General features: G+C 65.2%; 90 protein-coding genes, 1 tRNA gene and 15 pseudogenes (1 of these 106 cut by a window edge). 53 read left to right on the forward strand and 53 right to left on the reverse strand.

From position 1 onward, the window contains the following. Positions 1-233: 233 nt before the first annotated feature. Positions 234-1,454: an MFS transporter gene (locus tag OMK73_RS36360; RefSeq protein WP_267606239.1), complete on the forward strand. Its 1,221-nt coding sequence runs from the start codon at positions 234-236 to the stop codon at positions 1,452-1,454. 34 nt (positions 1,455-1,488) lie between these two features. Here the strand turns inward: OMK73_RS36360 and OMK73_RS36365 are convergent, their stop codons facing one another. The 4 genes from OMK73_RS36365 to OMK73_RS36380 all read right to left on the reverse strand — a co-directional run bounded on the left by OMK73_RS36365 (position 1,489) and on the right by OMK73_RS36380 (position 8,332). Further along, on the reverse strand, positions 1,489-3,612 hold the full coding sequence (locus OMK73_RS36365; RefSeq protein ID WP_267606240.1) for a M3 family metallopeptidase: 2,124 nt from the start codon (positions 3,610-3,612) through the stop codon (positions 1,489-1,491). A gap of 152 nt (positions 3,613-3,764) precedes the next feature. Continuing rightward, entirely contained in the window at positions 3,765-4,616 is an 852-nt protein-coding gene (folD, locus tag OMK73_RS36370) for a bifunctional methylenetetrahydrofolate dehydrogenase/methenyltetrahydrofolate cyclohydrolase FolD (RefSeq protein WP_267606241.1), read from the reverse strand. A gap of 374 nt (positions 4,617-4,990) precedes the next feature. Next, positions 4,991-5,623 (reverse strand): response regulator transcription factor, encoded by a 633-nt coding sequence (locus tag OMK73_RS36375; RefSeq protein ID WP_006155997.1) that lies wholly within the window; start codon positions 5,621-5,623, stop codon positions 4,991-4,993. A gap of 120 nt (positions 5,624-5,743) precedes the next feature. Beyond that, complete coding sequence (locus tag OMK73_RS36380; protein WP_267606242.1) at positions 5,744-8,332, reverse strand: PAS domain S-box protein; 2,589 nt, start codon at positions 8,330-8,332, stop codon at positions 5,744-5,746. 438 nt (positions 8,333-8,770) lie between these two features. On the opposite strand from OMK73_RS36380, the gene aceE reads away from it, so the two are divergent. The 4 genes from aceE to lpdA all read left to right on the forward strand — a co-directional run bounded on the left by aceE (position 8,771) and on the right by lpdA (position 15,838). Beyond that, complete coding sequence (aceE, locus tag OMK73_RS36385; RefSeq protein ID WP_267606243.1) at positions 8,771-11,458, forward strand: pyruvate dehydrogenase (acetyl-transferring), homodimeric type; 2,688 nt, start codon at positions 8,771-8,773, stop codon at positions 11,456-11,458. Positions 11,459-11,623: 165 nt separating this feature from the next. Beyond that, positions 11,624-13,294: a dihydrolipoyllysine-residue acetyltransferase gene (aceF, locus tag OMK73_RS36390; protein ID WP_267606244.1), complete on the forward strand. Its 1,671-nt coding sequence runs from the start codon at positions 11,624-11,626 to the stop codon at positions 13,292-13,294. Positions 13,295-13,400: 106 nt separating this feature from the next. Next, a complete protein-coding gene (locus OMK73_RS36395) occupies positions 13,401-14,018 on the forward strand; it encodes an MFS transporter (protein WP_267606245.1) in 618 nt (205 codons plus the stop codon). Positions 14,019-14,032: 14 nt separating this feature from the next. Then, the gene (gene lpdA / locus OMK73_RS36400; protein WP_267606246.1) at positions 14,033-15,838 is read left to right on the forward strand and encodes a dihydrolipoyl dehydrogenase; all 1,806 of its coding nucleotides are present in this window, start codon (positions 14,033-14,035) and stop codon (positions 15,836-15,838) included. A 386-nt stretch (positions 15,839-16,224) separates the two neighbouring features. Here the strand turns inward: lpdA and phaP1 are convergent. Beyond that, positions 16,225-16,805 (reverse strand): annotated as a pseudogene (phaP1, locus tag OMK73_RS36405) (TIGR01841 family phasin PhaP1). Between the two features lie 467 nt (positions 16,806-17,272). On the opposite strand from phaP1, the gene OMK73_RS36410 reads away from it, so the two are divergent. The 5 genes from OMK73_RS36410 (at position 17,273) to pbpG (ending at position 21,864) form a co-directional block, all read left to right on the forward strand. Beyond that, the gene (locus OMK73_RS36410) at positions 17,273-18,247 is read left to right on the forward strand and encodes a histone deacetylase (RefSeq protein ID WP_267606247.1); all 975 of its coding nucleotides are present in this window, start codon (positions 17,273-17,275) and stop codon (positions 18,245-18,247) included. Further along, positions 18,244-19,149, forward strand: a complete 906-nt coding sequence (locus OMK73_RS36415; RefSeq protein WP_267606248.1) for a DMT family transporter — start codon at positions 18,244-18,246, stop codon at positions 19,147-19,149. The genes OMK73_RS36410 and OMK73_RS36415 overlap by 4 nt, the downstream gene beginning before the upstream one ends. Before the next feature lie 21 nt (positions 19,150-19,170). Next, the gene (locus tag OMK73_RS36420) at positions 19,171-19,623 is read left to right on the forward strand and encodes an acyl-CoA thioesterase (protein ID WP_267606249.1); all 453 of its coding nucleotides are present in this window, start codon (positions 19,171-19,173) and stop codon (positions 19,621-19,623) included. A gap of 28 nt (positions 19,624-19,651) precedes the next feature. Continuing rightward, positions 19,652-20,353, forward strand: a complete 702-nt coding sequence (locus OMK73_RS36425) for a nitroreductase (protein WP_267606250.1) — start codon at positions 19,652-19,654, stop codon at positions 20,351-20,353. A 365-nt stretch (positions 20,354-20,718) separates the two neighbouring features. Then, positions 20,719-21,864, forward strand: a complete 1,146-nt coding sequence (pbpG, locus tag OMK73_RS36430) for a D-alanyl-D-alanine endopeptidase (RefSeq protein WP_267606251.1) — start codon at positions 20,719-20,721, stop codon at positions 21,862-21,864. Between the two features lie 90 nt (positions 21,865-21,954). Here the strand turns inward: pbpG and OMK73_RS36435 are convergent, their stop codons facing one another. The 3 genes from OMK73_RS36435 to OMK73_RS36445 form a co-directional block, all read right to left on the reverse strand. After that, complete coding sequence (locus tag OMK73_RS36435) at positions 21,955-23,367, reverse strand: FAD-binding oxidoreductase (RefSeq protein ID WP_267606252.1); 1,413 nt, start codon at positions 23,365-23,367, stop codon at positions 21,955-21,957. Positions 23,368-23,396: 29 nt separating this feature from the next. Then, on the reverse strand, positions 23,397-24,143 hold the full coding sequence (locus OMK73_RS36440) for a FadR/GntR family transcriptional regulator (protein ID WP_267606253.1): 747 nt from the start codon (positions 24,141-24,143) through the stop codon (positions 23,397-23,399). A gap of 157 nt (positions 24,144-24,300) precedes the next feature. Further along, complete coding sequence (locus OMK73_RS36445) at positions 24,301-25,086, reverse strand: IclR family transcriptional regulator (RefSeq protein WP_267606254.1); 786 nt, start codon at positions 25,084-25,086, stop codon at positions 24,301-24,303. A gap of 237 nt (positions 25,087-25,323) precedes the next feature. Between OMK73_RS36445 and OMK73_RS36450 the strand changes: the two genes are divergently transcribed. From OMK73_RS36450 to OMK73_RS36460, 3 genes are read left to right on the forward strand one after another with little or no spacing between them, the layout of a single operon-like run. Continuing rightward, complete coding sequence (locus OMK73_RS36450; protein ID WP_267606255.1) at positions 25,324-26,049, forward strand: (Fe-S)-binding protein; 726 nt, start codon at positions 25,324-25,326, stop codon at positions 26,047-26,049. A 41-nt stretch (positions 26,050-26,090) separates the two neighbouring features. Then, positions 26,091-27,500 carry a LutB/LldF family L-lactate oxidation iron-sulfur protein gene (locus OMK73_RS36455; RefSeq protein WP_267606256.1) on the forward strand — a complete coding sequence of 470 codons (1,410 nt, stop codon included), beginning with the start codon at positions 26,091-26,093 and terminating at the stop codon, positions 27,498-27,500. After that, positions 27,500-27,775, forward strand: a complete 276-nt coding sequence (locus tag OMK73_RS36460) for a hypothetical protein (protein ID WP_267606257.1) — start codon at positions 27,500-27,502, stop codon at positions 27,773-27,775. The genes OMK73_RS36455 and OMK73_RS36460 overlap by 1 nt, the downstream gene beginning before the upstream one ends. A gap of 86 nt (positions 27,776-27,861) precedes the next feature. On the opposite strand, the gene OMK73_RS36465 is transcribed toward OMK73_RS36460, so the two are convergent. The 15 genes from OMK73_RS36465 to OMK73_RS36535 form a co-directional block, all read right to left on the reverse strand. Beyond that, positions 27,862-28,656, reverse strand: a complete 795-nt coding sequence (locus tag OMK73_RS36465) for an ABC transporter ATP-binding protein (RefSeq protein WP_267606258.1) — start codon at positions 28,654-28,656, stop codon at positions 27,862-27,864. Position 28,657: 1 nt separating this feature from the next. After that, positions 28,658-29,554 (reverse strand): ABC transporter permease, encoded by an 897-nt coding sequence (locus tag OMK73_RS36470; RefSeq protein ID WP_267606259.1) that lies wholly within the window; start codon positions 29,552-29,554, stop codon positions 28,658-28,660. A gap of 159 nt (positions 29,555-29,713) precedes the next feature. Then, positions 29,714-30,685 carry an ABC transporter substrate-binding protein gene (locus OMK73_RS36475; RefSeq protein ID WP_267606260.1) on the reverse strand — a complete coding sequence of 324 codons (972 nt, stop codon included), beginning with the start codon at positions 30,683-30,685 and terminating at the stop codon, positions 29,714-29,716. Between the two features lie 322 nt (positions 30,686-31,007). Then, on the reverse strand, positions 31,008-32,066 hold the full coding sequence (locus OMK73_RS36480) for an aldo/keto reductase (protein WP_267606261.1): 1,059 nt from the start codon (positions 32,064-32,066) through the stop codon (positions 31,008-31,010). A 57-nt stretch (positions 32,067-32,123) separates the two neighbouring features. Beyond that, on the reverse strand, positions 32,124-33,158 hold the full coding sequence (locus tag OMK73_RS36485; RefSeq protein WP_267606262.1) for a quinone-dependent dihydroorotate dehydrogenase: 1,035 nt from the start codon (positions 33,156-33,158) through the stop codon (positions 32,124-32,126). A gap of 109 nt (positions 33,159-33,267) precedes the next feature. Further along, positions 33,268-34,113 (reverse strand): arginyltransferase, encoded by an 846-nt coding sequence (locus OMK73_RS36490; protein WP_267606263.1) that lies wholly within the window; start codon positions 34,111-34,113, stop codon positions 33,268-33,270. A 91-nt stretch (positions 34,114-34,204) separates the two neighbouring features. Next, positions 34,205-34,945, reverse strand: coding sequence for a leucyl/phenylalanyl-tRNA--protein transferase (gene aat, locus OMK73_RS36495; protein WP_267606264.1), 741 nt, complete (start codon positions 34,943-34,945; stop codon positions 34,205-34,207). 28 nt (positions 34,946-34,973) lie between these two features. Beyond that, positions 34,974-35,558, reverse strand: a complete 585-nt coding sequence (locus tag OMK73_RS36500) for an NUDIX hydrolase (protein ID WP_174422706.1) — start codon at positions 35,556-35,558, stop codon at positions 34,974-34,976. Between the two features lie 203 nt (positions 35,559-35,761). Beyond that, a tRNA-Met gene (locus OMK73_RS36505) sits at positions 35,762-35,837 on the reverse strand. A gap of 123 nt (positions 35,838-35,960) precedes the next feature. Further along, positions 35,961-36,713, reverse strand: a complete 753-nt coding sequence (locus tag OMK73_RS36510; protein WP_267606265.1) for an RES family NAD+ phosphorylase — start codon at positions 36,711-36,713, stop codon at positions 35,961-35,963. After that, positions 36,673-37,062 carry an MbcA/ParS/Xre antitoxin family protein gene (locus tag OMK73_RS36515; RefSeq protein ID WP_267606266.1) on the reverse strand — a complete coding sequence of 130 codons (390 nt, stop codon included), beginning with the start codon at positions 37,060-37,062 and terminating at the stop codon, positions 36,673-36,675. The genes OMK73_RS36510 and OMK73_RS36515 overlap by 41 nt, the downstream gene beginning before the upstream one ends. Positions 37,063-37,254: 192 nt before the next feature. Beyond that, positions 37,255-38,490 (reverse strand): benzoyl-CoA 2,3-epoxidase subunit BoxA, encoded by a 1,236-nt coding sequence (gene boxA, locus OMK73_RS36520; protein WP_267606267.1) that lies wholly within the window; start codon positions 38,488-38,490, stop codon positions 37,255-37,257. Between the two features lie 98 nt (positions 38,491-38,588). Next, positions 38,589-40,013, reverse strand: a complete 1,425-nt coding sequence (gene boxB, locus OMK73_RS36525; RefSeq protein ID WP_267606268.1) for a benzoyl-CoA 2,3-epoxidase subunit BoxB — start codon at positions 40,011-40,013, stop codon at positions 38,589-38,591. A gap of 62 nt (positions 40,014-40,075) precedes the next feature. Beyond that, the gene (gene boxC / locus OMK73_RS36530) at positions 40,076-41,767 is read right to left on the reverse strand and encodes a 2,3-epoxybenzoyl-CoA dihydrolase (RefSeq protein WP_267606269.1); all 1,692 of its coding nucleotides are present in this window, start codon (positions 41,765-41,767) and stop codon (positions 40,076-40,078) included. 111 nt (positions 41,768-41,878) lie between these two features. Next, positions 41,879-42,817, reverse strand: coding sequence for a helix-turn-helix transcriptional regulator (locus OMK73_RS36535; protein WP_267606270.1), 939 nt, complete (start codon positions 42,815-42,817; stop codon positions 41,879-41,881). Positions 42,818-43,052: 235 nt separating this feature from the next. On the opposite strand from OMK73_RS36535, the pseudogene OMK73_RS36540 reads away from it, so the two are divergent. From OMK73_RS36540 to OMK73_RS36575, 8 genes and pseudogenes are all read left to right on the forward strand, one after another. Then, positions 43,053-44,725, forward strand: a pseudogene (locus tag OMK73_RS36540) (benzoate-CoA ligase family protein). Between the two features lie 17 nt (positions 44,726-44,742). Further along, positions 44,743-45,558 (forward strand): alpha/beta fold hydrolase, encoded by an 816-nt coding sequence (locus OMK73_RS36545; RefSeq protein WP_267606271.1) that lies wholly within the window; start codon positions 44,743-44,745, stop codon positions 45,556-45,558. Between the two features lie 143 nt (positions 45,559-45,701). Further along, positions 45,702-46,883, forward strand: a complete 1,182-nt coding sequence (locus OMK73_RS36550; protein WP_267606272.1) for an ABC transporter substrate-binding protein — start codon at positions 45,702-45,704, stop codon at positions 46,881-46,883. A gap of 113 nt (positions 46,884-46,996) precedes the next feature. Further along, on the forward strand, positions 46,997-47,863 hold the full coding sequence (locus tag OMK73_RS36555; protein ID WP_267606273.1) for a branched-chain amino acid ABC transporter permease: 867 nt from the start codon (positions 46,997-46,999) through the stop codon (positions 47,861-47,863). 58 nt (positions 47,864-47,921) lie between these two features. Further along, a complete protein-coding gene (locus OMK73_RS36560; RefSeq protein WP_267606640.1) occupies positions 47,922-48,893 on the forward strand; it encodes a branched-chain amino acid ABC transporter permease in 972 nt (323 codons plus the stop codon). Further along, the gene (locus tag OMK73_RS36565) at positions 48,890-49,720 is read left to right on the forward strand and encodes an ABC transporter ATP-binding protein (protein WP_267606274.1); all 831 of its coding nucleotides are present in this window, start codon (positions 48,890-48,892) and stop codon (positions 49,718-49,720) included. The genes OMK73_RS36560 and OMK73_RS36565 overlap by 4 nt, the downstream gene beginning before the upstream one ends. Further along, positions 49,717-50,436: an ABC transporter ATP-binding protein gene (locus tag OMK73_RS36570; protein ID WP_267606275.1), complete on the forward strand. Its 720-nt coding sequence runs from the start codon at positions 49,717-49,719 to the stop codon at positions 50,434-50,436. Before OMK73_RS36565 ends, OMK73_RS36570 begins: the two co-directional genes overlap by 4 nt. 329 nt (positions 50,437-50,765) lie before the next feature. Continuing rightward, a complete protein-coding gene (locus OMK73_RS36575) occupies positions 50,766-52,664 on the forward strand; it encodes a potassium transporter Kup (RefSeq protein WP_267606276.1) in 1,899 nt (632 codons plus the stop codon). Between the two features lie 292 nt (positions 52,665-52,956). Here the strand turns inward: OMK73_RS36575 and OMK73_RS36580 are convergent, their stop codons facing one another. Next, positions 52,957-55,326, reverse strand: coding sequence for a Tex family protein (locus tag OMK73_RS36580; RefSeq protein ID WP_267606277.1), 2,370 nt, complete (start codon positions 55,324-55,326; stop codon positions 52,957-52,959). A gap of 200 nt (positions 55,327-55,526) precedes the next feature. On the opposite strand from OMK73_RS36580, the gene OMK73_RS36585 reads away from it, so the two are divergent. From OMK73_RS36585 to OMK73_RS36595, 3 genes and pseudogenes are all read left to right on the forward strand, one after another. Then, positions 55,527-56,348: a hypothetical protein gene (locus tag OMK73_RS36585; RefSeq protein WP_267606278.1), complete on the forward strand. Its 822-nt coding sequence runs from the start codon at positions 55,527-55,529 to the stop codon at positions 56,346-56,348. A 145-nt stretch (positions 56,349-56,493) separates the two neighbouring features. Next, on the forward strand, positions 56,494-56,697 hold the full coding sequence (locus OMK73_RS36590) for a DUF465 domain-containing protein (protein WP_267606279.1): 204 nt from the start codon (positions 56,494-56,496) through the stop codon (positions 56,695-56,697). Between the two features lie 67 nt (positions 56,698-56,764). After that, positions 56,765-58,941 (forward strand): annotated as a pseudogene (locus OMK73_RS36595) (ATP-dependent DNA helicase). Between the two features lie 113 nt (positions 58,942-59,054). On the opposite strand, the pseudogene OMK73_RS36600 reads toward OMK73_RS36595, so the two are convergent. Further along, positions 59,055-59,886: pseudogene (locus tag OMK73_RS36600) on the reverse strand (outer membrane protein assembly factor BamD). Between OMK73_RS36600 and OMK73_RS36605 the strand changes: the two are divergent. Together OMK73_RS36605 and pgeF are read left to right on the forward strand one after the other, a co-directional pair. Then, positions 59,810-61,120: an RluA family pseudouridine synthase gene (locus OMK73_RS36605; RefSeq protein WP_420715636.1), complete on the forward strand. Its 1,311-nt coding sequence runs from the start codon at positions 59,810-59,812 to the stop codon at positions 61,118-61,120. The pseudogene OMK73_RS36600 and the gene OMK73_RS36605 sit on opposite strands and share 77 nt — an antisense overlap. Then, positions 61,110-61,901, forward strand: a complete 792-nt coding sequence (pgeF, locus tag OMK73_RS36610; RefSeq protein WP_267606281.1) for a peptidoglycan editing factor PgeF — start codon at positions 61,110-61,112, stop codon at positions 61,899-61,901. Before OMK73_RS36605 ends, pgeF begins: the two co-directional genes overlap by 11 nt. Before the next feature lie 14 nt (positions 61,902-61,915). Here pgeF and OMK73_RS36615 read toward each other — a convergent pair whose 3' ends face one another. After that, entirely contained in the window at positions 61,916-62,185 is a 270-nt protein-coding gene (locus OMK73_RS36615; protein WP_267606282.1) for a hypothetical protein, read from the reverse strand. 383 nt (positions 62,186-62,568) lie between these two features. Between OMK73_RS36615 and phaC the strand changes: the two genes are divergently transcribed. The 7 genes and pseudogenes from phaC to OMK73_RS36650 all read left to right on the forward strand — a co-directional run bounded on the left by phaC (position 62,569) and on the right by OMK73_RS36650 (position 69,605). Next, positions 62,569-64,362: a class I poly(R)-hydroxyalkanoic acid synthase gene (phaC, locus tag OMK73_RS36620; RefSeq protein WP_267606283.1), complete on the forward strand. Its 1,794-nt coding sequence runs from the start codon at positions 62,569-62,571 to the stop codon at positions 64,360-64,362. Between the two features lie 89 nt (positions 64,363-64,451). Continuing rightward, complete coding sequence (locus OMK73_RS36625; RefSeq protein ID WP_267606284.1) at positions 64,452-65,633, forward strand: acetyl-CoA C-acetyltransferase; 1,182 nt, start codon at positions 64,452-64,454, stop codon at positions 65,631-65,633. 117 nt (positions 65,634-65,750) lie between these two features. Continuing rightward, positions 65,751-66,491, forward strand: coding sequence for a 3-ketoacyl-ACP reductase (locus OMK73_RS36630; RefSeq protein WP_043345337.1), 741 nt, complete (start codon positions 65,751-65,753; stop codon positions 66,489-66,491). Between the two features lie 398 nt (positions 66,492-66,889). Continuing rightward, entirely contained in the window at positions 66,890-67,441 is a 552-nt protein-coding gene (gene phaR / locus OMK73_RS36635; protein WP_006155938.1) for a polyhydroxyalkanoate synthesis repressor PhaR, read from the forward strand. Positions 67,442-67,707: 266 nt separating this feature from the next. Then, a pseudogene (locus OMK73_RS36640) lies at positions 67,708-68,011 on the forward strand (type II toxin-antitoxin system HigB family toxin). 3 nt (positions 68,012-68,014) lie between these two features. Then, positions 68,015-68,371 carry a helix-turn-helix domain-containing protein gene (locus tag OMK73_RS36645; RefSeq protein WP_267606285.1) on the forward strand — a complete coding sequence of 119 codons (357 nt, stop codon included), beginning with the start codon at positions 68,015-68,017 and terminating at the stop codon, positions 68,369-68,371. 254 nt (positions 68,372-68,625) lie between these two features. Further along, positions 68,626-69,605, forward strand: a pseudogene (locus OMK73_RS36650) (tRNA dihydrouridine synthase). Between the two features lie 63 nt (positions 69,606-69,668). On the opposite strand, the gene OMK73_RS36655 reads toward OMK73_RS36650, so the two are convergent. Further along, complete coding sequence (locus tag OMK73_RS36655) at positions 69,669-70,241, reverse strand: class I SAM-dependent methyltransferase (protein WP_267606286.1); 573 nt, start codon at positions 70,239-70,241, stop codon at positions 69,669-69,671. 463 nt (positions 70,242-70,704) lie between these two features. Here OMK73_RS36655 and OMK73_RS36660 point away from each other — a divergent pair, with 463 nt between their 5' ends. Further along, positions 70,705-71,616 (forward strand): alpha/beta fold hydrolase, encoded by a 912-nt coding sequence (locus OMK73_RS36660; protein ID WP_267606287.1) that lies wholly within the window; start codon positions 70,705-70,707, stop codon positions 71,614-71,616. A gap of 254 nt (positions 71,617-71,870) precedes the next feature. On the opposite strand, the pseudogene OMK73_RS36665 reads toward OMK73_RS36660, so the two are convergent. Next, positions 71,871-72,841 (reverse strand): annotated as a pseudogene (locus OMK73_RS36665) (TonB-dependent receptor); the annotation flags it as partial. Between the two features lie 44 nt (positions 72,842-72,885). Here OMK73_RS36665 and OMK73_RS36670 point away from each other — a divergent pair. The 7 genes and pseudogenes from OMK73_RS36670 to OMK73_RS36700 all read left to right on the forward strand — a co-directional run bounded on the left by OMK73_RS36670 (position 72,886) and on the right by OMK73_RS36700 (position 78,836). Beyond that, positions 72,886-73,215: a type II toxin-antitoxin system PrlF family antitoxin gene (locus OMK73_RS36670; protein ID WP_267606288.1), complete on the forward strand. Its 330-nt coding sequence runs from the start codon at positions 72,886-72,888 to the stop codon at positions 73,213-73,215. Then, positions 73,212-73,645: pseudogene (locus OMK73_RS36675) on the forward strand (type II toxin-antitoxin system YhaV family toxin). The gene OMK73_RS36670 and the pseudogene OMK73_RS36675 overlap by 4 nt, the downstream one beginning before the upstream one ends. A 184-nt stretch (positions 73,646-73,829) precedes the next feature. After that, positions 73,830-74,004, forward strand: a pseudogene (locus tag OMK73_RS36680) (AbrB family transcriptional regulator); the annotation flags it as partial. A gap of 149 nt (positions 74,005-74,153) precedes the next feature. Continuing rightward, positions 74,154-75,533 carry a 30S ribosomal protein S12 methylthiotransferase RimO gene (gene rimO / locus OMK73_RS36685; protein ID WP_267606289.1) on the forward strand — a complete coding sequence of 460 codons (1,380 nt, stop codon included), beginning with the start codon at positions 74,154-74,156 and terminating at the stop codon, positions 75,531-75,533. A gap of 103 nt (positions 75,534-75,636) precedes the next feature. Next, positions 75,637-76,821 (forward strand): beta-ketothiolase BktB, encoded by a 1,185-nt coding sequence (gene bktB / locus OMK73_RS36690; RefSeq protein WP_267606290.1) that lies wholly within the window; start codon positions 75,637-75,639, stop codon positions 76,819-76,821. A 49-nt stretch (positions 76,822-76,870) separates the two neighbouring features. After that, complete coding sequence (locus OMK73_RS36695) at positions 76,871-77,512, forward strand: hypothetical protein (RefSeq protein ID WP_267606291.1); 642 nt, start codon at positions 76,871-76,873, stop codon at positions 77,510-77,512. Positions 77,513-77,609: 97 nt separating this feature from the next. Beyond that, a complete protein-coding gene (locus tag OMK73_RS36700; RefSeq protein ID WP_267606292.1) occupies positions 77,610-78,836 on the forward strand; it encodes a cystathionine beta-lyase in 1,227 nt (408 codons plus the stop codon). 90 nt (positions 78,837-78,926) lie between these two features. Here the strand turns inward: OMK73_RS36700 and serB are convergent, their stop codons facing one another. Next, a complete protein-coding gene (gene serB / locus OMK73_RS36705) occupies positions 78,927-79,781 on the reverse strand; it encodes a phosphoserine phosphatase SerB (protein ID WP_267606293.1) in 855 nt (284 codons plus the stop codon). A 234-nt stretch (positions 79,782-80,015) separates the two neighbouring features. On the opposite strand from serB, the gene OMK73_RS36710 reads away from it, so the two are divergent. Further along, positions 80,016-80,372, forward strand: a complete 357-nt coding sequence (locus OMK73_RS36710) for a nucleotidyltransferase domain-containing protein (RefSeq protein WP_267606294.1) — start codon at positions 80,016-80,018, stop codon at positions 80,370-80,372. Between the two features lie 181 nt (positions 80,373-80,553). Here the strand turns inward: OMK73_RS36710 and OMK73_RS36715 are convergent, their stop codons facing one another. Beyond that, entirely contained in the window at positions 80,554-81,084 is a 531-nt protein-coding gene (locus OMK73_RS36715; protein WP_267606295.1) for a TetR/AcrR family transcriptional regulator, read from the reverse strand. On the opposite strand from OMK73_RS36715, the gene OMK73_RS36720 reads away from it, so the two are divergent. The 3 genes from OMK73_RS36720 to OMK73_RS36730 all read left to right on the forward strand — a co-directional run bounded on the left by OMK73_RS36720 (position 81,061) and on the right by OMK73_RS36730 (position 83,346). Further along, positions 81,061-81,495, forward strand: coding sequence for a hypothetical protein (locus tag OMK73_RS36720; protein ID WP_267606296.1), 435 nt, complete (start codon positions 81,061-81,063; stop codon positions 81,493-81,495). The genes OMK73_RS36715 and OMK73_RS36720 overlap by 24 nt on opposite strands. A gap of 282 nt (positions 81,496-81,777) precedes the next feature. After that, on the forward strand, positions 81,778-82,506 hold the full coding sequence (locus OMK73_RS36725; protein ID WP_267606297.1) for a GNAT family N-acetyltransferase: 729 nt from the start codon (positions 81,778-81,780) through the stop codon (positions 82,504-82,506). 78 nt (positions 82,507-82,584) lie between these two features. Then, positions 82,585-83,346, forward strand: a complete 762-nt coding sequence (locus tag OMK73_RS36730; protein ID WP_267606298.1) for an SDR family oxidoreductase — start codon at positions 82,585-82,587, stop codon at positions 83,344-83,346. 35 nt (positions 83,347-83,381) lie between these two features. Here OMK73_RS36730 and OMK73_RS36735 read toward each other — a convergent pair whose 3' ends face one another. The 5 genes from OMK73_RS36735 to OMK73_RS36755 all read right to left on the reverse strand — a co-directional run bounded on the left by OMK73_RS36735 (position 83,382) and on the right by OMK73_RS36755 (position 87,382). Next, a complete protein-coding gene (locus tag OMK73_RS36735) occupies positions 83,382-84,092 on the reverse strand; it encodes an SDR family NAD(P)-dependent oxidoreductase (RefSeq protein ID WP_267606299.1) in 711 nt (236 codons plus the stop codon). A 185-nt stretch (positions 84,093-84,277) separates the two neighbouring features. Continuing rightward, positions 84,278-84,523 (reverse strand): hypothetical protein, encoded by a 246-nt coding sequence (locus OMK73_RS36740; RefSeq protein ID WP_267606300.1) that lies wholly within the window; start codon positions 84,521-84,523, stop codon positions 84,278-84,280. Then, positions 84,517-85,134 carry an MBL fold metallo-hydrolase gene (locus OMK73_RS36745; protein WP_267606301.1) on the reverse strand — a complete coding sequence of 206 codons (618 nt, stop codon included), beginning with the start codon at positions 85,132-85,134 and terminating at the stop codon, positions 84,517-84,519. Before OMK73_RS36745 ends, OMK73_RS36740 begins: the two co-directional genes overlap by 7 nt. 251 nt (positions 85,135-85,385) lie before the next feature. Next, positions 85,386-86,381, reverse strand: a complete 996-nt coding sequence (locus tag OMK73_RS36750) for a D-2-hydroxyacid dehydrogenase family protein (RefSeq protein ID WP_267606302.1) — start codon at positions 86,379-86,381, stop codon at positions 85,386-85,388. A 29-nt stretch (positions 86,382-86,410) separates the two neighbouring features. Next, positions 86,411-87,382, reverse strand: coding sequence for a quinone oxidoreductase family protein (locus OMK73_RS36755; RefSeq protein ID WP_267606303.1), 972 nt, complete (start codon positions 87,380-87,382; stop codon positions 86,411-86,413). 162 nt (positions 87,383-87,544) lie between these two features. Between OMK73_RS36755 and OMK73_RS36760 the strand changes: the two genes are divergently transcribed. Then, positions 87,545-88,090: a TetR/AcrR family transcriptional regulator gene (locus OMK73_RS36760; protein WP_267606304.1), complete on the forward strand. Its 546-nt coding sequence runs from the start codon at positions 87,545-87,547 to the stop codon at positions 88,088-88,090. A gap of 219 nt (positions 88,091-88,309) precedes the next feature. Here the strand turns inward: OMK73_RS36760 and OMK73_RS36765 are convergent, their stop codons facing one another. From OMK73_RS36765 to OMK73_RS36780, 4 genes and pseudogenes are all read right to left on the reverse strand, one after another. Beyond that, complete coding sequence (locus tag OMK73_RS36765) at positions 88,310-89,188, reverse strand: NAD(P)-dependent oxidoreductase (RefSeq protein ID WP_267606305.1); 879 nt, start codon at positions 89,186-89,188, stop codon at positions 88,310-88,312. An 8-nt stretch (positions 89,189-89,196) separates the two neighbouring features. Then, the gene (locus OMK73_RS36770) at positions 89,197-89,466 is read right to left on the reverse strand and encodes a hypothetical protein (RefSeq protein WP_267606306.1); all 270 of its coding nucleotides are present in this window, start codon (positions 89,464-89,466) and stop codon (positions 89,197-89,199) included. 34 nt (positions 89,467-89,500) lie between these two features. Next, a complete protein-coding gene (locus tag OMK73_RS36775; RefSeq protein ID WP_420715639.1) occupies positions 89,501-89,968 on the reverse strand; it encodes a MaoC family dehydratase in 468 nt (155 codons plus the stop codon). Between the two features lie 15 nt (positions 89,969-89,983). After that, positions 89,984-90,178, reverse strand: a pseudogene (locus OMK73_RS36780) (acetyl-CoA C-acyltransferase); the annotation flags it as partial. Between the two features lie 140 nt (positions 90,179-90,318). Here OMK73_RS36780 and OMK73_RS36785 point away from each other — a divergent pair. After that, a complete protein-coding gene (locus OMK73_RS36785; RefSeq protein ID WP_267606307.1) occupies positions 90,319-90,912 on the forward strand; it encodes a TetR/AcrR family transcriptional regulator in 594 nt (197 codons plus the stop codon). Positions 90,913-91,381: 469 nt separating this feature from the next. Here the strand turns inward: OMK73_RS36785 and OMK73_RS36790 are convergent, their stop codons facing one another. The 4 genes and pseudogenes from OMK73_RS36790 to mfd form a co-directional block, all read right to left on the reverse strand. Then, on the reverse strand, positions 91,382-92,773 hold the full coding sequence (locus tag OMK73_RS36790) for an amidohydrolase (protein WP_267606308.1): 1,392 nt from the start codon (positions 92,771-92,773) through the stop codon (positions 91,382-91,384). Positions 92,774-92,827: 54 nt separating this feature from the next. Beyond that, positions 92,828-94,132, reverse strand: coding sequence for an MFS transporter (locus tag OMK73_RS36795; RefSeq protein WP_267606309.1), 1,305 nt, complete (start codon positions 94,130-94,132; stop codon positions 92,828-92,830). 78 nt (positions 94,133-94,210) lie between these two features. After that, positions 94,211-95,415 (reverse strand): annotated as a pseudogene (gene argE, locus OMK73_RS36800) (acetylornithine deacetylase). 137 nt (positions 95,416-95,552) lie between these two features. After that, positions 95,553-99,013, reverse strand: a pseudogene (gene mfd, locus OMK73_RS36805) (transcription-repair coupling factor). A gap of 264 nt (positions 99,014-99,277) precedes the next feature. Between mfd and ispD the strand changes: the two are divergent. Together ispD and ispF are read left to right on the forward strand one after the other, a co-directional pair. After that, on the forward strand, positions 99,278-100,081 hold the full coding sequence (gene ispD, locus OMK73_RS36810; RefSeq protein ID WP_267606310.1) for a 2-C-methyl-D-erythritol 4-phosphate cytidylyltransferase: 804 nt from the start codon (positions 99,278-99,280) through the stop codon (positions 100,079-100,081). A 61-nt stretch (positions 100,082-100,142) separates the two neighbouring features. Continuing rightward, entirely contained in the window at positions 100,143-100,652 is a 510-nt protein-coding gene (gene ispF / locus OMK73_RS36815; RefSeq protein ID WP_267606311.1) for a 2-C-methyl-D-erythritol 2,4-cyclodiphosphate synthase, read from the forward strand. A 46-nt stretch (positions 100,653-100,698) separates the two neighbouring features. Here the strand turns inward: ispF and OMK73_RS36820 are convergent. From OMK73_RS36820 to OMK73_RS36840, 5 genes and pseudogenes are all read right to left on the reverse strand, one after another. Next, positions 100,699-101,278, reverse strand: a pseudogene (locus OMK73_RS36820) (GNAT family N-acetyltransferase). A gap of 227 nt (positions 101,279-101,505) precedes the next feature. After that, positions 101,506-102,027, reverse strand: a complete 522-nt coding sequence (locus OMK73_RS36825; protein WP_267606312.1) for a carboxymuconolactone decarboxylase family protein — start codon at positions 102,025-102,027, stop codon at positions 101,506-101,508. Positions 102,028-102,134: 107 nt separating this feature from the next. Beyond that, positions 102,135-102,683, reverse strand: coding sequence for a peroxiredoxin (locus OMK73_RS36830; RefSeq protein ID WP_267606313.1), 549 nt, complete (start codon positions 102,681-102,683; stop codon positions 102,135-102,137). A 322-nt stretch (positions 102,684-103,005) separates the two neighbouring features. Next, positions 103,006-104,352, reverse strand: coding sequence for an MFS transporter (locus tag OMK73_RS36835; protein ID WP_420715696.1), 1,347 nt, complete (start codon positions 104,350-104,352; stop codon positions 103,006-103,008). Between the two features lie 346 nt (positions 104,353-104,698). Beyond that, positions 104,699-105,949: an IS256 family transposase gene (locus tag OMK73_RS36840; protein ID WP_267604911.1), complete on the reverse strand. Its 1,251-nt coding sequence runs from the start codon at positions 105,947-105,949 to the stop codon at positions 104,699-104,701. On the opposite strand from OMK73_RS36840, the gene OMK73_RS36845 reads away from it, so the two are divergent. Next, positions 105,927-106,166 carry a hypothetical protein gene (locus OMK73_RS36845; protein ID WP_267606314.1) on the forward strand — a complete coding sequence of 80 codons (240 nt, stop codon included), beginning with the start codon at positions 105,927-105,929 and terminating at the stop codon, positions 106,164-106,166. The two genes, OMK73_RS36840 and OMK73_RS36845, sit on opposite strands and share 23 nt — an antisense overlap. A gap of 639 nt (positions 106,167-106,805) precedes the next feature. Here OMK73_RS36845 and OMK73_RS36850 read toward each other — a convergent pair. Then, a pseudogene (locus tag OMK73_RS36850) lies at positions 106,806-108,154 on the reverse strand (ATP-binding protein). Positions 108,155-108,167: 13 nt separating this feature from the next. After that, positions 108,168-108,890, reverse strand: coding sequence for a two-component system response regulator OmpR (ompR, locus tag OMK73_RS36855; RefSeq protein WP_006155909.1), 723 nt, complete (start codon positions 108,888-108,890; stop codon positions 108,168-108,170). A 255-nt stretch (positions 108,891-109,145) separates the two neighbouring features. Here ompR and OMK73_RS36860 point away from each other — a divergent pair, with 255 nt between their 5' ends. After that, positions 109,146-109,487 (forward strand): hypothetical protein, encoded by a 342-nt coding sequence (locus OMK73_RS36860; RefSeq protein WP_267606315.1) that lies wholly within the window; start codon positions 109,146-109,148, stop codon positions 109,485-109,487. 78 nt (positions 109,488-109,565) lie between these two features. On the opposite strand, the gene OMK73_RS36865 is transcribed toward OMK73_RS36860, so the two are convergent. The 3 genes from OMK73_RS36865 to hpnD all read right to left on the reverse strand — a co-directional run bounded on the left by OMK73_RS36865 (position 109,566) and on the right by hpnD (position 112,761). Continuing rightward, the gene (locus OMK73_RS36865; RefSeq protein ID WP_267606316.1) at positions 109,566-110,462 is read right to left on the reverse strand and encodes an SMP-30/gluconolactonase/LRE family protein; all 897 of its coding nucleotides are present in this window, start codon (positions 110,460-110,462) and stop codon (positions 109,566-109,568) included. 93 nt (positions 110,463-110,555) lie between these two features. Next, the gene (locus OMK73_RS36870; RefSeq protein ID WP_267606317.1) at positions 110,556-111,830 is read right to left on the reverse strand and encodes a Zn-dependent hydrolase; all 1,275 of its coding nucleotides are present in this window, start codon (positions 111,828-111,830) and stop codon (positions 110,556-110,558) included. A gap of 94 nt (positions 111,831-111,924) precedes the next feature. Then, positions 111,925-112,761 carry a presqualene diphosphate synthase HpnD gene (hpnD, locus tag OMK73_RS36875; protein WP_267606318.1) on the reverse strand — a complete coding sequence of 279 codons (837 nt, stop codon included), beginning with the start codon at positions 112,759-112,761 and terminating at the stop codon, positions 111,925-111,927. A gap of 493 nt (positions 112,762-113,254) precedes the next feature. On the opposite strand from hpnD, the gene OMK73_RS36880 reads away from it, so the two are divergent. Further along, on the forward strand, positions 113,255-114,457 hold the full coding sequence (locus OMK73_RS36880; RefSeq protein WP_420715641.1) for an efflux RND transporter periplasmic adaptor subunit: 1,203 nt from the start codon (positions 113,255-113,257) through the stop codon (positions 114,455-114,457). 9 nt (positions 114,458-114,466) lie between these two features. Further along, positions 114,467-115,343: pseudogene (locus OMK73_RS36885) on the forward strand (efflux RND transporter permease subunit); it runs 2,238 nt beyond the window's last position.

Consider the following 115,343-nt stretch of genomic DNA (forward strand, 5'->3'; position numbering starts at 1 on the left):
GTCTAGCCAATTTCCATTGGCGGGGATTTTCCGTTTTCACGTCGGCGTCCGCCAGGGAAAGGGCGGCGGCGGCCTTTGGGTTTGGCTTTGCTCAGGGTAATCCCGACTCGTTGATTTATTGTCCTATCCTGTATATACAATATGCGGTGCAATCGATGATTCGCGGTTGCGGGATGCGTGGGAGTGCAGGCGAAAGGGCTATCGGGGACGGCATGGCGAGGGCGAGCGCAAGGGTGAATGTATTTCCGGGTTGGTATGTGGTTGGCGCGACGCACGTGCTGCTGGCGCTCATATTTGGCGCCGCGTACTCGTTCGGCGCATTTTTCGCGAGTATCCAGGAGGGTTTCCGGGTGGGTAGTTCGTCGACGGCTTCGGTGTTTTCGTTCACCGCGCTTATTTACTACATGGTGGGCGTATTCTCGGGCTCCCTGGCCGACCGGATCTCCACCCGCCGGGTCATTGCGATGGGCATCGTCTTGCTGGCGCTGGGCTTTGCCATTGCCAGCGTCGTCACGGATTCGCTGGCGTGGTTCCTGGTTGCCTTCTGTTCGCTGGTGGGCCTGGGCGTCGGCCTGGTCTATGTGCCGGCGGTGACGGCGGTGCAGCGCTGGTTCGTCAGGCATCGCAGCAGGGCGTCGGGCCTTGCGCTGGCGGGCACCGGGCTTGGCACGTTTGTCGGACCGGTGGTGGCGGGGCTGCTGATGAAGCAGATGAGCTGGCAGGCGACGATGCGTTGCTTCGCGCTGGCCATCGCCGTGGTCGGGCTGGCTATGGCGATGCTGCTAAAGGGGCGGCCGGAGGAGGCCGGTCTCCATCCCGATGGCGCACCTGCGGCGCTTGGCACTGCCCATTCGCACCTTCCATCCGGGCTCAGCCTGGCGCAGGCCGTGCGCGGCGGGCGATTCTGGTGGTACTTCGGCGCCATCCTGCTGGGCTCGGTCGGCCTGTTCGCCGCGCTGGTCCATATCCATCCGTACGCGCGGCAGCATGGCTTGTCTTCCACGGCGGGGAATCTGCTGATCGGGCTGGTGGGTGCCGGCAATATCCTGGGCCGCCTGTTGCTGGGCGGGCTGGGTGACAGGCTGGGTCCCGGGCGGCTGCTCTTGTGGCTGACGCTGATGCTCGCGCTGCTCAACGGCGCGTGGCTTGGGGCAACGAGCTTCCCGGCGCTGGCGCTGTTCGCCGTCCTGTTCGGCGCGGCCAACGGCGGCTGCATTTCCTTGTACCCGGCGCTGGCCGCGACATGGTTCGGCACGGCTAACCTTGGGGCGATCCTGGGGGCGTTGTATATCGCGGTGGGCATTGCCGCGATGGCTGGCGGCAGCCTGGCCGGCTGGCTTTTCGATGCCTACGGCAGCTACTCGGTGGCGATTGCGGCGAGCGGGTGCTGCGCATTGCTGTCGACCGCCTGCATTGCCCGTGCGAGCCGCCATGAAAAAAGCGGCTCAGACTGAGCCGCTCAACGGGTTTTGCTGAAGGCGTTCTGCCTTACGCCACCGCCATGCCGCCGTGCCGCAGCAGTGCGTCGATCTGCGGCGCGCGGCCGCGGAACGCGGTGAACGATTCCATGGCCGGGCGGCTGCCGCCGACGGACAGGATCTCCCGGCGGTAGCGCGCGCCGGTCTCGGCGTCCAGCACCGTGCCGGAGAGCTTCGCGGCTTCCTCGAAGGCCGCGTAGACGTCGGCGGACAGCACTTCGGCCCACTTGTAGCTGTAGTATCCCGCCGCATACCCGCCGGCAAAGATATGGCTGAAGGTATTGGGCCAGCGCGAGAGCGGGTGCTGCGGCACTACGTGGGCGCGATCGTTGATCTCCCTCGACAGCGTCAGCACGGACTTCTCGCCCGCGGGGTCGAAGCTGGTGTGCAGGTGCATGTCGAACGACGAGAACACGATCTGGCGCAGCGTCATCATGCCGTTCTGGAAATTCTTCGCAGCCAGCATGCGCTCGAACAGGTCGCGCGGCAGCGGCTCGCCGGTGTCGACGTGCGCGGTCATGTCGGCCAGCACCTCGTACTCCCAGCAGAAGTTCTCCATGAACTGCGAAGGCAGCTCAACGGCATCCCATTCCACGCCATTGATGCCGGACACGCCCAGCTCGCCCACCCGGGTGAGCATGTGGTGCAGGCCGTGGCCGAACTCGTGGAACAGCGTGATCACTTCGTCGTGGGTGAAGACCGCGGGCTTGCCGCCCACCGGCGCCGTGAAGTTGCAGGTCAGGTAGGCCACCGGGGTCTGCACGCGGCCACCGTCGAGCAGCTTGCGGCCGCGGGCGTCGTCCATCCATGCGCCGCCGCGCTTGCCTTCGCGGGCGTACAGGTCGATGTAGAATTGCGCCAGCAACTCGCCATCGGGCGAAACCACGCGGAAGAAACGCGCGTCAGCGTGCCAAGTCTGGGCCTGGTCGGCTTCGATACGCACCGAGAACAGCTTCTCCACCACGCCGAACAGGCCCTTGAGCACCTGCGGCTCGGGGAAGTATTGCTTGACCTCTTGCTCGGAGAACGCGTAGCGCTGCTCGCGCAGCTTTTCCGAGGCGTAGGCGACGTCCCAGGGCGACAGGTCATCCAGGCCCAGCTCGCTCGCGGCGAAGGCCTTGAGCTCGGCCCAGTCCTTCTCGGCGTACGGGCGCGCCTTGGCGGCCAGCTCGTCCAGGAAGCGCAGCACTTCGGCCGGCGATTCCGCCATCTTGGGCACCAGCGAGACCTCGCCGAAGGACGCGTAGCCGAGCAACTGCGCTTCTTCGCGGCGCAGCGCGAGCTGCTCCCGCATATTGGCCGTGTTGTCCCATTCGGCCTTGCCCTGGCCGTACTGCTCGGCCAGTTCCGAGGCGCGGGTGACGCTGGCCTCGTACATGGTCTGGCGCAGCGCGCGGTCGTCCGCGTACTGCAGTACCGGGAAGTAGGAGGGGAAGTGCAGGGTGAATTTCCAGCCCGGCTTGCCGTCCTTGTTGTCCTTCATGGCGGCATGGCGCGCCGCTTCCAGCGCGTCTTCCGGGATGCCGCTCAGGCGGCTCTCGTCCTCGATCACCAGCGCGTAGGCATTGGTGGCATCCAGCACGTGGTCGGAGAAGGCCTTGGACAACTGGGCCTGCTGCTCCTGGATCGCGGCGAAGCGGGGTTTCTTGTCTTCGGGCAGTTCGGCACCGCCCAGGCGGAAGCCGCGCAGCTCGTTTTCCATCAGCTGGCGGCGGGCCGCGCTCATGGTGGCGAATTCGGGGCTGGCGGCGATCGCCTTGTACTTGTCGTAGAGCGCCAAGCTCTGGCCCAGCGAGGACCAGAACTCGGTCATGCGCGGCAGGTTGTCGCTGTGCGCCTGGCGCAATGCCGGCGTATCCGCCACCGCGCTCAGGTGGCCCACCACGCCCCAGGCGCGTCCCAGCGGCTCGGTGGCGGCTTCCAGCGCTTCCACGGCGTTGGCCCAGGTGGCTTCCGTGGCGGGGTCCTCGGCACGGTCGACGGCGGCTTGCGCGGTCGCCAGCAGGACGTCCAGCGCCGGGCCGATGTGCTCGGGGCGGATCTCTGAGAAACGCGGCAGGTCGGTGAAATCCAGCAGCGGATTGGCGCCGTTCGCGGTGTTTTCGGCGTTGGCTTGATTGGCGGCTTGGTCCATGACGTCTCTCTTGGCAGGGCCGGTAAAGGCAATACCCCGCACATTGGGGCGGGGCGGCAGGTTTTCCAGTGCCAGGCAGCGCCGGGCGCACAAAGGCGCCGGCGCCGTCCGCGGCAGGCCGCGGGCGGCGGCCTCTACAGCATGCGCGACGTTTAGCCGGCTGCGCGCTCGGCAGCTTCCAGCGTATTGATCAGCAGCATCGTGATGGTCATCGGGCCAACGCCGCCCGGCACCGGCGTGATGTAGCCGGCTACTTCCTTGACGCCGTTGAAGTCGACATCGCCGCACAGCTTGCCGTTGTCGTCGCGGTTCATGCCGACGTCGATCACGGCCGCGCCGGGCTTGACCATGTCGGCGGTGATGATGTTGCGCCGTCCCACGGCGGCCACGATCACGTCCGCGTCACGGGTATGGGCAGCCAGGTCGCGCGTCTTGCTGTTGCAGATGGTGACGGTGGCGCCGGCCTGCAGCAGCAGCATCGCCATCGGCTTGCCGACGATGTTGGAGGCGCCGACCACCACCGCGCGGGCGCCGCGCAGCGGGAAATCGACCGATTCCAGCATCTTCATGCAGCCATAAGGCGTGCACGGGCGGAACAGCGGGGCGCCGGTCATCAGCGCGCCGGCATTGGCCACGTGGAAGCCGTCCACGTCTTTTTCCGGGGCGATCGCTTCGAGCACTTTGTGGCTGTCGATATGCTTGGGCAGCGGCAGCTGCACCAGGATGCCGTGGATGTGCGGGTCGCGGTTCAGGGCATCGATGCGGGCCAGCAGGTCGGCCTCGGAAAGATCGGCAGGGTAGCGGTCGAGCGAGGAATGGAAGCCATTGTCGTCGCAGGCCTTGACCTTGTTGCGCACATACACCTGGCTAGCCTGGTCTTCTCCTACCAGGACCACGGCCAGGCCAGGCCGGTGGCCGCGTTCGGTCAGGCGGGCGGCACGCTGGGCGGCTTCGGTGCGGAGTTGCTTGGCAAGGGCGTTGCCGTCGATGAGTTGGGCTGGCATGGGGGTGGGCGCTGGAGGGCTGGAGGTGGTCAAAGCGGAATTATAAAGGTTGACGCAACCCGGGGCGCAGGAGAGTAGGGCGCTGGTAGCATGGCCGCATGGATGCCCAGATACCTTTCGCCGTGGCCGCCGCGCCGGTGTTGCTGGCGTTGCTATGGACGGTCCGCGGGCGGGCCGGCGATCCAGCTTTTCGGCGCCACCCTGATGGTGACCCTGTTCGGGCTGCCGCTGGCGCTCGTGGCGGTGCTCGTGGTCTGCATGCCGCAGTGGGTCGCGACCTTTCGCGACGAGGCGTATCTCAGTCGTTGAACTGGCAGCCCCCGCAGGCTCGGCGGGGGCTGCCCTTGGGCGCTGGCTCAGCGATTTCAGCGATTTCAGCTGTTCTTGGACAGGGCCAGGCGCAGCAGGTCGGCCACGGTGTTGACGTTGAGCTTTTCCATGATGTTGGCGCGGTGCGCCTCCACGGTCTTGATGGAAATGCCCAGGTCGTCGGCGATCTGCTTGTTCAGCCGGCCTGCCACGATGCGCTCCAGCACCTGCTGCTCGCGCGTGGTGAGCTTGCCCAGTAGGTCCTTGGCGGCGCGCTGCTCACGGGCGGCGGAGTGGTCGGTGCGGGCCTTTTGCAGCATGCGTTCCACCAGCGAGCGCAGCTCGGACTCATCGAACGGCTTTTCGATAAAGTCGATCGCGCCCTTCTTCATGGTGGAGACCGCCATCGGCACGTCGCCGTGGCCGGTGATGAAGACGATCGGGATATTGATGTTTTCCGCGATCATGCGTTCCTGCAGCTCGGGCCCGCTCATGCCCGGCATCCGCACGTCCAGGATCAGGCAGGAGACCTGGCCCGAGTCATAGGCGGAGAGGAACTGTTCGGCGCTGGTAAAGCTGCGAACCTGGTAGCCATTGCCCTCCAGCAGCCAGGTCAGCGAGTCGCGCATGGCTTCATCGTCGTCGACGATGAAGACAGTCTCGCCGCGGTGGGAGGTGGGGTTTGGCGTTACGGTCATGAAGTCTCCTGGGACATCAAAGTCATTTGCCGCCAAGTGTAACCGGGCCGGGCGGCAAGCGACAGGGGCGGCCCCGGGCGCGCCTCGTCTTGTCGTTGCCGCGCGGCCCCGCCCGGCGCCTTATTGGTCGATCAGCGCCGGCTGCAGCGGCAGCGTGATCTTGAACGTGCAGCCGATGCCGTCGGCATTGTTCTCCACCCACAGGCGCCCCTGGTGGGACTCGATGATGGAGCGGCAGATGTTCAGGCCCATGCCCATGCCATCGGACTTGGTGCTGAAGAACGGCTCAAACAGGCGCTCCTTGGTGGCCTCGTCGACGCCGGGGCCCTGGTCGATCACGTCGATGCGCATGTTCGGGCCGATCTCGCCCGGCTCGATGCGCGCGTGCAGGCGCACCACGCCGGTGGCGCGCAGCGCCGGCAGCCCGGCCATGGCCTCGACGGCGTTCTTGAGCAGGTTGACCAGCACCTGCTCGATCAGCACCGGATCGACGAACAGCACCACCGGCGGCGCCGGCAGCCGGGTCAGGATGGTGACGCGCCGTCGGGTGGCCTCCAGGTCGGCCAGCCCGACGGCGTCGGCCACGATGTCGTGCAGGGCGGCTTCGCGGCGCTGGGGCTGGCTGCGCTTCACGAAGCCCCGGATGCGGCTGATGATGGTGCCGGCGCGCACGGCCTGCGCCGAGGTCTTCTCCAGGATCGGGATCAGGTCCTCGGCGGTGCTGCGCCCGGAGCGCAGCCGGGCCACCGCACCCATGCAATAGTTGTTGATGGCCGCCAGCGGCTGGTTCAGCTCGTGCGCGAGCGACGACGCCATCTCGCCCATGGTGGTGAGGCGGCTGGTGAACTGCAGCCGTTCCTCATGCTGGCGCGCCATTTCCTCGGCGGCCTTGCGCACCGTGATGTCGGTGGCGATCTGCATCTGCGCCAGGTGGCCGTCCACCCACTGAATGTAGCGCCGGCGCACTTCGAACCATTTCTGCATGTCGGGCACGAAGACTTCCCGTGCGTCCGAGGAGTAGGGCATCAGCTCCGAGGCCGGCAGGCCGGCGTAGGCGTCGACGAAGTCGGTGGCGTCGCTGGAAACCTGCTCCTTGTCGACCTCGCCGCCGGCCAGCTTGAGGTGGCCCTCGGCTTCCCAGCCGAACAGCTGGCGGTAATAGCGGTTGGCGAACAGCAGTTCGGGCTTGTCGGTGGCCAGCACCGAGACCGCGGCGTCCAGGCTTTCCAGCACCGTGGTGAAGCGGTCGTGGGCGGCGGCAAGCTCCTCGCGGGCGCGCTTGGGCTCGGTGATGTCCGTCATCGAGGCCATCCAGCCCGTGTGCCGGCCGCGGCTGTCCACCAGCGGCGAGACGTACATGCGGGCATAGAAGCTGCTGCCGTCGCGCCGCATGGCGCGCATCTCATAGCCGCTGGCCGGGGATTTGCCTTGCAGGGTCAGGTCGATCTGCTTTTGCATCTCCTGGTGGTCGTTGGGCGGCCAGTAGGGGAAGGGCGGCACGCGGCCGACCAGGTCGCTGTCCTGCCAGCCGGTCATGCGGCAGAAGGCGGGATTGACGTAGGTGATGCGGCCGTTCAGGTCCAGCGCGCGCAGCCCGATCAGCATCGAGTTTTCCATGGCTCGCCGGAACGAGGTCTCCGCCAGCAGGGCGCGCTGCGCCTCGGAGCGCCGGCTGGTGTGCCGCCACATGCTCCACAGGCTCCACAGCAGGAAGCACGATAGCCCCACCACCAGCCACAGCAGCATGTTGTTGGGCAGGTTGGAGGCGGGCGGATAGGCGTCGGCGCGCAGCGACAACGAGTGCCCAGGCGGGTCGAGCAGCACCTCATAGGACAGCGCATTGCCCGGCACCGGCCGCAGCGAGGTACTGGCGCGGATCTGGTTGTTCTTGTCGATCAGCGAGAAGCGGTAGCGCTCGGTCAGCTCCGGCGGCAGCAGGTGGGTCAGGATGCCATTGATGGAGTAAAGCGCGCCGAGGGTGCCGAGGAACTCGTTGTCCCGCACGATCGGCACCTCCATCAGCATGAAGCTGTCGCCGCGGTCGTTGACCAGCGGGCGTGAGTACACCACGCGCTGGGTTTCGCGGGCGGCGTCGAAGGTATCGAGCACCTCGGGCTCCAGCGGCTGGTCCTGGGTTTCGCGCAGCCGGCTGGCAAATTCGGAGGTGGACGGCAGCGACCAGCGCCCGCGCCGGGTCGCATCCAGCCAGTTGACGAAGACGATTTCCGGGTTTTCGCGCAGGATTTCCTGCGCGGCGGTGCGGTAGGCGCCCTGGTCGAGCTGGGCGGCGGCGATGTCGCGCGCCAGTGAGGCAAGCTGGTCCTGGTTGCTCAGGAGGGACAGGCGCACGCGCTGCTGGGCCCAAGCCGCGTCGCGATAGAGCGCGTCGCGCTGCTGCTGGCGCTCGGTTTCATGGAGTGACCACAGGATCACCCCCATCGCCGCCGTGAACAGCACGATCGCCACCAGCGGGATGAACATGAACCAGCTGGTCGCCACCAGGTTGCGCCAGCGCAGCCACCACAATCCGCGCGGCGGCCCATTGACGGCAGCGGGCTCGTCCACATGGCCAAGCGTATCGAGGTGCGTCAGCGGGTTGGGCGGGGCGACCAGCGTAGGGTCGCTGCCGCTCGCCTTGGCGGAGCCGGAAGCGGAGGGAGGGACGACTGCGGCGCGGAGGTGGGAAAAGAAATCTTTGAGGGACGGCATGGCGGGATTGACGACTGACCGACCAGTGTAGCGGGATTGCGGCGCCCCGTCGCTTGGGGTAAGCGCCAATGCGGCACTGCGGCATTCTTGCCGAAGGCGCGGCGGGTGAACGGCGTTTGGCGGCAAGGGCTGGCGCAGTTTTGTGGTGCGCTGCGGCAATATTTCACATTATAAGAAACCATATCGCAATTTGAAAATTGGGCTTGTCTTGCCCAATCTGCTTCCATAGAATCGGTCCGACCGAAAAGTGCGGACGGCAGTGCTGCGTCAGGTCCTGCCAGCCTCGCTGGCAAGCCCGGGCGGAGCACTAGCGAAGGACCGTGCGAAGACACTCGCGGCCCGCGCGCCGTACCGTAGTCATACCGTCATACCGTCAGGCCGGGGCTCCCACCACAAGAATCAGGGGGCGCCGAGGCAGGAATTCACCAGGAGACAGTCATGTCAGCTGTACCAGAGCAGATCCTCGGCGCAAGCAGCGCCAACGATGCCGATCCCCAGGAAACCCACGAGTGGCTTGACGCCCTGCAGGGCGTGATCGCCGCCGAAGGCACCGATCGGGCCGCCTTCCTGATCGAGAAGCAGATCGAATACGCACGCGTGAACGGCGTCAACCAGCCGTTCCACGCTGAAACGCAGTACATCAACACCATCCCGGTGGAGCAGCAGGCCCGCATTCCCGGCGACCAGGACATCGAGCACCGCATCCGCTCGTACACCCGCTGGAACGCCATGGCGATGGTGCTGCGCGCCAACAAGCACACCAACGTTGGCGGCCACATCTCCTCGTTTGCCTCGGCGGCCACGCTGTATGACGTCGGCTACAACCACTTCTGGCACGCCCCGTCCGACAAGCATGGCGGCGACCTGGTGTTCGTGCAGGGCCACTCGGCTCCGGGCGTGTATTCGCGCGCCTTCCTGCTCGGCCGCCTGAGCACCGATCAACTCGACAGCTTTCGCCAGGAAGTCGACGGCAAGGGTATCTCGTCCTACCCGCACCCGTGGCTGATGCCGGACTTCTGGCAATTCCCGACGGTGTCGATGGGCCTGGGCCCGATCATGGCCATCTACCAGGCCCGTTTCATGAAGTACCTGCACAGCCGCGGCCTGGTGCAGACCGAAGGCCGCAAGGTCTGGGCATTCCTGGGCGATGGCGAGACCGACGAGCCGGAATCGCTAGGCGCCATCGGCATGGCCGGGCGCGAGAAGCTCGACAACCTGGTGTTCGTGATCAACTGCAACCTGCAGCGCCTGGACGGTCCGGTGCGCGGCAACGGCAAGATCATCCAGGAGCTCGAATCCGAGTTCCGCGGCGCCGGCTGGAACGTGATCAAGGTGGTGTGGGGCAGCCGCTGGGATCAGCTGCTGGCACGCGACAAGAAGGGCCTGCTGATGAAGCGCATGATGGATTGCGTGGACGGCGAGTACCAGACCTTCAAGGCCAAGGACGGCGCCTATGTGCGCGAGTATTTCTTCAATACCCCTGAGCTCAAGGCGATGGTGGCCGACTGGTCCGACGAGGACATCTGGCGCCTGAACCGCGGCGGCCACGATCCGCACAAGATCTTCGCCGCCTACAGTGCCGCCAACGAGCACAAGGGCCAGCCCACGCTGATCCTGGCCAAGACCATCAAGGGCTACGGCATGGGCGACGCCGGCCAGGCCATGAACATCAGCCACCAGCAGAAGAAGATGCCGGTGGACGCGATCCGCCGTTTCCGCGACCAGTTCAATATCCCGGTTGCCGACGACAAGATCGAGGAAGTGCCGTACGTCACCTTCGAAGAAGGCTCGAAGGAACTGGAATACATGCGCGCCCGCCGCATGGACCTGGGTGGCTACCTGCCGGCCCGCCGCCAGAAGGCCGAAGCGCTGAAAGTGCCCGAGCTGTCCGCCTTCGACGCGCTGCTCAAGGCCACCAGCGAAGGCCGCGAAGTCTCCACCACCATGGCCTTCGTGCGGATCCTGAACACGCTGCTCAAGGACAAGCAGATCGGCAAGCACGTGGTGCCCATCGTGCCCGACGAGTCGCGCACCTTCGGCATGGAAGGCCTGTTCCGCCAGATCGGCATCTGGAACCAGCAAGGCCAGAAGTACGTGCCCGAAGACCATGACCAGCTGATGTTCTACAAGGAATCGCAGACTGGCCAGGTGCTGCAGGAGGGCATCAACGAAGCCGGCGCCATGTGCGACTGGATCGCGGCAGCCACGTCGTACTCGACGCACGGCGTGCAGATGATCCCGTTCTACATCTACTACTCGATGTTCGGCATCCAGCGTATCGGTGACCTGTGCTGGGCGGCTGCCGACATGCGCTCGCGCGGCTTCCTGCTGGGCGGCACCTCGGGCCGCACCACGCTCAACGGCGAAGGCCTGCAGCACGAGGATGGCCATTCGCATGTGTTCCATGCCGCGATCCCGAACTGCATCTCGTATGACCCGACTTTCCAGTATGAACTGGCGGTGGTCATGCAGGATGGCCTGCGCCGCATGTATGCCGAACAGGAAGACGTCTACTACTACCTGACGGTGATGAACGAGAACTACGAACATCCGGAAATGCCGGCTGGCGTGGAAGCCGACATCGTCAAGGGCATGTACCAGTTCCGTAAGGGCGTCGAGAACAGCAACGCGCCGCGCGTGCAGCTGCTGGGCTCCGGCACGATCTTCCGCGAGGTGATCGCCGCCGCCGAACTGCTCAAGAAGGACTGGGGCGTCGAATCCGACCTGTGGGGCTGCCCGAGCTTTACCGAGCTGGCCCGCGAAGGCCACGACATCGAGCGCTGGAACCTGCTGCACCCGACCGAGACGCAGCGCGAATCGCATGTGACCAAGAGCCTCAAGTCGGTGCGCGGCCCGGTGATCGCCTCGACCGACTACGTGCGCGCCTTTGCCGACCAGATCCGTCCCTTCGTGCCGCGCCGCTTCGTGGTGCTGGGCACCGACGGTTTCGGCCGCTCGGACACCCGCGAGAAGCTGCGTCATTTCTTCGAGGTGGACCGTCACTGGGTGACGCTGGCCGCACTGAAGGCGCTGGCCGACGAAGGTGCCATCGGTCGCGACAAGGTGGCCGAAGCCATCAAGAAATACAACCTCGACCCCAACAAGCCGAACCCGATGTCGGTCTAAGCAGACCGGCTGCACGAACCCCCCGCAGGAACGGTAACGCCGCGCCGCGGGTGCCGGGCTCACGCCCGGCGCCTTGCGGCGCGGCGGCGTGACAGATGCAGGCAGTGAGGGTAACCTCACACGCTTGTATTTGTCGCGTGCGCTGTCCTGCCCTGGAGACACTGAATGAGTCAAGCGATTGAAATCAAGGTGCCGGATATCGGCGATTACGACGCCGTTCCCGTCATCGAAGTGCACGTGAAACCGGGCGACACCATCAATGCGGAAGACGCGCTGGTGACGCTGGAATCGGACAAGGCCACGATGGACGTGCCCTCGCCCCAGGGCGGCACCGTCAGGGAAGTCAGGATCAAGATTGGCGACAACGTCGCCGAAGGCACCGTGCTGGTGATGCTGGAGCCTGCTGGCCAGGCTGCCGCCGCGCCCGCACCGGCCGCCGCCGCACCGGCTCCCGCCGCCACCGCGCCGGCACCCGCGCCAGCCCCGACGCCGGCTCCGGCTCCGGCTGCCGCCAGCGCTCCCGCGCCGGCCGCCGCCGCCGGCCCGGTCGAGGTCAAGGTGCCGGACATCGGCGACTACGACTCGGTCCCCGTGATCGAAGTCCACGTCAAGCCGGGCGACACCATCAACGCCGAAGACGCGCTGGTGACGCTGGAATCCGACAAGGCCACCATGGACGTGCCGTCGCCGGCCGCCGGCGTGGTCAAGGAAGTCCGGATCAAGGTCGGCGACAACGTCTCCGAAGGCACGCTGATCCTGATTCTCGAAGGCGCCGCCGGTGCGCCGGCCAGCGCGCCTGCTGCTGCAGCCCCGGCTCCGGCCGCGGTAGCTCCCGCTCCCGCAGCCAGCGCACCGGCACCGGCCCCCGCGGCCGCGCCCGCTGCTGCTGCTCCGGCTGCCGGCGTGACCGGCACCGCTGCCCACGCCAGCCCCTCCGTGCGCAAGTTCGCGCGCGAGCTGGGCGTGGACGTCTCGCGCGTGCCGGGCACCGGCCCCAAGGGGCGGATCACCCAGGACGACGTGCAAGCCTACGTCAAGGGCGTGATGAGCGGATATACCGCAGCCCCGGCAAAGGCAGCCGCTGCCCCGGCCGGTGGTGGCGAGCTGAACCTGCTGCCGTGGCCGAAGGTGGATTTCACCCGCTTCGGCGAGATCGAAAGCAAGCCGCTGTCGCGCATCAAGAAGCTCTCGGGTGCGAACCTGCATCGCAACTGGGTGATGATTCCCCACGTCACCAATCACGACGAGGCCGACATCACCGAGCTGGAAGCCTTCCGCGTGCAGCTCAACAAGGAATACGAGAAGCAAGGCGTCAAGGTCACCATGCTGGCCTTCATGATCAAGGCTGCCGTCGCCGCGCTCAAGAAATTCCCGAATTTCAACGCCTCGCTCGACGGCGAGAACCTGGTGCTGAAGCAGTATTTCAACATCGGCTTTGCCGCTGACACGCCGAACGGCCTGGTTGTGCCGGTGATCAAGAACGCCGACAAGAAGGGCGTGATCGAGATCGGCCAGGAAATGAACGAGCTGGCCAAGCTGGCACGCGACGGCAAGCTCAAGCCGGACCAGATGCAAGGCGGCTGCTTCTCGATCTCCTCGCTGGGCGGTATCGGTGGCACGTATTTCACGCCGATCATCAACGCGCCGGAAGTGGCCATCATGGGCGTGTGCAAGTCGTACCAGAAGCCGGTGTGGGATGGTAAGCAGTTCGTGCCGCGCCTGACGCTGCCGCTGTCGCTGTCGTGGGATCACCGCGTCATCGACGGTGCGGAAGCAGCTCGCTTCAATACCTATTTCGGTCAGCTGCTGGCCGATTTCCGCCGCATCCTGCTGTAAGGCGGGTGAGGGCGCGCATGGCCTCGCGGCCGTGCGCGCCTTTGCCAGCAATGTCTGCAACCTGCCGTCGGCAAACCAGGAAAACTGGAAAACAGGAAGCGAGCCCATGACTACCTGCGTTGTCGTCAAGAAGGCCGGCGAGGTGGCGATTGCCGCCGACGCGCTGGTGACGTTCGGCGACACCCGGCTCACGCGTGCCTACGAGCGCAACCAGAAGGTGTTCCCGGTGGGTGACAGCTTCGTGGCGCTCGCCGGTACCACCGCGCACTTCCCGGTCATGCGCAGCCTGCTGGCCGGACTGGGCGAGGATTGCCGGCTGGGCTCGCGCGATGACGTCTTCCGGACCTTCCTCAAGGTGCATGAAAAACTCAAGAACGAGTATTTCATCAACACCAAGGAAGACGAGGACGATCCTTACGAGTCCTCGCAGATCGTATGCCTGATCGCCAATCCGGCGGGCATCTTCGGCGTGTATTCGTACCGCGAAGTCTTCTCGTTCGATCGTTTCTGGGGCATTGGCTCGGGGCGCAACTACGCGCTGGGCGCCATGCACGCGGTCTACGACCAGCCGGGCCTCGCTGCCGGCGTGATTGCGCGGATCGGGGTGGATGCAGGGGTGGAGTTCGACAAGAGTTCGGCAGGCCCGGTCGAGGTGCAGGTGGTGCAACTGGGCGACATGGCTGGCGACGGAGCAACCAATAACGATGGCGCGGCCCGCACCTGAAGCGGGGCGCGTTCTTGAGGAGCAAAAACATGAGTGTGATCGAAGTCCAGGTGCCGGATATCGGCGATTTCGACGCGGTGGAAGTCATCGAGGTGCTGGTCAAGGCTGGCGATACGGTCGAGCAGGAGCAGTCGCTGATCGTGCTCGAGTCGGACAAGGCCAGCATGGATGTGCCGTCGTCCGCCGCCGGCAAGGTGGTGGAGGTGCGCATCAAGGTGGGCGACAAGGTCGCCAAGGGCGCCGTGATCTGCACGCTGGAGACCGAAGCCGCGGCCAAGCCGGCCGCTGCCCCGGCCCCTGCGCCCGCCCCTGCGCAGGCATCCGCTCCCGCGCCTGCGGCCGCTCCGGCAGCGGCGCCCGCGGCCGCCACGCATTCGGGCAGCGCGGACATTACCTGCGACATGCTGGTGCTCGGCGCCGGTCCCGGCGGCTACTCGGCCGCGTTCCGCAGCGCTGATCTGGGCATGAACACCGTGCTGGTCGAGCGCTACGGCACGCTCGGCGGGGTCTGCCTGAACGTCGGCTGCATCCCGTCCAAGGCGCTGCTGCACAACGCCGCCGTGATCGACGAGGCCAAGGCCCTGGCGGCCCACGGCATCCTGTTCGGCGAAGCCAAGATCGACCTCGACGGCCTGCGCCACTACAAGGACACCGTGGTCGGCAAGCTGACCGGCGGCCTGGCCGGCATGGCCAAGGCGCGCAAGGTGCAGGTGGTGCGCGGCGTCGGCACCTTCCTCGACCCGCATCACCTCGAGGTGCAGGAGACCGAAGGCGATGCCAAGCAGACCACCGGCAAGAAGACGGTGATCCGCTTCGAGAAGGCAGTGATCGCCGCTGGCAGCCAGGCGGTCAAGCTGCCATTCATCCCCGAGGACCCGCGTATCGTCGACTCCACCGGCGCGCTGGAACTGCCGGAAGTGCCCAACAAGATGCTGGTCATCGGCGGTGGCATCATCGGGCTGGAAATGGCCACGGTGTACAGCACGCTGGGCGCCAACATCGACGTGGTGGAAATGCTCGATGGCCTGATGCAGGGCGCCGACCGGGACCTGGTCAAGGTCTGGGAAAAGATGAACAAGCTGCGCTTCGGCAAGGTCATGCTCAAGACCAAGACGGTCGGCGTGGAAGCGAAGCCGGACGGCATCTACGTCAGGTTCGAAGGCGAGCAGGCGCCGGCCGAGCCGGAACGCTATGACCTGGTGCTGGTGTCGGTGGGCCGTGCGCCCAACGGCAAGCGCATCGGCGCGGAGAAGGCGGGCGTGGCGGTAACGGATCGCGGCTTCATCGAGGTCGACAAGCAGATGCGCACCAACGTGCCGCATATCTTTGCCATCGGCGACATCGTCGGCCAGCCCATGCTGGCGCACAAGGCTGTGCATGAGGCGCACGTGGCGGCCGAGGCCGCGCACGGCGAGAAGGCCTACTTCGATGCCAAGCAGATTCCGTCGGTGGCCTTCACCGACCCGGAAGTGGCCTGGGCGGGCCTGACCGAGGACCAGTGCAAGGAGCAGGGCATCAAGTACAGCAAGAGCGTGTTCCCGTGGGCTGCTTCCGGCCGCGCCATTGCCAATGGCCGCGACGAGGGTTTCACCAAGCTGATCTTCGACGAGGAAACGCATCGCATCATCGGCGGTGGCATCGTTGGCACCCATGCCGGCGACCTGATCAGCGAAGTCTGCCTGGCGGTCGAGATGGGCGCCGATGCGGTGGATATCGGCAAGACGATCCATCCGCACCCGACGCTGGGCGAATCCATCGGCATGGCTGCCGAGATCTACGAAGGCGTGTGCACCGACGTGCCGCCGCCGCGCAAGCGTTAAGCACCAGACGTTTGCGATATCGTTGGGGCCCGCCGTGCGGCGGGCCTTTTTACGTTCTAATTTGCAATTAACCGCCGCGCTTTTTGCACCATACGCCTGCACCATACGCCTGCACCATACGCCTGCGGCTGCGCCGATCAAGGCCGGCTTGCAGAAGGCGGGCACGCTTCCATGTTTCCTTGTGTGGCGGGCAAAAAATCCCGGCGCATGGCCGGGAATGAATCGATATTGGAATACATGGAAACCAGATACCGAGGAGACACAGTGGGAGGGCAGGGCGGCTCGATTGCCTTCCATGCTGCCTTCGTTGGCAAAATGCGCTGGCCATGCCACGCGCGCTTTGCCAACGAACCGGCCGAAGCCGGTCCGTTTCCTGCCGTCGCGGATTAGGCGGCGGTGGTGGTCTTCTTGGTCGTCGCGGTGCGAGCCGTGGCGCTGGCTTGCTGGGCGGCCTTGGTGGCGGCGCTGGCGGCTGCCTGGAAGTTGGTTTCAGCGATTTCAACAGCTTGCTTGGTGGCCTTCTGGACCGACTCGTAAGCGTTGTTGGCGGCGCTGATCGCGGACTTCACGATGGCAACAGTCGACTCGGAGCCGGCCGGGGCGTTCTTGGCGAGGTTCTCGACCAGGGTTTGCACCTTCTTCGAGTTCTCGGCCAGTTGGGCTTCGGCGACCTTGGTGAATTCAGCCTGGGTTTCCGAGGCGATTTCGTACACGTGGCGGCTATAGGCCAGGGCCTTTTCGGCAACGGGCTGGACCAGCGAGGACTGGAGGGCCAGGAATTCCTGGGCATCCTTGGCCGAGAGGGCCTTCTTGGCGTTGTCCACGTTTTCAGCGAACGTGGCCTTGACCACTTGCAGGTTCAGCTCGACCAGCTTCTCAATGCCTTCGAAGGCTTTGGTGGTCAGGCCGACCAGGGTTTCGAGGTTGGCTTTTGCGCTGCGGCGACTTGTTCCGGGGTGAAGCTCATGCTGGTCTCCAATAATGAAGTTCAAGGTCATGCAAAATTAGGCCGCCCAGATGTCAAAGCCATGACGAAGTAACGATTAAAGCCGTTTTTCGTCAGCCAACCCCAGGCGTTTGGGGGTTATCGGCGCGCCTCGCTTGCTCTGCAAAATCGATGGTGCGCCGCAACAATTCCAATTGTAGGGAAAAGAAAATCGGTGTCAAGGGCTTCTTGTGCATTGCACAAATAACTGTTGTTGAAGTCGGTGCGGTGTCACATATTGGCTGCGTAGCGTCGGCAGGTGCGCCACGGCACGCACCTGGAGGGAGGAGGGAAGGCCGGGACGGCGCACCCTGGCGCCGGCACAGTGCTACCATCGCGGTCTGCCCGAATCGCTGCTGCCCAAGGGCGCAACCTACCGGCCGATGCACCGCGGCCCGGTTGCCGCGACCGGCCGCCGCCGGTCAGCCAGCCCGCCTACGTTTGCCCTCATGCTCGCTTTTTACGCCGATCATTTTGTCCTGCCCCTGCCCGAGGGCCACCGTTTCCCGATGCGCAAGTACAGCATGTTGAGGGAGACGGTCGAGCGCGACGTGCCAGGGCTGGCGCTGGTCGAGGCGCCGCGGGCCGGGGACGATGCCTTGCTGCTGGCGCACACGCCTGAATATGTCGCCAGCGTCTCTCGGGGCGAACTGGACCCGGCGCGCCAGCGCGAGATCGGCTTTCCGTGGTCGGACGCCATGGTCGAGCGGTCGCGGCGCTCCGCCGGTGCCACCATCGAGGCCTGCCGCGTCGCCCTGCGCGAGGGCGTCTCGGTCAACCTGGCGGGCGGCACGCATCATGCCTATGCCGACAAGGGCGGCGGCTTCTGTGTCTTCAACGACGCGGCCATCGCCGCGCGCCAACTGCGCCACGATGGTCGGGTGGAGCGCGTGGCCGTGGTCGACCTCGACGTCCACCAGGGCAACGGTACCGCCTCCATCCTGCGTGACGACCCCTTCGTCTTTACGCTGTCCCTGCATGGCGAGAAGAACTATCCCTTCCGCAAGGAGGCCAGCGATCTCGATGTGGGCCTGCCCGATGGCTGCGACGATGCGGCTTACGCCCAAGCGCTGCAGGGCGCACTCGATACGCTGTTCGCGCGTTTCGCTCCCGACCTCATCATTTACCTGGCAGGGGCCGATCCGCATGAGGGCGACCGGCTTGGGCGCCTGAAACTCACGCTGGCCGGGCTGGCCCAGCGCGACCGGCTGGTGTTCGACGCGGCCCTGGCGCGCGGACTGCCCGTTGCCGTGGCGATGGCCGGCGGCTATGGCAACCAGATCGAGGACACCGTCGCCGTGCATGCGCAGACCATCGCACTTGCGGCCCAATATCACGATCGCTACGCCCGGCGCGAAAAGCCGGGCGCCGCCGTGGCAGGCACGATCCCGTCCACCGGCAACAAGGAGATGGCACCGCGATGAGTGCAACCAGCCAGGCCCACGCGGCACGCGGGACCTTGTGGATGGCCGGCATGCCGTGGCTGTTCGTGGTGATCTGGAGCACCGGGTTTATCGTGGCCAAGTACGGCATGCCGCACGCCGAGCCGATGACCTTCCTGTTCCTGCGCTTTGTCGGCGTGCTGGTGTTGATGCTGCCCTTCGTGCTCATGGCGCGCGTCCCGCTGCCGCAGCGCGCCGGGGCGACCGACTGGCGCATGGTCGGGCACATCGCGCTGGCAGGGCTGTTCCTGCAGGCGGGCTACCTTGGCGGCGTGTGGGCAGCGGTCAAGCTCGGCATGCCGGCGGGCGTTTCCGCCCTGATTGTGGGCATGCAGCCGATCCTGACCGCGCTGGCGGCTTCGCGCATGGGCGAGACCATCGGCAGGCGCCAGTGGCTGGGGTTGCTGCTTGGCATCCTCGGCGTGGGCCTGGTGGTGGCCAACAAGCTGTCGGCCAGCGGGTTGTCCGCGCCAAGCCTGCTGCTGGCGCTGGGCGCCTTGTTCTCGATCACCTTCGGCACGCTGTATCAGAAGCGCTATTGCCCGATGTTCGACCTGCGCATGGGCTCGGTGATCCAGTTTGCCGCGGCGGCGTTGGCCTGCCTGCCGTTCATGTTCCTGGCTGAAACCCGTCACGTCGAATGGAATGCCGAGATGGTCGGCGCGCTCGCCTGGTCGGTGGTCGCGCTGTCCATCGGCGCCATCTCGCTGCTGTTCCTGCTGATCCGCCAAGGCGCGGCCACCAAGGTATCCAGCCTGATGTATCTCACCCCGCCGACCACCGCCGCCATGGCGTGGCTGCTGTTCGGCGAGCGATTCCCGCCGCTGGCCGCGCTTGGTATGGCCCTGGCCGCAAGCGGTGTTGCACTGGTGATCCGCCGCTAATCTTCCCTGATCCCACTTTCGATGAACCCGACCGCCGATACCCGCAGCGCCTACTGTCATTTCCAGCCCATCACCACGCGCTGGATGGATAACGACGTCTATGGCCATGTCAACAACGTCATCTACTACAGTTATTTCGATACCGTGGTGAACACCTACCTGATCCGGGAGGGTGTGCTGGATATCGAGTCCGGCGACACCATCGGGCTGGTGATCGAGACGCAATGCAATTATTTTGCCGCGCTGAGCTTTCCCGATACCGTGGTGGCCGGGCTGCGCGTGGCGCGGCTGGGCAATTCGAGCGTGCGCTACGAAGTGGGCTTGTTCCGCAACGACGAAGACGTGGCCGCGGCGCAGGGCCATTTTGTCCATGTCTACGTGGATCGCGCCACGCGCCGCCCGGTGCTGTTGCCGCCCGCGCTGCGCGATGCGCTGCAGGCGCTGGTGTGCGAGCCGGCGGGCGCCGACGCATGAGCCGGCCCGCGCAAAGGAGTTGAGAGCCATGGATTCGCAGCAGAAACGGGACACCACCCTGGTCGACCAGGCCATCATCACGCGCCGCTCGGTGCGCGCGTTTCTCGATACGCCGGTGCCGCGCGACGTGGTCAATGAGATCCTGGCGGTGGCCAGCCGGGCCCCGTCTGGCACCAACGCCCAGCCGTGGCGGGTCTATGTGCTGACGGGCGACGCCAAGGTGAAACTGTCGGCCGAGGTGCTGGCCGCGTACGACGATCCGCAGCGCGACAGCAAATATCGCGAGGAGTATCCCTACTATCCGCGCGCGTGGGTGACGCCGTACATCGACCGCCGCCGCAAGGTGGGCTGGGACCTATACAGCCTGCTGCAGATCAGCCGCGAGGACAAGGCGCGCATGCATGCGCAGCACTCGCGCAACTTCACCTTCTTTGGCGCGCCGGTGGGCATGATCTTCACCATCGACCGCATCCTGGAGCAGGGCAGCTGGCTCGACTACGGCATGTTCCTGCAGAGCATCATGGTGGCGGCGCGGGCTCGCGGGCTGGATACCTGCCCGCAGGCGGCGTTCACCCAGTTCCACGCGGTCATCGCCAATCACTTGCGCCTGCCGGAGGATGAAATGGTGGTCTGCGGCATGGCACTGGGCCATGCCGACCCCGCCGCCATAGAGAATACCCTTAGTACGGAGCGTGAACCGGTAAGCGGGTTCGCGCGTTTCTTATCTTAAGAAGTTGTCGGCGGCGGGGGCGCGCTTTGCGCTGTCGCCGCCTGTTGTCTGCTGGCCCGGGTTATCCCGACGAGCGGGCGAGAAAGATGAAACGCTGTGGAATTACCACAGTCGACGTCGGTCTTACTGCACGTGCGATGTGATGCGTGCCCCGCATTTTCCGTAATGTGGAATTGTTTGCAAATCGAACTTTAAAGAGGCTCCGTAAGTCTTTAATCTTGCTAACAATTTCTTTTTTCCTAAACTGGCGCAATCCAGTTGCGCGCTGAATGAATCATGTTCCGGTCTGATTCCCCCTATTTTTGCGATTCTTCGGCTCTACCCCTCTTACTTCGGTTGCGGCCTCTGTGCTGTTGACCGTTTCCATGCTGGCCGCCCCTGTGGCCGATGCCGCGACGAAAACGTCGGACACCGCAAAAACCAGCAAAAAGTCGGCAAAAGTCACCAAGTCCGAGAAAAAGTCGGCAAGTTCTTCCTCTAAATCCGCAAAATCCAAGCAGGCCGCGACGAGCGGCAAGGCTGAGCGCACCACGACGCGCAAGGTCGTGGTACTGAAAAACGGCAAGCGCACCGTGGTGGCGCAGCGCCAGGCGGCACCGGTTCGCGCGGCGTTCATTCCCGCCAAGCCCTCGCTGGGCGAGGCGCTCGGCCTGCGTGACACGGAGGACGCGCTCGCGCTGCGCTCCAGCGTGGCGCTGGTGATGGACCAGAATTCCAACGAAGTGCTGTTCCAGAAGAACGCCGCCGCGGTCCTGCCGATCGCCTCGATCACCAAGCTGATGACCGCCCTGGTGGTGATGGACGCGCGCCAGCCGATGGATGAGGTCCTCACCATCACCGAGGAAGACCGCGACACCGAGAAGCACAGCAGTTCGCGCCTGCGCTTTGGCGCGCAGCTCACGCGCCAGGAGGCGCTGCTGCTGGCACTGATGTCCTCGGAGAATCGTGCGGCATCGGTGCTGGGCCGCAGCTACCCGGGCGGCCTGCCGGCCTTTGTGCAGGCCATGAACCGCAAGGCGCGCGAGCTCGGCATGAACGACAGCCACTTCGTCGATTCGAATGGCTTGTCGAGCAGTAATGTCTCGAGTGCGATGGACCTTGTGCGCATGGTCAATGCGGCGTACCGCAACCCCACCATCCGCGAGTTTTCGACGCAGACCGAGCATGAAGTCAATGTGCTTGGCCGCACCCAGCACTACGTCAGCACCAATCGCCTGGTTCGTGGCGGCAACTGGGAGATCGGCCTGCAAAAGACGGGCTTTATCTCCGAGGCTGGCCAGTGCCTGGTGATGCAGGCACGCGTGAATGGCCGCAATGTGGTGATGGTGTTCCTGGATTCCGTTGGCAAGCTGTCCCGCTTCGCCGATGCCAACCGCGTCAAGGACTGGCTGGAACACGTGCAGACGGGGCCGGGCCGCCCTTTTCCCACGTCCCCAAACCTGACGCAGGGGCTTGGCAGCCCAGCCAGCCCCCAGGCGATCCTGACCGCCCAGCAGCCTCGCGGCATCTGATGGGGGTGCCGGAGTGATCCGGTCTCCTGCTTGAAGTCATGAAAAACGCGCCGTCGCCGGCGCGTTTTTCTTGCGGCGAGGGCGGTGCGCTTAGAGCAGCTTGCCCGGATTCATGATGCCGGCCGGATCCAGCAACTGCTTGATGCCCTGCATCATGCGCAGCTCCAGCGGGTCCTTGAGGCGCAGGAAATCATCGCGCTTGAGCTGGCCGATGCCATGCTCGGCGCTGATGCTGCCGCCGTAGCGCGCCACCTCGTCCAGCACTGCGGCCGTCAGCGCCTTGCCATGCTGCGCCGTCCAGTCGTGCTGCGCGCCCGCGGGTCGCGACAGGTTGTAGTGCAGGTTGCCGTCGCCGAAGTGCCCGAAGATAAACGCACGGATGCTGGGGCTAATGGCCTTGAGGCGTGTCTCCATCGAGGCCATGAAGGCCGGGATCTGCTCGATCGGCAGTGACACATCGTGCTTCAGGTGCGGCCCGTCGGCGCGCTGCGCCTCGGAGATCTCCTCGCGCAGCTTCCACAGGCTCTGCAGCTGTGACAGCGAAGCCGAGACGGCGGCGTCCAGGCACAGCTCGCGCTCCAGCGCCTCGCCGATCACGCGCTCCAGCAGCACGTTGAGGGCGGCTTCGTCGGTGGTGTCGGCCAATTCCACCAGCACATAGGCGGGATAGCGTTGGCCGAAGGGCTCCTGCACGCCTTGCGCGTGCTTGAGCACGAGGTCGACGCAATCGCCGGTGAAGAACTCGAAGGCTTGCAGGCGCGCGCCGCACTGCGCGAACAGCAGCTCGAAGAGCTCCAGCGCTTGCAGCGGGGAAGCCACTGCTGCCAGCACCACCGAGCGCGCGTCGGTGCGCGGGAACAGGCGCAGCGCTGCGGCCGTGATGACGCCCAGCGTACCTTCGGAGCCGATCAGCAACTGCTTGAGGTCATAGCCGGTATTGTCCTTGCGCAAGGCGCGCAGCCCGTGAAAGATCTCCCCGTTGGGCAGCACGGCTTCCACGCCCAGAACAAGCTCGCGGGTCATGCCGTAGCGCACCACATTGACGCCGCCCGCGTTGGTCGCGAGATTGCCGCCGATCTGGCAGGAGTCCTCGGCCGCCAGGCTGAGCGGCAGCAGGCGATGCGCCTCCTGCGCCGCGCGCCGCAGATTACCCAGGATGCAGCCCGCTTCGGCGACCAGCGTGTTGGCGATGGTGTCGATGGAGCGGATCGCATTCATGCGGTCCATGCTCAGCACCACGTTGGCGGGGCTTCTGTCCGGCGCGGCGCCGCCGCACAGCCCGGTGTTGCCGCCACGCGGCACCACCGGGACCGCGGCCTGCTGGCACAGGGCCAGGCAGCGCGCCACCTCGTCCACCGAGCGCGGGCGCACCACGGCCTGCGCATTGCCACGATAAAGGCCGCGCCAGTCGGCGAGCCACGGCGCAACCTGGTCGGGCTCGGTGGCAACCACGTCGGGGCCGAGCGCTTCGATCAGGCGGGGCAGGAAATCTGAGTTTTGCATGGTGGGTCTATCCGGAGAAGCAATGCGGCTCAGGCCGCGGAATGAGAGGGGTCTTGGCCGCTGGCGACGGACTCGCCGCGCGCTGCCAGCTGCAGGCCCAGCCGCCCCGCGGCGCCGCGCAGGTGCGCTACCGCCGCGGCGCGCGCTTGTTCGGGGTCGCCGGCGCGGATCGCGTGGAAGATGGCCAGGTGTTCCTGGTGGACCTGTTCGGACAGGCCATCCTGCTGGCGGGTATTGAGCCGCGCCACGTGCACGGCCTGGTGCAGTTGTAGGTTCAGGTACTGCAGCAACTGCAGGTAGTACTTGTTGTGGGTGGCGGTGGCAATTGCCACATGGAAGGCGGTGTCCGCCTCCACGCTGCGGTGCGGGTCGTGCAATTGCGCCGCGAGCCGGTCCAGCAGCGACTGCATGCCGGCGACATCCTGCGCGGTGCGCCGCAGTGCCGCGAGCGCGGCGGCGGCGCTTTCGAGATCGAGCCGCAACTCGTAGATGCTGGCCAGTTCGTCGCGATCGATGCCGATCTCCTGCGGCAGCTGGAAGCCGGCGTTGCCCACGCGCGAGCGCACCGTGCTGCCCACGCCTTGGCGGCTTTCGACCAGGCCCTGGGAGCGCAGGTGTTCGGTCACCTCGCGGATGACGGCCGGGCTGACGCCGTACTGCTCGGCAAGCTGTTTGCCCGTCGGCAGCCGGGCGCCGACGGGGTAGGTGCCGCCGGCGATCTCGGCGCGCAACTGCTGGGTCACCTGTTCGGTGAGGGTAATGGCTTTGGTCCGCATGCCCAGCAGGATATAGCTATTCAGGTTATCTGAAAACTAAGGGTATACACTCGGTCTGCGATTGAGGCAGTGCGCGGGGGAAGGAGAGAGGGAGCGGGCGAGGTAAAGATTCGGCGGGAAGGGCGCGTGGGCCCCCGCGCCGCTCACCCCGCCGTGCTCAGGCTGCGACGTCGGCCGCGTAGCCCATGCCGCGCGAGATCTGCAGCGCGGTTTCCTTCAGGTTCTGCAACCAGCTGTCCTGCAGGCGATCGGCCGGGGCCGAGAGCGACAATCCGGCCACCAGGCGGCGCGAGTCGTCGTAGATGCCGGCGGCGATGCAACGCACGCCGAGCTCCAGCTCTTCGTTGTCGCGCGCGTAGCCGTTGGTGCGTACCCAGTTGAGCTCGCGCTCCAGCTTGATCAGGTCGGTGATCGAGGTGCGGGTGTGTCCCGCCAGCCCGGTGCGGGTGGCGTAGTTGCGCACCCGCGCCACTTCATCGGCCGCCAGGAACAGCTTGCCCACCGAGGTCAGGTGCAGCGGCGCTCGGCCGCCAATGGCGCGCACCACCTGCATGCCGGAGCGCTCGCTATAAGCGCGCTCGATGTAGACGATCTCATCCCCCTGGCGTACCGACAGGTTCACGGTCTGGCCGGTCACGCGGTGCAGCGCCCGCATCGGCGCCAGCGCCGCATCGCGTACCGACAGCCGGGCCTTGACCAGGTTGCCGAGCTCCAGCAGCCGCATGCCAAGCCGGTAGCTGCCGGGATCGGAGCGGTCGACGAAGCGGCAGGCCACCATGTCGTTGAGGATACGGTGCGCGGTGGAAGGGTGCAGGCCGGTGGTCAGCGACAGTTCCTTGAGGCTGACCGGATCCGCATGCTGGGCGAGCGCGTCCAGCAAGGTCATCATGCGTTCGATGACCTGGATGGATGTCTTGCCGGGGGCTTTGTCTGCTTCTGCCATGGGGAAATGTTGCCGTGCGGCAAATTAAGCGGTTGCCTGATTCTATCTCGCATTGTGAAAATTTCAATAGGTGAAATGCCATTACCGAAAGAATCTTCGGATGATGCCGATGTTGAATGTGATGCAAAGTGCATGCAAAAATGCGGCGAATTCACCCCAGCCGTGAACGCTTTTGTATGCTGGCCGGTGCGCAAGGGCGCATAATTGCGGGGTTTCGGGGTCTGGAAAAGGGAAACAATGCGAGTTGGTCTGTTCGCCACCTGCCTGGTGGACCTCATGCGTCCGGAAATCGGCTTCTCGGTGCTCAAGTTGCTGGAGAAGGCTGGCTTTGAGGTGATGGTGCCCGAGGCCCAGACCTGTTGCGGGCAACCGGCCTACAACTCGGGTGAGCGCACGGCATCGCGCGACCTGGCGGAGAAATTCCTGCGCGAGTTCGAGATGTTCGACTACGTGGTGATTCCGTCCGGATCCTGCGGCGGCATGGTGCTGCATCACTATGCGGATCTGCTCGGCGACGATCCCGAGTTGAATGGCCGCTATGAAGGCCTGCGCTCGCGTGTGTTCGAGCTGACCGATTTCCTGGTCAACGTGGCCAAGCTGGGCGAGTTCGACTCAAAGTTCGCGGGCCGCATTACGTACCATGACTCTTGCTCCGGCTTGCGTGAACTGGGCGTCAAGAGCCAGCCGCGCGCCCTCCTGGCGCAATTGCCTGGCGTGCAATTGAGCGAGATGAAGGACTGCGAGGCTTGCTGCGGATTCGGTGGCACCTTCTCGGTCAAGTACGGCAATATCTCCACGGCCATCGTCGATGAGAAGTGCGCCAACATCAAGGCCAGTAGTGCCGATGCCGTGGTGCTGGGCGATCTCGGCTGCATGCTCAATATCGAAGGGCGCTTGCGCAGGACCGGCGACACGCGCACGCAGGTGCTGCATATCGCGCAAGTGCTTGCCGGCGATGCCTGATCCCGGCCAGCCGAAAAACAACCCTTAGCGAGATCCCCGCTATGCAAGTTCGCAGCATGGAGTTCAAGGCGCGCGCGGGCCAGAAGCTGGCCGACCAGCGCCTGCAGCAGAACCTCAAGAAGCTCTCCACCAAGTTCGTCACGGCGCGCGCCGACGCCATCCGCGACATCGATTTCGATGCCACCCGCGAGGCGCTCAAGGAGCGACGCGACCGCGCGCTGCAGAACCTCGACGTCTGGCTCGCCACCTTCGAGGAAAACGCCACGCGCCGCGGCGCCACCGTGCTGTTCGCCGAGACCACGGCCGATGCCGCGCGGCTGGTGGCGGAGATCGCGCGCAAGCACGGCGTCAAGAAGGTCATCAAGAGCAAGTCGATGGTGACCGAGGAAATGCGCCTGAACCAGGTGCTGGGCGAGATGGGCGTGCAGAGCATCGAGACGGATCTGGGTGAGTACATCCTGCAGATCAACGATGCCGAGCCGCCGTCGCACATCATTGCCCCGGTGGTGCACAAGGACAAGGAGGAGATCGCCGACCTGTTCGCCCGCGTGCACCACAAACCGCGCCTGACCGATATCCCCGAGATGACGCGCGAGGCGCGCGAAGTGCTGCGCCCGGAATTCCTGTCCGCCGACATGGGCGTGACCGGCGGCAACTTCATCATTGCCGAGACTGGCTCGGTGGCGGTGGTGACCAATGAGGGCAACGAGGGCATGTGCACCGTGATGCCACGCGTGCATGTGGCGGTGACCGGCATCGAAAAGGTGTTGCCCACACTGGAAGACCTGGCAACCGTGATGCGGCTGCTGCCGCGCTCGGCCACCGGCCAGGCCATCTCGAATTACTTCTCGCTGCTGACCGGCCCGCGCGCCGAGGGCGAGCGCGATGGCCCCGAGCATATGTATTTCGTGCTGGTCGATGGCGGGCGCAGCGGCCTGATCGGCGGAGACTTCCAGGACATGCTGCGCTGCATCCGCTGTGGTGCCTGCATGAACCATTGCCCCGTGTACCAGAAGATCGGCGGCCACGCCTACGGCTGGGTCTACCCGGGCCCGATGGGCAGCGTGCTGACGCCGAGCTACGTGGGCCTGGCCAATGCGCTGGACCTGCCGCAGGCGGCCACGCTATGCGGAGAATGCAACCGCGTGTGCCCGGCGTCGATCCCGCTGTCGGACCTGCTGCGCAAGCTGCGCGAGAAGCAGATGGAACGCGGCCTGCGTCCCTGGCAGGAGCGGCTCGGGCTGCAAGTGTGGGGCTACGTGGCGCGCCGGCCGGGGCTGTACGCTTTCGCGACCCGCATCGGCGCGCGCTTGCTCTCGCGCATGGGCGGCAGCAGCAAGCTGATTGCCAGCCTGCCGATGGCCGGCCGCGGCTGGACCGAAACCCGCGACCTGCCGGCACCGAGCGGACGCACGTTCCGTGAGCTTTACAAAGAAAGGAGGGCCCGTTGATGGCTACGACGACAAGCAATGCGCCGGCGCTGGCAACCATGCGCGCCGCGCTCGAACAACATATCGGCGGCCAGCTCGCAGCCGATGGCCTGGTGCGCAGCTGGCGCGAGGCCGCCCCCGGCCTGGTGCTGCCGCCGATGTTCGGGCAGGCGATGGAAGAGCTGCTGCGCCGGCTGGAGATGGCGGGGGTATTCGCGCAGGACAGCTGCTCATTCTCGAGCACGGCCGTTACCGACCAGCTCAAGCGCTGGCTGGACAAGGCGGCCACTGCCTGAGCGCTGCCACGCAAACGCCCATCCCAACGTAAAAGGCCCCCGCTGATGAGCGGGGGCCTTTTTGCGGACCTGGCTACGCGAGTGGCTCAGCCCAGCAACAGGGCGTCATCATCGAGCTGCTCATGGCGCGTTTGCTCGAACATGCGCAGCAGGTCCGGCACGTCCAGCCCGGCGCGCTGCTCTCCCGATACGTCCAGCACAACCTGGCCCTGGTGCAGCATCACCGTGCGCTGCCCGTAGTCCAGCGCCTGGCGCATGCTGTGCGTGACCATCATCGTGGTGAGCTTGGCGTCTGCCACGATCTTGGCGGTCAGTTCCAGCACGAAGGCAGCCGTCTTCGGGTCCAGCGCGGCGGTGTGCTCGTCCAGCAGCAGGATGCGCGAGGGCTGCAGCGAGGCCATCAGCAGGCTCACGGCCTGGCGCTGCCCGCCAGAGAGCAGGCCGATACGATCGGTCAGGCGGTTTTCCAGGCCGAGGTTGAGCAGCCGCAGCTTGTCGCGGAACAGCTCGCGCGAGGGCTTGTTCAGCGCCGCGCGAAAGCCCCGGCGGCTGCCGCGCGCCATGGCCAGCGCCATGTTTTCCTCAATCGTCAGCGCCTCGCAGGTGCCCGCCATCGGGTCCTGGAAGACGCGCGCCACCAGCAGGGCACGGTCCCAGGCCGGCTTGCGCGTGACGTCGACGTCGTCGATCGTGATGCGGCCGGTGTCCACCATCTGGTCGCCGCTGATGGCATTGAGGAAGGTGGATTTACCGGCGCCGTTGGAGCCGATCACGGCAACGAACTGGCCCGTCGGGATATCCAGGCTGAGGCCGCGCAGCGCGCGCGTCTCGATCGGGGTGCCGGGATTGAAGGTGAGTTTCAGGTCTTGTGCGCGCAGCATCTCAGGCACCTCCGTTCTTGCGGCCGAACAGCTTCTTGCGGGTTCCCGGCAGCACCAGGGCGCCGGTCACCAGCACGGCGGTGACCAGGTTCAGGTCTTGCGCCTTGAGGCCGATGAACTCGCTGTTGAGCGCCAGCGCGATGAAGAAGCGGTAGAGGATGGCGCCCAGCACCACGGCCAGCGTGGTGTACACCAGGCGGCGGGCCGGCAGGATGCTCTCGCCGATGATCACCGCGGCCAGGCCGATCACGATGGTGCCGATGCCCATGGAGATATCGGAGCCGCCCTGGGTCTGCGCGAACAATGCGCCCGCAAGCGCTACCAGGCCGTTGGACAGTGCCATGCCGGCCAGCGTGGCGCGGCCGGTGGCGATGCCCTGGGAGCGCGCCATGCGTGGGTTGGCGCCAGTGGCGCGCATGGCCAGGCCGAGCTGCGAGGAGAAGAACCAGTCCAGGCCGAGCTTGGCCACGACCACCACGATCAGCAGCAGCGCGGGGCGCAGCAGGTAGTCGGGCAGCCAGTCGGGCTGCAGGATGGTGAAGATGGTGGACTCGGTGATCAGCGGCACGTTGGGCTTGCCCATGATGCGCAGGTTGACCGAGTACAGCGCGATCATCATCAGGATACTGGCCAGCAGATCCATGATCTTGAGGCGCACATTGAGCCAGCCGGTGATGAAACCGGCAAAGGCGCCCGCCACGATCGCCAGCGCGGTGGCGACGAAGGGGTCCTGGCCGGAAGCGATCAGCGTGGCTGCCACAGCGCCGCCCAGCGGGAAGCTGCCGTCGACGGTGAGATCGGGAAAGTTGAGGATGCGGAAGGAGATCAGCACCCCCAGGGCGACGAGGCTGAAGATCAGGCCGATCTCCAGGGCGCCCATAAGGGAAAAGAGGGACATGGGGGAAATCCAGTTGCTTGTATCCGGCACGGGAGGCCGAATCAGAAACGCCTGGCGCGCTGCCCGGGTCGGGCGGCGCGGCGCAGGCGTTCCGGGGGCGGGCCCGGATAGAGCCATAGAGCCGCCTGCGCGCGAACGCGCAGGGTCAGCGTGCCGCCATTACTTGATGACGGTCTTCGCTTCCTTGACCAGCTCGGGCGAGAGCGTCACGCCTTGCTTCTCGGCCGCGCTGGTGTTCACGAACAGCTCCAGCTTGTCGCTGGTCTCGGACGCGATCGCGCCGGGCTTCTCGCCCTTCAGGATACGCACCACCACCTTGCCGGTCTGGTGGCCGAGGTCGCCGTAGTTGATGCCCAGCGCTGCAATGGCGCCGCGCTTCACGCTATCGGTATCGGAAGCCACCAGCGGGATCTTCGACTCGTTGGCCACCTTGACCAGCGCTTCATACGCCGACACCACGTTGTTGTCGGTGTTGGTGTAGATCACGTCGACCTTGCCGATCAGGCTCTTGGCGGCGGCGCCGATGTCGACCGTGCGCGGTGCGGCGGCTTCCTTCAGCGTCATGCCTTCCTTGGCCAGCAGCGCCTTCAGTTCCTTGACCACCACTACCGAGTTGGCTTCACCCGGGTTGTAGACCATGCCGACGGTCTTGGCCTTGGGCACGACGCGCTTGATCAGGGCAACCTGGCGGTCCAGCGGCAGCTTGTCGGAGACGCCGGTCACGTTGGTGCCGGTTGCGCTCCAGCTCTTGACCAGCTGGGCGGCGACCGGGTCGGTCACACCGGAGTACACCACCGGCACCGACTTGGTGGCGGCCACCACGGCCTGGGCCGACGGCGTGGCGATGGCCACGATCACATTGGGCTGGTCGCCGACGAACTTGCGGGCGATCTGCGCGGCCGTGCCGGTATTGCCCTGCGCGCTCTGGTATTCCCACTTCAGGTTCTTGTCGGCGTCAAAGCCGGCGGTCTTCAGCTCGTCGCGCACGCCATCGCGGATGGCGTCCAGCGCGGGGTGGTCGACGATCGAGAGCACCTTGACGGCCTGGGCCTGCACGGCGCCGCCGTACAGCAGCGCGAGGGCGATGGCGCTGCCGAGGATGGTCTTGGTCGATGTCTTGAGACACTTCATAGTATTTAATCTCCCCCGGATATGGGTTCTGGGTGATGAGCCGCGTTTCGTTCTCGATAAGAACTGGTCCGCCGTCCTGCCCGGCGGCGCGCTGCGCCGGCCGGTCGGTCCGTTGCGTGGGCGATACACCAGGCGGCAGGCTGGAGGACGCTCTTGTACAGCGGATACGACGGCGATAAGCCTGCGAGGATACCATTTTCGAGGCGAAATTTGCCCGGTCTTGCCCTGTTCTAGTGCCTCAGTGGGGGCAAACGGCAAGCCCGGAGCACGCTGTGGGCGGCTCCGGATGGTGCACCTCGCAGGTGCCTGGAACGCGGAAACGTTACTGCGCGGGGTTGTGGATTTCGGCGTGGATGCGGGCAACGGCTGCGATCGCCGCCTCGGGCAGCGGCGTTTGCCATGCATCAATGTTCTCGCGCAATTGTTCCAGCGAGGTGGCGCCGATGATGGTGCTCGCGGCGAACCAGCGCGAGCAGCTCCAGGCCAGCGCCAGCGTAGCCGGGGAGAGGCCATGCTCGCGCGCCAGCGTCACATAGCGGGCGGCCGCGGCCAGGCTCTCCGGCCGCAGGTAGCGCGGGCTCCAGTCGGGCGGGAAGCGCGTCAGGCGGCCCTTGGCTTGCGCGTTGAACACCGGGTGGGCGAGGTCGCCACCGAGGTACTTGCCGGTGAGCTGGCCAAAGGCAAGCGGGCTGTAGACCAGCAGGCTTGTGTCGGTGCGGAAGCAGGCCTCGTCCAGGCCCTGCTCGAAGCTGCGGTTGAGCAGGTTGTACGGGTTCTGGATGGTGGCGATGCGCGGCAGGCCGTGCAGCTCCGCCTGCTTGACGAACTCGGTCACGCCCCACGGCGTTTCGTTGGATACGCCGACATAGCGGATCTTGCCTGCGCGCACCAGTTCGCCCATGGCTTCGAGCTGCGCCTGGATGGAGGCGCACTCGCGCTCATTGGCCGGATCGAACTGCTTCTGCCCGAAGATGGGCGCGTTGCGAGCGGGCCAGTGGATCTGGTACAGGTCGATGTAATCGGTCTGCAAGCGGGACAGCGAAGCGTCCACCGCCGCGCGGATGCTGTCCGGGGTCAGGTCGCCGCCATTGCGGATCCACGGCATGCGCGCCGGGCCGGCCACCTTGGTGGCCAGCACGATGCGCTCGCGCTGCTGGCGCTTGAGCCAGGTGCCGACGATGCGCTCGGTGCTGCCATAGGTTTCGGCACGCGGCTTGACCGGATACATCTCGGCGGTGTCGATGAAGTTGATGCCGCGCGACACCGCGTAGTCGAGCTGGCTATGGCCTTCGGCTTCGGTGTTCTGCTCGCCGAAGGTCATGGTGCCGAGGCAGATGCGCGAGACCTGCAGGTCGCTGCGGCCAAGACGGGTGGTTTCCATGGCTATCCTTGTGAGGCTGGTGTGATAAGGCGCGAAAACGGGTTCGGTTCGGAACCGTCAGGCGCGCAGCGCAGCAGCGCATTCCTTGACCAGCACCGGGCCGCGGTAGATCAGCCCGCTGTACACCTGAACCAGCTGCGCGCCGGCCGCGATCTTGGCTTGCGCATCGGCGCCGCTGAAGATGCCGCCCACGCCCACGATGGGCACCGCGTCCCCAACCACCGCGCGCAGGCTCTTGACCACGTGCGTGGACGACTCGAACACCGGCCGGCCCGACAGGCCGCCGGCTTCCTCGCCATGCGGCAGGCCCTTGACCGCGTCGCGGGCAATGGTGGTGTTGGTGGCGATCACGCCGTCGATGCGGTGGCGGACCAGCGCGTCACCGATATTGCCGATCTGGTCGGCATCGAGATCCGGCGCGATCTTGAGCGCGAGCGGCACGTAGCGCTTGTACTTGTCGGCCAGGCGCTGCTGCGCATCCTTGAGCGTGGAGAGCAGGTGGTCGAGCTCGCTGGCGCCCTGCAGCTGGCGCAGGTTCTTGGTGTTCGGCGACGAGATATTCACGGTGACGTAGCTGGCGTGCGGGTAGACCCGTTCCAGGCAGTGCAGGTAATCATCCACCGCGCGCTCGATCGGCGTATCGGCGTTCTTGCCGATATTCAGGCCCAGCACGCCGCCTTCGGCTTTCCAGCGCGACGCGTTCACATTGGCGACAAAGGCATCCACGCCGCCGTTGTTGAAGCCCATGCGGTTGATCAGCGCATCCGCCTGCGGCAGGCGGAACATGCGCGGACGCGGGTTGCCCGCCTGCGGGCGCGGCGTCACGGTGCCCACCTCGATAAAACCGAAGCCGAAGGCGGCCAGCCCGTCGATGTACGCGCCATCCTTGTCGAGCCCGGCGGCCAGGCCAACCGGGTTGGGGAAGCGCACGCCCATCACCGTGCGCGGGTCGTCGGCGATGGTATTGCCGATGCAGCCCGCCAGCCCCATGCGCTTGGCGCGGAGCAGGTTGTTGAGGGTTAAATGGTGAGCGTCCTCCGCATCCATCGAGAACAGGGCGGGGCGAAACAGGGGGTAGAGCGCGTTCAGCACAGGGAATCAGCTTGGAAGTCGGGACCAAGGCGGCATTGTAACGGTTGGGCCGGATCGGGTATGGCGCCGCTGGCGCGGGCATGACTTGCGCAGGCTGTCCGCTACTCCGCTACAGGCTGTTTTCCGGGGCTTGCTCGCCGGGCTGCGGCGGAATGACGGGCACGGCGGTGGGCGATGCCACGGTGGGCGCCGCATCCCGGAGCGCCGCCGGCGCCGCATCGAACGCGCGCCACTGATTCGCCGTCAGCACCTGCAGCGGCCGGTAGCGTGCCTTGTAGGCCATCTTGCGGCTATCGGCGATCCAGTAGCCCAGGTACAGGTGCGGCAAGGCGAGCTCGCGGGCCTGCTGGATCTGCCACAGGATGTTGTAGGTGCCGTAGCTGGCGTGCACCTCCAGCGGATCGTAGAAGGTGTAGACCGAGGACAAGCCATCGTCGAGCACGTCGATCATGCTGACCATGCGCAGCCGGCCGGCCTCGGGCGAGCCCGGCGGCTCGCGGAATTCGACCAGCCGCGAGTTGACCCGGCTTTGCAGCAGGAATTGCTCGTACTGGTCGCGGCTGTCCTGGTCCATGCCGCCGCCGGCGTGGCGCATCGACTGGTACAGCAGGTAGAGCGCATAGTGCTCCTCGACGTAGGTCAGCGGCGCCACCAGGGCCTGCAATTTGCCGTGCTGGCGCCAGGCCCGGCGCTGGCTGCGGTCCGGGCGGAACTGGTCCACCACCACGCGGCATGGCGTGCAGGCGTGGCATTCATCGCAATAGGGACGGTAGGTAAAGATGCCGCTGCGCCGAAAGCCCGCGCGCACCAGCCGCGAATAGACATCGGCGTTGATCAGGTGGGCGGGCGTGGCCACCTGCGAGCGCGCCATGCGGCCATCGAGGTAGCTGCAAGCATAGGGTGCCGTAGCGTAGAACTGCAGCGCGGAAAGGGGTAGTTCCTTTAGCTTGCTCATGTGTCTGCAACGGCCAGGGATGAAACAGCAACGCGGGAAAGCCGATGGCGCGGCGACCTGACCTTGCGGCGAGTGGACAACGCGGTGTGCCTTATGACTGCGCCTGCGTCCATCTCTCCAGCACCGTCTTGTCAAAACCCCACGGCACGATATCCGGCTGGCGGGTGGCAATGCGGATATGGGCAGCGAACTCCGCACGCGGGATGGGACTCGCGCCGAGCGAAGCCAGGTGATCGGTTTCCTGCTGGCAGTCTATCATCGCCACGCCGTGGTTGCCGAGGAACGCGCACAGCGCGGCCAGGGCGATCTTGGAGGCATCGGTGCGCCGCGCGAACATCGATTCGCCGTAGAACATCCGCCCGAGCGCCACGCCATACAGGCCGCCCGCGCGCTCGCCCTGGTACCAGGCCTCCACGCAATGGGCAAGGCCGTTACGGTGCAACGCACCATAGGCGGCGATGATGTCCTCTGTGATCCAGGTGCCATGCTGGCCATCGCGCGGGGTTTCGGCGCAGGCCTGCATCACGGCGATAAAGTCGTCGTCGACGCGGATTTCCCAGTCGGGATCGCGCAGCACGCGCTTGAGGGTCTTGCGAAAGGTGCTGGAAACGCGCAGCGCCTGCGGCGGCAGCACCATGCGGGGGTCGGTGCTCCACCACAGCACCGGCTGGCCTTCGGCATACCAGGGAAAGATGCCCTGCCGGTAAGCCAGCAACAGGCGCTGGGCCGACAGCTCGCGGCTGGCTGCAAGCAGGCCGGGCGCGTCGGAGCCCGGGCCGAGCGCACGCTCGACCGGCGGGAACGGATCATGCGGATCCAGCCAGGTGATCATGCAGGGAGTGCGGGCAACGCGCCCGTGTTCAGGGTTCGACCGTGGCCCGGGTGGTCAGCGGGCGCATCGGCTTGTCGATATCCAGGCTGTGCAGGCGGAAGGTGCCGTCGGCCAGCCGTCCCGCCGCGCGATCCGCGAAGAAACAGCGCAGCGAATGGATCACGGTGGGGAAGGCCAGTTCATCCCAGGGCACATCGGCTTCCTCGACCAGCTTCACCTCCAGGCTTTCCTCGCCCGCGGAGATGTCCAGGTCCTCCAGTGTCGCCAGGTAGAACATATGCACCTGATGCACATGCGGCACATTCAGGATGGAGAACAGCTCGCCAACCTGCACCCGTGCCCCGGCTTCCTCCAGCGTCTCGCGAGCGGCGCCCTGCGCGGTGGTCTCACCGATTTCCATGAAGCCGGCCGGCAGCGTCCAGAAGCCGTAGCGCGGCTCGATGGCGCGCTTGCACAGCAGGACCTTGTCCTCCCACACGGGAATGGTGCCGACCACATTGCGCGGGTTGACATAGTGGATGGTGCTGCAGTTGTCGCACACTGAACGCAGGCGCGAGTCGCCTTCAGGGATGCGCAGCACGACCGCATGGCCGCAGTTCGAGCAGAATTTCATGAGGGGCGTCCGGGAGGAATGGCGAAAGTGTATCACCGCCGATGGGGGCTGCCGGGGGTGCGATGCTAGTTTGGGGAAGGTCTGCGTGCGCAGTCGCGCCTATGTAGAGAGCCGGGCGCACAAAACAAAAAACGCCCGTGCAGGGCGTTGTTGTGCGTTGTTGCTTTGCGCTCGACAGCCGATGGCATTGTCATGCATGGCTTTGGTTGCGGGGGCAGGACTTGAACCTGCGACCTTCGGGTTATGAGCCCGACGAGCTGCCAACTGCTCCACCCCGCGTCCGTCGAAGAAAAAGATTATAAGGTAAATTCTGTCGCAGTGCAACAGCCAATTGCGCCAGAACGGTAAAGGGCGCAAGAACTCGCCCCGATAAGGAGCGCGGCCGCAATGGCGCGCCGGCAGTCAGGCCGGGTCGGGGCTGACCTTGCTGCGCTGCCAGGTGCTGGCGGCAAACTGGTAACTGTCCCGCTGCAGCAGGTCGTCGCGTTGCCAGATGACGCGGTCCGGCCGTACGGTCAGCATCCAGGTGGTGGTGATGCGTGGTTGCGGTTCAGCGAAGGCGCGCGGGCTCAGCAGTGCGGCGCAGGCACCGTGCTCCGGGTCGCGTACCGAGGTGTAGCGGATCATGCCGAGGCCGGCTTCCCGGGCCGTGCGGGCCAAGGCCTGGCAGGCGTCATAGTGGTCGGGATCGGTCCACTTCGCGGCGTCTTCGGCAAAGGGCGGGGCGTCTAGCGCGATGCCGTCGGTGCGCACGCTGACCTGGAACAGGGTGTGGGGCCGGGCGTCGATGCGCGGCAGCGCCGGGCTGTCGAGCAGGAAGCGCCAGCGCCAGTAGCCAAGCTCCGCGCAGGCGGTGCGGATGTCGTCAGCACCGTAGAACACGCCAGGATCCTGCTCGGCGCGAAAGCGCGAGCCCCAGGGCGAGGGCGGGTAGCGAAAGGGTGTGAACAGAAGATAGTGGAGGTGGCGTGCGTCGGCGGGCACCGCGGGCTTGCCGGCGTCCAGCACGGCTTCCAGCACGGCTTGCTCCTCCAGGCTGTCGACCAGCGGCATGGTCGATACCACATGCTGGGCCTCTACCGCGCGCCAGAGCGTGAGCGCAAACGGCTTGCGCTCAGACGCGACCGCGGGTGGCATCCAGATAGTGAACGACACGTACCAGGCCCTCGGTTGTGCGGATCAGGTCGAGCGGCTTGCCGCCCAACGCCAGGTTTTCGTTGGCCAGCCAGAGGCGGGCCTGGTCGCTGTGGCCGAGGATGGCGTCGAGCGAGCGGAACAGGCGCACGAACAGCACGCCGAACTCCCATTCCTTGCGATGCGCATCGAGCACATAGCCCCCGGAAGCCATTCGGGACACGGAGGCGGTGCTGATGCCCAGCACGTTGGCCACGCCTGCCTGGCTGATGCCAAGGAAGCCGGCCGCACGCATGACCGCCTTGGTGAGGGTGGTGCCGGAGTCCGGACTGCCGGCAGGAAGATGCTCGGGGACTTGCCTGGGTTGCATCGCCTCGCTCCTGTTTCTTCAGAAACATTATAGGCGGTTCGTTTCGTAAGGGAAGCAGTAAAACGCCACCACTATCTGCATGGTTTGGTGGCCTCGCCCACTGCAGAATGCTCGCTTGTCCTGAATACGACTTCTCTGCGGCGCACCGAGTTGCGAGGGTGCCGGGAGCGACAGAGCGGGCCCGCTGCCGGATCAGTACGTCTCGATATGCAGCCGTCCCTCCGTCTTCATGGTGGCTTCCAGTTCACTCCAGGCCAGGCCGGCGCCGGCGCAGACTTCCCCGAACGCAGCCAGCACGCCGTCTTCCATCCCCTTGAGGCCGCAGATATAGACATGGCCGTGCGGGTCGTTCAGCAGCCCCGCCACGCGGGCGCCGGCTTCGCGGATGGCGTCCTGCACATAACGCCGGGGCTGGCCGGGATCGCGCGAGAAGGCGAGATGGATGTCGAGGAAGCTCGGCGGCAATTTCATCAACGGCCCGAAGTAGGGCAGTTCCCGCGCATTGCGCGCGCCGAAGAACAGCATGCGCTGCCCGTCGAACTGCTCGAGGTTGCGCCGCATGTGCTCCGTCATGGCGCGCATCGGGGCCGAGCCGGTACCGGTGCAGATCATCATCACGCTGGCTTCGCGGTGGTTCGGCATCAGGAAGGTGGTGCCGAACGGGCCGACCACGCGCACTTCGTCGCCGCGCGCGAGGTCGCACAGGAAGTTGGATGCCACGCCGCGCACCGGCTGCCCTTCATGATCCTGCTCGACGCGCTTCACCGTCAGCGCCAGGTTGTTGTAGCCCGGCCGTTCGCCGTCGCGCGGGCTGGCGATCGAATACATGCGGATGTAGTGCGGCTTGCCGGTGGCGTCGGTGCCGGGCGGCACGATGCCGATGGCCTGGCCTTCCAGCACCGGGAAAAAGTGCTGACCGAAATCCAGCACGATGTGATGCACATCGCTCGATGCGTCGTCGGCGGTCAGGCGGTAGTTGCCGGCCACGGTGGCGGTGACGGGGGCGCGCACGCCGTGCAGGTTGACGTATGGATGCGCCGCCGACCACGGCGCCTTGGGCGAGGTATGCCGGCTGGTTTCCACTTGCTGGGTTTGCGGCTCCTGCCCGGTTTCCGGGGAAGCCGGATCCGGCGCGTTCTCGATCCCGGTGTCCGCGGGCAAGGGCAGGCTGGCGGGGAGCTCGTCCCACAGCAACTGCGCCTCGATCGGATACGCCTCGCTTTTCAGCATCGTGCGCCAGTTGTCGATCGCGCCGGTGGGGCACGGCCCCAGGCAGGCGCCGCAGCCGTTGCACACGTCGGCCCTGACCACGTAGTTGCGATCGTCATGGGTGATCGCGTCGATCGGGCAGGTGTCTTCGCAGGTATTGCAGCGGATGCAGATCTCGGGGTCGATCAGGTGCTGCTTGATGATGTCGGGGGCGCCCATCTCTTTGGTCTCCTTGGCGCGCGGCCGGTCTGTCGCCGGCGCTGCGCCGCATGTTGCCTGTGGGTCAGTCAGGGTGAGTTGCAGAGTGAGTTGCAGGGTCAGTTGAAGCGCACGTACTCGAAATCCATCGGCTGGCGGTTGACGCCGACCATCGGCGGCGCGATCCAGTTGGCGTACTTGCCGGGCTCGGTGACCCGGCCCATCAGCGACGCCACGAAGGCGCGGTCTTCGTCCGTCGCCAGCCAGTTGCGCTCGCCCGCCTGCCATTGCGCTTCGGTGAGCAGCTCGCCCGTCGGCGATACATGGACGTTGGCCAGGCTGCCGATCTTGCGGTTGAACGCCTTGTGCGGCACCGTCATGCGGAATGCGATGCCGTGCTTTTCGATCACCTTGTTCCAGCGCGCCACGCCGCCGAGCGTGTCCTTGACGTAGTCGTCGCGCAGCACCTCGTTGAGCGCGTTGAGCATGGGCACCTCGCGCTCGCCCAGGCGGCCGTCGGTGACGTCGAGGATGCGGTACACGTCGCCCTTGAGCACGTGGTCGTCGTCGCGCTTGCCTTCCTCGAAGCGGCCCTTGAGCCCGGCGCTGTAGAAGGTAGCGGCGTTGGACGACTGGTCGGCGCCGAACAGGTCGATGGTCACGCTGTAGTGGAAGTTGAGGTAGCGCTGGATGGTCTCGAGGTCGATCACGCCGGCGGCGCGCACGTCCGCGGGATCCTGGATATCGCGTTCGCGCATCACTTCGCAGGTGCGCTGGATCACGCGGGAGATGCCGGATTCACCCACGAACATATGATGGGCTTCTTCGGTCAGCATGAAGCGCGTGGTGCGCGCCAGCGGGTCGAAGCTGGATTCGGCCAGCGCGCAGAGCTGGAACTTGCCGTCGCGATCGGTGAAGTGGGTGAACATGAAGAAGGCCAGCCAGTCGGGCGTGCGCTCGTTGAAGGCGCCCAGGATGCGCGGGTTGTCCTTGTCGCCGGAGCGCCGTCCCAGCAGCGCCTCGGCCTCTTCCCGCCCGTCGCGCCCGAAATGGCGATGCAGCAGGTACACCATGGCCCACAGGTGGCGGCCTTCTTCCACGTTGACCTGGAACAGGTTGCGCAGGTCGTAGAGCGAGGGGCAGGTCATGCCCAGGTGGCGTTGCTGCTCGACCGAGGCCGGCTCGGTATCGCCCTGGGTGACGATGATGCGGCGCAGGTTGGCGCGATGCTCGCCCGGTACTTCCTGCCAGGCCGCCTCGCCCTTGTGCTCGCCGAAATGGATGCGGCGCGCCGGGTCGGCGGGCTGGAGGAAGATGCCCCAGCGATAGTCCGGCATCTTGACGTGGTCGAAGTGCGCCCAGCCGGAAGGATCGACAGATACTGCCGTGCGCAGGTAGACATCGTGCTGGTGCGAGCCTTCGGGCCCCATGTCGCGCCACCAGTCGAGAAAGGCGGGCTGCCAGTGTTCGAGCGCGCGCTGCAGCGCGCGGTCGTCGGACAGGTTGACGTTGTTCGGGATCTTCTGGCTGTAGTCGATGCTCACTGGGTGTCTCCTTGTCCTGTTTTTTTGTTGCGTGGACGGCTTGGATGGCTGGGTGGATGGGCTCAGACGCGGTCCCAGTCGAAGCGGGCCTTGTTGCCCGAGCCAAACACCTTGAGCGCGCCTTGCTCGCCCACGGCGTTGGGCCGGTTGAAGATCCAGTTTTGCCAGGCGGTGAGCCGGCCGAAGATGCGGGTCTCCATGGTTTCCACCGGCCCGAAGCGCAGGTTGGCTTCGAGCCCCGTCAAGGCGTCCGGCGACAGGCTGGCCCGCTCCTCGATGGCGATGCGGATTTCGTCTTCCCAGTCGATATCGTCGGGCGTGGCGGTGACGAGGCCGAGCGAGGCGGCGTTGATGGCGTCGAGCGGCGCGCCGATATGGTCCTGCACGGCCTGGATCGCCACCTCATCCTGATAAAAGCGCGCGGCCAGCCGCGTCAGCCCGTTGACGCTCGGATAGCGGCCGAAATTGGCGCTGCTGGCGAACACGCGCGGCGCGTCGTCCGGCGCGTCGGGCAGATGCAGCATATAGCTGCGGTCGGCGGCCAGGGCCAACTCCAGCAAGGTGCCGGCAAAGCAGGAATCCGGCTCGATCAGCGCGAACAGGGTGCGCGACGACACCTCCAGGCGCGCCAGCGTGCGGCGCAGCATGCCGATGGTTTCGCGCACGAACCAGTGGCCGGCATGCGTGTCCAGCAGGGCGTCGGTGGCCAGTACCTGATGGGGATCGCCCTCGGTCTTGAGGATCCACATGCCGATGTCGAGATGGTTGGCGCGCAGCGTGAGGATGGCGTCGTCGAACTCGCGCGCCATCTTCAGCGGCCACCAGCCGGGGCCGGCGGCAAGGATCGCGTCCAGCGTCTGCGGCTGGTGCTTACCCGGCCCGAATACCGTCAGCGTGGCCTTGCGGGCATGCTGGTCGATGTGTACCTGGATCGTGTCGTAGCGGTAGCCGTGCGCATCCTGGCTGCGCGACAGCGGCGTGAGCTTCACGCCGTCCTGGCCGGCAGGCCGGTCGCTCTGCGCGGCGAGCGCAAGCGCGCGCTGTTGCACGTGCTCCGCGAAGCGCGCCGGCTTGACCACGGCATCGACCAGCTTCCAGTCGTGCGCCCGCTGCCCGCGCACGCCCTCGGTGGTGGTGCAGAAGATGTCGGCGTGGTCGCGCCGCACGCGGCGCTTGTCGGTGATGCGCGTGAGTCCGCCGGTGCCCGGCAGCACGCCTAGCAGCGGCACTTCGGGCAGGCTGACGGCCGAGGAGCGGTCGTCGACCAGCACGATCTCGTCGCAGGCCAGTGCCAGCTCATAGCCGCCGCCGGCGGTGGTGCCGTTGCAGGCCGCGATGAACTTCAGCCCGGAATGGCGGCTGGCGTCCTCGATGCCGTTGCGGGTTTCGTTGGTGAACTTGCAGAAGTTCACCTTCCAGGCGTGCGATGACTTGCCGAGCATGAAGATGTTGGCGCCCGAACAGAAAATGCGGTCCTTGGCGCTGGTGAGGACCACGGTGCGCACTTCCGGGTGCTCGAAACGGATGCGCTGCACGGCATCGTGCAATTCGATGTCCACGCCAAGGTCGTAAGAGTTGAGCTTGAGCGCATAGCCGGGGCGCAGGCCGCCGTCCTCATCGACATCCATGGACAGCGTGGCCACCGGGCCGTCGAACGTCAGTTTCCAGTGGCGGTATTGCGCGGGGTCGCGCTCAAAGGTGACGGGGGCCTGTTCGGTGGCAGTGGGATCGTTGGGAGCGGCCGGGGCGGACATCGTGGTCTCCTTTATGCACTATATTGTCGATCATCCTTCGTGATGAAATATAGTGCACAACGGCCGCCGGCGCAATCCTTGCGCGATGTCCAGGCGCCAATCACGTGCCAATCACGCGCCAATGACTCGCAGATGGGCGCGCAAGGCTTGCAGGGAGGTGGTGGGATCCTGGCCGCTGGTGTCGATCGTCACGTCCGCGCGGGAGTACAGCGGGGTGCGCGCCAGCAGGATGCGGCGCAAATCGTCCATGGCTTCGCGGTTGCCTTCCATCGGGCGCATATCGCCCTGCGCCACCACCCGTGCCATGTGTTCCTCGGGCGAGGTCTTCACCCAGACCGTGTAGCAGCGTGCCAGCAGCAGGTTGAAGGTGGAGGGCTCCGAGACCAGGCTGCCGGGCGTGGCCAGCACCATGCGGTCGTTCTCGCGCAGCACGCGTTCGAGCGCGCGCATCTCGTAGCGGCGGTAGGCGGCCTGCCCGTAGAGTGAGTGGATCTCGGCCAGGCTGGCGCCGGCCTCCTGCTCGATGACACCGTTGAGTTCGACGAAGGGCACTTCCATGGCCGCGGCCAGCGCCCGCCCTAGGGTGGATTTGCCGGCGCCACGCAGCCCGATCAGCGTAATGCGGCGATGGCGCGCATCATGGGACGCGCTGGGCGCCAGGGCTTGGTGGCAAGCCTCGCGCACACGCGACAGGTCGGCCGCGGGCAGTTGCGCCAGCCATTGCACCAGTTGCGAGAACTCCGAGGCCGGCTGGCCACCGGCAGCGTGCTGCGTTTCCATCTCCGCCAGCACTACCGGCAACGGCACATCCAGCGCGCGCGCCACCTGGCGCAGCAGCAGCACGGACGCATTGCCGGTGCCGGTTTCCAGGTTGGCGAGATAGCGCTCGGACACCTCCGCGCCGCGCGCGAGGTCCTTGCGCGACATGCCCCGCGCTGCGCGCAGCGAGCGGATGCGCTCGCCGAGTTGCGTCAGGTAGGGATCGCGCTCGCCGGCAGGGCGGGCGTCGGTGGAGTCGGGGGCCAGCATTGAGTCTGGATCGCGGCGCATGGCGGGCGGATTCGGATGGGGAATGGGATCGGTTGGGGCCAGGATCGGGGTTGCGATTATAAGGGACGCGGCCTTCGTGTCATATAGTGCATTTCTCTGCTTGCATAATAGTTGATATGCAATAAAATGCATCGACAAATGCAGGTCAAGAAGAAAAAACACAAAAAAATCACGACAAACCTGACTCCGTCCCAAGGCGAAGTGCGACCGGGGGACGGCATCGAGGAGTGGAGACATGACGCCCCCAATTGCATCCCTGTCCCCGGCGGCCGATGCGACCGCTGTGGCCATTTCAGTGCTGCCGGCCCGCTACAACGCCGCCGCCGACCTGCTGTCGCGCAATCTGACGGCAGGCCGTGCCGACAAGACCGCCTACGTGGACGATGCCGGCTCGCTCAGTTTCGCCGCGCTCGACCAGCGCAGCCGGCGCTTTGCCGCGGCCCTGCTGCATGCCGGGATCCGCCCCGAGGAGCGCCTGCTGCTGTGTGCGCTCGACACCGTCGATTTCCCCACGGTGTTCCTCGGCTGCCTGCTGGCCGGCGTGGTGCCCGTGGCTGTCAACACCCTGCTGACCGTCGACGACTACGCGTACATGCTGGAGCACAGCGGCGCGCGCGCAGCTGTGGTTTCGGCGCCGCTGGCCTGCGTCATGCGCGATGCCATCGGCAAGGCTGGCACCGCGCCCGCGCTGATCCTCGCCGCACCGGATGCCGGCAGCGCCGGCCCGGGACCGAGCGTGGCCGAGATGGCCGGGCAGGGCGTGCCGCTGGAAGGCGCTGCCGCCACCCGGCCGGACGACATCGCATTCTGGCTGTATTCGTCCGGCTCCACGGGGCGTCCCAAGGGCACCGTGCACACGCATGGCAACCTGTTCCATACCGCCGATCTCTATGCGCGCCAGGTGCTTGGCCTGCGCGAGGATGACGTGGTTTTTCCGCGGCGAAGCTGTTCTTCGCCTATGGCCTGGGCAATGCGCTGACCTTTCCGCTGGCGGTTGGCGCCACCACCGTGCTGATGGCCGAACGCCCGACCCCGCAGGCGGTATTTCGCCGGCTGCGCGAGCAGCGCCCGACCGTGTTCTGCGGCGTGCCCACGCTCTACGCCGGCATGCTGGCCGCGAGCGACCTGCCGGGACGGCCGGACGTTTCGCTGCGCGTATGCACCTCGGCGGGCGAGGCGCTGCCCAAGGATATCGGCGACCGTTTCCACGCGCATTTTGGCTGCGACATCCTTGATGGCATCGGCTCCACGGAGATGCTGCATATCTTCCTGTCGAACCGTCCCGGCGATGTGCGCTACGGCACCACCGGCAAGCCGGTTCCCGGCTATGCGCTGAGGCTGCTCGATGAAGCGGGCCAGCCCTGCGCGCAGGGCGAGATCGGCGATCTCTTTATCAAGGGCCCGAGCGCCGCGCTGATGTACTGGGGCAACCGCGACAAGACCCGCGACACTTTCGTGGGCGAATGGACCCGCAGCGGCGACAAGTACCTGCAGGATGCGGATGGCTATTTCATCTACGCCGGGCGCAGCGACGACATGCTCAAGGTGGGCGGCATCTATGTCTCGCCATTCGAGGTCGAGGCCGTGCTCGCCTTGCACCCTGCCGTGCTGGAGGCCGCGGTGATCGGCGTGGCTGACGCGGACGAACTGGTCAAGCCGAAAGCCTTCGTGGTGCTGCGCCCCGGCCGGTCCTGGCACGACGGCATGGCGGCGGAGTTGCAGGCGTTCGTCAAGTCGCGGCTGGCCCCGTACAAGTATCCGCGCCAGATCGAGTGCGTGGCCGAGTTGCCAAAGACGGCCACCGGCAAGATCCAGCGCTTTCGACTGCGCCAGCGCGAAGAGGCTGCGCAGGCGGCCACCGCAGGGGCCACACCTGGACCGGCGATCGTGCCGGCAACGACCGAATGATGATGAAAGGCAAGGGCATGCAAAGCGAGTTGGTGGCAATCCCGTTCGACGGACGCCGTATCCAGGTGGAGATCCAGTGGCTGCGGCCAGAGCGCCACGAGCGCCCGCTGGTGGTCTTCCTGCACGAAGGGCTGGGCTCGATCAGCATGTGGCGCGATTATCCCGCCATGCTGTGCGAGGCCGGCGACTTTCGCGGGCTGGTGCTGTCGCGCTATGGCTATGGGCGCTCGACCCCGCGTCCCGCCGCGGAAAAGTGGGGCGTCGACTATATGCACCGCCAGGCGCGCGAGGCCCTGCCGGCGCTGTTCGACGCACTCGAGATCGGGCCCGGCCGCAAACGTGGCAAGCCTTGGCTGTTCGGCCACAGCGACGGCGGCTCGATCGCACTGATCCATGCCGCGAGCTTTCCGCAGGCGGTAGACGGCATCACCGTGCTGGCGCCGCATACCCTGGTCGAGGATGTCTCTGTGAGCAGCATCCAGGCCACTCGCGAGGCTTACCTGCAGACGGATCTGCGCAGCAAGCTGGCGCGCCACCACGACGATGTGGATTCCGCCTTCTGGGGCTGGAACGATATCTGGCTCGATCCGGCGTTCCGCGCCTTCGACCTGCGTCCGTTGCTGTCGGAGATCCGTTGTCCCGTGCTGGCGGTGCAGGGCGAGGACGACGAGTACGGCACCATGGCGCAGATTGAGGGTATCCATCGATATGCGCCACAAACCGTCCTGCTTAAACTCCCGCGATGCGGCCACTCGCCACACCGCGACCAGCCGGGGCCGTTGACGGACGCGGCGGTCAGGTTTATAACGGCACATACTTCATACCTAAAATAATTCCGCGCCCCCCGCGCGTCGGCCTGCAGTTCCCCCGTCTGGCAGCTAGCGAGGTCTGCGAATGCCGCGAACGGATGGGAGCCCCGCAGGCTGGCGATGCCGGCCCAGGCGACGGAAGTCGGCTTGACCACCAGGAGACATCCATGCATCGCTTCACATCGCGCGGGCTGGCCCCCGCATGCCTAGCCATCGCTGCATCCCTTGCCTTCGCCGCGGGCGCCAATGCCCAGGGCACCGGCAAGATCAAGGTTGGCTTCATGCTGCCTTACACGGGCACCTATGCATCGCTGGGCAACGCCATCGAGAATGGCTTCAAGATGTACGTGCAGGAGCAGGGCGGCAAGCTGGGCGGGCGGGAGATCGAGTACTTCAAGGTGGACGACGAGTCCGATTCGGCCAAGTCGCCGGAGAACGCCACCAAGCTGATCAAGCGCGACCAGGTCGATGTGGTGGTGGGCACGGTGCACTCGGGCGTGCAGATGGGCATCGTCAAGGTGGCCAAGGAAAACAACACGCTGCTGATCATTCCCAACGCGGGCGTGGATGAAGCCACCGGCCCGCTGTGTGGCCCCAATATCTTCCGTTCCTCGTTCTCGAACTGGCAGCCGGGCTACGCCATGGGCCACGTGCTGGCCGAGCGCGGCATGAAGAAGGTGGTCACGCTGACGTGGAAATACGCAGCCGGGGAGCAGTCGATCAAGGGCTTCAAGGAAGCCTTCGAGGCCAAGGGCGGCAAGGTGGTGAAGGAGTTGAGCCTGCCGTTCCCCAACGTGGAATTCCAGGCGTTGATCACGGAGGTTGCATCGATCAAGCCCGATGCGGTCTTCGTGTTCTTCGCCGGCGGCGGCGCCGTGAAATTCGTCAAGGACTGGGCCGCGGCAGGCCTCAAGGACAAGATCCCGCTCTACGCGTCAGGCTTCCTCACCGACGGCACGCTGGAGGCGCAGGGCGCCGCAGCGCAAGGCATCGAAACCACGCTGCACTATGCCGACGGCCTGTCCAACCCGCGCGACAAGAGCTTCCGCCTGGAATACGCCAAGGCCTACAAGCTGCAGCCTGATGTGTACGCCGTGCAGGGCTACGACGCCGCCCAGTTGCTGGCCGCCGGCGCCAGCGCGGTCAAGGGCGACATGAGCAAGAAGGCCGAGGTCATCAAGGCGATGGAGCAGACCAAGGTGGATAGCCCGCGCGGTGCTTTCACGCTGTCGAAGGCGCACAATCCGGTGCAGGATTTCTACCTGCGCAAGGTCGATGGCCGCGAGAACAAGCTGGGCGGCGTCGCGGTGAAAGCGCTGGCCGACCCGGCGCGCGGCTGCCGGCTCTGAGCGGTTGAACGCAGTGGCCCGCCGCCGTCAAGGCGCCGGGCCGAAGTCCGGCCCGGCGCCTCTTGGCGGGCCGCATACCGCAACCGAGTTGCCGCTTTGCCGCATGGATATCCATGGATATCGTTTCCTTTTTCATTCAGTGCCTTAACAGCATCCAGTACGGCTTGCTGCTCTTTCTTGTCGCGAGCGGCCTGACGTTGATCTTCGGCATCATGGGCGTGATCAACCTCGCCCATGGCAGCTTCTACATGCTGGGCGCCTACCTGGCCTTCACGCTGGCCGGGCTGACCGGCAGCCTGCTGATCGCCATTCCGCTGGGCATCGTGCTGGCGGTGGCGTTCGGCTATGTGCTGGAATGGGTGTTCTTCAGCTATCTCTACGAGCGCGAGCATCTCCAGCAGGTGCTGATGACCTACGGGCTCATCCTCGTGTTCGAGGAACTGCGCAGCATCCTGGTGGATGACGACGTACATGGCGTGACCGTGCCGGCGATGCTCGACTGGTCGCTGCCGATCGGCAATGACATGACCTATCCGGTCTATCGCCTGTTTATCTCCGCGATCTGCCTGCTGGTGGCCGTGGCCATGTACCTGGTGATCCGTCGTACACGGCTTGGCATGATGATTCGCGCTGGCGCTACCAATCGCGAGATGGTGCAGTCGCTGGGCATCAACGTCACGGTGCTGTACCGCTTCGTGTTTGCGCTGGGCGTGGCCCTGGCGGTGCTGGCCGGCATGATCGCCGCGCCGGTGTCCTCGGTCTATCCCGGCATGGGCAGCCAGGTGCTGATCGTGTGCTTCGTGGTGGTGGTGATCGGTGGCATCGGCTCGGTCAAGGGGGCCATGGTGGCCTCGCTGCTGCTAGGTTTCGTCGATACCTTCGGCAAGGTGTTCTGGCAGGAGGCCTCCGGCGTGCTGGTCTATCTGCTGATGGCACTCATCCTGCTCTGGAAACCCCAGGGCTTGTTCAAGGCGGGGTAGGGATATGCCGAGCGATACCAATGCATTGGACGGCCCGGTGCGCGCGCGCACCGGCCCCATGCCCTGGCTGGGCGGACTGGGCTGGCTGGTGGCGTTTGCGATGCTGGCGGTGCTGCCGCTGCTGCTCAATTCGGATGGGCAGCGTTTTTATATCGAGCTGCTCAGCAAGGTCATGATCATGGCCATCTTCGCGCTGTCGCTGCAGTTGCTGATCGGCTACACCGGGCTGGTCAGCCTGGGCCACGCGGCCTACTTCGCCATGGCCGCCTACGCCACCGCGATGATGGCGCCGCAGGCCGGGCCGGGCAACGGCTGGCTATTGCTGCTGGGCGCGCTTGGCGCGGCGGCGCTGCTGGCGCTGGTGGTGGGGGCGCTGGTGCTGCGCACGCGCGGCATCTATTTCATCATGGTCACGCTGGCGTTCGCGCAGATGGTGTATTTCGTCTTTCACGACACCAAGATCGCGGGCGGCAGCGACGGTACCTATATCTACTTCCGGCCGGAGTTCGGCCTGCTGGGGGCGCACCCGTTCGACGTGAACGACGTCACGCATTTCTACTGGCTGGTGCTCGGCGCGCTGGTGCTCACGGTGGCGGGGCTGGCGGTGGTGCTGCGCTCGCGCTTCGGCCATGCGCTGGTGGGCATCAAGCATAACGAGCAGCGCATGCGCGCCGCCGGCTATGCCACCTATCGCTACCAGCTTGGCGCATTCGTGGTGGCCGGCACCTTTGCTGGCCTGGCGGGCTACCTGTATGCCATCCAGTACGGCTTCGTCAATCCGGAGATCGCGTCCTGGCACCAGTCCGGCAACGCCATGCTGATGGTGATCCTGGGTGGCGCCGGCAGCCTGGCAGGCGCGGTGCTTGGGGCCTTCTCCTTCGTCTTGCTCGCCGAGTGGTTCAGCACGCTGACCAAGCACTGGCAGTTGCTGATGGGCGGCTTTGTCATCGTGGCGGTGGCCTTGCTGCCGCATGGACTGATCAGCCTGGCCCGTGGTGTCGCGCGCCAGCGCGAAGGAGGATCCCGATGAACGCACCCGTACCTGCACCGGTCTTGTCGGCCCGCAAGCTGACGCGCCGCTTTGGTGGCCTCACCGCGGTGGGCGACGTGGACCTGGACCTGGCCTTGCACGAGATCCATGCGGTGATCGGCACCAATGGCGCGGGCAAGTCCACGCTGATCAATATGCTGTCGGGCGAACTGCCGCCTTCGTCGGGCGCGCTGCAATTGCAGGGGCGCGACGTGACCGGCTGGTCGCAGCCGCGCCTGGCGCGCGAGGGCGTGGGCCGCAGCTACCAGCGCAACAATATCTTCCTGCCGCTGACGGTGCGCGAGAACTGCCGCCTGGCGGCCCAGTCGCGCGCGCAGCGGGCCTGGCGGCTGTGGGAGGGCGCGCAGCGCTGCCGCACCAGCCGCGCGCTGGGCGACGAAGCCCTGGAGTGCGCCGGCCTGGCTGGCTGTGCGGATATCGTTGCCACGGCGCTGTCGCATGGCCAGAAGCGCCAGCTCGAGGTGGCGATGTGCCTGGCCACCCAGCCCACCGTCCTGCTGCTGGATGAGCCTTTGGCCGGCATGGGGGCGGAGGAGTCGGCGCGCATGCTTGCGCTGTTGCGTTCGCTGCGCGATGGCCATGCGGTGCTGCTGGTCGAGCACGACATGGAGGCGGTGTTCTCGGTCGCGGACCGGATCACGGTAATGGTCAACGGCACCGTGATCGCTTCGGGCAATCCCGACGCGATCCGTGTCAATCGCGAAGTCCAGCAGGCTTACCTGGGCGAGGACGGTGAGGACGCCGAGGACGGCGAGGCTGGGGCAGTCTCCCGCCAACCGGCCCTGCATGGGGAGCAGGCGGCATGAGCGGGCAAAGCGAGATGATTGCCGCACGCGGCGTGCATGCCTGGTATGGCAGCAGCCATGTCCTGCGCGGGATCGATTTCAGCGTCGGCGCAGGCGAGACCGTGGGCTTGCTGGGGCGCAACGGCATGGGCAAGAGCACGCTGCTGCGGACCCTGCTTGGCCATGTGCGGCAGCGCGAGGGCACCATCCTCGCCGCCGGGCGCGACGTCTCCCGTGCGCAGCCGTATGAAGTGGCGCGCCTGGGCGTGGCCTATGTGCCCGAAGGACGGGGCATCTTCCCCAATCTATCGGTGCGCGAGAACCTCTTGATGGCGGCGCGCAAAGGGCCGTCTGGCCGGATGGACTGGGACGAGGCAAGGGTGCTGGACCTGTTCCCGCGCCTCAAGGAGCGCCTTGGCCACGGCGGGCAGCAACTGTCCGGCGGCGAGCAGCAGATGCTGTCGATCGGCCGGGCCCTGATGACCAACCCCGACTGCCTGATCCTGGATGAGGCGACCGAAGGGCTGGCGCCGCGCATTGTCGCCGAGATCTGGCAGGTCATTGCCACCGTGCGCGCCACCGGCATTGCGTCCGTGGTGGTGGATCGCAACTACCGTACGGTGCTGGCCAATGCCGATCGCGTGGTGGTGCTGGAAAAGGGCATGGTCGTCATGAACGGGCCTGCGGCCGAACTGACGGTGGACCCCGGCTTGCTGGACCGCTATCTTGGAGTCTGATCGGCGTCTGATCCGCGCCTAGTTGTGACTAAGTGCGCACAATCTGTGGCCGTGCAGCAACGTGCGTATCCCCCTATTCGTATGCAATTTGGTGGTCCACCCCGCGCAAGCGCTTGACCAGGCGGGACTTCCCTCGCATGCTTGCCACGTCACCAGCACGAGGCAGGTTTCTCAAGGCAGGATGCTCCCTAGTGGTCGTCACCCGGCACTTCATCTAGAATGGCGCGCGTTTGTGCAATGCAATAGCGGCGCGGTGCCGTTGCGCCATCTCAGGCGCACATACCGTGCGCCGATGCCGTTGCACGAGCCTTTCAACCTTACCTTTATCCATGACCCAGCCCGCATCCAGTCATTATTTCGTCGAAAGTCCCAGCAAGCGAGCGCTGGTGATCGGGGCGATCGGCGTCGTCTTCGGCGATATCGGTACCAGCCCGTTGTACGCCCTGAAGGAGTGCTTCAGCACCGAGCACGGCATCCCCTTTAGCGAAGCCGCTGTCATGGGCATCATCTCCATGTTGTTCTGGGCGATGATCATCGTGGTGTCGCTCAAGTACGTGATGTTCGTCATGCGCGCCGACAACGACGGCGAGGGCGGCATCCTGGCCCTGATGGCGCTGGCGCTGCGTACCGCGGCGCCGCGCTCGCGCATGGCAAAGCTGCTGATGATGTTCGGCATCTTCGGCGCCTGCATGTTCTATGGCGACGCGGTGATTACCCCGGCGATCTCGGTCTTGTCCGCGGTGGAGGGCCTGGAGATCGCCGCGCCCGGGCTGTCGCACTTCGTCATACCGATCACGCTGGTGATCCTCGTGGCCCTGTTCATGATCCAGCGCAGCGGCACCGCCGCCGTGGGCAAGCTGTTCGGGCCCATCATGATGGTGTGGTTCCTGGCGCTCGGCGCCCTGGGCGTGTACCACATGATGCATGTGCCCACGATCCTGATGGCAGTCAACCCGTACTATGCGGTGACCTTCCTGATGGAGCATTCGCTGCAGGCGTTCGTGGTGCTCGGCTCGGTGTTCCTGGTGCTGACCGGCGCCGAAGCGCTGTACGCGGACATGGGCCACTTTGGCATCCGGCCGATCCGCATGGGCTGGTTCGCGGTGGTCATGCCATGCCTGATGCTGAACTATTTTGGCCAGGGCGCGATGCTGCTGCAGAACCCCGAAGCCATCAGCAACCCGTTCTACCTGATGGTGCCGCAGCCCCTGCTGATGCCCATGGTGCTGCTGGCCACGGGCGCCACGGTGATCGCCTCGCAGGCCGTCATCTCGGGCGCCTTCTCGCTGACCAGCCAGGCCATCCAGCTGGGCTTCGTGCCGCGCATGCGCATCCGCTACACCTCGGCTGCTGAAATCGGCCAGATCTACCTGCCGGTCATCAACTGGATCCTGCTGGTGCTGGTGGTGATCGTGGTGGTGGCCTTCAAGAAGTCCGACAACCTGGCGGCCGCCTACGGTATCGCGGTGACGACCACCATGGTGATCACCACATTCCTGGCTGCCGTGGTCATGCGCAATGTGTGGAAGTGGAACCCGGTCCTGGTGACCTTGATCGGCCTGACGTTCCTGCTGGTCGACCTGGCATTTTTCTCGGCCAACCTGCTCAAGATCGCCGAGGGCGGCTGGTTCCCGCTGCTGATGGGCGCCACCGCCTTCTTCCTGCTGATGACCTGGCACAGCGGGCGCAAGCTGCTGCGCGCACGCAGCCTGGAAGATGGCATTCCGCTCGAGCCGTTTATCGGCGGCCTGCTGGCGCACCCGCCGCATCGGGTCGAAGGCACGGCCGTATTCCTGACCGGCAACACCGAGTCGGTACCGGTTTCGCTGCTGCACAACCTCAAGCACAACCGCGTGCTGCATGAGCGCGTGGTGTTCCTGAGCTTCGTCACGCGCGACGTGCCCTATGTGGACGATGACCATCGCCTGACCTGCAAGGATCTTGGCGGCGGCGTGTTCATCCTCAAGTCCGAATACGGCTTCAAGGAAACGCCGGATGTGCAGCGGGTGCTGGACCTGGCCCAGCGCAAGCTCAACATGCAGTTCGAGCTGATGGAAACCTCGTTCTTCATCGCCCGCGAATCGGTGATTCCGTCGAAGCTGCCGGGTATGTCGATGTGGCGCGAAAGCCTGTTTGCCTGGATGCATCAGAACGGCGCCAAGCCCTCGGACTTCTTCCAGATTCCGGCTAACCGGGTGGTCGAGCTGGGGACCAAGGTGGAGATCTGACGGCTGCCCCCCGGTTCGCATGGGGTAGTTTCGGCTTGGATAGCCTCACTTAATGCCCGAGGGCTGCAAAATTCTTTGATATCGAGATTTTGTAGCCCTCGGGCATCGTTTTTTGGTTGATGTTTGTCGCGTAGCGCGCTGCAGCAGTGGGCGCATCTGGCGTGGCACCTGCTGGTGAACTATGTGGTTCGCAATGCCGATTGCCATGCGAAGAACATCGCCTTGACCGCCCGCTGAAAGAAAAAAGCCCCTGTGCATGGCACAGGGGCTTTTTACGTCAGCCGCGCGATGCTCAGCGCTTGAGCTTGGCGAAGGCCGCCGCCATGGCGCCGGACGGCTCCTCGCGGCGCTGGCCGCCACCGAAGCCCTTGCCCTGGCCGGGGCGCTGGCCCTGACCCTGGCGCGGCGCATTGCCGCGGTCCGTCTGGCCCGCACGCACCGGGCCCTGGCCGGGTTCGTCATCCAGGCGCATGGTCAGGCCAATGCGGTTGCGCTTGACGTCCACCTCCATCACCTTGACCTTGACGATCTGGCCAGCCTTGACCGCTTCGTGCGCGTCCTTGATGAACTTGGTGGACAGGGCGGAGATGTGGACCAGTCCGTCCTGGTGCACGCCGATATCGACGAACGCGCCAAAGGCGGCAACGTTGGTGACCACGCCTTCGAGCACCATGCCCGGCTGCAGGTGCTTGATGTCTTCCACGCCGTCCTGGAAGTTGGCGGTCTTGAACTCGGGGCGCGGATCGCGGCCGGGCTTTTCCAGTTCGGAAAGGATGTCGCGCACCGTCGGCAGGCCGAAGGTCTCGTCGGTGAAGGTGGTCGGCGACAGGCCGCGCAGCGCATCGCGATTGCCCATGACATCCGGCAGGCCCTTCTTGATATGGTCCAGGATGCGCTTGACCACAGGATAGGCTTCCGGGTGGACCGAGGAGCGGTCCAGCGGATTGTCGCCGTCGTTGACGCGCAGGAAGCCGGCGGCTTGCTCGAACGTCTTGTCGCCCAGGCGCGGCACCTTCTTGAGCGCGGCGCGATTGGGGAAGGCGCCGTTGGCATCGCGGTACTCGACGATATTGCGCGCCAGCACCGTGTTCAGGCCGGACACGCGGGCCAGCAGCGGGGCCGAGGCGGTATTCACGTCCACGCCCACGGCGTTCACGCAGTCCTCCACCACGGCGTCCAGCGCGCGGGCCAGCTCGCGCTGGTTCACGTCATGCTGGTACTGGCCCACGCCGATCGATTTCGGATCGATCTTGACGAGTTCCGCCAGCGGATCCTGCAGGCGGCGAGCGATCGAGACCGCGCCACGGATCGACACGTCGAGGTCCGGGAATTCCTTGGCGGCCAGCTCCGATGCGGAGTAGACCGAGGCGCCGGCTTCGCTGACCACGATCTTGGTCAGCTTGGCCTCGGGCAACGCCTTCATCAGGTCCAGTACCAGCTTGTCGGTTTCGCGGCTGGCGGTGCCATTGCCGATCGAGACCAGCATGACATTGTGCTGCTTGGCCATGCGCGCCAGCGTGGCGAGCGAGCCGTTCCAGTCGCGGCGCGGCTCGTGCGGGTAGATGGTGGCGGTGTCGATCAGCTTGCCGGTGGCGTCGACCACGGCCACCTTGCAGCCGGTGCGGATGCCTGGGTCGATGCCCATCACGGACTTCGGGCCAGCCGGCGCGGCCAGCAGCAGCTCGTGCAGGTTGCGGCCGAACACCTTGATGGCTTCGCCCTCGGCGGTTTCGCGCAGCTGGGTCAGCAGCTCGGTTTCCAGGTGCGGCTGCACCTTGACGCGCCAGCACCAGCGGCAGACATCGGCCAGCCACTTGTCGGCCGGGCGGTTCTGGTTCTGGATGCCGACATGGCGCGCGATCATGCCTTCGCACGGGTGCGGCACCATGGCGTCCTGTTCCTCGCCCAGGCCGAGCTTGACCATCAGCACGCCGGCATTGCGGCCGCGGAACAGCGCCAGCGCGCGGTGGGACGGGATGGTGCGGATGGTTTCGCTGTATTCGTAGTAGTCGCGGAATTTTTCCTCTTCCGCGCCTTCCTTGCCTTCCATCACCGACGAGGTGACCAAGCCATTGCTCCACAGGTGCTCGCGTACCTTGCCGAGCAGTTCGGCGGTTTCGCCAAACTGTTCCGACAGGATGTCGCGCGCGCCATCCAGCGCGGCCTTGATGTCCGGCACGCCGCCGTCGGCGGTGGGGTTGCCGTTGACGTACTTGGCGGCCTCGGCCTGCGGGTCCAGCGTGGGGTCGGCCAGCAGCGCGAGCGCCAACGGCTCCAGCCCGCATTCGCGGGCGATCTGGGCGCGGGTGCGACGCTTGGGCTTGTAGGGCAGGTAGAGATCTTCCAGGACCTGCTTGGTCTCTGCGCCTTCGACGGCTGCGCGCAGTTCGGGCGTCAGCTTGCCCTGTTCCTCGATCGAGGCGAGGATGGTGGCTCGGCGCTCTTCCATCTCGCGCAGATAGAGCAGGCGTTCTTCCAGGTTACGCAGATGCGTGTCGTCCAGGTTGCCGGTCACTTCCTTACGATAGCGCGCAATGAACGGCACGGTCGCGCCTTCGTCGAGCAGTTCTACGGCCGCCGCCACCTGGCGGGGTTGGACGGACAGTTCGGCCGCGATGAGCGACACGATCTTTTGCATGACGGAAGCTGGCAGAGTGGACATCAGGAAAACAGTCGGTCGAAAGCGGGGCATTTTGCCACAAGCTTGGCGCCCCGCGGCGGGGCGCTTTGGGCGGGGGCTGCCTGCGTGACCCGGGGTGCCCGCAGGGGCGGTGGCGCGGCGTGAGGATGCCGGCCGGCTTGTATGTCAACAAGCGTGGCAACATGCGCGGCAACCGGCGGGGCGGATGTTAGAATCCAAGCATGATCGTCAAGCCACATCCGACCGCCCAAGCGGTCGCGTTCCCCGACCGCCCCGCCACGCCGGCCGTGCTCCGTGCGACCCGCTTCCTGCCCGCGCAGGTGCGGCTCGCCGTGCTTGTCACTGGCCTGGCGGCGTTGTTCCTGCCATCACTTGGCCAGGCGCAGGCGGCTCCTGGCGCCGCGCAAGCCCCTACCGTGGCACCCGCGGCGCCCGCGGCGCAAACGCCGCCCCGGGATTTCGCGGCGGAACGCAAGGCCATCAGCGACTCGCGTGCCTGGACCACTTATCGCTATGGCAAGGCGGAGCACGATTGCTACAACAAGTTCTTTGTCACGCATTGCATCGACAAGGCCAAGGACGCGCAGCGTGCCGAGTTGCAGGTGCTGCGCAAGCGGGAGCTTGAGGTCGGTGACGCGGAGCGCGCATTCAAGGCGGCCGAGCGTGACCGGCAACAGGCGATCCAGCGCGCCCAGTACGAAGCGGAGCAGCCCAACCGTGACGCCAACGAGCGCGCCAGCCGCGAAAGCTACGAGCGCAAGCAGCAGGAGCAGAAACTGCGCGATGCGCAGCACGAGGCCGATGCGCCGCAGCGCGCCGCCAATGCTCAGGCCTATGACAAGAAGCAGGCCGATTTCGACGCCCGCATCAAGGCCGCGCAGGAGCAGGGCGCGCAGCAGGCCAAGCAGCGGCAGGAAAATGTAAAGGCCTACGAGCAAAAGCAGCGCGATGCCGCGCAACGGCAGAAAGACGTCGAAGAGCGTCGTGCCAAGGCCAAGGAGCAGCAGGGGCCGGCGTCCGCGCCGCGTCCCTTCGGTTTCTGAGCGGCGAGACGCCGCGCCCACAGCCGGGGGCAATACCGGCGACAATAGCCGGTGCCAGACGTCGGCGCGATGCACCTGGCCGCGCCCACGTCATTTGCCGTACCGGCCCGCCGGCGCCCAGCGCCGGCCTTGAGCGGGAGAGCTGATGGACCGCAACCTGAATACCTTATCGCGACAGATCATGGAGTTGCAGATCGAGCATCGCGATCTCGATTACCTGATCGACCGCATGGCGGCGGATGCCTCGCATGACGAGCTGCAACTGCGCAGACTGAAAAAGCGCCGTCTCAAGCTCAAGGATGCGATTACCTTGCTCCAGCTTCAGCTCGAGCCGGACGTGCCCGCCTGATTCCCCTTGTCCCGGGCCGCTCTTGAAGCGGCTCGCCAAAAGCCTCGCCTTGCCTGACTCCGAAGACCTGCCCGCCGCCACCGTAACGTCAGATCCGTCTGATCAGTCCGCTACGCCTGATACGCCCGACTCGCCCGAGACGCCGGCGGCCAGCGCCGCCGGGCCGTCCGGCACGGCGGCTTCGCACGCCGCCCAACTGGCCACCATCTTTGCCGAGACCGGGACCCTGGCCACCGGCATCGAGGGCTATCGCCCACGCGCGGCGCAGGAGCAAATGGCCGCAGCCGTGGCCGGGGCGATCGAGCGCGCGGACACGGTCATCGTCGAAGCCGGCACGGGCACGGGCAAGACCTTCGCCTACCTGGTTCCGGCCATGCTGTGGGGCGGCAAGGTGATCCTCTCTACCGGCACCAAGAACCTGCAGGACCAGCTCTTCCTGCGTGATATCCCCACGGTGCGCAAAGCGCTCAATGTGCCGGTATCGGTGGCGTTGCTCAAGGGGCGGGCCAACTATCTCTGCCACTACCACCTGGAGCGGGCCGAGATCCAGGGCCGCCTGGCTTCGCGCCAGGATGCCGCCTGGCTGCGCGAGATCGCCCGCTTTGCCAAGGTCACGTCGTCAGGCGACAAGGGCGAGCTGGCCTCGGTGCCGGAAAACGCGCCGGTCTGGCAGCTGGTCACCTCGACCCGCGACAACTGCCTCGGCACCGAGTGCCCGAGCTACAAAGAGTGCTTTGTGATGCGCGCCCGCAAGGAAGCACAGCAGGCGGACATCGTGGTGGTCAACCACCACCTGTTCTTTGCCGACGTGGTGCTGCGCGACACCGGCATGGCCGAGCTGCTGCCGGCTGCCAATACGGTGATCTTCGACGAAGCGCACCAGCTCCCCGATACGGCCACGCTGTTTTTCGGCGAGAGCCTGTCGACCAGCCAGTTGCTGGAGCTCGCGCGGGACACCGTGGCCGAAGGCCTCTCGCATGCGCGGGACGCCGCCGACTGGGTGCGGATCGCGGCACCCCTTGAGCGCGCCGCGCGGGACCTGCGCCTGGCCTTCACCCGGGACAATTCCCGCCTGGCGGTGAGCCAGATCGAGGCGGATCCCCGCATCGGCAAGCCGTTCTTCGAGACGCTGGATGCGCTCGAAACCGCGCTGTCGGAGTTCGTGACCCTGCTGGAAAGCCAGGCCGAACGCGCCGAGTCGCTGGAGCAGTGCCATCGCCGCGCGGTGGAGCTCGACCAGCGGCTGGCCGCCTGGCGCAACGATTCCAAGGGGCGCCGCCGGCGGCCGCCGTAGAGGGCGATGAAAAAGCCCCGGCCAGCGCGGCATTCGGACCGGAAACCGTGCGCTGGGTCGAGGTGTTCTCCCAGACCGTGCAGTTGCACCGCACGCCCTTGTCGATCGCGCCGATCTTCACGCGCCAGCGCGAAGGGCACCCGCGCGCCTGGATCTTCACCTCGGCCACGCTATCCGTGAAGGGCAATTTCACGCACTATGCGGCCCAGCTCGGCCTGGACAAGGACAAGTCGCTGACGTTGCCCAGCCCGTTCGACTACGCCACCCAGGGCTTGCTCTACGTGCCGCGCGACCTGCCGGCGCCGCAGTCGCCGCAGTTCACCGACGCCGTGGTGCAGACCGCGCTGCCGCTGATCGAGGCCGCCGGCGGCCGCGCTTTCCTGCTGTGCACCACGCTGCGGGCAGTGCAGCGCGCCTCCGACCTGCTTTACGAGGCCTTCGCGGAACGCGGCCTGGAGTTGCCCTTGCTGGTCCAGGGCCAGGCCAGCCGTACCGAATTGCTGGATCGCTTCCGCGAGCTCGGCAATGCCGTGCTGGTGGGCAGCCAGAGCTTCTGGGAAGGCGTCGACGTGCGCGGCGAGGCGCTCTCGCTGGTCATCATCGACAAACTGCCGTTTGCCCCGCCAGACGACCCCGTGCTGGCGGCGCGCATGGAAGTCCTGCAGAAGAAGGGCCTGAGCCCGTTCGCCGTGCATCAGTTGCCGCACGCCGTGATCACGCTCAAGCAGGGCGCGGGGCGACTGATCCGCTCGGAATCCGACCGTGGCGTGCTGGTGATCTGCGATACCAGGCTGGTGGAGAAGCCCTACGGCCGCCAGATCTGGCAAAGCCTGCCGCCCTTCAAGCGCACGCGCGAGGCCGAGACGGTGGTCCGCTTCCTGGAGTCGCTGCGCGATGGCGAAGGCGCGCCGGCGGCTGACGACGCCGGAGGCGAGGCCGCGCTTGATTGACCGCCTGGCGCGGCGGCAAGCAAAAACAAAAACCCGATCTTGCGATCGGGTTTTTGTTGCCGGGGCGCTGGCGCCACCGGCGTACTCAAGTGCCTGTGCTGGCGTTCAGAACTTCAGAACACTTCCCACCAGGACTTGTCCTTGCGGCGTTCCCCGTACTTGATGTAATCGCTGTTGGGGAAGTTCTTTTCCATCACGCGGGCGGTATCGTCGCGCAGGTCCTTCATGCCCAGCGAATCGTACGAGCGGATCATGATGTACAGCGCTTCCTCGTTGGCCGGAGCGCCGTCATAGTCCTTGAGCGCCTGCTGGGCCCGGTTGGCGGCGGCCAGGTAGGCGCCACGCCGGTAGTAGTAGCGCGCCGCATGGACCTCGTGCTGGGCCAGCGAGTTCACGATGTATTGCATGCGCGCGGCAGCATCCGTCGTGTACTTGCTGTCCGGGAAGCGCGTGACCAGCGTGTTGAAGGCGTCATAAGCGGCGCGCGCGGCCTTGGGGTCACGCTCGCTCAGGTCCTGGCCGGAAAAACGGCCAAGCCAGCCCAAATTGTCATTGAAGCTTGATCAGGCCCTTCAGGTAATAGGCATAATCCACGTTCGGGTGATTCGGATGCAACTGGATGAAGCGGTCGACTGACGCAAGCGCGGCGGCGTTTTCGCCGTCCTTGTAGTTGGCGTAGGCGGTATCGATCTGTGCCTGCTGGGCGAAACGGCCGAAGGGATAACGTCCCTCCAGCTTCTCGTACAGCTTCACAGCCCGGGTAAAGTCGCCGGAATCTAGTGCGTCCTTGGCTTCCGAATATAATTTGTTAGCCGACCAGCCGGCAGTTTCGTCTGGTTGATCCGACAGCAGGCCGCACGCCGATAGCATGACGCAGCCGCCTGCGAGCAGAATCGCTCCAATTCTTGCGCGCCAGCTGGCGCGCTTCATGCTCATCAATTGCATGGGCAACGTATCCCGGATGAAAAATAGCATCAAGCATTATAGCCCAAGCCCCTTGCCGGAAACCGCCGCCAAGGGCATCGAGCAGCAAGCTGCCGATTCAACCGACATCCTGAGCGAGGTGGAGGACCTGGAAGACCTGACCGATGTGGCCGCGCTAGGCGGCCTGGAGGCGGGAGCGGAGGCATCCCCAATCGAATTGGAGATGCAGCCGGTTGAGATTGAAGTTGATGGCGCATCACATGGTGAGCGCCTCGATAAGTTGTTGGCACGCCACCTCAGCGGCTTCTCGCGCAGCCGCCTGCAGCAATGGATCGAGAACGGGGCGGTGCTGGTCGACGGCGAGGTGCGCCGTTCCAAGTCCTCGGTGCAGATGGGCGAGCGCGTCGTGGTCCGTCCGCAGGCGGCGGCCGAATCGCGCGCCTTCGTGGCCGAAGACGTGCCGCTTAACATCGTGTACGAGGACGCCACGCTGCTGGTCATCGACAAGCCCGCCGGCCTGGTGGTGCATCCTGCCGCCGGCAACTGGGGCGGCACCGTGCTCAACGGCCTGCTGCACCGCTACCCGGAGGCCGCAAGCCTGCCGCGCGCGGGCATCGTCCACCGGCTTGACAAGGAAACGTCCGGGCTGATGGTGGTGGCCCGCACGCTGACCGCGCAGACCGACCTGGTGCGCCAGCTGCAGGCGCGTACTGTCAAGCGCAGCTACCTGGCGCTGGTGTGGGGCGAGACGCCCGAGTCCGGCACCATCGATGCGCCGATCGGCCGCGATCCGCGCGAACGGATCCGCATGGCGATCGTGCTCACCAACAGCGGCAAGCCCTCGCGCACCCACTTCCGCACGCTGGGCACGGTGCCGCTCGGGCGCGGCCATGTCTCGATGGTGATGTGCCAGCTCGAAACCGGCCGCACCCACCAGATTCGCGTCCACTTCGAATCGATCGGCCATCCGATGGTGGGCGACCCGGTCTATCATCGCGCCGCCACCCAGCGCGGCCAGCGTCCGGCGATCAAGGCACCGCTGCCGGTGCCGCTGGCGCGCCAGGCGCTCCACGCCTTCCGGCTTGGGCTGGTGCACCCGGCCACGGGCAAGACCGTATCGTGGGAGGCGCAGCCGCCCGATGACTTGCAGGCGCTGATCGAAGCGCTCGATTTCGACCGCGCCGGCGACGAAGACGAGGACGACGGCTGGACGGAAGGCGAGGACGGTGCATGGGAATACGGCGATGACGACTAAGGCGCCTTGGCTGGTCCCCGACTGGCCGGCTCCGGCGCGGGTGCGCGCGTTGTCCACCACCCGCCAGGGCGGCGTCAGCGAGGGTCCCTACGGCCTCGCTGACGGCAGCCCGGGCGGGCTGAACCTGGGCACCCATGTGGGCGACGATGCCGCCGCGGTCGCGGCCAACCGGTCACGGCTGGCCGCGCGGCTGCCGGCCGTGCCGGGCTGGCTGGAGCAGGTGCACGGCTGCGCGATTGCCACCGAGGACCAGTTTGCCGCCGGTAGCGTGGTCCCGCAGGCGGACGCCAGCATTGCCACGACTGCTGGCCGGGTTTGCGCGGTGATGACCGCCGATTGCCTGCCCGTGCTGCTGTGCGACCGTGCCGGCACGGTGGTTGGCGCCGCGCACGCCGGCTGGCGCGGGCTGTGTGGCGGCGTGATCGAGGCAACCCTGGCGCGCATGGGCGAGCAGGCAGGCGCGCAGGCCCAGTGGCTGGCCTGGCTCGGCCCGGCCATCGGCCCGGATGCCTTCGAGGTTGGCGCCGAGGTCAGGCAGGCCTTCCTGGCCCAGGCGCGGGCCGAAGAAACGGCGCAGGTGGATCTCGCATTCCGCGCCGGCACAACGGGCAAGTATTTCGCCGACATCTACGCGCTGGCCCGCATCCGCCTGGCCCGCGCCGGCTGTACCGCGGTCTACGGCGGTGACGCGTGCACCGTCAGCGACGCGCAGCGTTTCTACTCCTATCGACGCGACGGCGTCACGGGGCGCATGGCCAGCCTGGTCTGGCTGGCCCCCTGAGCCCCTTCCCGGCATCAGTCGCGGGCAGGCGGCTTTTCTGGTTCCACCGATCCCACGGATTCCGAAGGCGCTACGGGGCCGGAGGGCGCTTGCGCGCCCTCCGCCTGCCTCGCTTCCTCGGCCTTGCGCCGGCGCATGCGCCCGGGTGTGCCCATGATGTACACCAGGATCGCCACCGGGAACAGGCCGTAAAAGATGAACGTGGCCAGGCCCGCGACCACGGTATGCTCGGTAATGGCCATCATCAGGACCACATACAGCCAACCGATTGCAACGATGTACATCAGAATTTCATCCTTCTCGTGCATGCTTGCTCCCGCGCCGGAGTGGCGCCAAAGGGAGGCTCGCAGGTTCGCGCTGAGCGCATTTTGCGGTTAGCGCCGGTCCGCGCATCTTTCCGCATTGACAGGCATAACATTGCAAGGCAACAATGGCCTCGAATGCACTGCAAGGCAGTGTGCTGGCAGGCATTCGCAGGCTTCGTCGCGATGATCCGATCTGATCCGATTCCGCGGCGCGGCGTGCCCGGCAAGCATACCGCATGACGTCACCAGCCGAGGATGTCAGCGCGGGCCGGTTCCGAGGCTGGCGGCGGGGGAGAGCCCCGCGGTGGTGGTACGCCGCCCAGCCAGCTTTCAAATAAGTGACGGCAGAGAGACGAAACATCATGGCAACCGGCAAAGGTGCGGCAGCTTCCACCGAGGAAGACAAGTCCCAACCGTTTTCATTTGCTTCGGGGCCATTTGATCCAGCGACATGGCTGGAATGGTCCCGTCAAGCACAGGCTAACGGTGCGACGACCCAGCAGGGCATGCCTGGCATGCCCGTTATCCCCGGTTTCGAGGCGTTGAAGGGTTCCGCCATGGCGGGCGTGAAGATCGCGCCCGATCAACTGGCCGACATCCAGCAACGCTACATGAAGGACTTCACCGCGCTCTGGCGAAGCATGGCGGAGGGCGGCGCCAATCCCGCCACGGCCCTGGCCGATCGCCGCTTTTCCGGCGATGCCTGGCGCAGCAGCGCGGCGTTCCACTACGCGGCCGCTTTCTACCTGATCAATGCGCGCGCCATGAATGAGCTGGCCGACGCGGTCGAGGCCGATGCCAAGACCCGCCAGCGCATCCGCTTTGCGATCTCGCAGTGGGTCGACGCCATGTCGCCGGCCAATTTCCTCGTCACCAATCCGGAGGCGCAGAAAAAGCTGATCGAGTCGGGCGGCGAATCGCTGCGGATTGGCGTGCGTAATATGCTGGAAGACCTTGGCCGCGGCAAGATCTCGCAGACCGACGAATCCGCCTTCGAAGTCGGCCGCAACGTGGCCGTGACAGAAGGCGCGGTGGTCTACGAAAACGCTTACTTCCAGTTGCTGCAGTACAAGCCGGTCACCGACAAGGTGTTTGCGCGCCCGTTGCTGCTGGTGCCACCCTGCATCAACAAGTACTACATCCTCGACCTGCAGCCGCAGACCTCGCTGGTGAGCTACATGGTGGAGCAGGGCCATACTGTCTACATGCTCTCCTGGCGCAATCCCGATGCCTCGATGGCCGAACTCAGCTGGGATGACTACATCGAGCATGCCGCCATCCGCGCCATCGAAGTCACGCGCGAGATCAGCGGCCAGGACCAGATCAACGTGCTGGGCTTCTGCGTGGGCGGCACCATCGTTTCCACCGCGCTGGCGGTGCTGGCCAAGCGCGGCGAGCGCCCCGTGGCCAGCCTGACGCTGCTGACCACGCTACTCGATTTTGCCGATACCGGCGTGCTGGATCTGTTCGTCGACGAAGCCCACGTCAAGCTGCGCGAAGCCACCCTGGGTGGCGCGGCAGGCACGCCTTGCGCACTGCTGCGCGGCGTGGAACTGGCCAACACGTTCTCCTTCCTGCGCCCCAACGACTTGGTCTGGAACTACGTCGTCGACAACTACCTGAAAGGCAATACGCCGGTGCCGTTCGACCTGCTGTTCTGGAACGGCGACGCCACCAACCTGCCGGGGCCCTGGTACTGCTGGTACCTGCGCCATACCTACCTGCAGAACGAGCTCAAGGAGCCGGGCAAGCTGACCGTGTGCAACGCGCCGGTGGACCTGGGCAGCATCGATGTGCCGACCTATGTCTACGGCTCGCGTGAAGACCACATCGTGCCCTGGATGTCGGCCTACGCTTCGACCGGGCTGCTCAAGAACAAGCTGCGTTTCGTGCTGGGCGCGTCGGGCCATATCGCCGGCGTGATCAACCCGCCGGCCAAGAAAAAGCGTAGCCACTGGACCAACGACAAGCTGCCGGCTTCGGCGCAGGAGTGGTTCGACGGCGCCACCGAGCATGCCGGCAGCTGGTGGCCGGACTGGGCGGCCTGGCTGGCCAAGCACGCAGGCGCGCGCAAAGCGGCCCCCGCCGAGTACGGCAACAAGGACTACAGCGCCATCGAGCCGGCACCGGGCCGCTACGTCAAGGCGAAAGCATAGGAATTGTCCGGAATTGTCCGGGCCGGCGCCTTGCGGGGCAGCCGGCCACTTTCACCCCTGATTTGCATCCAACTGGAGAGGACCTCCCAATGACTGACATCGTCATCGTATCCGCTGCCCGTACCGCGGTGGGCAAGTTCGGCGGCTCGCTCGCCAAGATTCCCGCGCCCGAGCTGGGCGCCATCGTCATCAAGGCTGCCCTTGAGCGTGCCGGCGTAAAGCCCGAGCAGGTCAGCGAAGTGATCATGGGCCAGGTGCTGACGGCCGGCTCCGGCCAGAACCCGGCGCGCCAGGCAGCGCTGAAGGCTGGCCTGCCCGTGATGGTGCCGGCCATGACCATCAACAAGGTCTGCGGCTCGGGCCTGAAGGCCGTGATGCTGGCCGCCAACGCGATTGCCGCGGGCGATGCCGAGATCGTTGTCGCCGGTGGCCAGGAAAACATGAGCGCCGCACCGCACGTGCTGCCGGGCTCGCGCGACGGCTTCCGCATGGGCGACGCCAAGCTGGTCGACAGCATGATCGTTGACGGCCTGTGGGACGTCTACAACCAGTACCACATGGGCGTCACCGCCGAGAACGTCGCCAAGGAATACGGCATCACGCGCGAAGCCCAGGACGAGTTCGCGGCCGGTTCGCAGAACAAGGCGGAAGCCGCGCAGAAGGCCGGCAAGTTCGACGAGGAAATCGTGCCGGTGCCGATTCCCCAGCGCAAGGGCGACCCGGTGATGTTCGCCACCGACGAGTTCGTGCGCCACGGCGTCACGCAAGACGCGCTGGCTGGCCTCAAGCCCGCTTTCGACAAGGCCGGTACCGTGACCGCCGCCAATGCCTCGGGCCTGAACGACGGCGCCGCCGCGGTGGTGGTCATGTCGGCAGCCAAGGCCAAGGAACTCGGCCTGACCCCGCTGGCCACGATCCGCGCCTACGGCACCGCCGGTGTCGACCCCAAGGTGATGGGCATGGGCCCGGTGCCCGCGTCCAAGCGCTGCCTGTCGCGCGCCGGCTGGAGCGTGGAAGAGCTCGACCTGATGGAAATCAACGAAGCCTTCGCCGCCCAGGCCCTGGCCGTGCACAAGCAGATGGGCTGGGATACGTCCAAGGTCAACGTCAACGGCGGCGCCATTGCCATTGGCCACCCGATCGGCGCGTCGGGCTGCCGCGTGCTGGTCACGCTGCTGCACGAAATGAAGCGCCGCGACGCCCGCAAGGGCCTGGCCTCGCTGTGCATCGGCGGCGGCATGGGCGTGGCGCTGGCCGTGGAACGCAAGTGACGTTTTGCCGGGCTTGCCGCAACGAACAAGCGGGCAAGCTGGTCTGAGGGGTGTGCCGGCGCAGGGGAGGGCTTCCCGCCGCCGGCGTCAATAAAAACTAGCCATCAAGGAGTAGATATGACTCAGCGCATTGCATACGTAACCGGTGGCATGGGTGGCATTGGAACGGCCATCTGCCAGCGTCTGGCCAAGGATGGCTACAAGGTCGTGGCCGGTTGCGGCCCCAACTCGCCGCGCCGTGAAAAATGGCTCGAGCAGCAGAAGGCCCTGGGCTTCGATTTCGTCGCCTCGGAAGGCAATGTTGCCGACTGGGATTCGACCAAGGCTGCGTTCGACAAGGTCAAGGCCGAAGTGGGCGAGGTCGACATCCTGATCAACAACGCCGGCATCACGCGCGACGTGGTGTTCCGCAAGATGACGCGCGCCGACTGGGATGCCGTGATCGACACCAACCTGACCTCGCTGTTCAACGTGACCAAGCAGGTCATCGACGGCATGGCGGATCGTGGCTTCGGCCGCATCGTCAACATCTCGTCGGTCAACGGCCAGAAGGGCCAGTTCGGCCAGACCAACTACTCCACCGCCAAGGCTGGCCTGCACGGCTTCACCATGGCCCTGGCTCAGGAAGTGGCGACCAAGGGCGTGACCGTGAACACGGTATCGCCGGGCTATATCGCCACCGATATGGTCAAGTCGATCCGCCAGGACGTGCTGGACAAGATCGTCGGCACGATTCCGGTCAAGCGCTTGGGCGCGCCGGAAGAAATCGCCTCGATCTGTGCGTGGCTGGCATCCGAAGAGTCGGGCTTCTCGACGGGTGCGGATTTCTCGCTGAACGGCGGCTTGCACATGGGGTGATGGACGACGAGCCATCCCCGGTTTCCCAGGGTGGCTTTTTGTCGTGGGAGGGTCCTCTGCGGAGGACCTTTTTTATTATTGCGGCCGCTCGAAAAGCCTGCTACCCCGCAACAATATTGCATCGCACACCCCGCACCGCACCAACGCGCCGGCCTCGGGCCGCAATCCTGTCCCCAAACTCCCGCAATCCATTGCCCCGTGCGGGTTTTCCTTAACGGGTCCGGCTTTCAATAGTGCCTAGTTGGGCATAGAATCAGGGCAGCGGCTAGCCCGCACCAAAATAGATCATGCGTTGCAGGTCAACACGTTGTATCCCCCGCTGGCGGTCTTCGTATTTGCGCACCGCACAGCATGCGGTGCAGCAGCATGCAACAGCGACGATAAAAGGATAGAGCACGATGGCTACCACCAAGAAAGGCGCAGAGCGACTGATCAAGAAGTATCCAAACCGCCGGCTCTACGACACGCAGACCAGCACCTACATCACGCTAGCCGACGTCAAGCAGCTCGTGATGGATACCGAAGACTTCAAGGTGATCGACGCCAAGTCCGGCGACGAGCTCACGCGCAGCATCCTCCTGCAGATCATTCTCGAAGAAGAGACGGGCGGCGTGCCGATGTTCTCCAGCTCCATGCTGTCGCAGATCATCCGCTACTACGGCCATGCGATGCAGGGCATGATGGGCACCTACCTGGAGAAGAACATCCAGGCCTTCATCGACATCCAGAGCAAGCTGGCCGAGAACTCCAAGGGCCTGTACTCCGGCGAGCCCTTCAGCCCCGACATGTGGTCTCAGTTCATGAACATGCAGGGCCCGATGATGCAGGGGATGATGAGCAACTACATCGAGCAGAGCAAGAACCTGTTCGTGCAGATGCAGGAGCAGATGCAAAGCCAGGCCAAGAACATGTTTGGCACGTTCCCGTTCAATCAGCCGGACAAGAAGTAAGGCTGGCGCACGCCGCCATGACATGGCGGCGCGGTATCGCATGGCAGGGCGACAGCGCAGCTGTTCGGTTGCCCGGGCCTGCCCAGGATGAGCCCAGGAGTCGGGCGTCCCCCTCCTCTGGCGTACAGCCACTAGCCCCCCGACACCGCGTATTCCACCATTAGAATTCCATGGGTCCCGCTTTGCTCAAAGCGGGCTTCGTGCCACTTGATTGGCTGGTTCGACTCGGTTTTGGTATAGTCCCATTTTGGGACTATAATCTGCCCATGCGAATCATTGCGAAACGAAATCTGCTGATGTTCTGCGAGAAGCACCCGGGAGCAAAGCAGCCGCTGCTGGCGTGGCATGAGGAGGCCATCCAGGCGCGATGGTCGACCCCGCAAGACATCAAGCGACCGCTACGCGTCGGCCAGTTTCGTCGGTAGCAATCGTGTGGTGTTTAACATCGGCGGCAATAAGTACCGCTTGATCGTCGCAGTTGCATACCGCGTGGGCGTTGTGTATGTGAAGTTCGTCGGGACACACGCCGAGTATGACCGGGCCGATGCGGCAACCGTGGAATTGGAGTAACGCATGGACATTCGACCTCTGCACACTGAAGATGACTATCAGGCGGCGCTGGCCGACGTGTCGGCGCTCGTGGATATCGATCCGGCTCCCGGCACCCCGGAAGGGGATCGCCTGGAGATCATGGCAACCCTGATCGAGCGCTATGAGGCGGATCATTTTCCGCTTGAGCACCCGGACGCAATCGAGGCAATTCGCTTCAGGATGGAGCAAGGTGGCCTGACTGCGCGCGATATGCAGCCATATTTCGGAAACCTGAATCGGGTGTATGAGGTGCTCAACCGCAAGCGAGGCCTCAGCCTTGCGATGATCCGGCGCCTCAATCAGGAATTGAAGATCCCGGCAGACGTCTTGATCGGCTGACCTGCCTCGCCCGGTCGATCGGTTAAAATCCCCGCATCCGGGTAGCGCGTAGCATCATCACGCTGTCTACCCCTCTCAAATGTGGCGATTCATACAGCGGACTCGCCTAGTACAGCGCGAATCCCAATGCCCTCCGCAATCCAAGATACAGGCCACGCGCTTCCCGCCGAGGCTAAGCCCGTCCAAGCGGTCGGTTTCGGGTTCTTTCCCTCCCGTCGCCAGGAAAAGCGCTCGCCAGTAGCGCCCGCTTCCGCATGAGCCGGCTGTTCCTTGCTCCCATGGAGGGGCTTGCCGACTACGTGTTGCGCGACGTGCTGACCGCCACGGGCGCGTACGACGGGTGCGTGTCCGAGTTCGTCAGGGTGACGGGCTCCCTGCTGCCCGAGCGCGTCTACGAGAGAGACACGCCCGAGATCCTCGACGGAGGCCATACCCCCAGCGGCACGCCGATGGTGATCCAGTTGCTGGGGAGCGATCCTGAATGGCTGGCGGTGAATGCCGCCCAGGCAGCCCGGCTATCGCCGCATGGCGTGGACCTGAATTTCGGCTGCCCGGCCAAAGTCGTCAACCGGCACGGCGGCGGGGCCATGCTGCTGGCGGATCCCGAACTGCTGAACCGGATCGTTGCGTCCGTTCGCGCCGCGGTGCCTGCCAGCATCGCCGTGACCGCAAAGATGCGGCTTGGCGTGTCAGATACGGCGCTGGCGATTGACTGCGCCACGGCCCTGGCCGAAGGGGCGCGGCGTCCCTGGTCGTGCATGCCAGGACCCGGGATCATGGCTACCGGCCGCCGGCCCACTGGGAATGGATCGCGCGTATCGATGCTGCGGTGGACGTGCCGGTCACTGCCAACGGCGAAGTCTGGACGGTGGCCGACTGGGAGCGCTGCCGGGCGGTTAGCGGCTGCGCCGACGTGATGATCGGGCGGGGTGCCGTGTCGGATCCATTCCTGGCCTTGCGGATACGCGGACTGATGGACAGATCGCCGTCCAGCGAGGAATGGCCGTCGGTGCTCCGTCATATCGCCGGCTACCTGAAGAAGCTGCAGGCCAATGACGAATGCGCTCACGAGCACGGACGCGTCAAGCTGTGGCTCAGCTACCTGAAACGGACTTGGCCGCAGGCCGCCGAGCTGCATGCAGCCATCCGGCGCCTGCAAGGGGCGCTGGAGGTTCAGGCGGTGATCGAGAGCGCCCTGGAGGGTGTGCCGGCGACATCACCCTCGTTGCAATAGGCGCTGGCGCTGGCGGAACAGGCGGGCGAACGGCTCAGCCGCCACGAGGAGCAAGCGCGCCTTTCAGCGGCGCGCAACGAAGGCCAGCAAATGCCAGTGCTTGGCCCTGCCAAGCGCGGTGCGTCCATCCCACTCATGTTCGTCGAGGCTGAGGACCTGCCAGCCGCGCAGCAGTCGCTCGGCTTCTTCGCGGGTATGGACCAACAGGCCCCGCTCGCGCCATGGGTCACGTTCGCCGAACAGGTGTCCGGCGAAAAGGCCGCCCTGGTCGAGTGCGTTCTCGATGCGCTGCCACAGGCCCGGGAAGGCCGACGGGGCGCAGAAGGGCAAGGCGAAACTGGCGTTAATCAATTGGGCGATGGGCAGGTGAAGATCGTCGAAGCGCGCTTGCACGGTGTGCAGCCGTGGGCGATCGGCAACGCAGACCTGCGCTTCGAGAGCGGCCAGGGCCCGCGCTTCCGCATCAATTGCCTGCACTCGCCAGCCACGCCGCAGCAACTCAAGGCTGTCACGGCCGGCGCCGCAGCCTAGGTCAAGCGCCAGTCCAGGCTCTCCCGTCCAGTGCTCCAGCGCCTGCAGCAGGCTCGGATGGGCGGGGGCGCCCCGGGTTTGTTGGTAGAAATCATGTTGTTTCATGGATAGGTGCTTAGAGTGGCGTGGTGCTTTCGAATCGCAGGCGAGAGCGACATTCGGGAAGGTGAGCGCCACAACGGCGCACGAAAGTAACGCGCTGGCTCCTTTCTCCCACCGCCAATACGGCGGCATCAATGCGCGATCCTGACGAGGGAGTTCCCGCTGCAAGGTGGGCTTGCGGCTTTTCCGATGATGTCCGCGCTTGGCTGAGTACCCTTCTCGCGGGCCGGGCATGCGCGCCAAGCCGATCGTTACACTGCGGATGACTTGTCCGCAAACCGTCAGCGCTATGCCGGCCAATAACACCACGAAAGAGGTGAAAGCCGGAGCCGTGAAGCCTGATAGTTTGACAGCCGACTATTTCCCTGGGCATTGGACATATCCGAAAGCGAGTGCGGAAATTTCTTGATTAGGATGAGATCTTTCCCGGACTCGCCGATGGCGATGGCGATGGCGCTCGCACGTCATGACCCGGCTTCCGGGTCTGCCCACCATCGCCGGGGTTGGCAGCGCCTTGATCCACGTGCGATGGCGTGCGGCGCCAATCGCGCGGATTGCCGGATTGTTCACCTCGGGCGTAAGCGATGCGAGATGCGGGAGCGACATCGGCGCACTGAGATTGGCGCGCGCATTGCGCATTCAATTGGGAGCCACTATGATGACCGTAATTTCAAGACGCCCTCCCCATCCGCCGGGAGGGCGTTTTCTTTGGCTTTCACCCACCAAAAAGGACCTTGAAATGAACCGACTTGTTCTCTCTACCCAATCATCGAGCGCAGGCCTGGGATACGTGCAGCACGGGACCGGACCGGAATGCGTGCTTGTCATGCACGACTGGCTGGGCGACCACTCCAACTACGATGCCGCGATTCCCTATCTCGACGGCACCCGGTTTACGTACGTCTTTGTTGACCTGCGCGGATACGGACTGTCCATGCAGTTGTCTGGTGCGTACACCGTCGAGGAAATCGCCGCTGACTGCCTGGATCTCGCCGACAGGCTCGGTTGGCAACGCTTTCACTTGGTAGGGCATTCGATGACTGGCATGGCAACGCAGCGTATTGCTGCCGATGCGCCTTCCCGTATAAAAAGCGCGATTGCCGTATGTCCAATCTCCGCCGCCGGCAATCGACTGAGTCCGGAAGCACTTGCCTTCTTCACGACCACCGGCGACAGCGACGATGCATTCCGTCGATTGGTCAAATACGTGACAGGGGGGCTTTCGGATCGATGGGCCGATTTCAAGCTGCGGCAGAACCGGGCGATGATCGCCCCCGAATGCCGTTCGGGAGGGATACCTAAACATGCTCGTACAGGCGAACTTTGTCGAAGACATTCGCGGGCTCGACACGCGATATCTGATCATCGTGGGCGATAAGGATCCGGGGCTTGGCGAGGAGGCCATGAAGGAGACATTCCTTGCATGGCATCCGAATTCGAGTTTGCAGGTATTTCCGAACTGTGGGCACTATCCCATGCAGGAGTGCCCACCGTATTTTGCGACCGTCATCGAGCAATTCCTGCGAAACGACGCTGGCTGACCGGGGTGCTCGCGAGCGCGCGGACTCCTTGCCGTTGGACGTCTGCCACCGCCGCAGACGTGGCCATCAGAGGCGTATGCCCGCGCATCGTTCAGAAGTCCATCGTGGCCGAGAGCTGGAAGGTGCGCGGTGCGCCCAGGGCCAAACTGGACAACAGCGGCATGCCCCAATAGGCCTTGTTGGTCACGTTGGTGACGCTGGCCCGCACGGTCAGCGGATGGCTGGAGACCTGGGTGGCATAGCGTGCGCCCAGGTCATACACCGTGTGGCCCGGCACCGACAGCGAGTTGTCGGCACTGATGTATTGCTTGGATGCGGCGGTCACATTGGCGGTCAGCGTCAAGCCCCGTACGGCGGGGGTGTCCCACTCCACGCCCAGCTTGGCTTGCAGTTTCGGTACACCGGTTGCCTGCTTGCCCTGGTTGACGCCCCCGGCGGTCTTGGTGAGCTTGGGGTCCACATAGGCGATGCCACCCATCAGGCGCACGCCGCGCAGCGGCGAGCCGAAGAAGCCCCACTCGACCCCCGGTTGCGCTGCTCTCCGCCAAAGGAAAAGACGTTGGTGGAAATGTCGGTATAGCTGCTTGGCCGCTTGATTTCATACAGGCTGAGCGTGTGGGCGAATTCGCCGAGATCGAACTTGAGGCCGATTTCCTTCTGCTTGGTCTTGTACGGCGGAAACAGCTCTCCCGCATTGGCGGCAGTTGCCGGCGCGGCCTGGCCCTTGCTCAACCCTTCAATGTAATTGCCGTACACGGAGATATGGTTCGTGGCCTTGACCAGCAGCGCGGCCGCGGGCGTCGTGGCGCTTGCGTCATAGCGGGCACTGCGCGCCCCTGTCGTGAGGCTGAAGGTATCGGTGAGCACTTCCTGGCGACGCACGCCCAGCGTCAGTTGGACCCTGTCCTGTGCAAAAGAAAGGGTATCCGCCACGCCGTAGCTGGTCAGGCGCGTTTCCGTGTGGAGGGTCGGCGGCCAACGCATTCCGGCGGCTGGTCCCCAGACCGGGTTGTAGATGTTGGTGGTCCAGTCCGCGCCCGGCACCGATCTGCGGCCATAGTCCCTTTCGGTGTCCGAGTACTGGCGTATGCTCTTGGAGATGCGTTATGCCGGCTACCTTGGAAGTCGAGTCCACGCTGACCGACCGTTACCAGACAACGGTCCCCGAAACCGTTCGCCGTGCTCTGCGTCTGGGCAAGCGCGACAAGATCCACTACACCATTCACCCGAACGGGGAAGTGGTGCTGACCCGTGCCCAGAGCGACGAGGCGGCCGACCCGGTACTGGAGCAGTTTCCCGGCTTTCTCGCCCAGGACATGATCAAGCACCCCGAGCGCTTGCGCAGCCTGGATACCGGGCTGGTCCAACGCATGCAGTCGTTGGTCGGTGGTGTTGACGTTGACCTTGACGCCCAACTGTCGGCAGACGACGAATGAGTTCCCCGCCGCCCGCCCCGGTGGTCATCCATGGCTGGACGGTGTTCGCCCACCCGTTGTTTCTCGATCAGCTCGAAAAACTTGTGCAGCAGGTTGAGGCGCACAAGGCCAAGGACCCGGCAGGCTATACGAAGAAGAATGCCACCAAGCGGCTGGCGGCCATCTACAAATTGGCGCTGGACGACATTCCGCAGGATCCCTCGAGGCCCGAATATCGCCAGGGCGGCACCTTGGGCAGCGAAAACAAGCACTGGTTCAGGGCCAAGTTCTTTCAGCAGTACCGGTTGTTCTTCCGCTTCCATGCACCGAGCAAGGTGCTCGTGCTCGGCTGGGTGAACGACGAAGACACCAAGCGCGCCTACGAAAGTTCCGATGACGCCTACCGGGTGTTCAAAAAATGCTGGACAACGGCCATCCACCAGACGATTGAATCCAACAGCTCTGCACGGATAGGGTCGATTCCGAGGACATGCACCACGGCCTGATCATCGAGGACAGTCTGACTTTGAGGAACCCTTCGCATGAGCGGCGTGTCGTGGCAGGCGATGGGGCAAGGCCTGTCGTGGCGCGGCAGGGGTGTCCCATCGATATGGTAAGGAATTTTCCTTGCATGAATCCCGGCCACGCATGACATCCACGAAGTCGCGACCTTGACTGCCAAGGGGCAGCTCACGTTACCCACCCATCCGGCGGGTGTTGGGTGTGGATGCGGGCGGCAAAGTGGCGTTCGATCTCCGCGGTGGCGAAGTCATCGCCACGCGGGCTGATGCCGAGCACGCCGATCCGGCGCGCGATAGCCTGCAGCCGCAAACGGCCTGCCACGTTCATGTCGGCCATGAGGCCCCGGCAAACTCCGGCAAGCGGTTAAAATGCGCGATTGGCCTTGTACCGCCAGGCGGCCATGCCCCGCCTCGCCCGCCCCACATTTGGAAGTAATCGTGAAAAACCCTTCAGAATCAACGACTAAGAAAGACCATATTCCAAATGTGGGATTCGTAAGCCTTGGATGCCCAAAGGCACTTGTGGATTCCGAGCAGATCATTACCCAGTTGCGCGCCGAGGGCTATGCCATCAGCGGCACCTATGACGGCGCCGACCTGGTGGTCGTCAATACCTGCGGTTTTATCGACGAAGCGGTGCAGGAAAGCCTGGATGCCATTGGCGAGGCGCTGGCCGAGAACGGCAAGGTGATCGTCACCGGCTGCCTGGGCGCGAAGAAGAACGCGGCTGGCGAGGACATCATCACGTCGGTGCACCCGAAGGTGCTGGCCGTGACCGGCCCGCACGCGCTGGGCGAGGTGATGCAGGCCGTGCACACGCACCTGCCCAAGCCGCATGATCCGTTCATGGACCTGGTGCCGGCCGCCGGCATCAAGCTCACGCCAAAGCATTACGCTTACCTGAAGATCTCCGAGGGCTGCAACCATCGCTGCTCGTTCTGCATCATCCCGTCGATGCGCGGGGACCTGGTCTCGCGCCCAGTGGCGGAAGTGATGCTGGAAGCCGAGAACCTGTTCAAGTCGGGCGTCAAGGAACTGCTGGTGATCTCGCAGGACACCAGCGCCTACGGCGTGGACGTGAAGTACCGCACCGGCTTCTGGGACGGCCGTCCGCTCAAGACGCGCATGACCGAGCTGGTCGGCGCACTGGGCGAGCTCGCGGCCAAGTACGGCGCGTGGGTGCGCCTGCACTACGTGTATCCGTACCCGCACGTCGACGAGATCATTCCGCTGATGTCGCAAGGCCACGTGCTGCCTTACCTGGACGTGCCGCTGCAGCACGCCCACCCGGACGTGCTCAAGCGCATGAAGCGCCCGGCCAACGCCGAGAAGACCATGGACCGCATCCGGGCCTGGCGCAAGATCTGCCCCGAGCTGACCATCCGCAGCACCTTTATCGCGGGCTTCCCCGGCGAGACCGAGGAAGAATTCCAGACGCTGCTGGATTTCATCGCCGAGGCAGAACTGGACCGCGTGGGCTGCTTCGCCTATTCGCCGGTGGACGGCGCCACGGCCAACGACCTGCCGGGCGCCTTGCCCGACGAGGTCCGTGAAGAGCGCCGCGCGCGCTTCATGGAAGTGGCCGAGGAAGTCTCCGCCCGGCGCTTGCAGCGCAAGGTCGGCCAGACCCTGCGCGTGCTGGTCGACGAGATCAACCAGGACGGCGGCATCGGCCGCTCTTCGGCCGATGCGCCGGAAATCGACGGCCTGGTCTATATCGACCCGCCGGCCCAGGGCGCGCCGCGCTACAAGGTCGGGGAATTCGTCTCGGTGAAAATCACCGGCGCCGATGGCCACGACCTGTGGGGCGAAGTCTGAGGCGGTTGGCAGCCGCGGGTCCGGATAGGTAAAAGTACGATCGTTCGTTTTGGCGCGCGCGCCGCTATACTGTGCGCTGCAACATCAGCCCAGGAGACACAAAATGACACGTGAAGTGGTGGTGGTGAGCGGCGTGCGGACCGCGATCGGTACCTTTGGCGGTAGCCTGAAGGATCTTTCCCCAACCCAGATGGGCGCCATGGTCGTGCGCGAGGCACTGGCCCGCGCGCAGGTCAGTGGCGACGACGTCGGCCATGTGGTGTTTGGCAACGTCATCCAGACCGAGCCCCGGGACATGTACCTGGGCCGGGTGGCGGCAGTGGAGGGCGGCGTCACGATCGACGCGCCGGCGCTGACCGTCAACCGCCTGTGCGGCTCGGGCCTGCAGGCCATCGTCAGCGCCGCGCAGACCATCCTGCTGGGCGATGCCGATGTGGCCATCGGCGGCGGCGCGGAGAGCATGAGCCGCGCACCGTACCTGGCGCAGTCGGCCCGCTGGGGCGCGCGCATGGGCGACGCCAAGATGCTCGACATGATGCTGGGCGCGCTCCACGACCCGTTCCATGGCATCCACATGGGCGTCACCGCCGAGAATGTGGCCAAGGAATATGACATCTCCCGCGGCCAGCAGGACGAAGCCGCGCTGGAGTCGCACCGTCGCGCCTCGGCGGCCATCCGCGCCGGCCACTTCAAGGACCAGATCCTGCCGGTCACGCTCAAGGGCCGCAAGGGCGACGTTACCTTCGACACCGACGAGCACGTGCGCCACGACGCGGTCCTGGAAGACATGACCAAGCTCAAGCCGGTCTTCGTCAAGGAGAACGGCACGGTGACCGCGGGCAATGCCTCGGGCCTGAACGATGCCGCCGCCGCGGTGGTGCTGATGGAGCGTGCCGAGGCCGAGAAGCGCGGCCTCAAGCCGCTGGCGCGCCTGGTCTCCTACGCGCATGCCGGCGTCGATCCCAAGACCATGGGCATCGGCCCCGTGCCGGCCACCAGGAAAGCGCTGGAGCGCGCTGGCCTGACCGTGGCCGACCTCGACGTGATCGAAGCCAATGAAGCCTTCGCCGCGCAAGCCTGCGCGGTCACCAAGGCGCTCGGGCTGGATCCGGCCAAGGTCAACCCGAACGGCTCGGGCATCTCGCTGGGCCACCCGATCGGCGCCACCGGCGCGCTGATCACCGTCAAGGCCCTGTACGAGCTGCAGCGCGTGCAAGGCCGCTATGCGCTGGTGACCATGTGCATCGGCGGTGGCCAGGGCATCGCGGCGATTTTCGAACAACTCTGAACCTGAGGCTGTCTTGCGGCGCGTAGCGACTCTGTCCTTGTCTCTGCCCATGTCCTTGTCACTTCCCGTTTCCCTGTCACTGGCAGCCGGGCTGGCTGCGGCAACGCTGGCCGGCGCCGCGCTGGCCGCCGGCGGTACCGAGCTGTCCACGGGCACGCCCGGCGCCGCCAATGCCGCCGGCGATGCCAGCCAGGTGCAGGGTTTCGGGATCAACCAGGCCATCCGCGAGGGCGAGTCGCGGCGCGGCGCGCAGCTTTCCACCGGGCCCGCGCCCAAGGCGCTCGCGCCGCGGCCCGAATACCGGTCGTTGCCGGTCTACGTGGGCACGCTCGGCGACCAGCCGGTGCGCCTGCGCCTGGGCCCCAAGCCCGACGAGCGCGACAGCGTGCATGGCGAGTACAGCGTTGGCCGCGCCGGCGGCGTGCGGCTGCTGGCCGGCGAATTCGAGAATGGCGCCTTCCTGATGGAGGAGTCCAATGACGGCACGCATGTCACGGGCAACTGGGAAGGCACCATCGACGGCGCCGGCATCGTGCATGGCAACTGGACCGACCCGGTCAACCCGGCAATCGTGCTCCCCTTCATGATCCGGCCGCTGGGCGTGCTGGTGATCCCTCCGTTCGACATGACCCCCAACAGCGGCATCACCTACGCGCCGCCTGCGCCGAAGTCCTCGATTTCCGGGCGCTAGCGTCAAGTCGTGGCCGGCCGGGCCAAGTAGGCCAACGCGCACCCGAATGCTGGTAAGCTCGAACGCTCATCGAGTTATTGCCAGACGAGGAACCGCCGTGTCCGACCACCAGCCGCCCGAGCAGCCCGCTTCCCAACCCGCCTACCTGGCGACCGTGGCCGTCCAGCCAGAGCTGGACATCGCGCCGGGCTTCGCCTCGTTTTCCCAAGCAACGCATCGTGGCTCCACCGTGGTGTTCCGCAACCTGGCGGAGTTGCGCGCGCATGGCGACGGCACCACCACCTACTGGCGCTATGGCCTGCATGCCACGCCCACCAGCGAGGCGCTGTGCCAGCACCTCGCGCTGATCGAAGGCGCGCGCCATACGCTGCTGCTGCCGTCGGGCCTGGCTGCGATCTCCCAGGTGTACTTCGCCCTGGTCAAGTCGGGCGACGACGTGCTGGTTCCCGATAACGTCTACGGCCCCAACCGCGAGCACGGCGAATGGCTGGCACGGGACTTCGGCGTCTCGGTCCGTTATTACGATCCCATGATCGGCGCCGGCATTGCCGGGCTGATCCGCCCCAACACCCGCCTGATCTGGATGGAGTCGCCGGGCTCGGTGACGATGGAAATCCCCGACACGCAGGCCATCGTGGCAGCGGCAAAGGCGCGTGGCGTGCTCACCGCCATTGATAACACCTGGTCCGCCGGCGTCTATTTCCGGCCGTTCGACAAGGGTATCGACATCTCGGTGCAGGCGCTTACCAAATACCAGTCGGGCGGCAGCGATGTACTGATGGGCGCCGTGCTGACCACCGACGACAAACTCCACGACCGCATCAAGCGCGCCCGCATGCTGATGGGCTGGGGCGTGTCGGCCGACGATTGCTACCTGGTGCTGCGCTCGCTGCCGAGCATGCCCGTGAGGCTGGCGGCGCACGACCGCGCCGCGCGCGAAGTCGCCGAGTGGCTGACCCAGCGCCCGGAAGTGGCCAAGGTCTTGCATCCGGCGTTGCCGGACTGCCCCGGCCATGACTTCTGGCGGCGCGATTTCAGCGGCGCCACTGGCTTGTTCTCGATTGTGCTGCATGCGCGCTACACGCGTGCCCAGGTCGATGCCTTTGTCGAGGCCTTGCGCCTGTTCGCGATCGGCTGGTCCTGGGGCGGCGCGCATAGCCTGGCGGTGCCGTACCACGTCCAGACCATGCGGCCCCAGGGCAGCTGGCCGCCCGTTGGCTGGGAGAATGCCGGCGAGCTGGTGCGCCTTTATATCGGGCTGGAAGATACCCGTGACCTGATTGCCGACCTGCGCGGCGCGATGGAAGCGCAACTGACGGCTTGAAAGGAAAAGGGCCGCGCCGGACAGGGTCCGGCGCGGCCCGTTGGGGCGCTTTGCGGCTATTTGCTCGCGCTGTTTCCAGCCGCCAAGCGCTTAATGCGGGAACAGTTGCAGCAATCCGTCCAGCCCAACATGGTTGAACGCAACGCTGGCCTGCGCGCGCACCACCGGCTTGGCCCGGAAAGCCACCGACAGGCCGGCCACGGCCATCATCTTGAGGTCGTTGGAGCCATCGCCCATGACGATGGCCTGGGACGGGTCCGCGCCGATCTGCGCGCACACTTCCTGCACCGTGCGGGCCTTGACGTCGGCATTGACGATCTCGCCCAGCACCTGGCCGGTGAGCTTGCCGTCGATGACCTCCAGCGTGTTCGCGCGGGTGACATCGAGCTTCAGCCGCGTCTTGAGCTTCTCGGTGAAATGCACGAAACCGCCCGAAACCAGCAGTGTGCGCATGCCCAGGGCCTGCACGGTCTGCAGCATCTTCTCCGCGCCGGGCGACAGGCGCAGGCGCTCTTCATAGACGCGGTCCAGCACGCTGGCGTCCAGTCCCTTGAGCAGGGCCACGCGGCGGCGCAGGCTTTCATTGAAATCGGTGATCTCGCCGCGCATGGCGGCCTCGGTGATGGCCGAGACTTCCGCCTTGAGGCCGCAGAAGTCGGCGATCTCGTCGATGCACTCGATGGTGATCAGCGTGGAATCCATATCCATCGCCACCAGCTTGAAGTCCGACAGCTTGCGCCCGGCGGGCACGATGGCCCAGTCGATGGCGCGCGGGCCGCAGAAGGCATCCAGCGATTCGCGCAGGGCGGGCGTCAGTGGTGTGCTGTCGCTGGCTGTTGCCACGGTTTCGGCACGCAGCGCGAGGGAGGGCGCGTGGGCAAGTGTGCGGATAGCATCGATATCGGCGGAGGCGAGCGGGGTGAGGCTTTGAAGGATCAGGGGCATGGCGGGTGCGTTGCGAGGCGAGGGCGCGGCGGCGGGTGCGTTGAATGCGAAGACGGTGCCGCGCCAGGCGGCGAAGGACAGTATTGTAACTGTCCCAGTCCCAGTCCCTGTGCCGGGCCTCATAACGGGCAGCGCTTGTCGACGCGAGACACATGACGCCGCGCGATGGCGGGCCGGGGGGCTGTTATGACCTATGATACTCATTGAGCATATGAATGGGATGACGTGAATCGTATGCATACGCTGACTGAGCGCCCCATCGATCCCGCCACGGAGCGGACAGCGCTGGCCTTTCTCGACCGGATAGCGGTTTCTTATCCGGTACGGGGCGCTATCCTTTTTGGCAGTCGCGCCAAGGGGAACTTCCGCGAGGACAGCGACGCCGACATTGCCGTGGTGCTGCCTGGCCCACGCGGCCAGTTCATGGCGGCAAAGCTCGCCATGGCGGACGTGGCGTTTGACGTGCTGCTGGAAACCGGCATTCGCGTGCAACCCCTGCCCGTATGGGAAGAGGAGTTGGCGCACCCAGAGGACTATCCGAATCCGGCCTTGCTGCACAACATCGAGAGCGATGGGATTCGGTTGTGTTGACACCTAAAGACCTGTTCGCAAAGGGGCGCAGGGCGGCCGCGTCAGCCGTGCTGTTGTTGAGTGACGGCGATATCTTCAGATTGAAGAGTCTGATCCGGGTACGGCAGGGAAGTGCGAATGATGGGCAACGAGTATGAATTGACGCCGGGCGACCCTGGTTGGAGCGGCAGCACTCAATGGTTTATGCACGCTCTGCTTGTGAACTCCGGCGCTTACGTGTCGGGACATTTGCTTGTGGCGAACACTGCAATAGAACGCGAACGACGTTTTGCGCGTTCAGCAGGATCGTCTCCTCTGTGCGTGGATCGGGGGCGAGTCCGGACAGCGTCACCGCACCCACCAACGTTGAAACAATCGCATTGGCGACGTCTGCATGCCCCGCGATACCTAGCTGCTGCGTTTGCTGGGCGATCAGTCGGACCAGGCGCTCGTAGCCGTCTACGGTCGTCGCCTTGACCTGTTCGTCGGTGTGCCGGAGTTCACTGCCCAGAGTTGCCAAAGGACACAAATACACCGGGTCTTTGCCCTGAAGTTGGTGAAGATAGAGAGAAACGACGGTATCGAGCGCTTCCCCTGGTGGCTTGCCGACGATGGCACGTTCGAACATGTCCATCAGTTGCGCGAACGCCGCGCCGTTGGCTTCGGCAACCAGCAGCTCCTTCGACCCGAAATGCCGATAGAAGCCGCCTTGCGTCAGGCCAGCGGCAACCATGATGTCGGCGATGCCTGTTGCGGCGAGACCCTGGTTAGAAATACCCTGGAAGCTGTTGCGACGATGCGCTTCCTCGTTTCGGCCGTTTCGATTCTCGACTTTCTCATCTTGCTGACCCTGGTTCCAGAAAAACGCCTTGCGGCGTTTAGAGTTTCAATCTACTCTAAATTTAGAGTTCGTAGATGCTCTAAATGCCAGCCGGGGGCGAGCAACGCCCGGGGCGGGGAGGATCGGCCAGGCGCTGTGTGCAGGTTGTTCTGGCTGCGTCCGGGCGAGACGATCCGGCTGGACCGTCGCGAAGGCATCTGGCTAAGCACAGACGCTAATGCCGCAGCGGAGGTTTCGCTGACCGGTGCCTATGTTGCACGCTCAGTCTTTGTCGCTGGATGCCTTGATCGTGTTGCCCGCTGATCTTCCATTGGCTTGCGCCGTCGCTCCGATGTCCCGCCCTTGGAATCCGAAGTGACACAGCCAGCAATCCAGGCGTTTCCCCAGTACCGACCACCAGGATCCTGGCGATCGGCCAGGTCACGTCGGCACCATCGTTAGACCAGCTCAACGCCCGTCTACCGTTGGAAGTCCCTCAAACGGTCCGCCTCTATCTCGACGGCAAGAAATGTGAGCGCGACCAGAATGCTGTCGTCTCACGACGCTGCGGCGGTCGGCCCTCCGCAAATTTACGAGGTAACAACTATGACTATGCACCTGTTAGACAATCCAGTATGGCATGCACTCACCGGCCCTCAACGGCATTTCGGCATCGGCGAGGGTCCGGCGAGGCGCTATCAGCCAGACATTTCGCCGATAGCAGCACTCGAAAATCCTCTGGCCGCCGAGTCGTGGGCGGCACTTGCTGATATCGTGAAGGTTGGCGAAACGATTGGTCTGTTCGGCGCCAGGAGCGAGTCGGTGCCGGACGGCTGGGAAACCCAGTGGCGCGATCCATTTTTGCAGATGATCTGCACGCAGAGGAGTTTCCGCGCACCGATCAGCGGTACGACGGCGCCTATGATGAGGGAGCTCCATCTGTCCGATGGCGCTGCGATGGTGACCCTGGCAGGCTTGACGGAGCCCGGACCGATGGAGAAGCGCACGGTGACAATCGGGCGCTATCTCGGCATCTTCGACGGGAACGCCTCCCTCATTGCGATGGCCGGCGAACGCGTTCGCCTTGACGGGTTCACGGAAGTCAGCGGCGTCTGCACGCACCCGGACCATCGGGGTAAAGGTTATGCCAATGTCCTTGTCGCTTCGCTCGCGAGGCAGATCGTCGAACGCGGCGAGACGGCTTTTCTTCACGTCAAGGACGGGAACAGCGGCGCCGCTAGCGTGTACGAAAAACTTGGATTCTCTGTCCGCGCCGTGCGCGACATCGCTGCACTGAAAAAACGGGAGCGATCCAGGCCTGAACTTTCGGCCTGATCGCCGTTCATTGATGAAGGTCGGGCGCGACCTGCCCGTCGCGCCTTGAGTTGGCTTGCCACCCCTTGGGAGACGCCGATGTCCTCGAGTTCTATGCCTACAGCACTCGTCACAAACTCTACCGGCTACGCGGGGCCGCCGGCAGTGGATGCGCTTGGCGAAGCCGGATTTCGAGTCCTCGTTCACGACCGGCAATTCAGCGATCAGGCCGTTCTCGAAGAGTTCCTGCAGTTGCATCCACACGCGGAATATGTTCGCGCCGAAAGTCCAGCCGGATTGCCGGGCGCCGCCATGAATGTTACCGGCAGGCTCGACGCAATCGTCAGCAACGACCACTATCCCGCCGTTCAGACCGCGTCGGAGAAAGCCTCGCTCGAGGACCTGCGTAATACGCTCGAGGTACTCGTCGTTGAGCCATTCGCCATGTTGCAGGCCGCGATTCCCCATCTGAAGGCGCAAGGACGGGGCAATGTCATCGTGATCACTTCATGCCGCACGCACTCCCCAATTCCTGGTGGCGCAATTCCCGACTCGGCGAGAGCGGCGGCGAACGCCATGGTGCGATCCCTCGCGGTCGAACTTGCTCGCCACCAGATTGCCGTCAACGCGATCGCCCCGAATTTTCTCTACAGCGAAGCATACTATCCCCGCGCCAGGTTCATTGATGACCCGGTCGGCCGCGCGTACGTCGAGACAACCGTGCCGGCCCAGCGATTAGGTCGCCCTGACGAAATCGGCGAGGTAATACGGTTCCTCGCGACCACACAGGCCCACTTCCTCACCGGCGCGATCATCGATTTCAACGGAGCCTGGCCGGGCTGCGAGGTTCGTCCGACGTAAAACGTTGCGGCCAATCCTATTCCCTTGATCGACGATCAGATCTGCGCTCTGCCGCCATCCACGAAGAGTTCGATGCCCGTGACGAAACTGGAGTCTTCCGATGCGAGAAACAGGGCAGCTTTGGCAACCTCGTCGGCTTCCCCCATCCGTCCCATCGGGATGGTAGATAAAATCTTCGCAATAGCGTCCTGAGGTTGCTGACCAATGATCGGGGTATCAATCGGACCCGGGCTAAGGACGTTTGAACGGATGCGACGGTCCTTCAGCTCCACGGTCCACCCTCGCACGAAATTGCGGATGGCCGCCTTGGTCGCGCCGTATACCCAGAAGGCAGGCGTCCCTTTGGCGCTCGCGATGGAGCCCGTGAGAATGATCGACCCGCCGTCATTCAAGAGCGGCAGGGCCTTTTGGACGGTGAAGAGCACTCCCTTCACGTTGGTACTGAACAGTTTGTCGAAATGCGCTTCGGTGATATCGCCCAAGGCGGCGAACTCAGCGATGCCGGCGTTGGCGAAGACGATGTCGATTCTTCGCCCTGTCGCGTTGACGCTTTCATAGAGACGATCAAGATCAGCCAACTTGGCGACGTCTCCCTGGATGCCGCTCACATTGTCCCCGATGGCCCTTACGGCTTCGTCGAGCTCCTCCTGGCGACGGCCGGTGATGAAGACGTAGGCGCCCTCGGCGACGAAGAGCTTAGCGGCGGCGAAGCCTATCCCCGACGAGCCGCCGGTGATGACGGCCACCTTTCCTGCAACTTACACATAGCGATGACTCCGTTGATTGCTAATTCCGATTGGCAGCGCCTCTGGGCTGGCGCTCAGCTGCCAAAAAATAGCCAAGCGCCCATGCTCCGCTGCATTCGAGGATGGTTTGCGCGTACCGACCAACGCCGGCCAGCCAGTCGATCATCTCCTTGGCCGTCCGGCGGCTAGACCTCGAACCGGAACGCCGCCCCGTCGCGCTTCACATGTCCAGCTGTCGGCGCGGCATAGTGGGTGCCGATGACCAGGATTGGCTGGTCGGCCCATTCGGCGAACATCTTCACGCGGGTGGCCGTCGCAGCCTGGGTGTCGCTGTCGAGGCTCGTCGTCCACTCGGGGTGCGCCATTTGGCAGGGATGGTGGGTTATGTCGCCGGTGATCACCGCGCGCTGCCCTTCCGATTCGATCACCACGCTGACATGGCCCGGCGTGTGGCCGGGGTTGGCCTCAGGCGGACCTCAGGAGAGACGCGGTGGTCCATCTCCACCAGTTCGGTCAAGCCGGCGTCGAAGATTGGCCGCACGCTGTCTCCCATGATCGCCTGCTGCTCCTCGTCGCCCTCGTTGCTCCAATGCTCGAATTCGCGCTTGCCGATCAGGTACCGGGCCTTGGGGAAGGTCGGGACCCACTTGCCGTCCACCAACATGGTGTTCCAGCCCACATGGTCCACGTGCAGGTGGGTGCAGACCACAGCGTCGACACTGTCGCGGCTCCAGCCCGCATCCGCCAGGTGTTGCAGGAACGCCGTCGCCAGCGGGTTTCCGCCCACCAGATGGCGCGGCTTGTCGTTGCCGATGCAGGTGTCGACCATCAGCCTCAGCCCCGGCGCCTCCACTAGCAGGGCGTGGATGGACACGTTGAGCGAACCATCCTCGTTGGCGAAGTGCGGATAGAGCCAGGGGCTGGCCTTCAGCGCCTCCGGCGTCGCGTCCCGCAGGAAAAAGCCCTCCGGATCGTAGGGGAGGGGCATCAGCATCTCGACCACGCAGGTGATCTTCACCGCGCCCACCTGCCAGCTCAACATGACGTCTTCCTCCTGCTTGCCTTGGACGAGCGCAGTGCGCCGCATCGGCGTGGGGCCATAAAAATGGACGGCGACTGTTCATGGTTTCCTTCTGGCATGGAAAGACAACCGCGAAGGTAGATGCCGCCCTCGACTGGAAGCTCAATGTCTTTGCGAATGATCATCACTGGCCCTTACGTCATGTTGCTAATTTGGGTGATTCAACGTTAATTCCATCGGAACAAGCCCGGACGGCGAAACCGTCGAAGCGTTCATCCCGTTGGAGACTCTTCGAGCCAGCGCCGGATATTGGCGACTGTGTCCCGGTAGAAGGTTTCGTAAAGCCCCCGCGATACGTAGCCGATGTGCGGCGTCGCAAGCACGTTGGTCATCGTCCGGAAAGGATGGTTCGGCGGGAGCGGCTCCTGATCGAACACGTCGATCGCCGCGCCCGCGATTTTCCGGGCATGAAGTGCTTCAACCAAGTCGGTCTCAGTGACAATCTGACCGCGGGAGGTATTGATCAAACGGGCCGTCGGTTTCATCAGGGACAGTTCCTCGGCTCCGACCAAGCCCCTTGTTCTTTGGCTCAGGACAAGGTGGACGCTCAAGAAATCGGCCTGCTTGAACAATGTTTCCTTCGACACGAACTCTGCACCGGCCGCAATAACGCGCTCCGGGGTGAGGTTTTCGCTCCAGGCGATTACATTCATTCCGAATGCCACGCCGATCCTGGCGACGTCTCGACCGACATTGCCAAGCCCCAGGACGGCGAGTGTCCTTCCCGACAGATCGTCGCCAACGGACTGCTGCCAACCTCCTCGTCTCAAGGACCCGCCTTCGCTTGCAATGTGGCGGGCGCTACCAAGAATGAGGGCCCATGTCAGTTCGACGGTGGGGGTGGATGTATAACCCGTGTGAACGACCTTGATCCCTTGCCGAACGGCGGTATCGGTATCAATCGAGGCATTGCGAGGGGCCGTCGACGCGATCAGCTTGAGGCCCGGCAGGCGTTCCAAAATGTCGCGCGTGAGCGGCGTTCTCTCCCGCATCACGCACACGACGGCAAATGGCTTCAGTCTTGCGACGATCGCATCCGCTTCCGCCAGATGGTCATGGAAGATAGTGATGCTCGCCCACCGCTTCAGCGATGACCAGTCGGCAAGCGAGAGAGCGGCGTGCTGGTAATCGTCCAGGACGGCGATCCTGATCGGGCCGCCATCGATGTGCGTTTTCTCCCGGCCGGGCCATTCATCAGCGTTGATCATGTCAGTGCACGATGGGGTTGCCATGTCGATCATTCCGCCAGGACGACTTTGCCAAAGGGCCGATCCTCAATCAGATGGCGCAAGGCTTCGCCCGCCTCGCCAAGCGGATAAACCCGCTCGACGATGGGCTTGACTGATCCGCTGACGATCAGCGGGATGATGTCCCGCCACGCGGTGGCAATCGCGGTCGGTGATTGGGCAAACAAAGAGAAGCCGGCCATCCGCGCGCGTTTCCAGATCAGGTCCGTCACATCGATCGTGGTCTTTCGTCCGGCGGAATAGCCCAGCGTGATCAGGACACCGCCGAGACCAAGGCTGCTCAACGCCTCACTGGTCACGGTGCCGCCGATGCTCTCGATGACGATATCGACACCGCTGCCGGCCGTTATCCGGCGAACACCGTCGGTGAGAGCTTCCGTGCTGAGGTCAATCACGTCTTCGAAGCCAAGCTCGCGTGCGCGAGCGGCTTTCGCCGCGCTGCCGGCCGTCGAAATCACCTTGCCGGCGCCCTGCGCCCGCGCGAGCTGATAGGTTGCGTTGCCGACCGACCCGCCGATTGCCGGAGCCAGCACCGTCATGCCGGGCTTGAATTCGGCCAGCGTCAATGTGATCTGCGCCGTCAGATAGGCCACTGGAAGGCTGGCCGCGACTACGTCGTCGATCACGTCGGGCACGAGCGCCAGATCTTCGGGGCGCACCAGCAGCCATTCTTGCCACGCGCCATGTTCACGAACGCCGTAAGGCCCGGTGAACATCACGCGGCTTCCCACCGCGAGACCGGAGTCGCCGGCATCCTCGATGACACCAGCGCCCTCATTGCCGAGCACCAGCGGCGCCTTGGCCCGGGGGTGCCCACCCGACAGGATCGTATGATCGAGCGGCGTCACGCCGGCGGCCGTGACGCGAACCAGTACCCTGTCTTTTGCCGGTTGCGGCCTGGGCAATTCGATCTGCCGCAAGCCGCCATAGCCCGAGAATGTCTCCGCCTCAATCGCACGCATCGTCATCTTCCTGTAAAGTTACGGACCTGTACGTTACTTTAATGTTAGGTACAGGTCTGTTACTTTGTCAAGCGGGAAATCGGAACGAGTGCGGAACGAGTGGAGCATGCGGATATGACGGCAGGAACCCGGCCCCGGCGGGGAGCCCCGCCAAAGGGCGAAGTGAGCGCGCGCGAGCGCATCCTCGCGACGGCAAGTGAATTGTTTTACCGCGAGGGCATCCGCGCCATCGGGGTCGACACGGTTGTCGAGCGATCCGGGGTGTCGAAGACGAGCCTCTATCGCCTGTTTGAATCCAAGGACGCTTTGATCGCCGCCTTCGCAGCCGAACAGGATCGGTTGTTCCGGGTGCGGTGGGATCGCATTGAAGAGCAGCACGCTGATGACCCGCGCGCTTTGCTGGAGGCGCTGCTATCCGGGATCGCAGAGCGGATCGGACTCCCCGCCTTTCGGGGCTGTCCGTTCCTCAACCTGGCGACGGAGTTTCCCGACGACAACCATCCTGGCCAGGTCGTCGCCCGGGGCAACAAGGAGGAAATGCGGGCGAGGCTCGCGACCATAGTGGCCAGGCTTGGCGCCAGTGATCCCGGCCGAACTGCATTTCAGATAACGCTGCTCATCAACGGCGCGTACGTCAGCGGCCTGATGGCAGAACCGGCTGATCTGAGGGGCGACCTCGTCGATGCCGCCATGAAGTTGTTGGCTTAGATCTGACGACTTGCATTTAAAACCTCTTTCTGAGCAAGTGGCATGCGCTATCGACTGCTGTGTTCTAAAACCGTCAACGTGACACCCAGTGCCGAGCGCTGGCAGCGCAAAGTTGAAAGAGAACGCACCATGCCTCCTCGCGTATCAGGCTTAGGCGCACTGCCGCCCAGCCTAGCCCTGTCACGGCAAATATGCGCAGGCTCAGGAACGCGAACGCGATCATTTGCCGGATTCGGTTCTTGCCTCGAGTGCGTGGACGACGGCCGCCATGTCGGACTGGCCGTGCCCCAGCGCCAGCGTCTCACCGAATAGCGCATAGCAGACATCCAGTAGCGGCGACGCGACCCCGGCTTCTCTGGCCGCTTCCACAATCAATCGATTGTCCTTCAGCACATTGGTGATCGACCCCTGGACATCGAAGTCACGCATCACCAGCTTAAGAATTTTCACGCGTGAGATGCCGCTCGCCATCTGACCGGCGTCCACGATGGCGCGGAACTGCTGCATGTCCAGACCATGTCGCTCGGCAAAATGAGCCGCTTCCGCAAGGCCGGCGACCGTGGTGATCAGAAACAGGTTCACCGCAAGCTTCATGAGGAGCCCGCTCGGAACCGGGCCGCACACCATCGTCTGATGGCACATTGGCTCGAGCAAGGAGCGGACGCTTTCGACGGCCGCGTCTTCACCCGCTAGCATCGCCACGAGGTGGCCCGCCTCGGCGGGCTTGCGCGAGCCCGAGACGGGCGCTTCCACGTAGCTGCCACCGGCGTTGCGAATGTCGGCTTCGAGTCCGCGCGAGTAGTCGGGCGAGGTGGTCCCCATGTGGACGATCGTGTGGTGCACAATGTTCGCGCTGAACTGCGGCGTGCCGCGGGCGAGGACGGCGTCGATTGCGTCGCCGTCGGTCAGCATCAGGAATACTACGCGGGTGCGTTTAAATATCTCGTCAGGGTTCGTCACGACGGTTGCGCCCGCCGCTCGCAAAGACTCGCTCTTGTCAGCGGAGCGATTCCAGACAATGAGTTGCGTGCCTGCGCGGGCCAGATTGAGCGCCATTGGCTGCCCCATGACACCTAAGCCGATGAAACCGATGCACATATTCACCTCTATCCCAAGGCGGTTGTTGCTTGTGGCGACACGGTCGAATTCGTTGCCGCGAACACCAAGAGCTGGTTTCGAATGTGGAGCATGCGGATATGAAGGCAGTATTTGATCGACGTTTCCTGCGTGACCTCGCCCTGGATGATGTCCCGGTGCTCGCCTGCTGCGGCAAAGAGCCGACATAGCGCGGCGACATGCCCGCGCTCGGCGCCACCCCTCGCGACGAAGGCGGCTAACGCGCTCGAAATCCTTTCGGTGCGTGTAATTTCCATCATGAGCATTCTTCTCCGGCAATCCCGCTTTGCGGTATCAACACGAATGTTGTTTCCGGCGCAGCACGACCATGTTCACGACATGCACCAGCACGGCCTCGTCGTCCTGGTTCAGGGTGGTCGTTCGGAGCTTGATCAGACCCTGCTCTGGACGCGACTTTGACGGTCGCACCTCGATCACCTCGCACTCGACGCGCAACTCGTCACCGGGGCGCACTGGCCGGGGCCAGCGGCACTCGTCGAGGCCAGCGCCGACGAAGCCGCCAGCCGGCTTGAGTTCGGTCTCAATCATCAACCGCATCGTCACGGCAGCGGTGTGCCAGCCGCTGGCAGCCAGTCCACCGAAAATCGAGCGGCGCGCCGCCGCCTCATCGAGGTGGAAGGGCTGTGGATCGAATTCGGCAGCGAACGCGAGGACCCGCTCCTTGTCGATGCGCAGCCGCCCTGAACCGAACGTCTGCCCCACTGCAAAATCTTCTAGATAGCGCTCGCTCAACTGATTCATGATTCAGTCCCAGCTTTACGCAATGGTTTCGAGCGCGAGCGGGATGTCTTCACTGACGCCGATGCACAAGGTGACGATGCCCCGTTCGAAACCATCACGGCGCATCGAATGAATGAGGCGGGTGGTGAGCACGGCCTCTGTTGCCCCGATCGGGTGGCCACGGGCGATGGCGCCGCCTTCGACATTGACGATGTCCTGGGACAGCCCGAGAAAGTCTCCGCCTCGATCGCACGCATCGTCATCTTCCTGTAAAGTTACGGACCTGTACGTTACTTTGATATTAGGAACAGGTCTGTTACTTTGTCAAGCGGGAAATCGGAACGAGTGCGGAACGAGTGGAGCATGCGGATATGACGGCAGGAACCCGGCCCCGGCGGGGAGCCCCGCCAAAGGGCGAAGCGAGCGCGCGCGAGCGCATCCTCGCGACGGCAAGCGAATTGTTTTACCGCGAGGGCATTCGCGCCATCGGGGTCGACACGGTCGTCGAGCGATCCGGGGTGTCGAAGACGAGCCTCTATCGCCTGTTTGAATCCAAGGACGCTTTGATCGCCGCCTTCGCTGCCGAACAGGATCGGTTGTTCTGGGCGCGGTGGGATCGCATTGAAGAGCAGCACGCTGATGACCCGCGCGCTTTGCTGGAGGCGCTGCTATCCGGGATCGCAGAGCGGATCGGACTCCCCGCCTTTCGGGGCTGTCCGTTCCTCAACCTGGCGACGGAGTTTCCCGACGACAACCATCCTGGCCGGGTCGTCGCCCGGGGCAACAAGGAGGAAATGCGGGCGAGGCTCGCGACCATAGTGGCCAGGCTTGGCGCCAGTGATCCCGACCGAACTGCATTTCAGATAACGCTGCTCATCAACGGCGCGTACGTCAGCGGCCTCATGGCAGAACCGGCTGATCTGAGGGGCGACCTCGTCGATGCCGCCATGAAGTTGTTGGCCTAGTGGTTTGCCGACTTTGCATGGATGCGATCCAGGCCAATATCAACGGTTCATCAGACTTTCGTGTGGGTCCTCCATCCGAGCGAGAGCGACACGATGCAATGCGCTGGTTTGCTCCCCTCTCCCATGAAATGGGAGAGGGGCCGAGGGAGAGGGTGGGCGCTAGCTCAAGGTGAAGCGCCTCGCTCTTGCGGATGCCCGCCCTCTCCCCCAACCCCTCTCCCGCTGCGCGGGAGAGGGGAGCTACACCTGCGCGAGATTGCACGCGAGCGCTCTTGCTACCCCTGCGCCGGACTTCACCCGGCGACCCACACAGAAGTCTGAAGAACCATACCAACTTGTCGATCGATCTTTTGCCATCTCCGTTACGTGACGGCTGCGGCCGGACCTGGAAGCCGGAACCGGTCGTGCCCCATAACAGCCTCTCGGGCAGACGAGATCAACCCGACCATCATCTGCCCGGCAATCACGCTTATCGCTGTGCCATGGTCATATAGTCGACCGTCAAACCAGCCAACGCCCTAACCCCATTCACCAGCGCCGGCTCATCCACGTAGAACTCCGGCGAGTGATTGGACGGCGCCTTGTTTACGTCCGTGCCCTTGGGCGTGACGCCAAGATTGAAGAACAGGCCCGGCACGTTCTCCTGGTAGAAGGAGAAGTCCTCCGAGGCGGTGGCCTTGGGCGCGATCATCCAGTTGCCGTCGCCGGCCACGCGCTTGAGGGTGGGGGCCATCTTGTCGGTCAGCGCGGGCTGGTTGACGGTGGCGTTGTAGAGTTCCACCACCTTGAAGGTGGCCTCGGCGCCGGCGCTGCTGGCGATGGCCTCGGTGGTGCGCTTCATGCGGGCGTGGATGTCCTTCTTCATGCCTTCGTCGTAGGTGCGCACCGTGCCCATCATCTCGACCTTCTCCGGCACGATGTTCATGCGGTTTCCGCCGTGGATGGTGCCGACCGTGATCACCGACGGCTCCAGCATGGCGTTGACCTGGCGGCTCTGGATGGTCTGCAGGCCCATGACGATCTGCGAGGCCACCACGATCGGGTCGATGCCGCCCCAGGGGCGCGCACCGTGGGTCTGGCGGCCTTTGACGTCGATCCAGAACTGGTCGGCGGCGGCCATCGACGGGCCGCTGCGCCAGGCCAGCTTGCCCGACTCGATGCCGCTGCTCACGTGCAGGCCGAAGATGGCATCCACCTTGGGATTGTCCAGCACGCCCTCGGCCACCATCTGCTTGGCGCCCCACATATTGCTGCCGTTGGGCTCGAAGTCCGCCGGGCTTTCCTCGGCCGGCTGGAAGATGAACTTGACCGTGCCGGGCAGCTGGTCCTTCATGCCGGCCAGCACCTCGGCCGTGGCCATCAGGATGGCGACATGGGTGTCATGCCCGCAGGCGTGCATCACGTCCACTTCCTTGCCCAGGTACTGGCCGCGGGCCTTGGAGGCGAAGGGCACGTCCACGCGCTCCTTGACCGGCAAGGCATCCATATCGGCGCGCAGCGCCACCACCGGGCCCGGCTTGCCGCCCTTGAGCACGCCCACCACGCCGGTCTTGGCGACCCCCGTCTTTACTTCCATGCCGAGCTTGCGCAGGTGGTCCGCCACCAGCTTGGAGGTGCGGACCTCGTAGTTGCCTAGTTCGGGATGCTGGTGGATGTCGCGGCGCCAGGCGATCAGCTGCGCCTCCACGGCCTTGGCGCGGGTATCGATCTGCGCCTGCAGGCTTTCGCTGCCGGCGGCTTGTGCCCGCGCGGCGGCGGGTGCCAGGCACAGCAGGCCGGCGGCCAGCGCGAGCGCGGACACGCCGGCACGCAAGGCGGACGGGGGGCAAGCATGGAAACGATGGGCTTTGGGTGCTGCCATAAAGACTCTCCTCTTGGTTTTTCTTCGTGTTGGAAGCTGGGTTGCGCCTGGCCCTCAGCGGATGCCGAGCCGGGCTCGTGTCTGGCCCAGCGCCACCAGGCTGATCACCGCGCACGCCATCAGGTAGAAGCTCGGCGCCAGCTTGCTGCCGGTGGCGCCGATCAGCCAGGTCAGGATGAACGGCGCGAAGCCGCCAAACAGCGTCACCGCGATGTTGTACGAGAGCGAGAGGCCCGTGGTGCGCGTCTTGACCGGGAAGATCTCCGACGCTAGCGCCGGCAGCGCGCCAAAGTACAGCGTCATCATCAGCCCCAGCACCACCTGCACCGCCAGCATCACGCCGAAGCCGGGGTAGTGGCTGAGCAGCCAGAACAGCGGCCAGATCGACACCAGCAACAGCAGCGCCGCAAGGCGCATGGGCGGGATGCGGCCATAGCGATCGGACCAGTGCCCGACCAGCGGGGCGAACAGCATCTGCACCACGCCCGTGGCCAGCGTGGCGGCGAACGCCGCCGAGGGCGGCAGGCCGAGCTGCTTGACCGCATAGGTGGGCATGTACAGCACCAGGTACGTCGACACCGTGGCCACGATCACCACGCCCATGGCCAGCAGCAGGCGCACCTTCTGATGGCTGAGCGTGTCGCGCAGCGGCGTCTCGGTGGTCTCGGCCTGGAGGAACTCGGGCGTTTCGTCGACGTGGCGGCGGATGTAGTAGGCCACCGGGCCGATCAGCAGGCCGAACAGGAAGGGCACGCGCCAGCCCCAGGATTGCATCTGCTCGGGCGTGAGCGTGGTGGTGAGCACCGCGCCAAAGCCCGCGGCAAGCAGGGTGGTCAGGCCCTGGCTGGCAACCTGGAAGCTGGAGTAAAAGCCGCGGCGGTTGGGCGCATGCTCGGCGAGAAAGGCGGTGGCGCTGCCGAATTCGCCGCCTGCCGAGAAGCCCTGGATCATGCGCGCCAGCACGATGCCGATGGGCGCCATGACGCCGATCGCGGCATAGGTGGGCAGCAGCGCAATGATCAGCGTGCCCACCATCATCAGCAGGATGGAGAGCGTCAGCGCGGCGCGCCGTCCCTTGCGGTCGGCATAGACGCCGATCACGATGGCGCCCAGCGGGCGCATGAAGAACGACACGCCGAAGGTGCCGAGCGTCAGCAGCAACGAGGTGTTCGCATCGTGGTTGGGAAAGAACAGCGCGGAGATGGTGACGGCGAAAAAGCCGTAGACGACCAGGTCGAACCACTCCAAGGCATTGCCGATCGAGGCCGAGATCACCGCGCGCCAGGGGTGGCGCGTGGCGGGCGCCGCCGATTCCGCCGCGCCGCTGTTGCTGGTACCGCTTGCCGATACTGCTGTCATGGTGTCTCCCTGTTATTTTTGGACATGACGCAACGGCCGGCCCGCCTTGGCGGCGGCCCGGCTACAACGGAAAACGGCTTAGTTCGCGCGCAGGCTGTCGACCACCTTGTGCAGGAAGGCCTCGCAGGCGGCGAGCTGGTCGAGCGCGACGTACTCGTCGGGCTTGTGGGCCTGCTCGATATCGCCGGGGCCGCACACCACGGCCGGGATGCCGGCGCGCTGGAACAGGCCGGCCTCGGTGCCGTAGGCGACCTTGTTGACGTCGCGGTCGGCGGTCAGCGCGCGCACCAGTTGCGTGATGGCGGCCTGCTCTGCCACGTCGAGCGAGGGCGCGGCGGCGATCTTGTTGATGGTCAGGCCCGCGTCGGCATGCTCGGCGCGCATCTTCGGCAGCAGCACGTCGTTGGCGTAGCCCTGGATGCGGGCGAAGATGGCATCCGGATCGACACCCGGCAGGTTGCGGAATTCGAACACGAACTCGCACAGCGCCGGGATGGTGTTGAGCGCGATGCCGCCGTGGATGGTGCCGGTCTGGGCCGTGGTGAAGGGCACGTCGAAGTCGCGGTCGTAGGGCCCGTTGGCCTTGAACTCGTCGGCGATGTCGCGGATATGGCAGATCAGGCGGGCGGCGTATTCGATGGCGTTGACGCCCTTGGGCGTGAGCGAGGAATGCGCGGCCTGGCCCTTGACGCAGCAGCGGTAGGCATTGATGCCCTTGTGCGCCACGATCACGCGCATGCTGGTGGGCTCGCCGACGATGCAGCCGGCCGGGGTCACGCCGCGCTCGCGCAGCTCCGCCAGCAGGTAGGGGCGCCCATGCAGCCGATCTCTTCATCGAAGGACAGCGCATAGTGCACCGGCTCGCGCAGCTTGGCCTCAAGCAGCGTGGGCAGCAGCGCCAGGCTGGTGCCGATAAAGCCCTTCATGTCGCAGGTGCCGCGCCCATACAGGCGGCCATCGCGGATCACCGGCTTGAACGGGTCGGTGGTCCAGTTCTGGCCATCCACCGGCACCACATCGGTGTGGCCCGACAGCACGATGCCGCCATCGGTGCTGCCGTCGGCGGCGGGCACGGTGACGAACAGGTTGGCCTTGTCGCCCTGCGGGTTGTAGCTCAGGTGGGGGCGCAGGCCCTTGGCCAGGAAATGATCGCGCACCGCTTCGATCAGGCCGAGGTTGGAGTGGCGGCTGGTGGTGTCGTAGCTGACCAGGCGCTGGGTCCAGTCGAGCGCGCTGCCGCGGGTTGCGGCATCGGCAGGCTTGCTGAGGGTATCGGCTTGCATGGCTTGGGGCCTTTGGCTTTTGGTAACGTGTTAAGTAAATGATGCTACACCGTGCCGGCCCGCGGGTCCATGCACGGTGCACCATCGGGGCCCGCCGCGGCGGCGGCGCGCCGCGAACGGGATCCGTTGCGCAAGGATCAGGCCAGTTGGCGCAGGGTGTGCTTGATGGTCTGCGCGCGCACCGCCACATCCGGCATCTTGGCCTCGATGCGCAGCTTGTCCTGGCCGGCCAGCTTGATATGGCGATTCTTCTGCACCAGCTCGATGATCTTCATCGCGTCGATCGGCGGGTTGGGCAGGAACTGCATGCTGATGGCCGCGTCGTTGGCGTCGATCTTGCGCACGCCCAGGGGCACCGCGGCAATGCGCAGGCGGTGCGTTTCGATCAACGCTTGCGCCTGCGGCGGCAAGCGGCCGAAGCGGTCGATCAGCTCTTCCTGGATATCGTCCACGCGGTCTGCGGTTTCACAATTGGCCAGGCGTTTGTACAGTGAGAGCCGCTCGTGCACGTCGGTGCAATAGTCGCTGGGCAGCAGGGCCGGAGTGCCCAGGTTGATTTCCGTGGTCACGGCCAGCGGCGCCATCAGGTCGGGCTCCTTGCCGGCCTTGAGCGACTTGACGGCGGCGTTGAGCATGTCGGAGTAGAGCTGGAAGCCGATCTCATGGATCTCGCCCGATTGCTTGTCGCCGAGCACTTCGCCCGCGCCGCGGATTTCCAGGTCGTGCATGGCCAGGTAGAAGCCCGAGCCCAGTTCCTCCATTTGCTGGATGGCTTCGAGCCGGCGCTGCGCGAGCTTGCTCAGGCCTTCCACGTCGTGCACCAGCATGTAGGCATAGGCTTGGTGGTGCGAGCGCCCGACGCGCCCGCGCAGCTGGTGCAGCTGCGCCAGCCCGAACTTGTCGGAGCGGTGGATCAGGATGGTGTTGGCGGTCGGCACGTCGATGCCGGTCTCGATGATGGTGGTGCACAGCAGGATGTTGTCGCGCCGCGCCACGAAGTCGCGCATCACGCGCTCCAGCTCGCGCTCGTGCATCTGTCCGTGCGCCACCGCGATGCGCGCCTCCGGCACCAGCTCGGCGAGCTTGGCGCGCTTGTTCTCGATGGTGTCGACCTCGTTGTGCAGGAAGTAGACCTGCCCGCCGCGCTTGAGCTCGCGCAGGATGGCCTCGCGCACCACGCCGTCTTCCTCGCGCCGCACGAAGGTCTTGATGGCCAGGCGCTTTTGCGGCGCGGTAGCGATCACCGAGAAGTCGCGCAGGCCTTCGAGCGCCATGCCCAGCGTGCGGGGAATCGGCGTGGCGGTCAGCGTGAGCACGTCGACCTCGGCGCGCAAGGTCTTCAGCATTTCCTTCTGGCGCACGCCAAAGCGGTGTTCCTCATCGATGACGACCAGCCCGAGGCGCTGGAACTTGACGTCGTCCGACAGCATCTTGTGGGTGCCGATCACGATGTCGGCGGTGCCGTCGTTGATCTGCTTGATGGCGCCGTCGATCTCCTTCTTGGTCTTGAAGCGCGACAGCTCCACGATGCGCACCGGCCATTCGGCGAAGCGGTCGGATAGATTCTGGAAATGCTGCTCGGCCAGCAGCGTGGTGGGCGCCAGGATGGCCACCTGCTTGCCGCCCATCACGGCCACGAAGGCAGCGCGCAGCGCGACCTCGGTCTTGCCGAAGCCCACGTCGCCGCACACCAGGCGGTCCATCGGCTTGCCCGAGGTCATGTCGGCGATCACCGCGGCAATGGCCGCGGCCTGGTCCGGCGTTTCCTCGAAGCCGAAGCTCTCGGCAAACTTCTCGTAGTCCTTGGGCGTGAGCTCGAAGGCATGGCCCTGGCGCAAGGCACGGCGCGCGTACAGGTTGAGCAGTTCGGCGGCGGTGTCGCGGATCTGCTGTGCGGCTTTGCGCTTGGCGCGGTCCCACTGGCCGGAGCCGAGCTGGTGCAGCGGCGCGGTGTCCGGGTCGGCGCCGGAGTAGCGCGAGATCACGTGCAACTGGTGCACCGGCACGTAGAGCTTGCTGCCTTTCTCATAGTCCAGGTGCAGGAACTCCTCCTCGCCCTGGCCCAGGTCCAGCGAGACCAGGCCTTGGTAGCGGCCGATGCCGTGCTCGCTGTGCACCACCGGATCACCGATCTTGAGCTCGGCCAGGTCGCGCACCATCGAGTCGACGGCGCTGGCCTGCTCCTGCTTGCGCCGGCCGGTGCGGCGCGCGGTGCCGGCATACAGCTCGGCCTCGGTGACAAAGTCCAGCGGCTGGCCGCCGTCCACCGCGGGCAGCGCGAAGCCGCTTTGCAGCGGCGCCACCGCGATGGAGAAATGCGACTCGCCCGCCAGGAAGGCGGCGAAATCATCGATCGGCTGCGGGCGCAGCCCGCTCTCGCCGAACAGTTGCAGCAGGGTCTCGCGCCGGCCGGCGGAGTCCGCGCACATCAGCACGCGCCGGTCTTTTTCAGCAGCAAGGCTTCCAGGTTGACCAGCGGATCTTCCGCGCGCCGGTTGACCGAGACATCGGGCAGCGACTCGGCCAGCGGCACGGTGTCGCCGGTAGCGGTGGCCTGCAGCACCAGCCGCGCGAGCGGCTTGGCGCCGGCAAAGAACTGCTCTTCCGACAGGAACAGCGCGGCGGGCGGCAGCAGCGGCCGCTCGCGGTCATGGCGCATGAAGTTGTAGCGCTGCGTGGTGTCGGCCCAGAAGCGGCGGATGGCCTCTGGCACATCGCCGTCAAAGGCGAGCTGGCTGTTGGCGGGCAGGTAATCGAAGACGGTTGCCGAGCTCTCAAAGAACAGCGGCAGGTAGTACTCGATGCCGGCCGACGGCACGCCATTGCCAATGTCCTTGTAGATCGTCGATTTGCTCGGATCGCCTTCGAACAGTTCGCGCCAGCGACCACGAAACGCGGTGCGCGCGCCTTCGTCGAGCGGGAACTCGCGGCCCGGCAGCAAGCGCACTTCCTTCACGGGGTACAGGCTGCGCTGCGTATCGGGATCGAACGCGCGGATGGTTTCGATCTCTTCGCCGAACAGGTCGATCCGGTACGGCAGCGGCGAGCCCATCGGGAACAGGTCGATCAGCCCGCCACGCACGCTGTACTCGCCTGGCCGCATCACGGCGCTGACATGCTCGTAGCCGGCCAGCGTGAACTGCGCCTTGAGCGCGGCTTCGTCCAGCTTCTCGCCCTGCTTGAAGAAGAAGGTGTAGGCCGCCAGGAAGGCGGGCGGCGCCAGCCGGTAGAGCGCGGTCTGCGCCGGCACCAGCATGATGTCGCACTGGCCGCCCTGGATGTCGTGCAGCGTGGCGAGCCGCTCCGAGACCAGGTCCTGGTGCGGCGAGAAGCTGTCGTAGGGCAGGGTTTCCCAGTCGGGCAGCAGGCGCACCCGCAGGTTTGGCGCGAACCAGGGGATTTCCTCGGCCAGCCGCTGCGCGTCGACCGCATTGGCGCACACCACCGCCAGCATCGGCACGCGCTCCCTGTGCTGGCTGGCGTAGGCGGCCAGCGCCAAGGCGTCGGCGGAGCCCGGCAGGCCGGACACGGTATAGCGCTGGCCGGCCTTGACCAAGGGGAGGTTGGCGAAGGGGGCGGGACGGTTGGCTTCAGGCATCGGGTACGGGCTGGCTTGTTGACGGCTTTCAGGCATTGCGGGGCAAAAGAGCGCGGCCATGCAACAGCGACACCCCGCCGGCATTGCGGGCGGGGTGTGGGCGAAGCATGCGACGCCCGGCGGGCGCTCGCGCTGATCGACGCCCGCATGTCCGCGAGCGAAGGCCGTATTATAGAATGCGCTCCGAATCCGCGTTTTCAATACCGCGCTTCCCGTTCCCCTGCCCATGGCGGGGGCCTTGAAGCCTTGCGCCGTGCTCTTGGCATGGCGCTCACCTTGCTCCTCACGCTATCCGTGTCTGCTCGCCGATTTGCCTTGATTCCCTGTGCCGGTACCGGCAGCCGTGCGGGCGGCAGCCTGCCCAAGCAATACCAGACCGTGGCCGGCCGGCCGATGATCTGGTACGCGCTCGCCGCTTTTGCCGCCTGCGATGCCATCAGCGCCACCGCGCTGGTGCTGGCGCCCGACGATATGCCGCTGGAGTCCCGCTTCGGCGCGGCGGCGTTTGCCGGCCTGCGTTTCGACACCGCCTTCGTGGGCGGCGATACGCGCCATGCCTCGGTGCTGGCTGGCCTGCATCACCTGGCGCAACTCGGCGCCACGGACCGCGACTGGGTGCTGGTGCATGATGCGGCCCGCCCGGGCTTGACGCCCGCCATGATCCACGCGCTGGTGCGCGCGGTGGAGGGCGACGGCGCAGACGAAGACGGCCCCAACGCGGCTATCGGTGGCATCCTGGCGGTGCCGGTGCCCGATACGCTCAAGCGCGCCGATGCGGCCCCCGGCGGGCAGCCGGCGGCCGTGGTGCGCATCGGCGCCACGGTCTCGCGCGAGGGCTTGTGGCAGGCGCAGACGCCGCAGATGTTCCGCTTGGGCGTATTGCGCCAGGCGCTGCAGGAAGCGCTGGCGGCGGGCGCCGTGGTGACCGACGAGGCCAGCGCGATCGAGCGGCTGGGTCTGCATCCGCGCCTGGTCAACGGCTCGCTGCGCAATTTCAAGGTGACCTATCCCGAGGACTTCGCGCTGGCCGAACTGCTGCTGGGCGAGGGCCCTGCCGCCCAGCCCTGAATGCCAACGTGCATCTATCCCCATCCATTTCCCATTACCGATCCGAAGGAGTATTGCTCCCATGACCCCATTCGATATCCGCGTCGGCCAAGGCTACGACGTGCACGCGCTGGTGCCGGGCCGCAAGCTCATCCTGGGCGGCGTGGACATTCCCCATGACCGCGGCCTGCTGGGCCACTCCGATGCGGACGCGCTGCTCCACGCCATCACCGATGCACTGTTCGGCGCGGCCGGCCTGGGCGATATCGGCCGCCACTTCCCCGATACGGATCCGCGCTTTGCCGGGGCGGACAGCCGTGTGCTGTTGCGCGAGGCCGCACGCCGCGTGCGCGAGGCAGGCTATGAGATCAGCAACGTGGATGCGACGGTGATCGCGCAGGCGCCGAAGCTGGCGCCGCATATCGGCGCCATGGTGGCGAACCTGGCGGAAGACCTGGGCTTGCCCGCCGCCAGTTGCAACGTCAAGGCCAAGACCAATGAGAAGCTGGGCTTCGAGGGACGTCAGGAAGGCATCGTTGCGCAAGCCGTGGTGCTGATCTGGCGTGGCACGATCGTCTCCCCGCAGGATTGATGCGGGGGTGATGCCGGATTGAGGCCGGGTTGAGCGCAGCGGGCGCTCAGCTTGTGGCGGCCGCTCCGGTTCCGGCCGCGTTCTCGGTCGGGAGCGCGTAGATATAGTCGATCAGCCGGGCCATCGGGCCCGAGCGCGCACCGGCTTCGGTGCGTTTGACAAAACCCATCTGCTGGCAGAGCTGATTGGCGGATTTCATTTCCGGCATGGTGCGCACCAGCAGCGCGCCGGCGCCGATATCGCGCGCGCGCTGGATACAGACCTGCATCAGCGTGCGGCCAAGCCCCAGGCCGCGTGCCTGGGGCTGACCGCCAGCAGCCGGGCTTCCGGCAAGGCGAGCGTGATGGTGCTGCCGTCCAGCGCCTGCAATGTGGTGCCCGGATGGCAGAACAGCACCGCGCCGTTGATGCCGTGATCGGTTTCCGCCACCCACCATTCCATTTCCGAAGTCGACGCGGCCAGCACGGCTTTCATGCCCTGCTGGAAGGACTCCCGGCAGTCCTCCATGATCTCCAGCTCATATTGGCCGTAGGCCTGCTGGGTCACGGCGGCAATGTCGCCCCAGTCCTGCACGGTGGCGAGGCGGTAGTGAAAGCGGGGGAGGTATGCGAAGGAAGGGTGCTCATGGCAGAGGGGTGAAGGCTGTGACCTTGCTGGATTGTAGGCCCTTCGGTGCACAAATGCAGTCAGTGAATTACCGACTTGGCACCTCAGCAACAGACTTGCGCCGACGCGCGCGACATGCTGGGCACGCCCCGCCGGCGTTGCGCCGCGGGGCTTTCGGGAAGTACCGGTCGCACATGCCGGGCCGGCGTGTGCCGGCCGCAAGCCCTCGATGCGACCTTATTTCACCTTATTCCGCCGCAATGACGTTGGCGGCTGCCACAACCACGGCGGCAATGCGGCCTACGTCGCGCAGTTGCTGCGCCGTCATGCCTTGCTCGTTCTTGAGCAGCGCGTAGTGCGACTTAATGCAGAAATGGCATTTGCCGACGATGGACGCGGCCAGCGCGTACATCTCGAAGCGGCGCTTGTCCACGCCGCCGTGCGTGGCGTACGCATTCATGCGCAGGCCCGCGGGTTGCGTCGCGAGATCCGGGTCGTCGGTCATTTCCACGAACGGGTACCAGACGTTGTTCATGCCCATCAGCGCGGACGCGGTGAGCACCGCATTGGTTTCCTCGGGCGACAGCACGCCCGCGTTGCGGATCGCGTCGACGATCACGCGGCTCTTGGCGGCAAACGCCGCGGCCAGTGCCACGGCCACCGCATCGTTGCCCTGGAGCGAGGAGCGGGCGATGGTGCCGTCAAGGTTCAGGCGGATATCCTTGGCGTAGTCAGGAATAAGGCCTTTAATCGTGCTGAGGAATTCCATGCAAATCTCCTATCGGTGGGGTCTCAAAAAACCCGCCATGGCGGGTTTTGAGGCGCGGGCCAAAGCCCGGCGCGCAGATCGTCACAAACTGCCGGCTGCTTGACAGCTTACAGCGTGGCACCGCCAACAGCGCGGTTGCACGGGCACAGCTCGTCGGTTTGCAGGCCGTCGAGGATACGCAGCACTTCGTCCGGGTTACGGCCGACGTTCAGGTTGTTGACCGACACGTGCTGGATGGTATTGTCCGGATCGACGACGAAGGTAGCGCGCAGAGCGACGCCGGCAGCGTGGTCACGCACGCCGAGCTGGTCGATGAGCGAGCCGGTCACGTCGGCGAATTGCCATTGGTCCAGCTTGTTCAGGTCCTTGTGCTCACGGCGCCATGCCAGCTTCACGAATTCGTTATCGGTCGAGCCGCCCAGCACGATCGCGTCGCGGTCGGCGAAGTCGCCGTTGAGCTTGGCGAAGGCAACGATTTCAGTCGGGCACACGAAGGTGAAGTCCTTCGGGTAGAAGTAAATGATCTTCCACTTGCCCTCGAACGACTTTTCGGTGATGTCTTCAAAGGCCGACTGGCCGTTCTCTTCATGGTTGTTGAAACCCGGCTTGACACCGACGACGTGGAAGGCTTCGATTTTGTCACCAACGGTCTTCATAGACTGCTCCTGGATACGGTTGAAGAGAGACGCTCGCGCTGCATGCCGGGCTATCCCCAACGGATAAGGCCAGGCTGCCGCGCAACGAACATGGATTATGCGTCATCCCCGGGTGGCGGGGCTAATTGATATTCTCAAAGAGCCCGATAGCCAAGCGCGGGGAGCCGCGCATCCGGCAGGCGCGGGCGCCAGCCGCAGATGGTGGCGCCGGCATATTGCGGCGCGATGTCAGCCGCGGTGTTCGCAGCCGCCTGCCGGAACAGCGAGTCTACCCCAGCAGGGCCGCCCTCGTGAACCGGCCTTGTGCACCGCGTTGTGATCCTCAGGCCGCCTTGGCCGCGGGCTCGACGTAGGCATGCTGCCGTCCGCCGCGGAAAATCACCAGCGTGGCGATCAGTCCGCACGCAGCGGCAAACATCAGCCACAGGCCAGGCGCGGCCTTGTTGCCGGTGCTGTGGATCAGGTAGGTCGAGATGGCCGGCGTGAAGCCGCCGAACAAGGCCGTGGCCAGGCTATAGGCCAGCGAAAAGCCGGCCGTGCGCACCGCGGGCGGCATCACTTCGGTCAGGGTCACCACCATCGCGCCGTTGTAGCTGCCATACAAGAAGGACAGCCACAGTTCGACCATCAGCAGGCGGCCGAACGACGGCTCCGCCACCAGCCAGGACACCGCCGGATAGGCCGTGAGCAGGGTGAGGATGGTGAAGATCACCAGCAGCGGCTTGCGGCCCACGCGGTCCGACAAGGCGCCCATCAGCGGCAGCCAGATGAAGTTGGACAGCCCCACGCACATGGTGACGATCAGGTTGTCCACGTCATCGAGCTTGAGGACGGTCTTGCCGAAGGTCGGGGTGTACGCGGTGATCATGTAGAACGACACCGTGGTCATCACAACCATCATGCAACCGGCCACGATGATGCGCCAGTTCTCCAGCATCGAGCGATAGATCTCGTTGATGCTGGGGCGATGCTTGCGGGTCTTGAACTCTTCGGTTTCTTCCAGCGAGCGGCGGATCAGGAAGAGGAACGGCACGATCAGGCAGCCGATCAGGAACGGAATGCGCCAGCCCCATTCGCCCATTTCCTCGGGCGACAGCATGGAGTGCAGCACCACGCCGAGCAGGCCGGCAAAGATCACCGCTACCTGCTGGCTGGCCGATTGCCAGGCCACGTAGAAGCCTTTCTTGCCAGGCTTGGCGATTTCCGCCAGGTAGACCGACACGCCGCCCAGCTCAACACCTGCGGAGAAGCCCTGCAGCAGCCGGCCTGCCAGCACCAGCAACGGCGCGGCCACGCCGATCGACGCATAGCCCGGCACGCAGGCGATCAGCAGGGTGCCGAGCGCCATCAGGACCAGGGTCATGATCAGGCCCTTGCGGCGCCCGTGGTGATCGATGTACGCGCCCAGGATGATGGCGCCGAGCGGACGCATCAGGAAGCCTGCGCCGAAGGTCGCGAGCGAGAGCATTAGCGAGGCGAACTCGTTGCCGCTGGGGAAAAACGTCTTGGCGATGGCGGCGGCGTAGAAGCCGTACACCATGAAGTCGTACATTTCCAGGAAGTTGCCGCTGACAACGCGGAACACGGTGCGGAACCCGTGTTGCTGGGAGGGGAGTTTGACATGTTGCTGTCTCTCGCAGACGCCGCCGGTTGGTTCCGGTGGCTTGATTTTGATCGGGCGCCAGAGGGGCGGTTTTCCCCTTTTTGAGGGGATGGCCTTGGCTGGGCTTGCGCTTGGGGGTGTGCTGATGACGGCGGCAAGTTTGCGCCGCAGGGGCTGTCATTACGCTGTCAAATGGCTTTCAGTTTGATATCAAACGCTGTCGAAAGCCTGTCAGTGGGAGGAAGGGAGGAGATGGGGGTAGGGTTACTACGGAGGGGTGTGATTTTGCGGTAACTTGGGGCAACTGGGGTAACTTGGGGCAACTGCAACGGGGGTGTCAGGATTTTTGTGTGCAAGGCTAAAAACCTGCCTGCCGGGCAGGCTGCCCGGCAGGCAGGCCTTTGATCCTATCTCAGCGATGGGGTTGTGTGAAGCGATCCTCGTAGAGGATCGCGAACTGGTTCATGGCGGCTTTCCAGTCGTGCGTGGCGCTGCCCCACTTGCCGGTGATGTTGCGCAAGGCTAGCCACAGCAGTTTGGTGGCCGCTTCATCGCTCGGGAAGTGCCCGCGGGTCTTGATAATCTTACGCAGTTGCGCGTTGATGCTCTCGATGGCATTCGTGGTGTAGATGATCTTGCGGATGGCCGGCGGGAACGCAAAGAATGGAATCACCCGGTCCCAGGCGCGATGCCAGGAGGCTGCAATCGGTGGGTAGCGCTTGCCCCAGTCGCTTTGCTCGAAGGCCAACAGCGCCGCCTCGGCGGCCTCAACCGTGGCAGCCGTGTAGACAGGCTTGAGCGCGGCCGCCACCACACGGCGGTCCTTCCAGCTCGCGTAGTCCAGGCTGCCGCGTATCAGATGCACGACACAAGTCTGCAGTGTCGTGCTCGGGAACACCGCGTTCAGGGCCTGCTCCATGCCCTTCAAGCCGTCGGTCACCGCGATCAGGATGTCTTGGGTGCCTCGCGTCTTCAGGTCGTTGAACACCTTCATCCAGAACTTTGCCCCTTCGGTGGTCTCGATCCACAGGCCCAGGATGTCACGCGTGCCATCGGGCAGCACGCCCAGCGCCAGATAGACCGCCTTGCTGCGCACGACGCCATCCTCGCGCATCTTGACCCGCAGCGCGTCGAAGAACACGACCGGGTACATGACCTCCAATGGACGGGCCTGCCAGGCGGTGACTTCCTCCATGACCGCATCCGTTACCGAGCTGATGAACGCGGGCGACACCTCAGTGCCATACTGCTCGACCAGGAACGCCTGGATCTCGCGTACCGTCATGCCGCGCGCATACATGGCGATGATCTTGTCGTCAAAGCCAGTAAAACGCCGGTCGTGCTTGGGAATCAGGATGGGCGCGAAGCTGCCGTCGCGGTCGCGCGGGATCGCCAGCCGCAAGGGTCCCGTGTCCGTAAGCACGGTCTTGGCGCTGGAGCCATTGCGCTGGTTGGTTGCATCCTCGGGGCGCTCGGCACCCGCCGGGTAGCCCAGGTGATGGCCCAGCTCCGCGCCCATCGCCCGCTCGATCAGGGCCTTCTTGAACGCCATGGCGGCGTCTTGCACCGCCTCAGCAGTCATCGGACCTTTAACGAACTGATCGATCAGCTCCTTAGGGATGGTCGGAAGGTCCCTGGGTATGGCCTTTGGTTTGCGTGGCATTACATGCTCCTTGTCGACATGTTATGCCCTGCACACAAAATCCCGTACAGGCCCACTGCAACTGCAACTGCAACTGCAACTGCAACTGCAACTGCAACTGCAACTGCAACTGCAACTGCAACTGCAACTGCAACTGCAACTGCTTAACGTCAAAGTCAAAGGCAGTTTCACCTCCCTGCGGGAGGCGACCTACTTTCTTGTCTCGCCAAGAAAGTAGGCAAAGAAGGCGACCCGGATGGCGCGAAAGACTCCTCGTCGTCAGGCAAAAAGAGCGGCCGGGGCCAAACTCACATCGCCTTAAGGCGATGCTCAAACATGGCCCCCTCTTTTCCGCTCTTTTTGCCTGCCGACGAGGCGCCCCATAACGGGAGATGAAAACCTTGACGGCTCGCTGCGCATCGCGGGCGGGTGATTGCCGCCTGGGGGCGGAAATCACGGCTACACCGCATGGTGATTTGAGGACATCGCTCTTCCACTGGTTCGGGAGTGTTTCCCGCCCGAGGGGCGGGAAACACCCATGGCGATGCGCAGAGAGCCATCAAGGTTTACCTAGGCCGTATGGGGCGCCTCGGGATTCGACGAAAAGAGCGGAAAAGAGGGACCCATGTCTGAGTATCGCCTTAAGGCGATGCGAGTTTGGGTCCCGGCCGCTCTTTTCGTCGAATCCCGAGGGGTAGTCGCCCCATCCGGCGCGCCTTTTTGCCTACTTTTTGGCAAGCCGCAAGACAAAAAAGTAGGTCGCCTCCCCGAAGGGGAGGTGAAACTGCAGTTGCCCTTGACGTTAAGCCGTTGAATTTGAAGCTGATTTTGCAGTTGCAGTTGCAGTTGCAGTTGCAGTTGCACCCAACATATCAATCTACGCCCGCCTGAAAAACGCGCTAACCACCAACCCAGTTGCCGGCGGCGGCCGATTCGCTAACATCAATCTCCCCCATTGCGCTGCAAGATCCGATTAACAATCGACATCCCCAGCCCGGCCCCCTTGGCCTCGCTACGCGCATCATCGAGCCGGTAGAAGGGCCTTGTCAGCAACGGGAGTTGCGCTTCCGGAACACCGCTGCCATGGTCGGCCACGGTCAGCACGGCTTCCTTGTCTTCGATCCGGGTGCTGATTTCGACCACGGCCACGCCGTTGTCTTCGTCCTTGGCATAGCGCCGGGCGTTTTCAACGAGGTTGTCGAGGATGCGCTGGACTTCCATGCGGTTGGCGACGGCCATCACGGGGTCGCCGGCGCGTACGTGCACGCGGACATCGTCGTGCGCGCCGTAGACGCCGACGGCGTCTTGCACCAGCGCGGAGAGGTCGAGCGGTTCGACCGTTTCCAGCGCGGGGCGGGCGTAGTTGAGGAACTGGCCGATGATGGCGTCCATCTGTTCGATGTCGGCGATCATGGCTTCACGCGTGGTGTTATCCACGGGTGACATCTCGGTTTCCAGCCGCAGCCGCGTGAGCGGCGTGCGCAGGTCGTGCGAGATGCCGGCCAGCATAACGACGCGATCGTCGTCGAGCTGGCGCAGGTCGCGCACCATCTGGTTGAAGCTGTGGTTGGCCTGCGCCACTTCGCTGGCGCCGTGCTCGGGCAGGGTGGGCGGGTCGCCGCCGCCGCCGATGGCGCGTGCCGCGTTGGCCAGCCGCTTGAGCGGGTGGTTGACCAGCGACGTGATAAAGGCCGCGCCGATGATCGACAGCAATAGCGCGGCGATGCTCCACCAGAGCCACTGGATGCCGGGCACGCGCTCGAACCGTTCGGGGCTGATCGCCACCCAGTAATCGTCGCCCTCGATCTCGAAACTCACCCATACGCCGGGAATATCGTTCACGGTGGTGGCGATGACGGTCCCTTCGCCGAGCCGGCCGCGAATCTCCTGCTGCACCAGCTGGGTCAGGAAGGGGTTCGTGGTGGGTACGGAGAAATCGTCGTCTTTCTCGCGCGGGTAGACCTTGATGCCCTCGTTCTGCACCAGGTCGAGAAGCAGGAAACGCCGCCGCGCGGGATCGGAATAGAGCAGGGCGGCGCGCGTGAGCTTGACCACGCTGACCACCTGCATGGCGATCTGCTGGGCGCGCGGCGCGCGTTCGAAGAGCCGATAACTCTGGAACCAGATACCCAGCGAGATCGCCAGCAAGAGGGCGATCAGCATGAAGGTTCGCCAGAACAGCGAACCGAACAGGCGCGTAGCCGTGCGGCTGAAGACAGTCGCCACGATGCGCGGCGCCTTACTTCACGCCATCGGGGATGAAGACGTAGCCGAGGCCCCAGACCGTCTGGATGAAACGCGGGTTGCCCGGATCAGGTTCGATCAGCTTGCGCAGGCGCGAGATCTGCACGTCCAGGCTGCGGTCGAATACCTCGTACTCGCGGCCGCGCGCCATTTCCATGAGCTTTTCGCGCGACAGCGGCTGGCGCGGATGCCGGGCGAAGACCTTGAGCACCGAGAATTCGCCGGTGGTCAGGGTGATCTCTTCATCATTTTTGGTCAGCGTGCGGGTAGCGAGGTTCAGCACGAAGTCGCCAAAGGCGAAGTTTTCCGGGGTTTCCGAAGGCGCGCCGGGGACTTCGGCGGGGCCCTTGCGCCGCAGCACGGCGTGGATCCGTGCGATCAACTCGCGCGGGTTGAAGGGCTTCGGCAGGTAGTCGTCGGCGCCCATTTCGAGGCCGACGATGCGATCGACGTCCTCGCCCTTGGCGGTGAGCATGATGATGGGCGTCTGGTCGTTGGCGCCGCGCAGGCGGCGGCAGATCGACAGGCCGTCTTCACCGGGCATCATCAGGTCGAGCACTAGCAGGTCGAAACGCTCGCGCAACCAGAGCTTGTTCATCGCGGTGGCATTTTCTGCTACCAGTACGGTGAAGCCCTGTTCGCCAAGGTAACGGCGCAGCAGGTCGCGCAGACGGGGGTCGTCGTCCACGACGAGAATCTTGTGACTGGTATTTTCCATGGCGGTATCTTAGCGACAAACGCTTTCGGTCAAAATGGCTTAACAAAAGGTTACATACTTTACCCCGAGGTATGAAGGCGCGCATCCACCCTGCGTTTAAACTGCCGCATACCGTTTCCGTAGCCAGTCCCACGGGGTTTTCGTGGGCTTCCGCCGTGTAGTTCACTGCCATGACGCGGCGAGGCGGGGCTACTGGATGTCCAGCTTCCGGCGGCCTTGTAACCACCGTTTCCGAAGCCCAAACCGCCATTATCAATGAAAGTCACCCGCAAGCGCGCCGGGCATACCCTTTCCCGTGCTGGCGCGACTGTCGCGCTGTTGCTTGCCGCTAGTGCGGGGTACCCGCAATCGCCCGGCATGGCGCATTTGTTCCCGGGCGCTGGCAAGCCGGCAACCCGCGAGGGCGCCCCGCGCAACGAGCGCGAGCGCTACAGCCAGGACGAGGCGCGAGCGCGCGCCGGAAAGTACCGCGCCGAGCGGGACATGAACGACCGCCTGCACCACGCGTCCCCGAACGACAAGCTCTCGCCCGACGAGCGGCGCAAGCTGCGCCAGAACCTGTACGAACTCGGGCGGGAAATGTACCAGGGCGGCTAGGCCCCAGGCACGCGCGCATGCGTGCAGCATGCCACGGCGCGCGGCATCCGGGATATCGGCGTCCGTCCTACTTCCGCCTCATGGCAGGCCGGCGTGCGGGACTTCGACTTCCGTCATCAGGATATGGCCCAGGCGCGAAGCGCGGCGCTCGGCCTCGTCGAAGTTCGGCGCGGCGGCCAGGAACAGCGTGGTGCCGCGCGGGCCTCCCAGGGCGGCGGCGAAGATGCCCGTCCCGCAGGCAATCTCCTCATCGATGCGCCCACCCGGCATCACCCGCAACACGCGGTTGCCGATGGCGTCGGCAACCCAGAGCGCCCCTTGCGCATCTTGGGCGCACCCGTCCGGCGCCACCTTCGCGCCGCCCAGCACCTCGCTGAGCTCCGACCCGGTTGGCTGGCTGCCGAAGAGGGCCCAGTCACGGCGCGGGCCGAGGGAGCCATCCGCGTGCAGGTCGAAGGCCGAGATGCGATTGCCCAGGGTCTCGCCCACCACCAGGGACTTGCCGTCCGGCGTGATGACCGAACCATTGGGGAAGAACAGGCCGTCTGCCACCACGGTGACCGATCCGTCCGGGTCGACCCGTGCCAGGCTGGCGGTGCGCATCGGGGCGCCGGCCATCAGGTCGAAACCGAAATTACCTACATAGGCGCGGCCCTGCTGGTCCACCACCATGTCGTTGGCATGGCCGCCGGCCACGCCGGACAGATCGGCATGCACCACCAGGCTGCCGTCCGGCTCGCGGCGCAGCAGCTTGCGGTCGCGCATGGAAACGATCAGTAGCCGCCCGTCCGGGAGCCATCCCATGCCGGATGGCTGCTGCGGCACTTCGGCGATCTGTTCGACGGCGCCATCCAGGCTCACCGCCATTACCCGGTGGGTGTAGAAGTCCGACAGCCAGAGTCGGCCGTCGTGCCAGCGCAGTCCTTCCAGGAAGGCGTGTCCCTCGGTCAGGACCGATAGTTCGCGGTGCGCCATGCAGTGTCTCCGTTGTGATCTTTCGATCTTGTGATTGGTGTGCCTACATCCAATACGATTTGGGCCGGGACCGCAAGCGCGCCGCGGCGGGGGTCAGGCGCGTGGCTGGAAATGCCGCAGGAAGTCGACGAAGGCCTCGGCCGCGAGCTGGGCGTCGTCGGCCGTGATGGTCTCCAGCGGGTTGTGGCTGATGCCGCCGTTGCCGCAGCGCACGAACAGCATGGCCACGTCGGTAATGCGCTGCATCATCATGGCGTCGTGGCCAGCACCCGAGGGCAGCTCGAAGGCTTCCAGCCCGCGCTTCCTGAGCACCGCGCCGAACTGGTCCATCAGCCAGCGCGCGCACGGCGCGTTGTTGACCGGCGTCACCCGTTCCACGTCGGCACTGAGGCCGCGACGCTCGGCGATCGCCTGGATGCCGGCCACGATGTCGGCGATGGCGGCCTCGCGGATGCTGTCTTCACCGGCACGGATGTCCATCGAGAACACGCACTCGGCGGGAATGACGTTGCTCGATCCGTTGGGCACCTGCAGCTGGCCCACCGTGCCGACCAGCGTCGGCACCTGAGCGCAGCGCTGCTCCACCAGCAGCACCATCTCCGCGGCGGCCGCGGCGGCGTCCTTGCGCATGGTCATGGGCGTGGTGCCGGCATGGCTGGCCAGGCCCTCCACGCGGACCTGGAAGCGGCTGCTGCCGGCAATCTGCGTGACCACGCCGAGCGCCAGGCCGTGGTGCAGCAGGACCGGGCCTTGCTCGATATGGACTTCGACAAAGCCATGCAGGGTCGCGGGGTCCACCGCCGCGGCCCGCAGTGCGTCGATGCCGCCCGCGCCCGGCAGGCCGGAGGCGGCCAGCGCCTCGCGCAGGGTCACGCCGTCGGTGTCGGCACGATCCAGCAGGGCGGGGTCGAAGCGGCCGGCCAGCACGCTGCTGGCCAGGAAGCTGGTCTTGAAGCGCAGGCCTTCTTCCTCGGCAAAGCCCACCACCTCGAAGTGATAGGGCAGGCGGATGCCGGCCGCGTTGAGCGCCCCAACCACCGCGACGGGCAGCAGGATGCCAAGCCGGCCGTCATAGCGCCCGCCGTTGCGCACGGTGTCGAAGTGCGAGCCCGTCATCAGCACGCGCGCAGCATCGCCCACGGCCGGATCGGCGGCATAGCGGCCGATCACGTTGCCGATGGCGTCAATGCGGACCTGCATGCCCGCCGCCTCCATCCATGCCACCAGCTGGGCCGACGCTGCGCGGTGGGCCGGGGTCAGGTAGGCGCAGGTCAGGCCGCCTTCCATATCCGAGAAGCGGGCCAACGCTGCGGCCTGGTCGAGAATGGTCTGGCCAAGCGGGAGGAGGGGGATGGCAGATTGGGTCATGGCAACTCAGGCGAGTAAGGTGGCTAATGCCGTTAATGCGGTTAATGCGGTCAATGCGGCAATGCGGGCTAGGCGAAAAGCGCGGACGTGGCGCTCAGCGGTTGCGCATCCACGTTTTCCACGCGATCCACAGCTTGCGCATGGGCGTGAGCGAGATGCGCTGGTTCAGCACCTGGAACTCACTGGCCTCCAGCTCATCGAGCAGCGTCTGGTAGATCGCGCCCATGACCAGGCCAGCGCGCTGGGCGCGGCGCTCGGTCCGGGGCAGCAGCGCCAGCGCCTCGCGGTACAGCGTGCGGGCCTGCTCGGCCTGGTAGCGCATGAGCGCGACGAAGCGATCGGAATGCGTGGCCTGGTTGATCTCGGAAACCGGCAGCTGGAAGCGCTGCAGCGTGTTCACAGGCAGGTAGATCCGGCCGCGCCGGGCATCCTCGCCCACATCGCGCAGGATATTGACCATTTGCAGTGACAAGCCCATCTTTTCGGCGTACTCGAGCGTGCGCGGATCCGTGTGGCCAAGGATGCGGGCGCTCATGGTGCCGACCACGCCGGCCACGCAATGGCAATAGCGCGTGAGCGCGATGTCATCCAGGTAGCGCGACTGGTTGAGGTCCATCTCCATGCCTTCGAGCACTTCGTTGAACATCGACTGGGTCAGCCCATAGGCTTGCGCGTGCGGCTGGAGCGCCTTGGTCACGGGGTGGGTTGGCGCACCGTTGAACATCTGGGCGAGCTCATTGCGCCACCAGGCCAGCTTCTGATAGGCCACGCTGGCGTCCTGGGTGTCGTCCACGACATCGTCGACCTCCCTGCACCAGGCATAGAGGGCGGTAATGGCCCGCCGCCGCTCGGGCGCCAGGAACAGGAAGCTGTAATAGAAGCTGGAGCCGCTCTGCGCGGCTTTTTCTTGGCAATACTGATCGGGCGTCACGCCGGTCTCGGGTCGGTGAATTGGGGGTATTAGGGGCGTTTGCCTGCGCTGTCGCCGCGGCAACCTGACCGGCGCGGGGCGGTCGGCCTGGCGAGATGGCGCGATGGCGCAAGCCAGGGTCCTGCGCCAAGCGCCGCGATTTCCAATCGTCAAGGCATTCCACGGCGAGAGGCAAGGCAGCGCGGGCGACGCGCCGGATTGTAGCATCGCGCTCCCGGCGGCAACTGCCATGGGCGAGTGCGCCGCCGCGCGCTTCGGCCCGCGAGGATATCCAGCGCTGCGGCATTTGGCCGCACCCGGCCCGATTCCTGCGACTGACCTGAGGCACAGGGTGGGCAGCACGATTGAAAAGTACGTTTCCGGCATTCCCCTGCGCGCGCCGTTTGACGCCTTCGGCTCCACCCCGTTACATTACTGACCGGCGAGTTATTAATCTGCCGCCGCTTCGCGCAGTGCCTGCAGTGCAACAGTCCACCGATCTAACGCTTAACTCATGCCAGTGCCTTATCCCGGGCCGGAAGTTGCGGCCATCGAAGTGCCTTTTTCCACGCTTTGCGGCGCGAACGCGTTCGCGGCCGGCTTGCGCATGCGCGCTCGCGGCGCGTTGGTGGTCCTGCTGGTGCTCGCCGGGGTGGTGATGGGGCTGGCGGGGTGCAGCCGGCAGGCAGAGAAGGCGCCAGAGATCCGCCCGGTGCGCCTGATGCAGTTGCAGCCGGGCGCAGGCAAGACCGAATTCGAGTTCTCGGGCGATGTCCGGCCCCGGATCGAGTCGCGGCTGGGCTTTCGCGTGGGCGGCAAGATTGCCGCGCGCCTGGTCGACGTGGGCGCCACCGTGCGCAAGGGCCAGCCGCTCGCCCGGCTCGATCCCACGGACCTCGGCCTGGCGGAAGCCGGCTCGCGGGCGCAGTACGACGCGGCCAAGACTGACCGCGACCTCGCCGAGGCCGATCTCAAGCGCTACAACGAGCTGTTCGCCAAGAAATTCATCAGCGCGGCCGAGCAGCAACGCCGCCAGGCCACCTTTGACTCCGCCGTCTCCCGCCTGCGCCAGGCCGAGGCGGGGCTGCGCAACCAGGCCAACCAGACCGGCTACGGCGTGCTGAACGCCGACGCCGATGGCGTTGTGACCCTGATCGAAGCGGAAGTCGGCCAGGTCGTCGCGGCCGGCCAGTCGGTCGTGCGGGTGGCGCAGACCGCCGAGAAGGAGGTCGCGGTTGGCCTGCCGGAGGACCAGGTCGAGCGCCTGCGCGGCATCTCCGACGTGACCGTGCGCACCTGGGCCGAGCCCGGCCGGCTGCTGCCGGGCCGCGTGCGCGAGATCTCGCCGATGGCCGACCCGGTGACGCGCACCTACGCGGCGCGCATCAGCGTGCCCAACCCGCCGGCCGACTTCAAGTTCGGCATGACCGCTGTGGTCACCTTCACCCGTACCGGCGACGATACCGCGCTGCGGGTGCCGCTCTCCGCGCTGCTGCAAAAGCAGGGCATCAACCAGGTCTGGGTGTACGACGCGGCAGCCGGCACCGTGCAGCCAGTCAACGTTACCCTGGGCGAGCTCCAGGGCAACGAGATCCAGGTCAGGCAGGGGCTGTCGCCCGGCCAGACCATCGTCACCGCGGGCGTGCACCTGCTCAAGCCCGGGCAGAAGGTCAAGCCGCTGCAGGCCGTGGCGCCCACGCCGGCCGTGCGCAACTAAGGCGCCGGCATGGATCATTCCCGTTTCAACCTTTCCCGCTGGGCCCTGGAGCACCAGCCGCTGACCCGTTACCTGCTGGTGGTGCTGTTGCTGGGCGGGCTCTTTGCCTTCTTCCAGCTCGGGCAGGACGAAGACCCGCCCTTTACCTTCCGCGTGATGGTGGTGCAGGCGTTCTGGCCCGGCGCCACCGCCGAGCAGATCGCGGTGCAGGTTACCGACAAGATCGAGCGCCAGCTGCAGGAAGTGCCCTACGCCGACAAGATCCGCAGCTTCTCCAAGCCCGGCGAGACCACGGTGATCTTCCAGCTCAAGGACACCGCGCCGGCCAAGGACACCGCGCAGATCTGGTACACCGTGCGCAAGAAGGTTGGCGACATCGCGCAGACGCTGCCGCCGGGCGTGCGCGGGCCGTTCTTCAATGATGAGTTCGGCGACGTGTACGGCTCCATCTACGCGCTCTCGGCCGACGGCTTCAACTATAAGGAGCTGCGCGAGTACGCCGACCTGGTGCGCCAGCAGCCGCTGCGCGTGCCCTCGGTGGCCAAGGTGGCGCTGATCGGGCTGCAGGACGAGAAGGTCTACATCGAATTCAACCAGGCGCGCTTTGCCCAGCTCGGGCTGGACATCAACGCGATCGCCGACCAGATCTCGCAGCAAAACAGCATGACCGCCAGCGGCGTGCTGGTGACGCCGGGCGACAACCTGCAGGTGCGCTTGTCGGGTCAGTTCGCCAACGTGGCCGACCTGGAAAACCTGGTGCTGCGCGGCCCCAACGGCATTGCCAACATCCGCCTGGGCGATATCGCCCATGTGTACCGCGGTTATGTCGATCCGCCGGCCAGCAAGATGCGCTTCCAGGGCAAGGAAGTGATCGGGCTGGGCATCT

The sequence above is a fragment of the Cupriavidus sp. D39 genome, assembly GCF_026627925.1.
GTDB lineage: Bacteria > Pseudomonadota > Gammaproteobacteria > Burkholderiales > Burkholderiaceae > Cupriavidus > Cupriavidus ulmosensis.

Excerpts from the sequence above, each read along its gene's own strand:
- OMK73_RS36645 (WP_267606285.1), top strand. The coding sequence starts at position 68,015 with ATGGACATTCGACCTCTGCACACTGAAGATGACTATCAGGCGGCGCTG.
- OMK73_RS36550 (WP_267606272.1), top strand. The coding sequence starts at position 45,702 with ATGCATCGCTTCACATCGCGCGGGCTGGCCCCCGCATGCCTAGCCATC.
- OMK73_RS36775 (WP_420715639.1), bottom strand. The coding sequence starts at position 89,968 with ATGAATCAGTTGAGCGAGCGCTATCTAGAAGATTTTGCAGTGGGGCAG.
- OMK73_RS36710 (WP_267606294.1), top strand. The coding sequence starts at position 80,016 with ATGCATACGCTGACTGAGCGCCCCATCGATCCCGCCACGGAGCGGACA.
- OMK73_RS36795 (WP_267606309.1), bottom strand. The coding sequence starts at position 94,132 with ATGACAGCAGTATCGGCAAGCGGTACCAGCAACAGCGGCGCGGCGGAA.
- ispF (WP_267606311.1), top strand. The coding sequence starts at position 100,143 with ATGACCCCATTCGATATCCGCGTCGGCCAAGGCTACGACGTGCACGCG.
- OMK73_RS36380 (WP_267606242.1), bottom strand. The coding sequence starts at position 8,332 with ATGCCGTCCCTCAAAGATTTCTTTTCCCACCTCCGCGCCGCAGTCGTC.
- OMK73_RS36655 (WP_267606286.1), bottom strand. The coding sequence starts at position 70,241 with ATGAAACAACATGATTTCTACCAACAAACCCGGGGCGCCCCCGCCCAT.
- pbpG (WP_267606251.1), top strand. The coding sequence starts at position 20,719 with ATGCTGGCCGCCCCTGTGGCCGATGCCGCGACGAAAACGTCGGACACC.
- OMK73_RS36580 (WP_267606277.1), bottom strand. The coding sequence starts at position 55,326 with ATGTCCACTCTGCCAGCTTCCGTCATGCAAAAGATCGTGTCGCTCATC.
- OMK73_RS36565 (WP_267606274.1), top strand. The coding sequence starts at position 48,890 with ATGAACGCACCCGTACCTGCACCGGTCTTGTCGGCCCGCAAGCTGACG.
- OMK73_RS36605 (WP_420715636.1), top strand. The coding sequence starts at position 59,810 with ATGACGCAGCCGCCTGCGAGCAGAATCGCTCCAATTCTTGCGCGCCAG.
- OMK73_RS36755 (WP_267606303.1), bottom strand. The coding sequence starts at position 87,382 with ATGCGTGCGATTGAGGCGGAGACATTCTCGGGCTATGGCGGCTTGCGG.
- phaC (WP_267606283.1), top strand. The coding sequence starts at position 62,569 with ATGGCAACCGGCAAAGGTGCGGCAGCTTCCACCGAGGAAGACAAGTCC.
- OMK73_RS36695 (WP_267606291.1), top strand. The coding sequence starts at position 76,871 with ATGTCCTTGTCACTTCCCGTTTCCCTGTCACTGGCAGCCGGGCTGGCT.
- OMK73_RS36745 (WP_267606301.1), bottom strand. The coding sequence starts at position 85,134 with ATGTTGAGCTGGCAGGTGGGCGCGGTGAAGATCACCTGCGTGGTCGAG.
- OMK73_RS36570 (WP_267606275.1), top strand. The coding sequence starts at position 49,717 with ATGAGCGGGCAAAGCGAGATGATTGCCGCACGCGGCGTGCATGCCTGG.
- OMK73_RS36625 (WP_267606284.1), top strand. The coding sequence starts at position 64,452 with ATGACTGACATCGTCATCGTATCCGCTGCCCGTACCGCGGTGGGCAAG.
- OMK73_RS36455 (WP_267606256.1), top strand. The coding sequence starts at position 26,091 with ATGCAAGTTCGCAGCATGGAGTTCAAGGCGCGCGCGGGCCAGAAGCTG.
- OMK73_RS36535 (WP_267606270.1), bottom strand. The coding sequence starts at position 42,817 with ATGCGCCGCGATCCAGACTCAATGCTGGCCCCCGACTCCACCGACGCC.
- OMK73_RS36480 (WP_267606261.1), bottom strand. The coding sequence starts at position 32,066 with ATGGAAACCACCCGTCTTGGCCGCAGCGACCTGCAGGTCTCGCGCATC.
- OMK73_RS36670 (WP_267606288.1), top strand. The coding sequence starts at position 72,886 with ATGCCGGCTACCTTGGAAGTCGAGTCCACGCTGACCGACCGTTACCAG.
- OMK73_RS36725 (WP_267606297.1), top strand. The coding sequence starts at position 81,778 with ATGACTATGCACCTGTTAGACAATCCAGTATGGCATGCACTCACCGGC.
- OMK73_RS36585 (WP_267606278.1), top strand. The coding sequence starts at position 55,527 with ATGATCGTCAAGCCACATCCGACCGCCCAAGCGGTCGCGTTCCCCGAC.
- OMK73_RS36660 (WP_267606287.1), top strand. The coding sequence starts at position 70,705 with ATGACCCGGCTTCCGGGTCTGCCCACCATCGCCGGGGTTGGCAGCGCC.
- pgeF (WP_267606281.1), top strand. The coding sequence starts at position 61,110 with ATGACGACTAAGGCGCCTTGGCTGGTCCCCGACTGGCCGGCTCCGGCG.
- phaR (WP_006155938.1), top strand. The coding sequence starts at position 66,890 with ATGGCTACCACCAAGAAAGGCGCAGAGCGACTGATCAAGAAGTATCCA.
- OMK73_RS36715 (WP_267606295.1), bottom strand. The coding sequence starts at position 81,084 with ATGGTTGCCGCTGGCCTGACGCAAGGCGGCTTCTATCGGCATTTCGGG.
- OMK73_RS36590 (WP_267606279.1), top strand. The coding sequence starts at position 56,494 with ATGGACCGCAACCTGAATACCTTATCGCGACAGATCATGGAGTTGCAG.
- OMK73_RS36765 (WP_267606305.1), bottom strand. The coding sequence starts at position 89,188 with ATGTGCATCGGTTTCATCGGCTTAGGTGTCATGGGGCAGCCAATGGCG.
- OMK73_RS36435 (WP_267606252.1), bottom strand. The coding sequence starts at position 23,367 with ATGCAAAACTCAGATTTCCTGCCCCGCCTGATCGAAGCGCTCGGCCCC.
- OMK73_RS36785 (WP_267606307.1), top strand. The coding sequence starts at position 90,319 with ATGACGGCAGGAACCCGGCCCCGGCGGGGAGCCCCGCCAAAGGGCGAA.
- aceF (WP_267606244.1), top strand. The coding sequence starts at position 11,624 with ATGAGTCAAGCGATTGAAATCAAGGTGCCGGATATCGGCGATTACGAC.
- OMK73_RS36840 (WP_267604911.1), bottom strand. The coding sequence starts at position 105,949 with ATGCCACGCAAACCAAAGGCCATACCCAGGGACCTTCCGACCATCCCT.
- OMK73_RS36860 (WP_267606315.1), top strand. The coding sequence starts at position 109,146 with ATGAAAGTCACCCGCAAGCGCGCCGGGCATACCCTTTCCCGTGCTGGC.
- OMK73_RS36490 (WP_267606263.1), bottom strand. The coding sequence starts at position 34,113 with ATGAGCAAGCTAAAGGAACTACCCCTTTCCGCGCTGCAGTTCTACGCT.
- OMK73_RS36770 (WP_267606306.1), bottom strand. The coding sequence starts at position 89,466 with ATGATGGAAATTACACGCACCGAAAGGATTTCGAGCGCGTTAGCCGCC.
- OMK73_RS36460 (WP_267606257.1), top strand. The coding sequence starts at position 27,500 with ATGGCTACGACGACAAGCAATGCGCCGGCGCTGGCAACCATGCGCGCC.
- OMK73_RS36420 (WP_267606249.1), top strand. The coding sequence starts at position 19,171 with ATGAACCCGACCGCCGATACCCGCAGCGCCTACTGTCATTTCCAGCCC.
- OMK73_RS36410 (WP_267606247.1), top strand. The coding sequence starts at position 17,273 with ATGCTCGCTTTTTACGCCGATCATTTTGTCCTGCCCCTGCCCGAGGGC.
- OMK73_RS36870 (WP_267606317.1), bottom strand. The coding sequence starts at position 111,830 with ATGACCCAATCTGCCATCCCCCTCCTCCCGCTTGGCCAGACCATTCTC.
- ompR (WP_006155909.1), bottom strand. The coding sequence starts at position 108,890 with ATGGAAAATACCAGTCACAAGATTCTCGTCGTGGACGACGACCCCCGT.
- OMK73_RS36545 (WP_267606271.1), top strand. The coding sequence starts at position 44,743 with ATGCAAAGCGAGTTGGTGGCAATCCCGTTCGACGGACGCCGTATCCAG.
- OMK73_RS36880 (WP_420715641.1), top strand. The coding sequence starts at position 113,255 with ATGCCAGTGCCTTATCCCGGGCCGGAAGTTGCGGCCATCGAAGTGCCT.
- OMK73_RS36560 (WP_267606640.1), top strand. The coding sequence starts at position 47,922 with ATGCCCTGGCTGGGCGGACTGGGCTGGCTGGTGGCGTTTGCGATGCTG.
- OMK73_RS36465 (WP_267606258.1), bottom strand. The coding sequence starts at position 28,656 with ATGCTGCGCGCACAAGACCTGAAACTCACCTTCAATCCCGGCACCCCG.
- OMK73_RS36830 (WP_267606313.1), bottom strand. The coding sequence starts at position 102,683 with ATGAAGACCGTTGGTGACAAAATCGAAGCCTTCCACGTCGTCGGTGTC.
- bktB (WP_267606290.1), top strand. The coding sequence starts at position 75,637 with ATGACACGTGAAGTGGTGGTGGTGAGCGGCGTGCGGACCGCGATCGGT.
- OMK73_RS36375 (WP_006155997.1), bottom strand. The coding sequence starts at position 5,623 with ATGACCGTAACGCCAAACCCCACCTCCCACCGCGGCGAGACTGTCTTC.
- serB (WP_267606293.1), bottom strand. The coding sequence starts at position 79,781 with ATGCCCCTGATCCTTCAAAGCCTCACCCCGCTCGCCTCCGCCGATATC.
- ispD (WP_267606310.1), top strand. The coding sequence starts at position 99,278 with ATGGCGCTCACCTTGCTCCTCACGCTATCCGTGTCTGCTCGCCGATTT.
- OMK73_RS36415 (WP_267606248.1), top strand. The coding sequence starts at position 18,244 with ATGAGTGCAACCAGCCAGGCCCACGCGGCACGCGGGACCTTGTGGATG.
- OMK73_RS36865 (WP_267606316.1), bottom strand. The coding sequence starts at position 110,462 with ATGGCGCACCGCGAACTATCGGTCCTGACCGAGGGACACGCCTTCCTG.
- OMK73_RS36750 (WP_267606302.1), bottom strand. The coding sequence starts at position 86,381 with ATGATCAACGCTGATGAATGGCCCGGCCGGGAGAAAACGCACATCGAT.
- boxA (WP_267606267.1), bottom strand. The coding sequence starts at position 38,490 with ATGGGCGCCCCCGACATCATCAAGCAGCACCTGATCGACCCCGAGATC.
- OMK73_RS36425 (WP_267606250.1), top strand. The coding sequence starts at position 19,652 with ATGGATTCGCAGCAGAAACGGGACACCACCCTGGTCGACCAGGCCATC.
- aat (WP_267606264.1), bottom strand. The coding sequence starts at position 34,945 with ATGATCACCTGGCTGGATCCGCATGATCCGTTCCCGCCGGTCGAGCGT.
- OMK73_RS36790 (WP_267606308.1), bottom strand. The coding sequence starts at position 92,773 with ATGGCAGCACCCAAAGCCCATCGTTTCCATGCTTGCCCCCCGTCCGCC.
- aceE (WP_267606243.1), top strand. The coding sequence starts at position 8,771 with ATGTCAGCTGTACCAGAGCAGATCCTCGGCGCAAGCAGCGCCAACGAT.
- OMK73_RS36395 (WP_267606245.1), top strand. The coding sequence starts at position 13,401 with ATGACTACCTGCGTTGTCGTCAAGAAGGCCGGCGAGGTGGCGATTGCC.
- OMK73_RS36475 (WP_267606260.1), bottom strand. The coding sequence starts at position 30,685 with ATGAAGTGTCTCAAGACATCGACCAAGACCATCCTCGGCAGCGCCATC.
- folD (WP_267606241.1), bottom strand. The coding sequence starts at position 4,616 with ATGCCAGCCCAACTCATCGACGGCAACGCCCTTGCCAAGCAACTCCGC.
- OMK73_RS36470 (WP_267606259.1), bottom strand. The coding sequence starts at position 29,554 with ATGTCCCTCTTTTCCCTTATGGGCGCCCTGGAGATCGGCCTGATCTTC.
- OMK73_RS36730 (WP_267606298.1), top strand. The coding sequence starts at position 82,585 with ATGTCCTCGAGTTCTATGCCTACAGCACTCGTCACAAACTCTACCGGC.
- OMK73_RS36630 (WP_043345337.1), top strand. The coding sequence starts at position 65,751 with ATGACTCAGCGCATTGCATACGTAACCGGTGGCATGGGTGGCATTGGA.
- OMK73_RS36515 (WP_267606266.1), bottom strand. The coding sequence starts at position 37,062 with ATGCAACCCAGGCAAGTCCCCGAGCATCTTCCTGCCGGCAGTCCGGAC.
- OMK73_RS36555 (WP_267606273.1), top strand. The coding sequence starts at position 46,997 with ATGGATATCGTTTCCTTTTTCATTCAGTGCCTTAACAGCATCCAGTAC.
- OMK73_RS36365 (WP_267606240.1), bottom strand. The coding sequence starts at position 3,612 with ATGGACCAAGCCGCCAATCAAGCCAACGCCGAAAACACCGCGAACGGC.
- OMK73_RS36615 (WP_267606282.1), bottom strand. The coding sequence starts at position 62,185 with ATGTACATCGTTGCAATCGGTTGGCTGTATGTGGTCCTGATGATGGCC.
- OMK73_RS36500 (WP_174422706.1), bottom strand. The coding sequence starts at position 35,558 with ATGAAATTCTGCTCGAACTGCGGCCATGCGGTCGTGCTGCGCATCCCT.
- OMK73_RS36440 (WP_267606253.1), bottom strand. The coding sequence starts at position 24,143 with ATGCGGACCAAAGCCATTACCCTCACCGAACAGGTGACCCAGCAGTTG.
- OMK73_RS36575 (WP_267606276.1), top strand. The coding sequence starts at position 50,766 with ATGACCCAGCCCGCATCCAGTCATTATTTCGTCGAAAGTCCCAGCAAG.
- OMK73_RS36450 (WP_267606255.1), top strand. The coding sequence starts at position 25,324 with ATGCGAGTTGGTCTGTTCGCCACCTGCCTGGTGGACCTCATGCGTCCG.
- OMK73_RS36845 (WP_267606314.1), top strand. The coding sequence starts at position 105,927 with ATGGCCTTTGGTTTGCGTGGCATTACATGCTCCTTGTCGACATGTTAT.
- OMK73_RS36825 (WP_267606312.1), bottom strand. The coding sequence starts at position 102,027 with ATGGAATTCCTCAGCACGATTAAAGGCCTTATTCCTGACTACGCCAAG.
- boxC (WP_267606269.1), bottom strand. The coding sequence starts at position 41,767 with ATGTCCGCCCCGGCCGCTCCCAACGATCCCACTGCCACCGAACAGGCC.
- OMK73_RS36445 (WP_267606254.1), bottom strand. The coding sequence starts at position 25,086 with ATGGCAGAAGCAGACAAAGCCCCCGGCAAGACATCCATCCAGGTCATC.